This is a genomic window from Hydrobacter penzbergensis (assembly GCF_900106985.1).
In the GTDB taxonomy this organism is placed as follows: domain Bacteria; phylum Bacteroidota; class Bacteroidia; order Chitinophagales; family Chitinophagaceae; genus Sediminibacterium; species Sediminibacterium magnilacihabitans.
This window is the reverse complement of the sequence record NZ_FNNO01000009.1, coordinates 1-115,343: the sequence shown is the minus strand read 5'-3', so window position 1 is coordinate 115,343 and position 115,343 is coordinate 1. Positions and strand designations below refer to the sequence as shown.

102 protein-coding genes (1 of these 102 running past the window's edge) are annotated in these 115,343 nt (G+C 45.7%); 53 read left to right on the top strand and 49 right to left on the bottom strand.

Features of this window, described 5'->3' with window-relative positions; all coding sequences use genetic code 11:
- The 9 genes from BLU98_RS11125 to BLU98_RS11085 all read right to left on the bottom strand — a co-directional run.
- Positions 1-232, bottom strand: partial view of an aldose epimerase family protein gene (locus BLU98_RS11125; protein WP_092724097.1) — the beginning only. The gene continues 896 nt to the left of window position 1, outside the view; only the first 232 of its 1,128 coding nucleotides appear in the window; its start codon is at positions 230-232; its stop codon lies off the left edge, out of view.
- A gap of 39 nt (positions 233-271) precedes the next feature.
- On the bottom strand, positions 272-1,813 hold the full coding sequence (locus tag BLU98_RS11120) for an alpha-N-arabinofuranosidase (protein ID WP_092724096.1): 1,542 nt from the start codon (positions 1,811-1,813) through the stop codon (positions 272-274).
- Positions 1,814-1,831: 18 nt separating this feature from the next.
- Positions 1,832-2,521 (bottom strand): NUDIX hydrolase, encoded by a 690-nt coding sequence (locus tag BLU98_RS11115; RefSeq protein WP_092724095.1) that lies wholly within the window; start codon positions 2,519-2,521, stop codon positions 1,832-1,834.
- Between the two features lie 64 nt (positions 2,522-2,585).
- Positions 2,586-4,277 carry a sodium:solute symporter family transporter gene (locus tag BLU98_RS11110; protein ID WP_092724164.1) on the bottom strand — a complete coding sequence of 564 codons (1,692 nt, stop codon included), beginning with the start codon at positions 4,275-4,277 and terminating at the stop codon, positions 2,586-2,588.
- Positions 4,278-4,299: 22 nt separating this feature from the next.
- Entirely contained in the window at positions 4,300-5,802 is a 1,503-nt protein-coding gene (gene araA, locus BLU98_RS11105; RefSeq protein ID WP_092724094.1) for an L-arabinose isomerase, read from the bottom strand.
- 22 nt (positions 5,803-5,824) lie between these two features.
- Positions 5,825-7,825, bottom strand: coding sequence for a glycoside hydrolase family 127 protein (locus BLU98_RS11100; protein ID WP_092724093.1), 2,001 nt, complete (start codon positions 7,823-7,825; stop codon positions 5,825-5,827).
- Between the two features lie 30 nt (positions 7,826-7,855).
- Complete coding sequence (locus BLU98_RS11095; protein WP_092724092.1) at positions 7,856-8,551, bottom strand: L-ribulose-5-phosphate 4-epimerase; 696 nt, start codon at positions 8,549-8,551, stop codon at positions 7,856-7,858.
- Between the two features lie 11 nt (positions 8,552-8,562).
- Positions 8,563-10,239, bottom strand: coding sequence for a ribulokinase (locus tag BLU98_RS11090; RefSeq protein ID WP_092724162.1), 1,677 nt, complete (start codon positions 10,237-10,239; stop codon positions 8,563-8,565).
- Between the two features lie 100 nt (positions 10,240-10,339).
- Positions 10,340-10,999, bottom strand: a complete 660-nt coding sequence (locus tag BLU98_RS11085; protein ID WP_092724091.1) for an HAD family hydrolase — start codon at positions 10,997-10,999, stop codon at positions 10,340-10,342.
- 93 nt (positions 11,000-11,092) lie between these two features.
- On the opposite strand from BLU98_RS11085, the gene trmD reads away from it, so the two are divergent.
- The 5 genes from trmD to BLU98_RS11060 all read left to right on the top strand — a co-directional run bounded on the left by trmD (position 11,093) and on the right by BLU98_RS11060 (position 17,672).
- The gene (gene trmD / locus BLU98_RS11080; protein WP_092724090.1) at positions 11,093-11,770 is read left to right on the top strand and encodes a tRNA (guanosine(37)-N1)-methyltransferase TrmD; all 678 of its coding nucleotides are present in this window, start codon (positions 11,093-11,095) and stop codon (positions 11,768-11,770) included.
- Positions 11,771-11,899: 129 nt separating this feature from the next.
- Positions 11,900-14,122 (top strand): carbohydrate binding family 9 domain-containing protein, encoded by a 2,223-nt coding sequence (locus BLU98_RS11075; protein ID WP_092724089.1) that lies wholly within the window; start codon positions 11,900-11,902, stop codon positions 14,120-14,122.
- Between the two features lie 39 nt (positions 14,123-14,161).
- Positions 14,162-15,826: an adenine deaminase gene (gene ade / locus BLU98_RS11070; RefSeq protein WP_092724088.1), complete on the top strand. Its 1,665-nt coding sequence runs from the start codon at positions 14,162-14,164 to the stop codon at positions 15,824-15,826.
- 9 nt (positions 15,827-15,835) lie between these two features.
- The gene (upp, locus tag BLU98_RS11065) at positions 15,836-16,489 is read left to right on the top strand and encodes a uracil phosphoribosyltransferase (RefSeq protein ID WP_092724087.1); all 654 of its coding nucleotides are present in this window, start codon (positions 15,836-15,838) and stop codon (positions 16,487-16,489) included.
- 166 nt (positions 16,490-16,655) lie between these two features.
- A complete protein-coding gene (locus BLU98_RS11060) occupies positions 16,656-17,672 on the top strand; it encodes a PorP/SprF family type IX secretion system membrane protein (RefSeq protein ID WP_257574914.1) in 1,017 nt (338 codons plus the stop codon).
- Positions 17,673-17,676: 4 nt separating this feature from the next.
- Here BLU98_RS11060 and BLU98_RS11055 read toward each other — a convergent pair whose 3' ends face one another.
- Positions 17,677-18,318 (bottom strand): DNA-3-methyladenine glycosylase, encoded by a 642-nt coding sequence (locus BLU98_RS11055; protein WP_257574913.1) that lies wholly within the window; start codon positions 18,316-18,318, stop codon positions 17,677-17,679.
- A gap of 52 nt (positions 18,319-18,370) precedes the next feature.
- On the opposite strand from BLU98_RS11055, the gene BLU98_RS11050 reads away from it, so the two are divergent.
- Positions 18,371-19,144 (top strand): EI24 domain-containing protein, encoded by a 774-nt coding sequence (locus BLU98_RS11050; protein ID WP_092724085.1) that lies wholly within the window; start codon positions 18,371-18,373, stop codon positions 19,142-19,144.
- The gene (locus BLU98_RS11045) at positions 19,131-19,835 is read left to right on the top strand and encodes an SAM-dependent methyltransferase (RefSeq protein ID WP_092724084.1); all 705 of its coding nucleotides are present in this window, start codon (positions 19,131-19,133) and stop codon (positions 19,833-19,835) included. The genes BLU98_RS11050 and BLU98_RS11045 overlap by 14 nt, the downstream gene beginning before the upstream one ends.
- A gap of 14 nt (positions 19,836-19,849) precedes the next feature.
- Here the strand turns inward: BLU98_RS11045 and BLU98_RS11040 are convergent, their stop codons facing one another.
- Together BLU98_RS11040 and BLU98_RS11035 are read right to left on the bottom strand one after the other, a co-directional pair.
- Positions 19,850-20,242 (bottom strand): DUF8785 domain-containing protein, encoded by a 393-nt coding sequence (locus BLU98_RS11040; protein ID WP_092724083.1) that lies wholly within the window; start codon positions 20,240-20,242, stop codon positions 19,850-19,852.
- Between the two features lies 1 nt (position 20,243).
- Positions 20,244-21,611, bottom strand: a complete 1,368-nt coding sequence (locus BLU98_RS11035) for a M20/M25/M40 family metallo-hydrolase (protein ID WP_092724082.1) — start codon at positions 21,609-21,611, stop codon at positions 20,244-20,246.
- Positions 21,612-21,727: 116 nt separating this feature from the next.
- On the opposite strand from BLU98_RS11035, the gene bshA reads away from it, so the two are divergent.
- The gene (bshA, locus tag BLU98_RS11030; RefSeq protein WP_092724081.1) at positions 21,728-22,864 is read left to right on the top strand and encodes an N-acetyl-alpha-D-glucosaminyl L-malate synthase BshA; all 1,137 of its coding nucleotides are present in this window, start codon (positions 21,728-21,730) and stop codon (positions 22,862-22,864) included.
- Here bshA and BLU98_RS11025 read toward each other — a convergent pair whose 3' ends face one another.
- A complete protein-coding gene (locus BLU98_RS11025) occupies positions 22,865-24,061 on the bottom strand; it encodes an aspartate aminotransferase family protein (RefSeq protein WP_092724158.1) in 1,197 nt (398 codons plus the stop codon).
- A gap of 59 nt (positions 24,062-24,120) precedes the next feature.
- On the opposite strand from BLU98_RS11025, the gene BLU98_RS11020 reads away from it, so the two are divergent.
- Positions 24,121-24,651, top strand: a complete 531-nt coding sequence (locus BLU98_RS11020; RefSeq protein ID WP_092724080.1) for a gamma carbonic anhydrase family protein — start codon at positions 24,121-24,123, stop codon at positions 24,649-24,651.
- On the opposite strand, the gene rsgA is transcribed toward BLU98_RS11020, so the two are convergent.
- A complete protein-coding gene (rsgA, locus tag BLU98_RS11015) occupies positions 24,645-25,571 on the bottom strand; it encodes a ribosome small subunit-dependent GTPase A (RefSeq protein ID WP_092724156.1) in 927 nt (308 codons plus the stop codon). The genes BLU98_RS11020 and rsgA overlap by 7 nt on opposite strands.
- Before the next feature lie 53 nt (positions 25,572-25,624).
- Here rsgA and ubiE point away from each other — a divergent pair, with 53 nt between their 5' ends.
- From ubiE to BLU98_RS10995, 4 genes are all read left to right on the top strand, one after another.
- Positions 25,625-26,365: a bifunctional demethylmenaquinone methyltransferase/2-methoxy-6-polyprenyl-1,4-benzoquinol methylase UbiE gene (ubiE, locus tag BLU98_RS11010; protein ID WP_092724079.1), complete on the top strand. Its 741-nt coding sequence runs from the start codon at positions 25,625-25,627 to the stop codon at positions 26,363-26,365.
- Positions 26,338-27,057, top strand: coding sequence for a type IX secretion/gliding motility protein PorT/SprT (gene porT / locus BLU98_RS11005; RefSeq protein WP_092724078.1), 720 nt, complete (start codon positions 26,338-26,340; stop codon positions 27,055-27,057). Before ubiE ends, porT begins: the two co-directional genes overlap by 28 nt.
- Before the next feature lie 114 nt (positions 27,058-27,171).
- Positions 27,172-28,515: a dihydroorotase gene (locus BLU98_RS11000; RefSeq protein ID WP_092724077.1), complete on the top strand. Its 1,344-nt coding sequence runs from the start codon at positions 27,172-27,174 to the stop codon at positions 28,513-28,515.
- Positions 28,516-28,543: 28 nt separating this feature from the next.
- Positions 28,544-29,857, top strand: a complete 1,314-nt coding sequence (locus BLU98_RS10995) for a MutS-related protein (protein ID WP_092724076.1) — start codon at positions 28,544-28,546, stop codon at positions 29,855-29,857.
- A gap of 2 nt (positions 29,858-29,859) precedes the next feature.
- On the opposite strand, the gene BLU98_RS10990 is transcribed toward BLU98_RS10995, so the two are convergent.
- Positions 29,860-30,588: a hypothetical protein gene (locus BLU98_RS10990; RefSeq protein WP_139173900.1), complete on the bottom strand. Its 729-nt coding sequence runs from the start codon at positions 30,586-30,588 to the stop codon at positions 29,860-29,862.
- 645 nt (positions 30,589-31,233) lie between these two features.
- Here BLU98_RS10990 and BLU98_RS10985 point away from each other — a divergent pair.
- From BLU98_RS10985 to BLU98_RS10960, 4 genes are all read left to right on the top strand, one after another.
- Positions 31,234-31,815: an outer membrane beta-barrel protein gene (locus BLU98_RS10985; protein ID WP_092724074.1), complete on the top strand. Its 582-nt coding sequence runs from the start codon at positions 31,234-31,236 to the stop codon at positions 31,813-31,815.
- Between the two features lie 11 nt (positions 31,816-31,826).
- Positions 31,827-33,383, top strand: coding sequence for a T9SS type A sorting domain-containing protein (locus tag BLU98_RS10980; RefSeq protein ID WP_092724073.1), 1,557 nt, complete (start codon positions 31,827-31,829; stop codon positions 33,381-33,383).
- Between the two features lie 900 nt (positions 33,384-34,283).
- Positions 34,284-35,825 (top strand): YifB family Mg chelatase-like AAA ATPase, encoded by a 1,542-nt coding sequence (locus BLU98_RS10970; RefSeq protein WP_092724071.1) that lies wholly within the window; start codon positions 34,284-34,286, stop codon positions 35,823-35,825.
- A 525-nt stretch (positions 35,826-36,350) separates the two neighbouring features.
- Entirely contained in the window at positions 36,351-37,004 is a 654-nt protein-coding gene (locus BLU98_RS10960; RefSeq protein WP_092724069.1) for an ATP-binding cassette domain-containing protein, read from the top strand.
- A gap of 249 nt (positions 37,005-37,253) precedes the next feature.
- On the opposite strand, the gene BLU98_RS18095 is transcribed toward BLU98_RS10960, so the two are convergent.
- On the bottom strand, positions 37,254-37,640 hold the full coding sequence (locus tag BLU98_RS18095) for a DUF1573 domain-containing protein (RefSeq protein WP_092724068.1): 387 nt from the start codon (positions 37,638-37,640) through the stop codon (positions 37,254-37,256).
- Positions 37,641-37,665: 25 nt separating this feature from the next.
- On the bottom strand, positions 37,666-38,067 hold the full coding sequence (locus tag BLU98_RS18090) for a bacteriocin fulvocin C-related protein (RefSeq protein WP_371937879.1): 402 nt from the start codon (positions 38,065-38,067) through the stop codon (positions 37,666-37,668).
- A gap of 15 nt (positions 38,068-38,082) precedes the next feature.
- Here BLU98_RS18090 and BLU98_RS10950 point away from each other — a divergent pair, with 15 nt between their 5' ends.
- The gene (locus BLU98_RS10950; RefSeq protein ID WP_092724067.1) at positions 38,083-38,439 is read left to right on the top strand and encodes a helix-turn-helix domain-containing protein; all 357 of its coding nucleotides are present in this window, start codon (positions 38,083-38,085) and stop codon (positions 38,437-38,439) included.
- A gap of 217 nt (positions 38,440-38,656) precedes the next feature.
- Positions 38,657-40,345: a phospholipase D-like domain-containing protein gene (locus BLU98_RS10945; protein ID WP_092724066.1), complete on the top strand. Its 1,689-nt coding sequence runs from the start codon at positions 38,657-38,659 to the stop codon at positions 40,343-40,345.
- A 5-nt stretch (positions 40,346-40,350) separates the two neighbouring features.
- Here the strand turns inward: BLU98_RS10945 and BLU98_RS10940 are convergent, their stop codons facing one another.
- Positions 40,351-40,716: a CoA-binding protein gene (locus BLU98_RS10940; protein WP_092724065.1), complete on the bottom strand. Its 366-nt coding sequence runs from the start codon at positions 40,714-40,716 to the stop codon at positions 40,351-40,353.
- A gap of 12 nt (positions 40,717-40,728) precedes the next feature.
- Positions 40,729-41,679 carry a TIGR01777 family oxidoreductase gene (locus BLU98_RS10935; RefSeq protein ID WP_092724064.1) on the bottom strand — a complete coding sequence of 317 codons (951 nt, stop codon included), beginning with the start codon at positions 41,677-41,679 and terminating at the stop codon, positions 40,729-40,731.
- 42 nt (positions 41,680-41,721) lie between these two features.
- On the opposite strand from BLU98_RS10935, the gene BLU98_RS17840 reads away from it, so the two are divergent.
- From BLU98_RS17840 to BLU98_RS10920, 4 genes are all read left to right on the top strand, one after another.
- Positions 41,722-42,084: a metallophosphoesterase family protein gene (locus BLU98_RS17840; RefSeq protein ID WP_257574912.1), complete on the top strand. Its 363-nt coding sequence runs from the start codon at positions 41,722-41,724 to the stop codon at positions 42,082-42,084.
- Positions 42,081-42,929: an outer membrane protein assembly factor BamB family protein gene (locus tag BLU98_RS10930; RefSeq protein WP_257574911.1), complete on the top strand. Its 849-nt coding sequence runs from the start codon at positions 42,081-42,083 to the stop codon at positions 42,927-42,929. The genes BLU98_RS17840 and BLU98_RS10930 overlap by 4 nt, the downstream gene beginning before the upstream one ends.
- A gap of 92 nt (positions 42,930-43,021) precedes the next feature.
- Entirely contained in the window at positions 43,022-43,435 is a 414-nt protein-coding gene (locus tag BLU98_RS10925) for a hypothetical protein (RefSeq protein WP_092724063.1), read from the top strand.
- Between the two features lie 87 nt (positions 43,436-43,522).
- The gene (locus tag BLU98_RS10920; protein ID WP_092724062.1) at positions 43,523-45,934 is read left to right on the top strand and encodes a zinc-dependent metalloprotease; all 2,412 of its coding nucleotides are present in this window, start codon (positions 43,523-43,525) and stop codon (positions 45,932-45,934) included.
- A 10-nt stretch (positions 45,935-45,944) separates the two neighbouring features.
- Here BLU98_RS10920 and BLU98_RS10915 read toward each other — a convergent pair whose 3' ends face one another.
- From BLU98_RS10915 to BLU98_RS10905, 3 genes are all read right to left on the bottom strand, one after another.
- On the bottom strand, positions 45,945-47,606 hold the full coding sequence (locus tag BLU98_RS10915) for a pyruvate dehydrogenase complex dihydrolipoamide acetyltransferase (protein ID WP_092724061.1): 1,662 nt from the start codon (positions 47,604-47,606) through the stop codon (positions 45,945-45,947).
- 70 nt (positions 47,607-47,676) lie between these two features.
- Positions 47,677-49,131, bottom strand: coding sequence for an NADP-dependent isocitrate dehydrogenase (locus BLU98_RS10910; RefSeq protein WP_092724060.1), 1,455 nt, complete (start codon positions 49,129-49,131; stop codon positions 47,677-47,679).
- A 66-nt stretch (positions 49,132-49,197) separates the two neighbouring features.
- A complete protein-coding gene (locus BLU98_RS10905) occupies positions 49,198-51,600 on the bottom strand; it encodes an SLBB domain-containing protein (RefSeq protein ID WP_092724059.1) in 2,403 nt (800 codons plus the stop codon).
- A gap of 325 nt (positions 51,601-51,925) precedes the next feature.
- Between BLU98_RS10905 and apaG the strand changes: the two genes are divergently transcribed.
- Complete coding sequence (gene apaG, locus BLU98_RS10900) at positions 51,926-52,312, top strand: Co2+/Mg2+ efflux facilitator ApaG/CorD (RefSeq protein WP_026768134.1); 387 nt, start codon at positions 51,926-51,928, stop codon at positions 52,310-52,312.
- 8 nt (positions 52,313-52,320) lie between these two features.
- Here the strand turns inward: apaG and gldB are convergent, their stop codons facing one another.
- The gene (gldB, locus tag BLU98_RS10895) at positions 52,321-53,325 is read right to left on the bottom strand and encodes a gliding motility lipoprotein GldB (RefSeq protein ID WP_257574910.1); all 1,005 of its coding nucleotides are present in this window, start codon (positions 53,323-53,325) and stop codon (positions 52,321-52,323) included.
- A gap of 70 nt (positions 53,326-53,395) precedes the next feature.
- Between gldB and BLU98_RS10890 the strand changes: the two genes are divergently transcribed.
- A complete protein-coding gene (locus tag BLU98_RS10890) occupies positions 53,396-55,078 on the top strand; it encodes an NAD+ synthase (protein WP_092724058.1) in 1,683 nt (560 codons plus the stop codon).
- Here BLU98_RS10890 and BLU98_RS10885 read toward each other — a convergent pair whose 3' ends face one another.
- On the bottom strand, positions 55,079-55,906 hold the full coding sequence (locus BLU98_RS10885) for a universal stress protein (RefSeq protein WP_092724057.1): 828 nt from the start codon (positions 55,904-55,906) through the stop codon (positions 55,079-55,081).
- A gap of 1 nt (position 55,907) precedes the next feature.
- Positions 55,908-57,083: an acetyl-CoA C-acyltransferase gene (locus tag BLU98_RS10880; protein WP_092724056.1), complete on the bottom strand. Its 1,176-nt coding sequence runs from the start codon at positions 57,081-57,083 to the stop codon at positions 55,908-55,910.
- An 89-nt stretch (positions 57,084-57,172) separates the two neighbouring features.
- On the opposite strand from BLU98_RS10880, the gene BLU98_RS10875 reads away from it, so the two are divergent.
- The 3 genes from BLU98_RS10875 to BLU98_RS10865 are packed head-to-tail and all read left to right on the top strand — an operon-like array spanning position 57,173 to position 59,287.
- On the top strand, positions 57,173-58,222 hold the full coding sequence (locus BLU98_RS10875; protein ID WP_092724055.1) for a quinone-dependent dihydroorotate dehydrogenase: 1,050 nt from the start codon (positions 57,173-57,175) through the stop codon (positions 58,220-58,222).
- Between the two features lie 55 nt (positions 58,223-58,277).
- On the top strand, positions 58,278-58,640 hold the full coding sequence (locus tag BLU98_RS10870; RefSeq protein WP_257574907.1) for a diacylglycerol kinase family protein: 363 nt from the start codon (positions 58,278-58,280) through the stop codon (positions 58,638-58,640).
- Positions 58,637-59,287 carry a DUF1361 domain-containing protein gene (locus BLU98_RS10865; protein WP_092724053.1) on the top strand — a complete coding sequence of 217 codons (651 nt, stop codon included), beginning with the start codon at positions 58,637-58,639 and terminating at the stop codon, positions 59,285-59,287. Before BLU98_RS10870 ends, BLU98_RS10865 begins: the two co-directional genes overlap by 4 nt.
- A 22-nt stretch (positions 59,288-59,309) precedes the next feature.
- Here BLU98_RS10865 and BLU98_RS10860 read toward each other — a convergent pair whose 3' ends face one another.
- Positions 59,310-62,720 (bottom strand): hypothetical protein, encoded by a 3,411-nt coding sequence (locus tag BLU98_RS10860; RefSeq protein ID WP_257574906.1) that lies wholly within the window; start codon positions 62,718-62,720, stop codon positions 59,310-59,312.
- A gap of 62 nt (positions 62,721-62,782) precedes the next feature.
- Between BLU98_RS10860 and BLU98_RS10855 the strand changes: the two genes are divergently transcribed.
- Positions 62,783-63,427 (top strand): MBL fold metallo-hydrolase, encoded by a 645-nt coding sequence (locus tag BLU98_RS10855; protein ID WP_092724052.1) that lies wholly within the window; start codon positions 62,783-62,785, stop codon positions 63,425-63,427.
- A gap of 24 nt (positions 63,428-63,451) precedes the next feature.
- On the opposite strand, the gene BLU98_RS10850 is transcribed toward BLU98_RS10855, so the two are convergent.
- Positions 63,452-65,647: a hypothetical protein gene (locus BLU98_RS10850; RefSeq protein ID WP_092724051.1), complete on the bottom strand. Its 2,196-nt coding sequence runs from the start codon at positions 65,645-65,647 to the stop codon at positions 63,452-63,454.
- Positions 65,648-65,788: 141 nt separating this feature from the next.
- On the opposite strand from BLU98_RS10850, the gene BLU98_RS10845 reads away from it, so the two are divergent.
- The 5 genes from BLU98_RS10845 (at position 65,789) to galE (ending at position 70,469) form a co-directional block, all read left to right on the top strand.
- On the top strand, positions 65,789-66,469 hold the full coding sequence (locus tag BLU98_RS10845) for a response regulator (RefSeq protein ID WP_092724050.1): 681 nt from the start codon (positions 65,789-65,791) through the stop codon (positions 66,467-66,469).
- 43 nt (positions 66,470-66,512) lie between these two features.
- Entirely contained in the window at positions 66,513-67,562 is a 1,050-nt protein-coding gene (locus BLU98_RS10840; RefSeq protein ID WP_092724049.1) for a sensor histidine kinase, read from the top strand.
- 104 nt (positions 67,563-67,666) lie between these two features.
- Positions 67,667-68,314 (top strand): DUF47 domain-containing protein, encoded by a 648-nt coding sequence (locus tag BLU98_RS10835; protein ID WP_026772825.1) that lies wholly within the window; start codon positions 67,667-67,669, stop codon positions 68,312-68,314.
- Positions 68,315-68,356: 42 nt separating this feature from the next.
- Positions 68,357-69,385, top strand: coding sequence for an inorganic phosphate transporter (locus BLU98_RS10830; RefSeq protein ID WP_257574905.1), 1,029 nt, complete (start codon positions 68,357-68,359; stop codon positions 69,383-69,385).
- 43 nt (positions 69,386-69,428) lie between these two features.
- Positions 69,429-70,469, top strand: a complete 1,041-nt coding sequence (galE, locus tag BLU98_RS10825) for a UDP-glucose 4-epimerase GalE (protein WP_092724048.1) — start codon at positions 69,429-69,431, stop codon at positions 70,467-70,469.
- A gap of 117 nt (positions 70,470-70,586) precedes the next feature.
- Here the strand turns inward: galE and prfA are convergent, their stop codons facing one another.
- The gene (gene prfA / locus BLU98_RS10820; protein ID WP_092724047.1) at positions 70,587-71,651 is read right to left on the bottom strand and encodes a peptide chain release factor 1; all 1,065 of its coding nucleotides are present in this window, start codon (positions 71,649-71,651) and stop codon (positions 70,587-70,589) included.
- Between the two features lie 307 nt (positions 71,652-71,958).
- Here prfA and BLU98_RS10815 point away from each other — a divergent pair, with 307 nt between their 5' ends.
- From BLU98_RS10815 to BLU98_RS10800, 4 genes are all read left to right on the top strand, one after another.
- Positions 71,959-72,816, top strand: coding sequence for a sensor histidine kinase (locus BLU98_RS10815; protein ID WP_092724046.1), 858 nt, complete (start codon positions 71,959-71,961; stop codon positions 72,814-72,816).
- Between the two features lie 37 nt (positions 72,817-72,853).
- Positions 72,854-73,492 carry a response regulator gene (locus BLU98_RS10810; RefSeq protein ID WP_092724045.1) on the top strand — a complete coding sequence of 213 codons (639 nt, stop codon included), beginning with the start codon at positions 72,854-72,856 and terminating at the stop codon, positions 73,490-73,492.
- Between the two features lie 69 nt (positions 73,493-73,561).
- Positions 73,562-75,085, top strand: a complete 1,524-nt coding sequence (locus BLU98_RS10805; protein ID WP_257574904.1) for an N-acyl-D-amino-acid deacylase family protein — start codon at positions 73,562-73,564, stop codon at positions 75,083-75,085.
- Position 75,086: 1 nt separating this feature from the next.
- Complete coding sequence (locus BLU98_RS10800) at positions 75,087-76,265, top strand: dipeptidase (protein ID WP_092724043.1); 1,179 nt, start codon at positions 75,087-75,089, stop codon at positions 76,263-76,265.
- A gap of 8 nt (positions 76,266-76,273) precedes the next feature.
- Here BLU98_RS10800 and BLU98_RS10795 read toward each other — a convergent pair whose 3' ends face one another.
- The 3 genes from BLU98_RS10795 to BLU98_RS10785 all read right to left on the bottom strand — a co-directional run bounded on the left by BLU98_RS10795 (position 76,274) and on the right by BLU98_RS10785 (position 80,709).
- Positions 76,274-77,827 carry a serine hydrolase domain-containing protein gene (locus BLU98_RS10795; protein WP_092724042.1) on the bottom strand — a complete coding sequence of 518 codons (1,554 nt, stop codon included), beginning with the start codon at positions 77,825-77,827 and terminating at the stop codon, positions 76,274-76,276.
- Between the two features lie 17 nt (positions 77,828-77,844).
- Positions 77,845-79,854, bottom strand: a complete 2,010-nt coding sequence (locus tag BLU98_RS10790) for an alpha-ketoacid dehydrogenase subunit alpha/beta (protein ID WP_092724150.1) — start codon at positions 79,852-79,854, stop codon at positions 77,845-77,847.
- An 87-nt stretch (positions 79,855-79,941) separates the two neighbouring features.
- Positions 79,942-80,709 (bottom strand): Bax inhibitor-1/YccA family protein, encoded by a 768-nt coding sequence (locus BLU98_RS10785; RefSeq protein WP_257574903.1) that lies wholly within the window; start codon positions 80,707-80,709, stop codon positions 79,942-79,944.
- Positions 80,710-81,056: 347 nt separating this feature from the next.
- On the opposite strand from BLU98_RS10785, the gene BLU98_RS10780 reads away from it, so the two are divergent.
- The 4 genes from BLU98_RS10780 (at position 81,057) to BLU98_RS10765 (ending at position 89,179) form a co-directional block, all read left to right on the top strand.
- The gene (locus tag BLU98_RS10780) at positions 81,057-84,197 is read left to right on the top strand and encodes a SusC/RagA family TonB-linked outer membrane protein (protein WP_092724041.1); all 3,141 of its coding nucleotides are present in this window, start codon (positions 81,057-81,059) and stop codon (positions 84,195-84,197) included.
- A 19-nt stretch (positions 84,198-84,216) separates the two neighbouring features.
- The gene (locus BLU98_RS10775; protein ID WP_092724040.1) at positions 84,217-86,022 is read left to right on the top strand and encodes a RagB/SusD family nutrient uptake outer membrane protein; all 1,806 of its coding nucleotides are present in this window, start codon (positions 84,217-84,219) and stop codon (positions 86,020-86,022) included.
- A 73-nt stretch (positions 86,023-86,095) separates the two neighbouring features.
- Positions 86,096-88,291 carry a hypothetical protein gene (locus BLU98_RS10770; protein WP_257574902.1) on the top strand — a complete coding sequence of 732 codons (2,196 nt, stop codon included), beginning with the start codon at positions 86,096-86,098 and terminating at the stop codon, positions 88,289-88,291.
- A 24-nt stretch (positions 88,292-88,315) separates the two neighbouring features.
- Positions 88,316-89,179 (top strand): ROK family protein, encoded by an 864-nt coding sequence (locus tag BLU98_RS10765; protein ID WP_092724039.1) that lies wholly within the window; start codon positions 88,316-88,318, stop codon positions 89,177-89,179.
- A gap of 22 nt (positions 89,180-89,201) precedes the next feature.
- On the opposite strand, the gene BLU98_RS10760 is transcribed toward BLU98_RS10765, so the two are convergent.
- A complete protein-coding gene (locus tag BLU98_RS10760; protein WP_257574901.1) occupies positions 89,202-90,077 on the bottom strand; it encodes a polysaccharide deacetylase family protein in 876 nt (291 codons plus the stop codon).
- Between the two features lie 97 nt (positions 90,078-90,174).
- Here BLU98_RS10760 and BLU98_RS10755 point away from each other — a divergent pair, with 97 nt between their 5' ends.
- Positions 90,175-92,022 carry a 2-oxoacid:acceptor oxidoreductase subunit alpha gene (locus tag BLU98_RS10755; RefSeq protein ID WP_092724037.1) on the top strand — a complete coding sequence of 616 codons (1,848 nt, stop codon included), beginning with the start codon at positions 90,175-90,177 and terminating at the stop codon, positions 92,020-92,022.
- A gap of 3 nt (positions 92,023-92,025) precedes the next feature.
- Here BLU98_RS10755 and BLU98_RS10750 read toward each other — a convergent pair whose 3' ends face one another.
- Positions 92,026-94,257, bottom strand: a complete 2,232-nt coding sequence (locus tag BLU98_RS10750) for an FUSC family protein (protein WP_092724036.1) — start codon at positions 94,255-94,257, stop codon at positions 92,026-92,028.
- 51 nt (positions 94,258-94,308) lie between these two features.
- Here BLU98_RS10750 and BLU98_RS10745 point away from each other — a divergent pair, with 51 nt between their 5' ends.
- Positions 94,309-95,892, top strand: coding sequence for an FMN-binding glutamate synthase family protein (locus tag BLU98_RS10745; protein WP_092724035.1), 1,584 nt, complete (start codon positions 94,309-94,311; stop codon positions 95,890-95,892).
- 201 nt (positions 95,893-96,093) lie between these two features.
- On the opposite strand, the gene BLU98_RS10740 is transcribed toward BLU98_RS10745, so the two are convergent.
- The 3 genes from BLU98_RS10740 to BLU98_RS10730 all read right to left on the bottom strand — a co-directional run bounded on the left by BLU98_RS10740 (position 96,094) and on the right by BLU98_RS10730 (position 98,069).
- Positions 96,094-97,161, bottom strand: coding sequence for a Fic family protein (locus BLU98_RS10740; RefSeq protein ID WP_092724034.1), 1,068 nt, complete (start codon positions 97,159-97,161; stop codon positions 96,094-96,096).
- Positions 97,162-97,487: 326 nt separating this feature from the next.
- Entirely contained in the window at positions 97,488-97,730 is a 243-nt protein-coding gene (locus tag BLU98_RS10735; RefSeq protein WP_092724033.1) for a ribonuclease HepT family protein, read from the bottom strand.
- A 24-nt stretch (positions 97,731-97,754) separates the two neighbouring features.
- Positions 97,755-98,069, bottom strand: coding sequence for a nucleotidyltransferase family protein (locus BLU98_RS10730; RefSeq protein WP_092724032.1), 315 nt, complete (start codon positions 98,067-98,069; stop codon positions 97,755-97,757).
- 84 nt (positions 98,070-98,153) lie between these two features.
- Between BLU98_RS10730 and BLU98_RS17835 the strand changes: the two genes are divergently transcribed.
- Together BLU98_RS17835 and BLU98_RS10725 are read left to right on the top strand one after the other, a co-directional pair.
- A complete protein-coding gene (locus BLU98_RS17835) occupies positions 98,154-98,288 on the top strand; it encodes a hypothetical protein (RefSeq protein WP_257574900.1) in 135 nt (44 codons plus the stop codon).
- A 139-nt stretch (positions 98,289-98,427) separates the two neighbouring features.
- Positions 98,428-98,760 (top strand): MmcQ/YjbR family DNA-binding protein, encoded by a 333-nt coding sequence (locus tag BLU98_RS10725; RefSeq protein ID WP_092724031.1) that lies wholly within the window; start codon positions 98,428-98,430, stop codon positions 98,758-98,760.
- 129 nt (positions 98,761-98,889) lie between these two features.
- Here the strand turns inward: BLU98_RS10725 and nth are convergent, their stop codons facing one another.
- The 7 genes from nth to BLU98_RS10690 form a co-directional block, all read right to left on the bottom strand.
- Positions 98,890-99,534, bottom strand: coding sequence for an endonuclease III (gene nth, locus BLU98_RS10720; RefSeq protein WP_092724030.1), 645 nt, complete (start codon positions 99,532-99,534; stop codon positions 98,890-98,892).
- A gap of 42 nt (positions 99,535-99,576) precedes the next feature.
- A complete protein-coding gene (locus tag BLU98_RS10715; RefSeq protein ID WP_092724029.1) occupies positions 99,577-99,801 on the bottom strand; it encodes a hypothetical protein in 225 nt (74 codons plus the stop codon).
- Positions 99,802-99,900: 99 nt separating this feature from the next.
- Positions 99,901-100,203: an FtsB family cell division protein gene (locus BLU98_RS10710; protein ID WP_092724028.1), complete on the bottom strand. Its 303-nt coding sequence runs from the start codon at positions 100,201-100,203 to the stop codon at positions 99,901-99,903.
- 167 nt (positions 100,204-100,370) lie between these two features.
- The gene (eno, locus tag BLU98_RS10705) at positions 100,371-101,663 is read right to left on the bottom strand and encodes a phosphopyruvate hydratase (RefSeq protein WP_026768166.1); all 1,293 of its coding nucleotides are present in this window, start codon (positions 101,661-101,663) and stop codon (positions 100,371-100,373) included.
- Between the two features lie 76 nt (positions 101,664-101,739).
- Positions 101,740-102,438 (bottom strand): ATP-binding cassette domain-containing protein, encoded by a 699-nt coding sequence (locus tag BLU98_RS10700; RefSeq protein WP_092724027.1) that lies wholly within the window; start codon positions 102,436-102,438, stop codon positions 101,740-101,742.
- A gap of 9 nt (positions 102,439-102,447) precedes the next feature.
- A complete protein-coding gene (locus tag BLU98_RS10695) occupies positions 102,448-102,669 on the bottom strand; it encodes a DUF6814 family protein (RefSeq protein ID WP_092724026.1) in 222 nt (73 codons plus the stop codon).
- Between the two features lie 9 nt (positions 102,670-102,678).
- A complete protein-coding gene (locus BLU98_RS10690) occupies positions 102,679-104,205 on the bottom strand; it encodes an MFS transporter (RefSeq protein ID WP_092724025.1) in 1,527 nt (508 codons plus the stop codon).
- 198 nt (positions 104,206-104,403) lie between these two features.
- On the opposite strand from BLU98_RS10690, the gene BLU98_RS10685 reads away from it, so the two are divergent.
- The 3 genes from BLU98_RS10685 to acs all read left to right on the top strand — a co-directional run bounded on the left by BLU98_RS10685 (position 104,404) and on the right by acs (position 107,183).
- Positions 104,404-104,790: a hypothetical protein gene (locus BLU98_RS10685; protein WP_092724024.1), complete on the top strand. Its 387-nt coding sequence runs from the start codon at positions 104,404-104,406 to the stop codon at positions 104,788-104,790.
- 8 nt (positions 104,791-104,798) lie between these two features.
- Positions 104,799-105,116, top strand: a complete 318-nt coding sequence (locus BLU98_RS10680; protein ID WP_092724023.1) for a helix-turn-helix domain-containing protein — start codon at positions 104,799-104,801, stop codon at positions 105,114-105,116.
- Between the two features lie 141 nt (positions 105,117-105,257).
- Positions 105,258-107,183 (top strand): acetate--CoA ligase, encoded by a 1,926-nt coding sequence (acs, locus tag BLU98_RS10675; RefSeq protein WP_092724022.1) that lies wholly within the window; start codon positions 105,258-105,260, stop codon positions 107,181-107,183.
- A gap of 4 nt (positions 107,184-107,187) precedes the next feature.
- Here the strand turns inward: acs and BLU98_RS10670 are convergent, their stop codons facing one another.
- Together BLU98_RS10670 and BLU98_RS10665 are read right to left on the bottom strand one after the other, a co-directional pair.
- Positions 107,188-107,571 carry a type II toxin-antitoxin system HicB family antitoxin gene (locus BLU98_RS10670; protein WP_092724021.1) on the bottom strand — a complete coding sequence of 128 codons (384 nt, stop codon included), beginning with the start codon at positions 107,569-107,571 and terminating at the stop codon, positions 107,188-107,190.
- On the bottom strand, positions 107,564-107,827 hold the full coding sequence (locus BLU98_RS10665; protein ID WP_092724020.1) for a type II toxin-antitoxin system HicA family toxin: 264 nt from the start codon (positions 107,825-107,827) through the stop codon (positions 107,564-107,566). Before BLU98_RS10665 ends, BLU98_RS10670 begins: the two co-directional genes overlap by 8 nt.
- A 364-nt stretch (positions 107,828-108,191) precedes the next feature.
- Here BLU98_RS10665 and BLU98_RS10660 point away from each other — a divergent pair, with 364 nt between their 5' ends.
- Complete coding sequence (locus BLU98_RS10660) at positions 108,192-109,313, top strand: ATP-binding protein (RefSeq protein ID WP_092724019.1); 1,122 nt, start codon at positions 108,192-108,194, stop codon at positions 109,311-109,313.
- Between the two features lie 480 nt (positions 109,314-109,793).
- Here the strand turns inward: BLU98_RS10660 and BLU98_RS10655 are convergent, their stop codons facing one another.
- Positions 109,794-110,216 (bottom strand): hypothetical protein, encoded by a 423-nt coding sequence (locus tag BLU98_RS10655; RefSeq protein WP_092724018.1) that lies wholly within the window; start codon positions 110,214-110,216, stop codon positions 109,794-109,796.
- Positions 110,217-110,700: 484 nt separating this feature from the next.
- Between BLU98_RS10655 and BLU98_RS10650 the strand changes: the two genes are divergently transcribed.
- Positions 110,701-111,954, top strand: coding sequence for an STAS-like domain-containing protein (locus tag BLU98_RS10650; protein WP_092724017.1), 1,254 nt, complete (start codon positions 110,701-110,703; stop codon positions 111,952-111,954).
- Positions 111,955-112,178: 224 nt separating this feature from the next.
- On the opposite strand, the gene BLU98_RS10645 is transcribed toward BLU98_RS10650, so the two are convergent.
- Positions 112,179-112,382 (bottom strand): helix-turn-helix transcriptional regulator, encoded by a 204-nt coding sequence (locus BLU98_RS10645; protein ID WP_092724016.1) that lies wholly within the window; start codon positions 112,380-112,382, stop codon positions 112,179-112,181.
- Positions 112,383-112,533: 151 nt separating this feature from the next.
- Between BLU98_RS10645 and BLU98_RS10640 the strand changes: the two genes are divergently transcribed.
- The gene (locus BLU98_RS10640) at positions 112,534-112,953 is read left to right on the top strand and encodes a JAB domain-containing protein (RefSeq protein WP_092724015.1); all 420 of its coding nucleotides are present in this window, start codon (positions 112,534-112,536) and stop codon (positions 112,951-112,953) included.
- A 98-nt stretch (positions 112,954-113,051) separates the two neighbouring features.
- Positions 113,052-113,831, top strand: coding sequence for a hypothetical protein (locus tag BLU98_RS10635; RefSeq protein WP_092724014.1), 780 nt, complete (start codon positions 113,052-113,054; stop codon positions 113,829-113,831).
- A gap of 10 nt (positions 113,832-113,841) precedes the next feature.
- Here BLU98_RS10635 and BLU98_RS10630 read toward each other — a convergent pair whose 3' ends face one another.
- Together BLU98_RS10630 and BLU98_RS10625 are read right to left on the bottom strand one after the other, a co-directional pair.
- Positions 113,842-114,057 carry a hypothetical protein gene (locus tag BLU98_RS10630; protein WP_092724013.1) on the bottom strand — a complete coding sequence of 72 codons (216 nt, stop codon included), beginning with the start codon at positions 114,055-114,057 and terminating at the stop codon, positions 113,842-113,844.
- 196 nt (positions 114,058-114,253) lie between these two features.
- The gene (locus tag BLU98_RS10625) at positions 114,254-115,246 is read right to left on the bottom strand and encodes a hypothetical protein (RefSeq protein WP_092724012.1); all 993 of its coding nucleotides are present in this window, start codon (positions 115,244-115,246) and stop codon (positions 114,254-114,256) included.
- Positions 115,247-115,343 lie beyond the last annotated feature (97 nt).

Here is a 115,343-nt window from a genome sequence, read left to right as displayed (position 1 = left end):
GCTTATCGGCACTGGTCCAGGATGTAACGGTGCCGCCATAATTGGTAATCTTTACCTGGTTTCCTTTGCTGTTGGTAAGTGTAAACAGGAATACTTTTTTCCCATCTACTTCTCCAAAATCTACTTTTGTAATGCCCATACCGGCTGAGGTTTTTTGCTCTTGATTTTTGCAGGCCGGAACAGTTGCAGCCAGCAACCCAATGAATAGATAAAATGACAATCGTAGTTTCATTCGTATAAGTTTTAAATGGCTATTGAAAATAAAGATCGGTTATTTCAATGTCAGTACCACCACCGATAAGGGCGGCAGGTTGGCCACCAATTGATCTCCTTCTTTTCGCGCATGACTGAATGGTACCGGCCGGATATTACCCGGTTGATCGAAAGTATTGATATCTGTGAACTTCGCAGCAGTCAATACCTGTCCTTCAACCGTATGCCAGTTCGATCCGCTGATGGTTGTTGTAACAGGAATAGTATGTGCAGCATCAAGGTTCACCAAAGATATATGGATGGCGCCGGTTGAATCAACGGATGCAGATGCATTGACTGCCGGCATTTTCTGGTCTCCATACTGGTAGTCGGGTACATTCAATTGCAACGGCAACAATTTGGCATCCTGGTGCACTTTGTAAAGATCGAATACATGATAAGTAGGCGTGAGCAACATTTTATTGCCCTGCGTCAATACCAGCGATTGTAATACGTTCACCGTTTGTGCCAGGTTCGCCATCCTTACCCTATCGGCATGGTTGTTGAAAATATTGAGCGTGGTACCCGCCACCAATGCATCGCGCAGGCTGTTTTGCTGGTAAAGGAATGCAGGATTACTGTCTGGCTCTACATTCGTCCAGATACCCCATTCATCTACTACCATGGCTACCCGTTTATCGGGATCGTATTTATCCATGATGGTACCGTGACGTGTTACCAGCTCATCCATGAAAAGGCATTTTTTCATGGTAGTGAAATATTCTTTTTCATCGAAGGAAGTGGCAGACCCTTTATCGCTCCATGATTTGGGAACGGTGTAATAATGCAACGACAGTCCCCACATACGCGTACCAACATTTTTCATCAGCACATCGGTCCAGTTATAATCTCCATCACTCGCTCCGCATGCAATTTTTTTCAACCGCGCGTTGGGATAATTCTTGGCGAAGGTTGCATAGCGTTTGTATTCATTCACATAATATTCAGGCGTCATGTTGCCACCGCAGCCCCAGCTCTCATTGCCCACGCCCCAGAAAGAAACATTCCAGGGCTTGTTTCGGCCGTTTTCTTTTCTCAGTGTTGTAAGCGGACTCTGGCCATCGAAATTCAGGTATTCCACCCAGTTGTTCATTTCGCTTACCGTACCGCTTCCTACATTGCCTGTAATATAAGGTTCACAGCCCAGCATGTCGCAAAGCTCCAGGAATTCGTGTGTGCCAAAGCTGTTGTCTTCCGTTACATTGCCCCAGTTGGTATTGATCATGGTGGGGCGTTGTTTGCGCGGACCGATCCCGTCGCGCCAATGGTATTCATCGGCGAAACAGCCGCCGGGCCAGCGCAGGTTGGGTATCTTTATTTTTTTCAGCGCTTCTACAATATCCAAGCGGATACGTCCTTTGTTGGGGATGCTGCTATTCTCTCCTACCCAGAATCCGTCGTAAATACAACGACCCAGGTGTTCGGAAAAATGGCCGTAGATATGCCGGCTGATGGTTACCCTGGGGTCACTGGCATTGATATAGAGTTTTGCCGTTGACTGGGAAAATGAAAAAGAAACCGATAACAGCAGCAGTAATAGTGCTGAAAAAAATGATCTCATACAGTGCGGAGGTTTTATTTATAAAAATTTCAATCCTTCTTTGTCCATCCTTTCGTATTTCTTCTTGTCAAACACATAATAGAATGCCCCTTTCTTCGACGATTCTTTCTCTTTTTCATTCAGCTTATTGAGGATGTTGAACGCAAGTATTTTACGGGTAAAATTCCTTTTGTCCATTTGCCGCTCATAAATCGCTTCATACAGTCCCTGCAATTGTTGCAGCGTGAACTTATCCGGCAACAGCGCAAACCCGATGGGATGCTGTGCTACTTTTTGCTGTAGTCTTTCCTGCGCAAGCCTCATCATTTGTTTGTGATCAAATACCATGGCAGGGATTTTTTTCAGCGGGAACCATTTTGCATTGTGTTCCTGCATCAGCGCTTCATTGTAATCATCGATCTTTATCAATGCGAAATAAGCCACAGAGACCACCCTTCCTCCGGGATCGCGTTTCACATCACCGAAGCAATGCAATTGTTCCATATAGATTGAACTGAGACCGGTTAGCTGGTTCAGTACCCTGCTGGCTGCATCATCTACGCTTTCCATTTGGTTTACAAAGCCGCCCATGAGTGACCATTTGCCCATTTCCGGATCAAATCCTCTCTTGATCATCAACGCTTTCAGCTCTGTTCCATCAAAACCGAAAATGATACAGTCTACCGCTACGAGCAACCTGTCGTAGCTTTTGTATTGAATAATACTCATTTGTTTTCTGTTTAAATCCACAATGGTTTTAGCAAGTGAACATACAGGTTATTATTCAAATTCGCTACCAGAATCGAACATATAATGCCGACAGCAGCAGCAACGTAATCACGATCATTACAACGGTTGCCGGTTTTACCCGGAACATTCCTTTCTCGAACACAAAGGCTTTCGGGTTTACAGCAGGTCCGGCCAGGCTTACCAATACCATGGAAATTACAGTGAACAGGAAAGAGAGTCCCATACAAACGAGGAAAGGAATCTCATATCCACCTTTTCCGTTGGGGAAAGCTGTATAAAACCATGTTTCGGTGCCGAACATCGAAATGGCCATGTGGTTGTTGAAGAACACTGATGCCAAAAAACCTACCAGGATACCAACGATGGCCGCAGCGCCGCTGGTTCTTTTCCAGAACATACCCAGGATAAACATGGCGAAGATACCCGGACTGATGAAGCCAGTATATTTCTGAATAAAAGTAAAGCCTCCTTCACCGCCAATCCCTAACAGATCGCTCCAGGTAAAGAGAATACCCACTACCATTGCGATGATGATGGTAGCCCGTCCTACCCATACCAGTTTGGCTTCACCGGCTTCCTTGTTGAGGTATTTTTTATAAACGTCGAGCGTGAAAATGGTGGAAATGCTATTGGCTTTGCCCGCCAGCGATGCTACGATGGCCGCAGTGAGTGCAGCGATCGAAAGTCCCTTCAATCCATTCGGCAGAAAACCCAGTACGGCTGAATAAGCGCCGTCTTTACTGCCGTTGGCCAATTGCGGAAGGTGTCCGTTCTTATACAGCACATACGCCGCGATACCGGGCAGCATCACGATCACAGGCATCATCAGTTTCAGTAACCCGGCAAACAGGATCCCGGTCCTGGCCGTCTGTAAATTCGCTCCCAGCGCCCTTTGGGTGATGTACTGGTTGCAACCCCAATAGTTCAGGTTAACGATCCATTGTCCGGCAAAATACATGGTAACACCCGGCAGTATGAGGTATTTGCTCACATCCAATTGCGGCGCACCGGGTGCAGGTTTTTTAAAGATCATGTGGAAATGATCCGGTGCATCTTTCATCAGCATCTTGAATCCGGCAAGGGCATCTTTGCCCAGTCCGAATTTCTCACTTACCAATGTCAGCGCCATATAGGTTGTTGCCAATCCTCCAATGATCAAAACGGCTACCTGTATCACATCGGTATAACCGATCACTTTCATACCACCCAGTGTAATGATTACGGCAAACAAAGCCAGTGCAATCATCACCACGTGTAAATATTCTCCGCCCAGCAAACCGTTGATGGCCAAAGCGCCGAGGTAGAGTATGGAAGTGAGGTTTACGAACACATACAAAAAGAGCCAGAATACCGCCATGATCAGCGCCACCGTTCCATTATAGCGGGTAGTAAGGAACTGGGGCATGGTGTATATTTTATTCTTGAGGTATATGGGCATGAACCATACGGCAATAATGATCAGCGCCAGCGCGGCGATCCATTCGTAAGCCGCTACGGCGATGCCGGCAAAAAAACCATCGCCACTCATGCCAATGAACTGTTCGGCAGAAATATTGGAAGCGATGAGTGAAGCGCCAATAGCCCACCAGGTTAATGATCCTTCAGCCAGGAAGAAATCTTTGGTATCGGTAGTAGCTTTCTTTTTGCGGCGATACACCCAATAGCCATAAGAGGCTACGACAATAAAATAGATCACGAAGATCAGTCCGTCTCTAAATTCCAGTTGATGATTCATAAGGAGGCAATCGTTGGTGGTGTTATTGATGATTGAATTGATAATACAGGTCGTTCCATCGCAGTTCATTCTTGAACTGGTGCAATTGGGTTTGCTTGCCGATCAGCGAAAATTCAATGCCCGCCATGTCGGCAAAGTCTTCCAGGTGCTCTGCTGTGAGGTTCTGGCTATAGCAGGTATGGTGAGCGCCTCCCGCGAGTATCCAGGCGGCGCAACCGGTGTACATATCAGGATAAGGTTTCCACAACACCCTTGCTACAGGCAGTTTGGGAAGGGCATGTACCGGCGCTTGCGCTTCCACTTCATTCACCAGCAAGCGGAACCGGTTACCCATATCAATGATCGATGCGTTGAGGGCATTGCCGCCTGCTACATTGAACACAAGCCTTACCGGATCTGCTTTACCGCCAATGCCCAACGGATGGATTTCACAGGAAGGTTTACCATGCGCAATAGAAGAACAGATCTCCAGCATATGCGACCCCAGCACCATGGGATTTTGTTTATCGAGATGATAAGTATAATCTTCCATGAAAGAGTTACCACCAGGTAAGCCGGTTGCCATTACTTTCATGGCGCGTACCAATGCTGCCGTTTTCCAATCGCCTTCGCCACCAAAGCCATAGCCTGCGGCCATCATTCGCTGTGATGCAATGCCCGGCAATTGCACCATGCCGTGCAGGTCTTCAAAAGTATCTGTGAAGCCTTTATAGTTGCCTGCTGTTAAGAAACGACGCAGGCCCAGTTCAATTTTTGCTGCTTCACGGAGAGACGCGTATGCTGCCGCTCCTTTTTGCAAAGCAGGCGCCAGGGTATATGTATCAGCATATTCTTCCAACAGCACATCAATCTCTTTTTCGCCTACTGCGTTGATAACGGCCACCAGGTCGCCGATCCCATGCGTGTTAACGGAATAGCCGAATTTTAATTCCGCTTCTACCTTGTCTCCATCGGTAACAGCAACGAAACGCATATTGTCTCCAAAACGTACAAACCGTGCTCCCTGCCAATCGTGCCAGCCTGCTGCGGCCCTGGCCCATACGTTGATCCTTTCTATCACCTGCTCATCTTTCCAATGACCTACCACTACTTTCCTGCGCAGCCGCATGCGGCTCATGATGAATCCGAATTCGCGGTCGCCGTGTGCCGACTGGTTCAGGTTCATAAAATCCATATCGATCTCATTCCAGGGAATGTCTCTGTTGAATTGGGTATGCAGGTGCAGCACCGGCTTGCGCAATATCTTCAAGCCATTGATCCACATTTTAGCAGGTGAGAAAGTATGCATCCATGCAATGATGCCAATGCATTTTTCAGACTGATTGGCTTCTGCGCAAAGCGCATAAATTTCTTCTGTTGATTTTACCACAGGTTTGAAAACAACAGATACCGGTATGAATGCAGATGCATGTAATGATTGAGCAATCTCTTTTGAATGATCCGCTACTTGCTGCAAAGTAACTTCCCCATATAAATGTTGGCTTCCTGTTACAAACCAAACTTCCAGTCCTTTCAGATTTGTCATTGGTATTCTTTCTTTTGTTGAATTAGTTGATCGTTAAATAGTTTAGTTTTTCAGGGAACCAGAGTGTCATCTCGCCTTTTCCTCTGTTGGCCCATGCATAATAAGGAATGGCTACAAATGGGTTACTTATTGTTGCGGCTTTTTGAGCATTTTCAATCACTACTTTGGATACGGTTCCTTTCAACACCATAACGCCGTTCAGCAAATCCGGCATAAAAACAGGCGAGAATGCAGTACCGGGTGCGAGCAGGATATTATCTGTTTTCCCGGCATTATCCGCCCATTCGGCGCAATACATCAGCGGGCCGCGTTGCAAAGCCACTTTGTCTATATCGTCTTTGATCCGCTGGTCTGCTGTTACCCTTCTTACTTCCATCGGGAGGTCTACCGTGATCACATCTCCTTTCTTCCATTTGCGGTCGATGGAAGCATATCCATTTTCCAATGTGTAGGTGATGGGTATTCCATTTACTTTGATGGTAACCTGGTTAGTGTCGGCACTTTGGAAATGATACAATTCAGAAGGCATGGCCTGGTTCCTGGCCCATCCCGGTATGCGTATCAGGATATCGCCATCCACTGTTTTTTGTGGTTGTATGGTGAATGATAACGCACCCTCCCAGGGATAATTATTTTGCTGTATGATTTGAACAGGTGTATGTCCGATGTTCACCCGGGCGGCGCCGCTGATGAACAGGTTGATGAATAATTTATTGTCTCGTTGCGCATAGATATAGCCGGGAATAGAGGGGATCAGTCTCGCCAGGTTGGTAGGACAACAAGAGCATTCAAACCAGCCGGATCGTTCTTCTTCAAGTCCCATGGGATTGTCATGCCCTTTTACCTGCATGGCATTGGTATAAAAGAAAGATTTTCCATCGAGACCAATGCCTGATATGAGTCCGTTGTACAATGTCTTTTCAAGTATATCTATATACTTCGAATCGCCATGCAGCAGGAACATGCGCTGGTTCCAATATACATTGGCAATAGCGGCGCAGGTTTCATTGTACGCAGTGGCATTGGGCAGTTCATAATTATTGCCAAAACGTTCTCCATCGCCGCGCGCACCGATGCTTCCCTGCACATACATTTTTTTACTTACGGTATTCTCCCATATCCTGTCAATCGCATGCAATAAGGCAGTATCATTGGTGAGTGCGGCCACATCTGCCACTGCTGAATAAAGGTATCCTGCCCTCACAGCATGGCCTTCCGCTTCCTGCTGTTGTACAAGCGGCTTATCATCCTGCCAGTAAGCGCCGTTCTTCCAGGGGTCTGTGCTTTTTGTATCGTAGCCTGTATAATGGCCTCTTTCTTCTATGAAAAATTTGGCAGTATTCAAATAGGCCTGCTTGCCTGTGAGGCGGTATAATTTTACCAATCCCATTTCCACGATTTCATGACCGGGTGCAACATGTTTTTTATCCGGACCGAAAACAGAACAAACCAGGTCGGCATTCTTCAAAGCGATGTCCAACAGGTTTCTTTTTTTAGTAGCCGTATAATGCGCCGCTGCCGCTTCGTATAAATGGCCGGCATTGTACAATTCATGACTCAACTCTCTTTCTTTTTCCCACCGTTCCTTGCCGGCCCAACTGTGTGCTGCCGCCGGATTGATGGTGCGGGCTGTATACAAATACCCGTCGGGCTCCTGCGCGTCTTTGATGATGTGGATGAGCGAATCAACATAAGCATCCAGCTTAGGATCAGGATGCACAGCCAGCGAAAACGAGGCGCCTTCTATCGTTTTATAAATATCCGTATCGTCGAACGGATAAGTCGTGCAGAATTTGCCATTTTTCTGTGCTGCCATCACAAAATTCTTCACACGCCCGGTGCTCTCACAACGCGCAAAAGAAGCCGGGATGGTAACTGTTCTGTTGGTTTCGATACGGGGTAACCAAAACCTGTCGGTCAGTTTTACCTGTGTAAAATCAACCGCCTGGATGGGGTAATCTTTTTGCTGCGCCATAACGGCAACAGATGAAAGCATGCAACATGATACAATGAACTGTTTCATAGTTGGTGTTTTTTATTTGAACAACCGGTTTTATTGTCCGTAATAACTATCCGGTCCGTGTTTCCGTTCAAAATGTTTTTTGATCAATGCGTCTTTCAGCCTGGGTGCATCCTGCCTGATCTGTTCTGTCAGGTATGCCATTTGCGCAACGCTTTCCAGCACCGCACTATTATAAACGGCTTTCTCTGCCGTCTTGCCCCAGGTAAAAGGTGCATGGTTGCCTACCAATATCATTTCCATTTCCTGGTAACTCAGTTTTTTTTTTCGCAGGCAATCCATGATCTGGAAGCCGGTCTGGTATTCATAATCGCCCTTGATCATCTCATCGCTCATAGGCGGTGCGCAAGGAATATCTGCAACGTTGTGATCGGCGTGCGTGGTACCATAAATAGGTATATCGCGCAAGCTCTGTGCCCATGCAGTAGCATAAGTAGAATGCGTATGCACAATGCCGCCAATGGCATCCCAGTGTTTATAAAGCACCGCATGCGTTTTGGTATCTGATGAAGGCCTGAGTGTACCTGCCACTACATTTGCATCAAAGTCTACGATGACCATTTTTTCGGGCGACAATTCTTCGTAGGGCACACCGCTTGGTTTGATGGCGAAAACACCCAGGTTCCTGTCTACAGCACTCACGTTGCCGAATGTAAACAGCACCAGTCCTAACTTAGGCAGTTGCATGTTAGCTTCATAGGCCGCTTGCTGTATGTATTCGTATTTCATGGTTGTATTATTCAGTTATTGCGCGCTTCTAAAAAAGTACCCAATTGTTTGTATTGAAGATAGCGTTTGGCATATACACTGCTCCTCGATGGGTCGGGGTGATAGGTAGTATCAAATCCTTGCCCCATTGCATACATCGCTTCTTCTACTGTTGGATACAATCCTGCCGCAGTAGCCGCAAACATCGCAGCGCCAATCGCACAGGTCTGTTCTGTTTTATGAATACGGATGGGCATGTTCATCACATCCGCCATTACCTGCATAATATACGGCGATTTTTTAGCAACACCTCCCAGGCCAATCAGTCCTTTTACCGGGATACCTTCTTCCACAAACCGGTCAGTAATGGCTTTGGCGCCGAAACAGGTTCCTTCTACCAGTGCTTTGAATAAGTGAGGCGCTCCTGTACCCAGGTTCATACCACTGACAGCCGCAGTCAACAGTTGGTTGGCATCAGGTGTTCTTCTTCCATTGAGCCAATCCACCGCCAGCTCATCCGATGCATCAAGCGGTAGCCTGGCGGCTTCGTTCGATAAATTGGTGATCATCCGATCGCTTATCTCATTTCTCAAAGCTGCGGCCGTTGCCGCATCGATCAGTGAAGAAGTATGCAGTTGCTGCAATGGCCAGGAGAGTAATGTTTTGTACCAGGCATAAGCATCACCGAATGCCGACTGGCCCGCTTCCATGCCCATCATACCCGGAATAATGGAACCAGGTACCTGGCCACAAATACCACGCACTAATTTACCTTTCATTTCATCTACGGGCGCTACCAGCATATCGCAGGTGGAGGTTCCCATCACTTTGCTCAGGTAATAGGGTTCGATCTGTCCGCCTACTGCTCCCATGTGACAATCGAATGCACCGATGCCCACTACTACGTCGCTAGAGAGGCCCCATTTTTCTGCCCAGCGCTTACCCAGGTAACCGGCCGGCTCCGCAGAAGTGTACGTACGATCGAACAAGCGGGCAGTAAATCCGTCGAGTCTTGTATCCAAAGAAGAAAAGAAATCATTGGGGGGCAATCCGCCAAATTCAGTTGCCCATAAAGATTTATGTCCTGCTGCACACACACCACGTTTGAGTGCATGTACATCGTTGCCACCGGTCAATACAAAAGGTATCCAGTCGCAATGCTCTACCCAGGAGTAACAAGCTTTCGCCACCGCTTCATCTGCACGCAATACATGCAGCAGTTTGGCCCAGAACCATTCGCTGCTGTAAATGCCGCCTACAAACTGTAAATAGTTGGTAGCCTGTGTTGCCGCATGCGCATTGATCTGTGATGCTTCGAGTGTAGCGGTATGATCTTTCCACAACACAAACATGGCATTCGGGTTTTCTTCAAAGCCTGGCAAAAGCGCCAGGGGAACACCCTGCCGGTCTACCGCTACGGGCGTAGATCCGGTAGTATCTACAGCAATGCCTTTAATGCCTTTCGCCACGGCGGGTCCGGCCTGTTTCAGGCAGTCGCCGATGGTGTATTCCAATCCTTCCAAATAATCCAATGGATGCTGACGGAACCTGTTCTCTTCCGGGTTGCAATAAAGTCCGTCTTTCCAGCGCGGGTAATAAAACAAAGCAGCAGCCACTTCCCTTCCGTCTCCTGCATCGATGATCACGGAACGTACAGAGTCTGTTCCGAAATCAACGCCTATCACATACGATTGATCTGTTCTTTTCAATGTCAAGCAATTAAATGAGCCACAATGTACACTCTTTTTTAAATAAGTGTATTTTATACCTTTATTTATTTGACATTAAAAAAATGCATCAGCGATGCGCTCAATTCCGGTGCTGGAAAAGGCCTTCCAGTTGCCCGTCGTTATAGTCCTGCACGAAAAACAGTATCTCCGGCAGGTGACTGAAGGCCTCCGGTTCATGGAAGCTGGTGATCACCACCGATTGCATGCCGGCCCTTTCAGCGGCCTCCACACCTTTGGTAGCGTCTTCGAACACCAGGCAGTCGCCATGGGCCACCCCCAACTGATCGGCGCATTTGGTAAAAGTTTCCGGGTCAGGCTTGCTGATCTGCACATCATCGGCGCTCACGATGGCATCGAAATAATGACGAATGCCCAGTCCGTCGAGCACAAAATCAATATTGAAAGTAATCGCTGCAGAACCGATACCCATCTTGATCCCTTCCTGCTTCGCCTTTTCCATAAAGGCTGCCAGTCCGGGCAACAATTTCAAATGAGGCTTATATGCCTGCTGGTAAGCTATTTCTTTGTCGCGGCTCATCTTTTGTTTTTCTTCATCGGAAAACCTCCCCGGAAATATCCTTTCGAGCAGTTCTTCATTCTTCCCATAACATTGCTCCTTTACTTCTTCCAGGCTTAGGTTGGCGCCCATTTCATTTACAATTTTATGCCAGGCGATCACGTGGTACTGCATATCGTCGACCATGGTCCCGTTCATATCAAACAAAAAAGCCTTTTTCATTAAATGCATATTATTTTACAAGTGATAAAATCAACACAGGCGGGCAATCGGGTAGCAAAGGTACTATTACCGGGTAATTAATATGTTTGCAGTATGAAAATCGACGTCCTTACCGTTTTGCCCGAATTGCTGGAAAGTCCATTCGCCCACAGCATCATGAAGCGCGCGCAGGAAAAAGGCTTATTGGAAGTACAGGTTCATCCGCTGCGCAAATGGGCGGTGAACAAATACGGTATGGTAGATGATTACCAGTATGGCGGGGGCGCGGGCATGGTAATGATGTGTGAGCCGTTGGCCAATGCCATCGATGAATTACAGTCAGCCCGCCCATACGACGAGATCATTTATATGACACCCGATGGCGAACGCTTCAACCAGAAAACAGCCAACCAGTTATCGCTGAAAGAAAACCTGCTCATCATCTGCGGTCATTACAAGGGCATCGATGAACGCATTCGCGAACATTATGTAACCAAAGAAATATCCATTGGCGATTATGTACTTAGCGGCGGCGAGCTGGCTGCTGCTGTAGTAGTGGACGCTGTAGGGCGTTTGTTGCCGGGGGTATTGAATGATGAGACTTCGGCGCTCACCGATTCCTTCCAGGACAACCTGCTGGCGCCACCCGTATATACCCGGCCCGCCGATTTCCGCGGATGGAAAGTGCCGGACATCCTGTTACAGGGCGATCCTAAGAAAGTGGAAGAATGGAGGTATGAACAATCAATGCAGCGCACAAAAGAAAAAAGACCCGACTTACTGGACGAATAATATCCTTCCAAATCATGTTGCTGCCGTTCATCACCGCTTAAGATCGATCAGATGGCTTTAGCAGCACTTATACAGATATTGTATTACCATTACGGCTAATTATTATCTAAATTCTGCATAATCGCTCGCATGAGACTATCAACTGTCTGTTGGCTTTTGCCTATCCTGTTATCCCTGAACACATACGGACAACAAAGAGACGGCGAAACTTTTCAAAAAGAATACCAGGTGCATATTGCCCGCACGCAGGAACCCATTCAGATAGACGGAGAACTCAATGAACAGGTATGGGCCAATACCCAACCACTCAGCTCCTTCTGGAGAAAATTTCCCACCGATATAGGTAAAGCCACCCGGAAAACCGAAGCGCGTGTTACTTACGATGATAAATTCCTCTATGTAGCATTCACTGTATACGATAGCGGCAAAGTATTTATCAAAAGCCTGAAAAGAGATGTAGGTCATGATGGCAATGATTGTGTAGGCTTGATACTGGATCCTGTGAACAAACGCGCCAACGGGTTCTTCTTTGTTGTGAATGCGTACAACGCACAATCGGAAGACCAGATCAATGGCAATGGAGACATGATCAGTTTCAGTTGGGACAATAAATGGTATTCTGCTACCAAGCGCTATGCCGACAGGTGGACGGCAGAAATGGCCATCCCTTTCAAAACCCTGCGATATACCGCCGATAAATTAACCTGGGGTATTAATTTCCTGCGAGTAGATACCAAGACAAACGAGTATAGTTTATGGACGCATGTACCGGTGAATTTCCGCTCTTACGACCTCGGATATACAGGTGCGTTGGTATGGCCCGAGCCGCCGCCCAAACCCGGCAGCAATGCAGTATTGATTCCTTATGCGACAGGCGGCGTGCAGGAAGATAAAGACAATGGTCTACCATGGAAAGCTACTGGCAATGCAGGCTTCGACGGTAAAATGGCATTGTCATCGTCACTGAATCTCGACATGACCGTTAACCCCGATTTCTCTCAGATTGAAGTGGACAAGCAGGTTACCAACCTCACCCGTTTCAATATTTTCCTTCCAGAGAAGCGCACGTTTTTTCTTGAGAATTCGAGTCTTTTCTCATCTTATGGTATTCCTTCCGTTCGACCGTTCTATTCGCGCAGGATCGGTCTTGATAAAAACGGCAATAAGATACCCATATTGCTGGGTGTACGTCTCACCGGGAATGCATCAAAATCTACGCGGATCGGATTGCTCAACATGCAAACGGGAAGTCAGGGAGATTATTCAGCTGAGAACTATACGGCCGCTACTATCAACCAGGCTGTGCTGAAGCGTTCTACCCTGAACCTGTATTTTATGAACCGGCAGGGTTTTCTTTCCGATTCGGCTAAAAAGGCCGACCCACTTTCGGCTTATGGAAGGAACCTGGGCGGGGAATTCAATTACACCAACCTGAAAGGCACCTGGAATGGCTGGGCGGGTTATCATCAATCTTTCAAACCGGGCATTACCAAAGATGATCGGTTCATGGACCTGGGCGGAAGCTATAATGGCCGTTATTTCAGCGCCATGCTCGATATGAATACGGTGGGAACGAATTTTTATACCGATATGGGATATACACAAAGGATTGAAAACTTCGATGCGGCAAGAGATACCATCGTACGACTGGGATATAAACAGGTATACAATGAATTCGATTATCGCATCCTGCCCAAAAAAACCAAAGTAAGCAGTTACCAATTCCAACTCACCAATTCCTTCGTGTTCAATCCGGATAATACATTGAATGAACGCAACCAATCGCTGGGGTTGAATATCATGTATTGGAACACGGCGCAATTGCTTGTTACGCTCAACAATTATGAAGTAAATTTATTGTTCCCCACTGCTTTTACCGACAAAACGCCTTTACCGAAAGATAATTACCAATACAGCCAGGCCACATTGGGCTACCAGTCTGATTTCAGGAAACCTTTGAGCTATTATGCTACCGTTGGTGGAGGTGGGTTTTACAATGGCTCTTATCAAAGCTTTATTGGTGGCGTCACCTGGCGTAGTCAGCCACACCTGAACATAGATCTCCATGCGGAATACGACAAGCTTGCTTTTCCTGATATTTATGGCGCAACTGAATTGTTCCTGATCGCTCCCAAAGTGGAGATCAATTTTTCCACCGCTGTTTTCTGGACCACTTTTATCCAATACAATACGCAGCGTAATAATTTCAACATCAACAGCCGTTTCCAATACCGCTTCAAGCCGATGAGTGATTTTTTTCTTGTGTATACCGACAACTACTATACAGCTCCTTTGCTGAAGAACAGGAACCGGGCCCTCGTGTTCAAACTCAATTATTGGTTCAGTCTCTGATAATAGTTTTACTTTACATTTCACTAATACGCTGTTCGCATGTCAGGCATTGCTTCTTTCCGGTTAACCGGTAACCTGGTAGATGTTTGGAAGAAAAGCATTTATCCCGCAGAAATTTTTGTTGAGAACGGAATCATCAGCGCTATCAGGCCTGCAGAACAAGTGAGTAACCATTACATCCTTCCCGGTTTTATAGACAGTCATGTGCATATCGAAAGCAGTATGTTAATCCCTTCTGAATTTGCGCGGCTGGCTGTGGTGCACGGAACAGTGGCTACTGTCAGCGATCCGCATGAAATTGCCAACGTGTGCGGAATGAAAGGGGTGGAATACATGATTGAGAATGGAAGAGAGGTTCCTTTCAAATTCAATTTCGGCGCTCCCAGTTGTGTGCCTGCTACCGTTTTTGAAACAGCCGGAGCATCCATCAACAGCGAAGAGATAGAACAACTGATGCAGCGCGAGGAGATACTGTACCTGAGCGAGATGATGAACTTCCCCGGCGTGCTGCACAAAGATCCGGAAGTGATGAAAAAGATCGCTGCGGCGCATGCATCGGGAAAACCGGTTGACGGCCATGCGCCCGGATTGCGTGGTGAAGAAGCACGGCAATACATAGAGGCGGGCATTTCTACCGACCACGAATGTTTTACATTGGATGAAGCAGTGGATAAACTGGTACATGGTATGAAGATCATCATCCGGGAAGGCAGCGCTGCCAAAAATTTTGAAGCGCTGATCGATTTACTGGAAGATCATCCTGCGATGGTGATGTTTTGCAGTGATGACAAACATCCCGACAGTCTTGTAGAAGGACATATCAACCAGCTCTGTGCCAGGGCTGTTGCCAAAGGCATCGATGTATTCAAAGTGTTGCGCGCTGCCTGCGTGAATCCTGTATTGCATTATCACCTGCCGGTAGGATTATTGCGTGAAGGAGATGCAGCCGATTTTATCCTGGTGAATGATCTGGAACATTTTACTGTTCATCAAACTTATATCAATGGTCAGCTGGTAGCGGAAAACGGCCAGTCATTTATTCCATCTGTTCCTTCGGATACGCTCAATCATTTTAACTGCGAACGCATAACCCTGGAAGATATTAAGATCCGGAAGCATGAATACCCCGACGAAAACGGGCTCATTCCTGTGATAGAAGCGCTGGACGGACAACTCATCACCAATAAACTTCGGCTGAAAGGAAAACTGGAAAACGATGAATGGGTAAGTGATACGGCCGGGGACCTGTTGAAAATGGTGGTGGTGAACCGTTATCACCGTGCACCTGTTGCCAAATGTTTCATCAAAAATTTCAACTTCAAAACGGGCGCTATTGCGTCTACTGTGGCACATGATAGCCACAATATAGTAGCCGTGGGCGCCAACGACGAAAGCCTGGTTAAAGCCATCAACCTGGTTATATCGGAAAAAGGAGGCGTTAGTTGTGTGAATGGTAGTGAGGCAAAAGTGCTGGGGCTGCCCGTAGCTGGGCTGATGAGCGCGGCCGACGGCTATCTCGTTGCCCGCGAGTACACTGCTATCGACCGCATGGCCAAAGACCTGGGTTCCACACTGGGGGCGCCTTTCATGACGCTCAGTTTTATGGCTTTGCTGGTAATACCTCATTTAAAACTGAGTGATAAAGGGCTTTTCGACGGCGATGCATTCCAACTTAAATTTCCATTTACAGCCGATAGATTTTAGTTTTGACCCATGATTATCAACCTGAGTCAGCATCACAGCCTGCTTAGCAACTGGGTTGCCGAGCTGAGAGACATCAACATACAGGGCGACCGTATGCGTTTCCGGCGTAACCTCGAACGCATTGGCGAGATAGCTGCTTATGAGATCAGCAAAGAGCTGCCATGGAAAACGGTAGAAGTGCCTACTCCCCTCGGCTCTCACGAAAGCAAGGTGCTGGAACAGCAGCCTGTATTGGCTACCATCCTGCGCGCCGGGTTGCCTTTACACAACGGCATGTTGAATTATTTCGATAAGGCCGACAATGCTTTTATCTCTGCCTATCGCAAACACCACCGCGATGGTTCATTCGATATCAGTTTGGAATACATGAGCAGTCCTTCACTCGATGGCCGTATCCTGATCATCAGCGATCCTATGCTCGCTACCGGTGCATCGCTCGTGAAAACAGTGGAATACCTGAAAAACGAAGGATCACCCAAAGTCATTCACATTGTAGTGGCTATTGCCTGTACCGTGGGCATTGAATACGTGCACCGCGAATGCGGCGAAGACGTTAAAATCTGGTGTGGAGATATTGACGATGAACTGACTGCCAAAGGATACATCGTTCCCGGTTTGGGTGATGCAGGAGATCTCGCGTTTGGGAACAAAACACAAGCATAAGCGCTTACGTCATCCCGAGCGTAGCCGAGGGACCTCATGAAGCTTTCGTCAGCCCCTTCGACTCACTTCGTTCGCTCAGGGTGACGATCAGTGTTGATTGTTAAGCCCATCACAATTCTGCTGGTGCACAAGCAACCCATATTCCTTTATTGGCGTAAATTCGTATGTGATCAAATCTTTATCCAAAATAATCTGCTTCTTTTCTACGTTGCTGCTGTTGCAAAGGGCATCGGCGCAGGATCCGCATTTTTCGCAATTCTTTTCTTCACCGCTCACACTCAATCCCGCTTTTACAGGAAAATTCGCAGGCAGTTTACGGGTAGCCGGCAATTACCGCAACCAGTGGCCCACCATCAACAATGCTTATACAACCGCCGCTTTATCGGTAGACTTTCCCATCTTGCAAAACAGCATTGCCAATAATGATACCTGGGGTTTGGGGTTTTCCGGATACAACGACAACAGCGCCAACGGTGCGGTGAAATTCAACTATGCTTCTTTTTCTACGGCCTATCATAAAGGATTGGATGAAGATGGATTTCATCAACTGGGGGCAGGGTTCCAGGTAACTTATGCAAACATGCTCATCAACACCAACAGCCTCAAGTTCGAAGACCAGTTAACGAATGCTGGGTTTACCGGTGTTACTTCCGAAGTATTCAATAATGGTACATTGAAGTCGAGCTATCTCGATGTTAATGCAGGTATATTGTACAATGGCAGTACCAACGAAAGGAATAATTTTTATTTCGGCATCAGCATGTACCACCTTAACAGGCCCAGGCAGGATTTTACCGGCGCCAATTATGTGCTCTACCCCCGCACTACCATTCATGCGGGAGGTTTCTTTCCCGTAGGCGCTACCACTACCCTGCACCTGAGCGCGCTGCAGATGTTCCAGGCCGGCGCTTCGGAAACCATGTTCGGCGGTGCACTCCAGTTCAATGCCAATCCGGATGATCCCAGTCCTACCAGCCTTTACGTAGGCAGCTGGATGCGGTTCAACGATGCTATCATTCCATACCTTGGTTTGGAATTCAATCAGTTCAGGTTGGGACTCACATACGATTACAACGTTTCTTCTCTCAAAACAGCCTCTCAAAACAGGGGAGGTATCGAATTATCGCTTATCTATATTCTCAAGCCTTCAACCGATAAACCCATTAATTGTCCGAAGTTTTAAGCGATCATTTCTTTTTCGGCATCTTACTTACATAAGGATTATCCTTCAGTATGAAGCGGTAAGGCAATAATGCATCTTCTCCTGCATAATCAACCCCGATCCTGGGCGTGGCAATGATTTCAGAAAGTTTGATCGTGGTATTGTCCGATGCCAGGTGCAGTTCTTTGCTCAATAAACTGGTTCCGGTATGAAGGGTATTCAGTCCGAATGCTTTGGCCACATTGCCGGGGCCACTTGTCAATGAATGATCTGCTTTTTGTTTACCTGTACGCAGCAGCATGGTCTCAATTCCCGCAATGGGTTCCACTGCACGGATAAGCACTGCATGCGGCACTTCCTCCAGGTTCGTTACAATATTGAAAAGATGGTGTATACCGTAGCAGAGGTATACATAGGCCAGCCCCCCGGCCGCATACATCACTTCTGTTCTGTTGGTCCTGCGGCCATTCCATGCATGAGAAGCCCTGTCGGTCTCCCCCCTGTATGCTTCCGTTTCCACGATCCTGCCTGTTGTCAACTTCCCATCGATGCGGGTGATCAATATTTTGCCGATCAGCGCTTTGGCAATGACCAGTACATTGGGTTGCCTGTAAAAATCAACGGGCAATTTTGTAACGGTGCCCATCGTTATAGCCTTAGTTTTCATCGAGCATAAACTTACGAATACCTTATCTTTAGACCTGCTAAAATACCCCCCGTTGCTTAAAGAAATGATCATTGCCATACAGGCTTATGCACAGGCGCACGAGTTCATCAAAAAACACAAGCTGTGGAAGTGGATACTGATCCCAGGTATTCTTTATACTTTATTGTTCCTCCTGGGTATGTATTTTTTCAGTCATACTTCCGGCAATTTCATTGAATGGATGGCTTTGAAAACCGGTTTGAAGAACTGGCTTGACAGGCTCAACAACGGATTCCTGGGCTTTCTTTTTGCGATGGGCACGTTCCTGCTCTGGCTTTTGCTGCTGCTGCTTTATTTTTCCCTTTTCAAATATTTTTTTCTCATCGTGGGCTCACCCCTTTTCGCTTATCTCAGCGAAAAGACCGAAGCCATCATAGAGGGAAAAGATTTTCCTTTCAGCCTAATGCAGATGGCAAAAGACATTGCACGGGGTATACGCATTGCCGCACGGAACAGTCTCTGGCAAACGGTATACATGCTGTCGATCCTTTTCCTCAGCCTGCTTCCTTTGATCGGATGGCTTACACCCATACTGGCGGTGCTCATTGAATGTTACTATTACGGTTTTTCCATGCTCGACTACAGCATGGAGCGGCACAAAAAAACAGCTACCGAAAGCATTTATTATATCAGCCGCCACAGGGGCCTCGCTATTGGTAACGGCATTGTATTCTATATGATGCACTTGCTGCCCTTTGTTGGATGGGTGCTGGCGCCCGCTTATGCTGTGGTGGCAGCTACCCTCAGCATTTACCCCTTAAAGGAACAGGCGAATGCATACAGGTAAAGTCTTTCTTATTCCCACCGTACTATACGAAGATGCTGTTGAGACCCTTCCCGCCTACCTGTTAGATGCGGTAAAACAGTGCCAGGTATTTTTTGTGGAGAATGAAAAAACAGCGCGCCGCTTCCTGAAAAAAATATGGCGCGAGATGGTGATCGACGATTATCAGTGGTTTGCTATTCACAAAGCGGAAGAAGAAGTGAAACGTCAGTTCCTGCAACTGTTGCAGGCAGGAAAAAACATCGGTATCATCAGCGAAGCCGGCTGCCCTGGTATTGCCGATCCTGGGCAGTTACTGGTAGAAGCCGCTCAGCAAGCCAATAGTACGGTGAAACCGCTGGTAGGTCCCAGCTCTATTCTTTTGGCATTAATGGCCAGCGGCATGAACGGACAATGCTTCCAGTTCCATGGCTACCTGCCCATCGACACGGCCGAAAGAAAGAAAAAGATCCGCGAACTCGAAGCAGATTCCCATCGCAGAAATTGTACCCAACTGTTCATTGAAACGCCTTATCGCAACAATGCCATGATCAAGGACCTGTTACAGAGTTGCCACGATGAAACCAGGATCTGCATTGCAGTAGATATCACCGCACCATCGGAGAGTATCCGTACCCAGACCGTTAAAAAATGGAAACAGGAACAGCCAGACATCCACAAACGTCTTGCCCTGTTCCTGTTGCATGCTTCCTGAAAAAACGGAAGTATTTATTTGGGTTTGATGATGGTTTCGCCGGTTACTCCCCGCACTTCGTACACACTGTCTACAATATATGTTTGCATACCGCGCCAGGGCAGGCTGCCGAAATACCGTTTGTAATGCAGTTCCACATCCCTGCCTGAGCTCCGCAACAATATATCTGCTACGTGTTGATTGGTAACACTGAAATCAAATTCATTGCTCTGTATATTGGCCCTGAAACCGCTTTGGATGATGTTTCCTTCATAGGTTTTGAACAGGATCCCTTTGTACTGGAAAGTGTTCAACTGCCCCGCTTTGGTTCCTGTGGCAAATACATAATAATACCGGAAATAACCAAAGCATATCAACACCAATATAAGGATGATGATGAAGTTTCGCAGTATTTTTCTCTTGTTCATATCAGAGTCCGTATTTGTCTACAAGATAGATCAATGAAGCCATATTTACTGCGCCGAGCAACAGTTCTCTTTTATTCACATTTTCAAATACATCGCTGCGTGCATGGTGGTAATCGAAATAACGTTGCGAGTCGGGCAACAGTTCGCCATAAGGAGTGCCGAAGAACTTATTAAGCGGTCCAATATCGGCGCCACCTCCTTCGTCCACAATAAAACTCGTTCCATAAGGCGCCAGCAAAGGAATCCAGTTGCGCAATTTGGCTAATTGTTCTTTACTGCCCGCAATGCTGAATCCGCGCGGGGTAAAACCGCCTGCATCACTTTCCAGTGCAAATACATGCTTTTCTCCTTTGGCTTTCGCTTCCTCGGCATATTTGGTGCCGCCTCTCAAACCATTCTCTTCATTGGCAAACAACACAAAACGAATGCTGTGTTTGGGATGGTAACCAATTGCTTTGAGCGCGCGCATGACCTCAATGGTATGCACTACACCGGCACCATCGTCGGTTGCTCCTTCATTCACATCCCAGCTATCGAGGTGCCCGCCGATGGTAATATACTGGTCGGGATATTCCGAACCCGTCCATTCTGCAATCACATTATGACCAATGGTATCCGGCAGGAAATGTCCGCTCGTAGTCATGCTCACTTTCAATGCCGATTGCTTTCCCAGCTCCCACAGGTAATCCGCATCCCGTGGTCCAATTGCAATAGCAGGTATTTTGGGAAAAGAATCGTTGTACTTCATTGCACCTGTATGCGGGTCATTGGCAGTTGAAGAAGTCAGGGAGCGTATCATTACACCTGCTGCACCATATTTGGCGGCACGGCTCGCACCTGCGTAACGGTAAATACCAGCATCACCATAGGAAACAAAAGTCTGCACATTGGTAGGGTTAAACGCATAATTATAATAGACGATCTTTCCTTTCACTTCATCCTTTCTTCGTTCCAGTTCGGCAAAATCAGCTACCAGTACCAGGTTAGCTGTAAGCGGTTTGCCATTGCCCAATGAATTGCCCAGTGCAGTAGCATCGAGCTTGCGGTTGGTGGCTTTTTGATTAACTGATACAATGGATGCCAGGTCTTTGCCTCCCCTCACCCAGTGCGGCACCATGCATTCCTGCAGGTACACTTTATCGCCGCCATTTTGTTCCATGGTGGTTTTGCCCCATTGAACCGCTTTGGCAAACTGCGGTGAGCCGGCCAGCCGGCCGCCAATCTGTTTGGTTAACTGGTGAAGCAAATCATACGCTTTACCATTGGTTAATATTTCATCGGAGATGCGTTTGATCATCACTGCATCTTCATTGCTCTGCGCCATAGTCAATAAGGGGCAAAGGCAGAGGAGAGATAGTATTTTCTTCATGCTATAAAGATAGATGTTAGCTGATAGAAAAAAAGATTTCTTACCCCCATCTACCAGCCATCAACTAGCACCTGACAACTCAAAAAATAATCGTTACTTGCATACAAAATATCTCTATGCGCATAGGCATCGTTTGCTATCCTACTTTTGGCGGAAGTGGTGTGTTGGCCACTGAGTTGGGAAAAGCCCTGGCCGATGAAGGTCACCAGGTGCATTTCATCACTTACCAGCAACCCGTTCGCCTGAATGTATTCAATGCCAATATTTTTTATCATGAAGTAAGGGTACCCACTTATCCGTTGTTCGATTATCCGCCTTATGAAGTGGCTCTTGCCAGTACCATGGTGGATGTGATCCTGAATTACGATCTGGATCTGCTGCATGTGCATTATGCCATTCCGCATGCTTCGGCAGCTTATATGGCCAAGCAGATCGTTCGACAAAAAGGACGCCGCAACGTACCGGTGATTACCACTTTGCATGGCACCGATATTACGTTGGTGGGTAAGGACAAGACCTATGAGCCGGTAGTCACTTTCTCTATCAATGAAAGCGATGCTATCACAGCCGTATCGCAGAACCTGAGAGACGAAACATACAACTACTTCAACATCCAAAAAGAAATAGAAGTGATCCACAATTTTGTGGATGTCAAACGTTTCAATAAAAAGCCCATCGACGCTTTCCGGAAAGTGATAGCGCCCAATGGAGAAAAAATATTGGTGCATGCTTCCAACTTCAGAAAAGTAAAGCGTGTAGATGATGTGGTGAAAATATTTGCTGCGGTGCGCAAAGAAATGCCTGCCAAATTATTGATGGTGGGCGATGGGCCTGAGCGGCCGATGGCTGAAAAACTCACACGTGAACTGGGCATTGAAGAAGATGCTCGCTTTTTAGGTAAGCAGGAACAGATGGAAGATATATTGGCGGTAAGTGATGTGTTCATCCTCCCTTCGGAATACGAGAGTTTCGGTCTTGCTGCATTGGAAGCCATGGCAGCCCATGCGGTAGTTATCAGCACCAATGCCGGTGGTCTTACCGAGATCAACATACAGGGCGAAACAGGTTTTATGGCGAATGTGGGCGACGTAGAAAGTATGAGTCGCTTTGCTATTGAACTTTTGCGCGACGATGTAAAACTGAATGCCATGAAAGATGCGGCTTACAAGCAAGCCCGCCGTTTCGATATCAAGAACATCATTCCGCGTTACGAAAAACTCTACAGCAGGTTCTGCCGGATGGGCAATTGCTGATCATTTCACTACTGACTGGATGCTGTATACGATCCTGTCGCATACTTCTTTCAGTTCTTCTGCTGTAATGATGAGCGGTGGTGCGATGCGCAGCCTGTCGGGCGCGAAGACGAACCAGTCGGTGATCAGTCCGTTCTTTACGCAGGCGTGTACGATGGCCTGGTTCAGTTCCGCTGTTTTAAATTGAAGTGACATCCACAAACCTGCAGTGCGTGCATCGATGATGGCGGGATGTTGCAATACACGTTTGAGTATTGCCTCTTTCTGTTTAACCTGCTCAATATACTTTCCCGCCAACAATACTTCCATGGCTGCCTTTCCGGCTGCACAGGAAACAGGATGACCTCCGAATGTGGTGATATGGCCCAGCACCGGGTCGTGCGTCAGTTGTTGCATCAGAGATTGATCGGCAATGAAAGCTCCCAGCGGCATCCCGCCTCCCAACGCTTTTCCTAATAGTAAGATATCGGGTAACAGATCCAACTGTTCAAAAGCCCATAAGCTGCCTGTTCTGCCGAAGCCCGCCTGTATTTCATCCAATACCAGGAGCGCTCCCTGTTCGGTGCATTTCTTCCTGACGGCTTGTATCCAGGCTGTATCCGGTTTTACAATACCACTCTCTGCCTGTATTGTTTCCAGGAATACACATGCCGTATTGCGATCGATCGCATCGATCAGCGCCTGGCTGTTATAATCTAAATGATCAATATCCGGGAGCAAAGGCCTGAACGCATTGCGCCAATATTCATCTCCCATCATACTCAAAGCGCCTTGTGTGCTGCCATGATAAGCTTTATTAGCAGCAATGACCCGCGTGCGGCCCGTAACCCGCTTGGCCAGTTTCATAGCACCTTCTGTGGCTTCAGCGCCGCTATTGGTAAAGTATACGCAGTTGAGAGAAGCCGGCAAATGATCTGTAAGCATTTTGGCATATCCCACCTGCGGCGCTTCTATGAATTCGCCATACACGATGAGGTGCATGTATTCAGCAGCCTGTTCCTGCACGGCTTTCACCACAGCAGGGTGACTGTGCCCGATATTACACACACTGAACCCGGAAATGAGATCAACGTACTCCTTTCCTTCTATATCCCACAAATGAATACCCGCTGCTTTTTTCATCTCAATGCCAATCGGTGCGGGAGAAGTTTGTGCAATGTGCCGGAGAAATAACTGCCTGTTCGGTGTAACACTCATCATTTATTAGTTTTCCTGGGTTTAAAATTAGAAATTTGAACATTGAAATCTCAAACTTTATGGCAACCATACTACCTGTTCTCGGCAAACATCCCCAATTCGGCGAAAATTGTTTTGTAGCACCCAATGCCACCATCGTGGGCGATGTGGTGATGGGCGATGAGTGCAGTATATGGTTTAATGCTGTTATCAGGGGTGATGTGCATTATATCAAAATGGGTAATAAAGTCAATGTGCAGGATGGCGCGATCATCCATTGTACTTACCAGAAAAACCCTACTGTTATCGGCAACAATGTTTCCATCGGCCATAATGCACTGGTACATGGTTGTACGGTGCACGATAATGTACTCATTGGCATGGGCGCCATTGTAATGGATCGCTGTGAAGTACATAGTAATGCCATCATTGCAGCGGGTGCGGTAGTGTTGGAAGGAACAGTGGTAGAAGCAGGCGCTATTTATGCCGGTGTGCCCGCTAAAAAAGTAAAAGATGTTTCACAGGATCTCATTCATGGCGAGATAGACCGCATATCGAATAACTATGTGAAGTATGCTTCCTGGTTCAGTGAATACAACGACCGTCAGTAGTTCTTATCATCCATGGTGTCCAATATGTTGAGGTAGCTGATATAGCGGTTTTCCGATACAGCTCCGCTCAAAACTTCTTGCTTTACCGCGCATCCCGGCTCTTCAATATGCATGCAGTTATTGAACTGGCATTCGTTTAGCAATGCCCGCATCTCGGGGAAATAATGTGAGAGTTCCTGTTTGGTAATATCTACCAATCCGAATTCACGCACACCCGGTGTATCAATGATATGTCCCCCGTTATCCAGGTCGAACATCTCGGCAAAAGTGGTGGTATGCATGCCTTTGCCGCTCCAACTGCTCACTTCCTGTGTGCGCAGGTTGAACCGGGGAAATACGGCATTGATGAAGGTGGATTTGCCTACACCGCTGTGTCCGCTCAGTAAGGTAGTTTTATCTTTCAGTAGCGCTTTCGCTTCTTCAATACCTTCTTTCTTCAACACACTGGCCAGCACTACCTGGTAACCGATCGCCTCGTACATCTGCTTGTATTCCTGGAACCGTTCCAACTCTTTTTTGCGGTAGATATCTGACTTGTTGAATACAATGATGGCCGGAATATGATAGGCTTCACAGGAAACCAGGAAACGGTCCATGAAACCCTGTGAGGTGCGTGGCTCTTTCAATGTAGCGAACAAAATGCTTTGGTCGAGATTGGAAGCAACGATATGATGCTGCCGTTTGTTGTGAGGCGATACCCTGGCTACATAATTACGCCTGTCGGCAATAGCAGTGATCACAGCCGACTCCTCCTGCACCGCTTCAATGTCTATGTCTACCTCATCGCCTACCGCAATGGGGTTGGTGGAGCTGATGGCGTCTATCTTAAAAATGCCCTTGATACGGGCATTATAGAAGTTTCCGTCCTCCCCTTTTACGGTATACCAGCTGCCCGTAGACTTGTAAACACGTGCTTTCATGCCCAACGAAGATAGTAAGCCCGTGGTGATGAAATTCAATATCTTTGCAGCCTATGGCAAAATTTGCGCACGATGAAATAGTGCCTTACCAGGAAAGTGGGATGGAGAAGAAAGAGCAGGTGGCGGAGATGTTTAACAAGATCGCTTTCCGGTATGATTTTCTCAACCGTTTTCTCAGCGCAGGCATCGATGTACGATGGAGGAAGAAAGCCATCCGGCAGCTGGAGTCACTGCATCCGCAGCAGATACTGGATGTAGCTACCGGCACCGGTGATGTAGCCATCATGACTTACCAACTGTTGCATCCGAAAAAGATCACCGGTATCGATATTTCGGAAGGAATGCTGGAACTGGGTCGCAAGAAGCTGCAAAAACTGCATTTAACAGATCATATTGAATTATGCAGCGGCGATAGCGAGGTTATTCCGTTTGAAGACAATAGCTTTGACGCCATCACCGTGGCTTTTGGCGTGCGTAATTTCCAGCACCTGGAAAAAGGATTGCGTGAAATGTATCGTGTATTGCGGCCGGGTGGTAAATTAGTGGTGCTGGAATTTTCGAAACCGGCGGGACTGTTCAGGGGGTTGTTCAACCTTTATATGAATGTGATCACTCCGGCGTTTGGTAAATTATTCGCAAAAAACAAAGACGCTTATACTTACCTGAACCATAGTGTACAGGCATTCCCCGAGGGGCAAACCTTTTTAAACATAATGCATGAAGCAAGATTTACTCAAACTTATTTGAAAAAGCTTACTTTAGGCGTATGCACCATCTATTGCGGAAGCAAATAGTTCTGCTGATCCTTTTATCCGTTGGCGTCCTGCATGTGCAGGCGCAAAGAGAAATCTATCGTATCAACCACGATAACCTTCCCTATTATTTCGGCCTTACACTGGGCTACAACAGTTCATATCTGCAGGTGAGCAAATCACCCAAATTCCTGCAAAGCGATAGTATACGCAGTGTAATTCCCGGATCCAGCGGAGGCATTGCCATGGGCCTGCTGGCCACCCTCAGGCTGACCGATCATTTCGAAGCGAGGGCCAATCCGCAGTTGGTCATCGGCGGTTCCAAATTCCTGTCGTATACACTGGGCATTACCAAACCGGGAGAAGCTTCCTTTCAGAAACAGATACTTCCCTCCACCCTGGTGAGTTTCCCTTTTCATATCAAGTTCAACTCCGACAGGATCGGGAATTTCAAGACCTATCTGCTGGGCGGGTTTAAATTCGATATGGACCTCTCGAGCAATTCGGCCGTACGGAATGCCGATGACATTATCAAATTGAAAAAATACGATTTCGGATTGGAAGCGGGTATGGGCTTCAATTTCTACCTGCCCTTTGTAACCGTTTCGCCCGAGATCAAGATCAGCTATGGCTTGTCAAATATCCACCAGCTCGATCCTGCCCTCAAATATTCCAATGTGCTCGACAAAATACAGTCGCGTATGATCGTTTTCTCCATCCACCTGGAAGACTAATCGTGCAATGAGACAATTCGGCAATTCGACAATTGCTGAATTGTCTCATTGTCCATTGCCGAATTGCCGAATTGTCTAATTGTCTCATTAAATTGCATTCGCAATTAAAAGGATATGGCAAACAAAGACTACCTCATCAAGGATTGTTGCATGGTGAATGAAGGTCAGCGGACCTTTGGCGATCTGTGGATCAAAAACGGGCGGATTGAAAAGATGGGCGGCGTGATTACACTGCCCGGTAGCGCTACCGAAATCGATGGCAGTGGCCAGTTCCTCCTGCCCGGCGCCATTGACGACCAGGTGCATTTCCGTGAGCCGGGTCTTACACACAAAGCTAATATCTATTCCGAAGCCAGGGCAGCCGTGGCGGGGGGAGTAACCAGTTTCATGGAAATGCCCAATACCAAACCGCCTGCCCTCACCCACGAACTGCTAGAGCAGAAGTACGCTATTGCCGCACAGACTTCCCTGGCAAATTATTCTTTCTATATAGGCACTTCTAACGATAACCTGGATGAAGTGCTTAAAGCCAACGACAAAAAACAGGATATCTGCGGTGTGAAAATATTCATGGGTTCCTCTACCGGCAACCTGCTGGTAGATAATCCGCTGCAACTGGATAAAGTCTTCGCCGGCAGTGAGCTGTTGATTACCACCCACTGCGAAGAAGAAAGCATGATCAGGGCCAATCTGCAGGCGTTAAAGCGGCAAAAAGACAAGCTGGAGCCATCCGACCATCCCATCATTCGCAATGAAGAGGAATGTTTTGAATCTTCTTTCAAAGCCATTCAATATGCTAAGAAACATGGCAGTCGTTTGCACATATTGCACATCAGTACAGAAAAAGAACTGCAGCTATTCACCAATATGATCCCTCTCGAAGAGAAGCGGATCACAGCTGAAGTATGTGTACACCACCTGCACTTTACCAGCGACGATTATGCGAGATTGGGCAACCAGATCAAATGCAATCCCGCCATCAAAGCGCCTCATAATAAAACTGCATTATGGCAAGCGCTGCTCGACGACCGGCTCGACGTGATCGCCACCGATCATGCGCCGCATACCTGGGCCGAAAAGCAGGAAGACTATGAACACGCGCATGCAGGCCTGCCATTGGTACAACATTCCCTGGCATTGATGTTGCATTATGTGAACGAAGGAACCATCAGCCTGGAGAAAGTGGTGGAGAAAATGAGCCATGCCGTTGCCCGGTGCTTCCAGGTAAAAGAGAGAGGTTTTATACGCGAAGGATACCATGCCGATCTGGTGCTGGTCAATCTCAACGCATCTGCAACCATATCCAAAGAAAACATCCTGTACAAATGCGGATGGAGTCCGCTGGAAGGCTTCAGCACCCCGGTGATCACAAATAGTTTCGTAAATGGCCACCTCGTTTATGGAAATGGGGCATTCGATGAATCTCAAATGGGAATGCGGTTAAGATTCAACAGATAATCCTTAGCTTGTTATTCCATTTAAGACTATGCAAGTAGACAAGACTACCCTTTCCGACCTCAACATATTCCACCGTGAAGAGGAACTATCCTTATTCCACCACCTCAACTACACACAGACCAACGACGGGCGCGAATACCTGCGCTTACTGCTGGGTAAGCCGCTCGACAATATCGAAGATATGCTGGACACCCAGCAAACGATCCGGCAGCTCATGGCGGTTGCCGGTCACTGGCCTACTACTATCACCAACGGCACCATGATGGTGGTAGAGAAGTTTTACGACTCTCAGATCAACAGTTACCCGCACAGGCCCGATCATGTGGGCAGTTTTCTTTACAAACTCTTCAACAAAGCCGACTATTCCCTTACCAGGTATACCGTTGGACATTGCATTGATTTTGTAAAAGGGTTGAATAACGTAGTGACCCTACTCAGGCAAGGCCCCATGAGTGATCTTTTGCAACTGTATGTAACGCGCATAGAAATATTGCTGAGCAAGGGAGCTGTTCCTTACATGATGGAAAGTGATGCGAAAAAACTGAATAGCAGAACAGTACTGGTTTTCGGCGCCTTCCTGAAATACCATTTCAAAACTTCCGCATTTGAACTCTTTGATATTTACAGCCGTCTTGATGCTTATTTGAGCCTGGCTGTTGCCTGTAAGAAATATGATTACTGTTTCCCTGTTCTAGAAGCATCTGTCGAACCTTTCATAGAAGCGAAGGATCTGTATCATCCTTTGTTGCAAACACCCGTGAGTTACGATACAGGATTGGATATAGACAGGAATTTTCTTTTTCTCACCGGCGCCAATATGGGTGGGAAAAGTACTTTCATCAAAGCGGTAGGTGTAAGTGTATACCTCGCGCACCTGGGTATGGGCGTACCAGCCAAAACCATGCGGCTGAGCCAGTTCTACGGACTCTTGAGCAATATACAGGTGGAAGACAATATCATCAAGGGTGAAAGTTTTTTCTTCAATGAAGTGCAGCGCGTACGCAATACCATTGAAAAGATCAGTGATGGCAAGAAATGGCTCATACTCATCGATGAGTTGTTCAAGGGCACCAATGTACAGGATGCCATGAAATGCAGTACCACCGTGATCCAGGGTTTATTGAAATTGAAAACCGCCTTATTCATCTTATCGACTCACTTGTATGAGATCGGTGATGAACTAAGGCGGTATCCGAATATTCAATTCCGTTATTTTGAAACCAATGTCGAAAACGATCAGTTGGTATTCAGTTATCATCTCAAGGAAGGCATCAGCAACGACCGCATGGGTTATTTCATCCTTCGCAAGGAAGGCGTGGTTCAGATGCTCGACCGTTTGTGATATTAATGGAACTCTACTCCACTCATAAACCTCAGGTTGGCTACAATGAGCTGGTATATATCGGCATTGGAGGTGCCGCTGATCACAATGCTGCCACTGGTTTGAGTTGCATTATCCAGCAACGTAGTGGTCACATTCTTCAACAGTAAGTCCAGGTGCATCGTAACCAGACTGGTATAAGTGATGGTTTGCGCCTGCCATTTGGTTATTTCAGAGTTGATATCGAAGGTTTCGTTTATCTGTATGATAACGGGCGTTACAACACCTGCTACATTTTTGTAAGTTCCTTTCAGGTAAAAGTTAGGATCACCTGAAGCAGATTTGATACCCTCTACTTCTACCTGCACATGATCATAGGTAGCTGCCGGTATATTCAGAGAAGCCAATGTAGCAGGAGGTGCGAACAGGTCGAACTTGAAGGGGCCTTTGGCTTCGTATTGTACGTGCATAGTATCGGTCTGGTTGTTGTTGTTTTCTTTCTCTGCCTCGAATTGAAATTCACTAGCCACTACATATCCTGATGTCCAGTTAACGGTAGCAATACCAGTGGTACTGGAGGAAGATGATACGGGGGTAATGCTACTGCCGTTCATAGTATAAGTGCTGTTATTGGCTTGTGCCTGGAACTGAATAGTAGCATTTCCATTATCGGCTTTCTTTGTGCAGGAAGCGAACAAGAGAGCTCCTAATGAAAGGGAGAGCAGAGAAATTTTAGTAAATCTGTGTTTCATGACTTTTTTTTAGATAATAAATCGGTTCTTGTACGCAATAATGCATGAACTGTGCCAAACTCGGTAGACAAATCAATCCTGTTAATGATTGATTGATTATAAATAAATTACGAATTATTTTTTATCGAAAATGTTACCGATTTTAACAATTACCGGATTGCGTATTTGTTTTAAGTAGAAATACCCGTTTCTATTTTTAATACATCAACTTGCTTAATTTCCCCGTTTATCTTTTCAAGCAGCGATATATGTTAGTCAAGACTTTCGGCAGTGCCGTCCAGGGAGTAGAAGCCATTCAATACAGGAGCCTGGATCGTGAAGGATGGGCTGGTTGAATTGAAGAATAAGCAGGTTGGCTTAAATAATTTTGTAAAAAACACCATAAAATACAGTGAAAACAACGGATAAATTCAGTGTTTTTCACAATACATATACAAAAAATATTGCCTTACTTTATTTTTGGAAATTACCAGGGAGTTGACGGTAATACCTGCTTTCTCCGTGAGACGCTATTTGTTACTTGTCTCCTCTTCATCTCGTTAAGAATACCCCCCAATTCTTAGGGCATCAATATGTACAATCAACATAACATTATGTTGCAGGTACCATTATGTTGAAAACGACACTAAAAATAAACCTCCTATTATGAGACCCGTTTTAACTATTGTAATCTTTGTATTAATCTCAATGTCTGCTAAAAGCCAAGTAACAAAAGGTAACTGGCTGCTGGGCGGTACAGTTAATTTCTCCTCTTCCAAAACTGCCACTTCTTATCCTACACCTACTCAGGAAACAGATGTTGACATAACTAATGTTACTGCTTCACCGACCATCGGGTATTTTTTAATGGACAAGTTTGCTGCGGGATTGAAACAGAGTTTCTCATGGAACAAAGCTCAAGTAACTACGAGTGGAGGCCTATCTTCAAATATACGTCGCTATACGATCGGGCCATTCTTCCGCTATTATTTTCTAGATGCTGAAAAACCATTTAATCTTTTTACCGAAGCAAGTTACCAATTGGGCGTTATAAGCAATACGCCACAAACGGGCTCGATCAAGCTACTTTCAGTGGCTGCCGGCCCTGTCATCTATTTCAACTCCAGTGTCGGGCTGGAATTTACCATTGGGTATTCTCAGAGAAGCGAAGAAATCAAAGGTAATTATAAGGAAGACAAAAAATCATTTCAAATAGGTATTGGTTTTCAAATCCATTTAAATAAATAAAACAAAACCCTATGAAAACAAAAATTCTACTCACTACCCTGCTTTGGTTAACGGTGATGCAAATACGCTCGCAAAGCATCGTTCCCAATCAGACATCAGAAGTTTGCCCTGGTGTAGACATTGTATTTACAGTGACCATTCCAGGTACTTTACCGTCAGTTTCTTCCAAGGCATTAAATGTTAATCCTGTTCTTATTCAGGGGCCGTCTAATGTAACTACATCTGGAGGCTCAACAACTTTTAATTTTACAGGAAGGTTCGCAGACTTCAATAACAAACAGACATTCACCGTTAATTATACAGACGGTAGCGGACTATCGGCTTCTTGGGATGCTACTTTTCCAAAAATAAAATCATTATTTTTTGCCAGCCAGGCCTCCGTATTTTATCCCGCGCCATCCAGTATTACCGCACCCCGTTGCCAGTCACAAAACTTCAATATCAGTTTCCCCAATATTCAATATGGCAACCCGTATGAGGCTCCGCAAATAAGCTATGGTACCGTAACGAATTACCAATACTTACTACCAACGGGATGGAGTATGAATGGTACTGTCTCCAATGGCAGCAACTGGATTAATGGCTCAAATAATGTTACGGTGACATCCAATTTATCTAATGGAGACGGCAGTGGTATCCGAATCAGACCAGTCAATACTGCTTGTGCACCCGGTTTGGCAACGGGACAAGAGGCGTCTGTTGCGATTTCACGACCTGCTCCACGCCTATCAGTAACCAGCTCTCCAAGTTACATCTGCACGCCGGGAGGCACTGCCAGCGTATCCATTAGTGGGTTACCAGCAGGTGCAAATGTGTCCTGGTCTTCATCCAACGCTGGCCTGCCAATAGTAGGCAGCAATACCGGTTCTACTATTACTGTACAAAGAATAGGCTCAAGCAATGGCGAAGCAACCATCACTGCCACTGTCACCCACTGTACATTTACCTATACAGTTTCTCAGGCAATGAGCTTTGGCGCAGGGGCACCACCATCCATCACACTGATCAATGCAGATAAATCGTGCGGGACTTTTCTTGAAGCATATTGTACCAACCCCGTTAACTCTACCGGATTTATCTGGAACTTTAATTTTGGGCAGGTAATACAAAATAATCCCGGCTATTATGGCGATTACTTTTTACTCAAACCGTTAAACCAGACAACAACCGGACAGACTTACTATGATTACTTAAGCGTTGTGGCTACAACACCATGCGGTAATTCAGACCCCAGTCCAACTTCTTCCATTACTATTGGGCCCATAACAGGAAGTTGCTCCGGTAGAATAGTAAGAACACCTCCCCAATCACTAACTGCAACAGCATCCGAAGAAAATGTATCGGAAGACAGGCTATTCCCTAATCCCGTGAACAGCGTTTTAAAGTTGCAGGTAAAAACAAAAAATGTTGGCAAATATGCCATGATACTCGATGCATCAGGAAGAATCTTACAAAGAATCAAACTGGTTAATACAATAACACAGGTTGATGTATCAAAGCTGCAAGGCGGAACTTATTTTATTAAAATTCCGGGTGAGGCCAATAAACCATTGAAATTTATTAAATAAGAAACCTCATTATATCGACAAACTCCTTATCAAAGCTTGTTAAGAAGCCTTTCTACTCAGATAAACTACCGATTTTTGAGCAGAAAGGCTTCTTCAATAACATCGCATACCTGGTATAAAATCACGTTCAGATGCGATGTTGTTGCAAAAGGTATCTGTTTTGTGATTGAATCATTCTGGAACTGTTTCCAACAAGACATTTATTGCAAACAAAATTAGTTACAACTATTTAATTGTCTCCTAGGGAAGTTCCTATGGATACATGTATGATTCCTTGAATTCCTCTACAAGTAAAAAAACTAATATTGATACATTTCTTTTTCAAAAAGGTTTTGGGGGATGCAACTTTTATAATGGCTTTTTGACTAAAGCAACCGACAGCCTCCTTCAACGAACATTTTTGAACAAATCGAATTTGTTGGAAAAATATGTAACAGTAAATAAATCCGGCGATTCTTATAATGATACTACCTATCTATACTTTATGAAAGACTTTAATGATGTGGATTTCTCTTTTTGCAAAGAACTCGACAAAGCAAAAAACATGAGGCTATATAAGAGTCGGTTTATTTTCAATAAAACCTTTAGCAATAAATATCCATTCCCTCTACCCGCAAGAGAGTTATGGTATTCTATTCGGAGAGTTATGATCAAGGATAAAATGCAACTCATTGCATTGATCAACTCAAAAAAACAATTATAAAAAACGCCTCCCATACAATTCAATTACAGGAAGACTATAAGGAGAGTGCATTTTTAGACGATCACATAGGTTACTTAGCCCTCCGTAGCGAGGGTGTAGTCAAGATGCTGGAAAGCCTGTAAAATCAGGTATAAATACTGCTTTTCAGCGCGCTAATTTTCTTAATTTCCACTTTTACCCTTTACGAAATCATCATTATGCTGGTAAAAGCCTTTGGCAGCGCTGTGCAGGGAGTGGAAGCGATTACGATTACAATAGAAGTGAATGTTAGCATGGGACAGAGCTACAGCATTGTAGGTCTGCCCGATAATGCGGTACGTGAAAGTTTGAAACGAACTGAAAGCGCCATCAAGAGCAACGATTATCACATGCCGCGCACCAAAGTAATTGTGAACCTGGCGCCGGCTGATATTAAGAAAACAGGCTCTGCTTTTGATCTGCCCATTGCTGTGGGAATACTGGGAGCCAGTGAGCAATTGCACCACATAGAGCGACTGCAAGAATTTGTGATCATGGGAGAATTAGGGCTCGATGGTAGTATACAACCCATCAAAGGTGCATTACCCATTGCTATACAAGCACGCAAAGAAGGCTTTAAAGGATTGATCATTCCCAAAGCCAATGCGCGTGAGGCGGGGATGGTCAACAACCTGCTGGTGTATGGCGTTGCTCATTTGAATGAAGTCATCGCATTTTTTAAAGATGAACAATCGCTGCAACCCGTTGTGGTCAATACAAGAGATGAATTTTTCGACGACCAGTATGCGTTCGGTATGGACTTCAGTGATGTAAAAGGGCAGGAACACATCAAACGCGTGCTGGAGATTGCTGCCGCAGGGGCGCACAATGCATTGCTGATTGGTCCGCCCGGCGCCGGAAAGACCATGCTGGCCAAGCGGTTGCCTACCATCATGCCGCCATTGAGTTTGCACGAAGCATTGGAAACTACCAAGATCCATAGTGTGGCGGGCAAATTACCCGAGAACAGTTCGCTCATCAGCAGGCGGCCCTTCCGTTCACCGCATCATACTACCAGTGATGTGGCATTGGTAGGTGGTGGAAGTGTTCCGCAGCCCGGAGAAATTTCATTGGCACATAACGGCGTTTTATTCCTGGATGAGTTGCCCGAATTCAAAAGAACAGTATTGGAAGTAATGCGACAACCCATGGAAGAAAGGAAAGTGAGTATTTCACGAACCAAAATGATACTTGATTTTCCGGCCAGTTTCATGCTCCTGGCTTCCATGAATCCCTGCCCTTGCGGTTATTATAATCATCCGGAAAAAGCCTGTAGTTGTCCGCCCGGCGCCGTACAGAAATACCTCAATAAAGTATCCGGTCCACTGTTAGATCGCATAGACTTGCATGTAGAAGTAACACCCGTGGCATTCACAGCGTTGAATGATGACAGGCAAGCAGAAAGTTCCGCCTCCATACGCGAACGCGTAGTGGCAGCACGTGATCTGCAAGCTGAACGCTATAAAGAACATCCCGGCATTTACGCCAATGCACAGATCAATACTCAGTTAATGCAGGAACACTGTCAACTGAATAACATTTGTAACAACCTGTTACGAAAAGCCATGGAACGCCTCAACCTGAGTGCCCGTGCATACGACCGCATCCTCAAAGTGAGCCGCACTATTGCCGATCTGGACGCCAGCCAGGAAATCCGCCCTGAACACTTAGCCGAAGCCATTCAATACAGGAGCCTGGATAGAGAAGGATGGGCGGGATAAAGTAACCAGATTGGAGGACGCAGATTGCGACCTTCAAAGCAGTATCTGTTTTATTTACAAATAATAAATGTCTGCACTAATGGTGAAAAACGAAATATTCGAGGCATTATTGTCCACCGATTTCTTTGCAACACAGGCATAGTGCCAAACATCAAAACTTTACGTATACTTGCAGAAGCCGATTATAGCAGATCAACTGCCATTGATTTTGGCAACTATTATGCGACTATTTAGAATCATACGACTTATATGGACTTTTTATAAAAACTTTTTGCCGCTATCTATTATTATTACAGCTTTTTGCCTTAGAGCATTCTGGATATATGGTTTCTCGGCTTTCTTCGGTATCTTTTGGGGTAAAATTGTTACATTAGGATTGACATATTATCTTATAAACAGTAATAAAAAAAATGAATATTATTACTATCAAAATTTAGGTCTTGCAAAGACGCTACTGTGGGCGGCTACATTAGTCTTTGACTTTGTTTTCTTTCTCTTACTTATCTTTCTGGCATACCAATTCAAATGAATCACGTATTAGAAATAGATAGTACTCAGCTCCAATTCGGCGGAAGAAAAATATTATCTAGCATTTACCTTAGATGCGAAACCGGCAAGATAATTGGATTGCTAGGGAAAAACGGGCAAGGAAAATCTTGCCTGATGAAAGCTATTTATGGTAGTTTACCATGCGAGAAGTCCGTTCGGTTTGATCACATTTCTATTGTTGAAAGTTTCAAACACCCTGACTTAATTGTATATTTACCACAGTGTAATTTTATTCCAAAATCACTTTCACTTCGTCGAATATTTCAAGATTTCACCCTGGAGTACAGTGAATTTCAAAATAGATTTTCGGAGTTTGCAAAAAGAGAAAAAGATACTGTTGGCAGTCTTTCGGGAGGAGAGCGTAGATTATTAGAGTTGTATATAATCGCAAAGTCTAAATCACAGTTCGCTTTGCTGGATGAACCTTTCACACACCTAAATCCACTACAAATTGAAAAGGCCAAACAGTTGCTTAAAGAAGAAAAGGAGCATAAAGGCCTACTTATCACTGACCATATGTACAGACATATCATTGACATTTGCGATTCCCTGTATGTATTAACCAATGGACAAACGTATTTGACAAAAAGCGTTGCCGACATTGACACCTTAGGTTACGCAAGGCTTTAACAGCTACCCCATAAACATTTACTCAAATCGGTCAGTGGGTAATTCGACAACAAAATCCTAACGGATCGCGTCATTTTTTAAATTAGTCGACTATAACTCTCATACTGTCAATAAACAATGATTTGCTTGGCTATATGCCATAAAAAACGGAGGTATTACCTCCGTTTTAAAAGAATGACTTTTAAGCCGCATTCGACTATTGATATTGAGTAAAATATTTTTGCCATCAATTTAGTCAGACTACACGAATCAATGTACTGTTCCTCTCAATTCAACCGATTGGATAGGAGGTCTTCCATTGGTTCGTACAGATATAAATCTGAACATTTCACCGGTGTCGGAGGGATTGGGTTTGAAAGTAACTCTCAATGGAACACTATCGTTTGACGACACAATGGAATCCTTTAGAGTTCCGACCATGCAGCCGCACGCACTCGCAATCTCCGAAATAATCAATTTATCTGAGCCGAGGTTTTTAACATATACAGTTGTTTCGTAGCTCGTTCCTCGAGGGATTGAGAAATGAACAACTGAAGGTATTATAGCATACGTTTTTTTATCCGCCGTTTTGCAATTGAATGAGAAAGTTACAATAGCTAAAGCAATAAGACGAGAAATATTTTTGTGAGCAACCATAAGAAAAGATATTTATTTCCGAAAATTAGAGTAAAGAGCAGACTCCATTGCACGAAAATAAAAACAGTGTGCCACATCCCGCACTACTTGATTTACAGCCGTTGTCCCTGCACGACCCTGCGTTACAATAAGAGTCTGATCGGGAACAGTGGCAATCGTTATCAGGGGGAGGAGGAGTTACGTCATTCGTTCTTACTCCATTAGTTTTCGCCTGAACTGTTGTGGCTGAATATCCGTAATATCCTTGATCTGACGGAAGATCAATAAGGAAAGAAAATGCATCTGGAACACCTAATAGAGATTGCGCTTTATACTTAATCTGTGGTAGGGCAAGAGTAAAATTTTTCAATGCAATACTGTTTTCTTCAAAAATGTTTCTTACAAGCCAACTTTTTTTGAAATCAATTTGCAGTCGCCTTAGTCTCAAAGAAAAGATAACCCTATGACATTCAAAATCATACGTTCAAAAAGGGATTATACCACAGCGCTGGAACGTTTTGAACAAATCTTCCAGGCTAAAGCGGGTACACCCGAAAGCGATGAAGCGGATGTGCTTGCCCTACTAATAAAAAGCTATGAAGATACCCATTACCCGATCGAAATACCCGATCCGCTGGCTGCTATCCAATACCGCATGGAGCAACAGGGTTTAAGCAAACAGGAGTTGGCGAGTATCCTTGGATACAAAAGCAGGGTAACGGATCTGTTCAACGGTCACCGCAAATTGAATCTGAGTATGATTCGCAAGCTGCATGCCCACTTGAATATCTCCTACGATACCCTTGTGAAAGAGTATTGATCTGAGTATGCTTGCCCAAGCTTTATTGTTTTTCAGGATATATCACTGCTTCATAAACCTTGTATTAATTTTCACGCACTGGTTTAATTTCATTTGTAGAAAGAAAAATTGCCGGACACCTCTGAAAATTGGGTGTTTTAACCATTGCAATAGTGAAACCAACCTGTTACTTTCACATCTCGTTTCACTGCTCCAAATCCTTTAAAAACAAACACCCATGGCCAGTCCAATTCCTTCCGGCATCAAAGCTTTCGCCAATTGCGACCACGCGATCATCGCATGGAAATACGACCAACCCATACCCAACTGTATTGGTTTCGCACTATATAAAAAAATGAAAGGGCAGCCGCCATCCAGCGCACAACCCCTTAACAACCGCATTGGCTTTGCCGGCCAGCAGGCCCAGCCCGGCGAGCAAAGGCCCAGTACTGCATGGCCCATCCAACGTTTGTTGTGGACCGATTTCAATGCTAAGCCGGGAGACAGCATGAGTTATCTCGTAGCGCCGCTCTACATCAAAAACAATACCCTGGTAAAAGACATGACCAATGCCACCGAATGGAGTAATGAGGTTACCGTTGGTACCGGCACCGATATCGAAGCTTATTTCAACCGGGGTATCATTTCTTCCCAATTCATGTCGCGCCAGCTATCCGGCGCCGATGTGAAAACAAAGGGAACGACCCTCAAATCCACGCTGGCTAATGAAGACGCTCCCGTTACGCAATTCCTGGGTGGCGTACTGGCACAAAAACTATTCGCAGAGCTCGACGCTGTGATTGCCGACAGCACCCTGAGTATTTATGCTTCGCTTTATGAACTGAATGATGAAAGCGTGATTAACCGTTTTAAAAAGATCGGCAGCAGGCTGAACCTGGTGCTGGCCAATGGCGCTTTTAAAAGCAATGCAGCCGGCGAGAACGACGAAAATGCCGACCTGCGCAAAGAATTGAAAACTACTACCAGCATTCACCTGTTCGATCGCATCGTTCCCATGGGCCACTTTGCACACAATAAGTTCATGGTGTTTTGTAAAAACGGACAACCTTATAAAGTCTGGACAGGCAGCACCAATCTCACGCAGAACGGACTTTATACGCAAGTGAACAATGCCATCCTCATCAACGATCCGCAGGTGGCTAACTGGTATCTCAACGAATGGAACCAGATAAAAGGCGCCGGCAATGCATACCCCGCACCTTTTATCCAGTACAATACAAAGGGCAACACGAAGCCGAACCTGTCTACCTGGTTTGCGCCCGTTTCCAACCAGGTAGACCTCGCCGCGGCCAAAGCCCTGATCGATAATGCACAACAAGGCATCCTCTTCCTATTCTTCAACCCCGGCACACACGACACACTTTATAATGAAGTGGTGGCACAGATCGACAAACCCGGCAAAGAAGATATCTTCGTACACGGCATCATGAACCAGGACCCTGGTGGAAAACAAACCCCGTTGGTATTCATCCACAAGAACAATGTACCGAAGGGATCAACCGATTTCGATACCATCATACCCAAAGCCATCGGAGGAGAGTTTTCATATTGGCAGAATGAGATCACACCTAAAATGGTTACCATCCACAGTAAAGTGGTCATCATTGATCCCTTTGGCAGTCACCCTGTGGTGATGACCGGTTCACACAATTTAGGCCCCAAAGCCAGCCAGAAAAACGACGATAACCTGAACATCATTGAGAACAACCCGGCACTGGCTATGCAATATGCGGTGAACATCCTTTCCGTGTACGATCATTATCACTGGCGCTATGCATTGGCCAATCAAAATGCCGGCTCCATCGCTTATACGGGCTTATCAACCGATCCCAACTGGATGACAAGTTACCTGGTTGACCGGAATGTAAGAGAGATCGATTTCCTTTTCGGCACCATTGGTAAATAGAATGATCAATATTGGCCGGTACTCAGCAGTACCAGCGTACAGGCTTCTACGGCTTTTATGCCGTTGGCCTGTACCAGTTTTTCCAGTTCTTCATTTTCGGTACCAGGATTGAAAATAACGCGCTTGGGATGCAATTGCAGGATATAATCGTAGTATGCTTTCTGCCGTTCCGGGTTGAGATAAAGGGTTACCGTATCTACGCCGGCCTCCTCCGGATGTTCAGTGATGATGGGGATATCGCCTATCTTTCCTTCCCTGTTACCAATGGCTACTACGGGATGCTGGTGTGCATGCAACCTGTCCACCGCCAGGTAGCTATAGCGTTGCGGGTGATCAGATGCTCCCAGCACCACTGTCTTTTTCGGATTCATAAGGCAAGTTACTCAGAATAACCGATACCTGTTCCGAGGCAACCCCTGTATCACATCGGTCAACGCTTCTGTTATTTCCGGGAAACGGAATACAAATCCGTTTTCGATCAACCTGGCAGGCAGTGCATGGTTGCTCTCTAATATCATCGATGGTTCTTTGCCCATCATCCACGCACCGGCCCTTACCATCCACTCGTATGCAGGCAATCCTATTGGAGCGCCACAGGCTTTCCGCATGGCCTGCATGAATTGGGCATTTGTCACCGGGTTTGGGGCACAAGCATTGAAAGCCTCACTTAATTGTTTGTGTTGATACAAAAACGCAATGATGCGGCATACATCGGCTACATGCACCCAACTGATCATTTGTTTCCCCGTTCCCTGTCGTCCACCCAAACCGAATTTCACCAGGTTGAGATAAGGTTCCAGGATACCTCCATCACCTAATACCACGGCCAGTCGTAATGCAATTTTCCTGGTATGTCCGCTGTTGCCTGCTTCAAAAAATACCGCTTCCCACTGCTTCACCACCGATGCCATAAAACTGCCGGCGAATGCCCGGGTATACTCATCGCCCGGTACTCCATCTGCATACAGGGAAATGCCGGAAGCATTGATCCAGCAGGAAGGAGGAATGGCGAGTTCCCTGATGGCGTTGCCAATGGCTTTGGTAGCATCGATGCGGCTGTCGAGGATTTTTTTACGATTGGCCGGAGTATGCCTGCACTGTATACTTTCACCTGTGAGGTTGATGACAAGATCGGCGCCATCCAGTTCCTGCATCCAGTCCGACAATGTTTGTGCATCCCATTGCACCATCCTGTATTGCTTAGCTATTTTTTTGTTGCTGTTACGGGTCAGCAGTACGACTTCATTGTCTTTTTCAAAATAACTGGCAATAGCGCTGCCAATGAAACCGGTTCCACCTGCAATAACGATCTTTATGTTTTTAATAGCTTCCATAAACGGCGGTTTCACGCAAAGCTATTCCGTTATCTTCCCCATATGAAATCATATTTGTCGGTACTGGTATTCATCCTTGCTTGTTGCATTTCCGCAAAAGCTCAAATAAAACCTTTCCGTTTTGCGTTCATCTCCGACACCCACATTGGTTCGCCCAATGGCAGCGCCGAAGAAGACCTGCGCAGAACCGTTGCCGATATCAACAATATGAATGATATCGCTTTTGTAGTGATTACCGGGGATATTACCGAATTGGGCACTGATGAAGAACTCAAACATGCCAAACAAATCCTGGATCAGTTGAAAGTACCCTGGTACATTATTCCAGGCAATCACGACACCGGTTGGAGTGAAAGCGGTGGTCGTACCAGACCCAAGGTCCTATTTACTCTTCTCCCGCGGTGAAGGACAATAAAGTTGTGCTGGGATCCTGCGATGGCCATGTCTATTGCCTCTCTTTATCAAGCGGTCGTTTGCAGTGGTCATTGAAAACAGCCGCTGCTGTATTGGGTAATCCCCAGATCAGCGGCGATACGGTATATATCGGCGGAAGTGATCATCAATTCAGGGCCATTGATTTGAAAACCGGCAGCGTGCTCTGGCAATATACCGGCATGGAAGGTCCCGTAGTAAGCACCCCGGTATTGTACAAAGGCATGGTTATTTTCGGGGCCTGGGACCGCCACCTGCGTGCGCTGGATGCCTCCACCGGAAAGCTGATCTGGCAGTGGAATAACGGCTCTGCTGTTCGAAATTATTCACCTGCATCCTGCATCCCTGTTATCTGGGATGATGTGGTGTATATCGTAGCGCCCGACCGTTTTATCACTGCAATAGACGTTCGCTCAGGGACCACTTTATGGCGTAATAACGATGCCACCGTGCGCGAATCGATCGGCATTTCAGCAGATGGCCAATATGTCTACGGCAAGACCATGACCGATACCACCGTCGCTTACCACACTTCCCCCTCCAAACAGCCGGCTGCCTGGAAACTCAACTGTGGCTTCGGTTATGAGCATGTACCTTCTATGCTCATAGAACGCGACGGGCTCGTTTTTTTCGGCACCAAAAACGGAACTGTCTATGCCATTGACCCGCAAAAGCGGGAAAGACGATGGGCGCACAAGATCGACAACTCAATGGTAAATACGGTAAGAGCCCTCAGAGCCGGGCAAATCATTGCTTCTACGATGGATGGGAAAATAACATTGCTTGACATGCAACCAGCCATTATGCACACCAACTAATATCTTTTAGCGGTGGAAAAATGTATTATTTAAAATAATTTTCTAACTTTCCTTTCTCATCTAATAAACAAAATCAACTAACTCACATCACTATGGCAAAAGCAAAAAAGAAAGCTGCAAAAAAAGCAGTAAAAAAAGCCGCTCCTAAAAAGGCCACTAAAAAAACTGTAAAGAAAGCTGCGAAAAAAGCTGCTCCTAAGAAAGCCGCTAAAAAAGCAGTAAAAAAAGCCGCGAAGAAAGCCGCTCCTAAAAAAGTAGCCAAGAAGAAATCAGCGCCCAAGAAAAAAGCAGCTGCTAAAAAAACTGTAAAGAAAGCAGCTGCTAAAAAACCCGCCGCCAAAAAAGCAGCGCCCAAGAAAAAAGCAGCGGCAAAGAAACCCGCAGCTAAAAAACCTGCTGTTAAGAAAGCTGCGAAACCCGCAACAGTAGCGGCTCCCGCGCCAGCGCCCGCTCCTACTTCGCTGTTTGAAATGCCTGCATCCAACGAGACACCTGCAGGATCTTAATAAAGAGATTAACCAACAGTTCAACTCCTGTTATTGTTTGAAAAAAATAATACCAGGAGTTTTTTATTACTACTCAAACCCAAAACGATGCGCACTTTATTTGCATGGCTGCTTTGTTTTTGTTTCGTTGGTGCTGTTGCACAACCGGCATCAAAGATTACCGATAAAACAAAAAACATGAAACGGTACGATGGCTATTTCACTTTCTGGTGGGATGCCGCGAACGGGAAAATCTGGATGCTGGTTGATAAATTTGACCAGGAATTCCTGTATGTCAATTCACTTCCGGCCGGACTCGGTTCGAACGATATCGGGCTCGACAGGGGGCAGATCGGCGCCAGTCGCATCGTTTATTTTTCCCGTATAGGCAAAAAATTACTCCTGGTTGAGCCAAACTACAATTATCGTGCCTCCTCATCCGACCCCCGTGAACAGCGCGCTGTTCGCGAATCCTTTGCCCAGTCGGCCATCGGCGGCTTCACCATCGATGAAGACGAAGGCGATAAAGTGCTGGTAGACGCCACTTCTTTTTTTGTACGTGACTCCCATGGCATCGCCGATCGCATCCGCAGCATGCGGCAGGGCTCCTATGTTTTCAACGAATCCCGTTCGGCCATTTACCTGCCCAATACCCGCAACTTTCCCCTGAACAGCGAATTCGAAGCCACCATCACTTTTACAGGTGGCAGCGATGCCGGCCGCTTTGTCAGTACCGTTACCCCTTCAAACGAAGCCATCACCCTGCGTGTACACCACTCTTTTGTACAACTGCCCGACAATCATTATAAGCCTCGTCGCTATGATATACGCAGCGGTTATTTCGGCATTTCTTATTTTGATTACAGCACTCCTTTCTCTGAACCCATTGAGCAACTGTTCATCGCCCGTCACCGGCTCGAGAAAAAAGATCCTGCTGCCACTGTAAGTGATCCGGTAAAACCCATTGTGTATTACCTCGACAATGGAACGCCCGAACCTATACGCTCTGCACTGCTCGATGGCGCCCGATGGTGGAACCAGGCTTTTGAAGCAGCAGGATACCGGAACGCATTCATCGTTAAAATACTGCCCGATACCGCCGACGCCATGGACGCACGCTATAACATGATTAACTGGGTACACCGTTCTACCAGGGGATGGAGTTACGGCGCGTCGATCACCGATCCACGCACTGGTGAGATCATCAAAGGGCAGGTGACGTTGGGGTCTTTACGTGTGCGGCAGGATTATCTCATTTTCACCGGGTTGCTTTCTCCTTATGAAACCGGCAAACCGGCTCCTGAAACCATGCAGCAGGCTGCCTTACAGCGCTTACGGCAACTGGCGGCTCATGAAGTGGGACATACACTCGGGCTCCAGCACAACTATGCATCGAGTTACAATGACCGGGCCTCTGTAATGGACTATCCGCATCCCAATATATCGCTTGATAGCAAAGGAAATATTGATTTCTCGCAGGTATATACCAATGTCATTGGTGAATGGGATAAAAGGGCCATCCTCTATGGCTACCAGGATTTCAAAGCAGGCGTGAATGAAAATGAAGCATTGAATGCGATACTGGATGAGAACACAAAAAACGGACTCTTATTCATTGCCGATGCCGATGCGCGTGCCGCCAGCGGTATGCATCCTTATGCGCATCTATGGGATAATGGAAAAGACGTCACCGAGGAACTTAAGAACGTATTACAGGTACGTTCCAAAGCGCTGGATCAATTCTCTGAACAAGCCATCCGTGAAAGAACGCCGTTGTCAAGACTGGAAGATGTACTGGTTCCTGTATACAACTATCACCGCTACCAGCTGGAAGCAGTATGTAAGCTGATCGGTGGTATGAATTACAGTTACAGCGTGCGAGGCGGACAGCAACAGGTTCCCCAGGTTTTACCCAATGCCGTTCAGCAGAAAGCATTACAAACAGCGCTGGACTGTTTATCGCCTGAAACACTCACGCTTCCCGAAAGGATCATAGCGATGATCCCTCCCCGCCCGCCGCTTTATTATAATGTAGGCGAACTCTTTGCCAAACGCACCGGCATGAGTTTCGATCCTGTAGCAGCTGCCGAAGCCCTGGCCAATTTTGAGTTGGAATTTTTGTTCAATGCAGAAAGAGCCAACCGGTTGGAGCAGTTCAAAGCGCAAGCCGGCACACTGGGTTGGGACAATGTGTTGGATGCCATCATTGAAAAAACATGGAAAGCCCCTTTACAAAAAGGACTGAAAGGCGAAATTCAATTACAAACCCAGCAAATGGTACTCAGCTGGATGCTGGGTCTTAGCCAGAACGACAATGCCAACTATATTGTAAAATCGATCTGTTTCGACAGGCTGCAGTCACTGAAGCAATATGCAATAACACAGGCGCAAACGCATCCTGCTTTAAAAGCGCATTATTCCTACGCAGTAGAACGGATCAACAAACCAAAAGATATTGCGGTACCCCAACATAAAGAGATAGCTCCGGGAGCACCCATCGGTTGCGATTTAGATTTCTGATACAATAAATTTATACCAACATCCTCAAAGGCTCTTCCAGTAAGGATTTCAGCGTTTGCAGGAAAGCCGATCCTGTTGCACCGTCTACTACACGGTGGTCGCAACTGAGGGTAACTTTCATAACGTTACCGGGTACGATCTGTCCGTTTTTAACAACGGGCACTTGTGAAATTCCACCTACTGCCAGAATACAGGCATCGGGCGGGTTGATGATGGCAGTGAATTGTTCTATACCAAACATACCCAGGTTGGAGATAGTGAAAGTACTTCCTTCCCAATCGGCGGGTTGTAATTTTTTATTTTTTGCTTTCTGTGCGTAGTCTTTTACTTCAACCGCAATCTGGCTCAGTGATTTGCCATCGGCAAAACGAACTACAGGAACCAGCAAACCTTCATCCACCGCTACAGCCACACCAATATTGATGTGATGATTGTGACGGATGGTATCGCCCAACCAGCTGCTGTTCACTTGTGGGTGCTGTTTCAATGCCAGGGCAGTTGCTTTCAGTACCATATCGTTGAAGCTGATCTTCACAGGCGCCGCTTCATTGATCTTGCCACGGGCTGCAACAGCAGCATCCATATCAATGGCCATGGTAAGATAAAAATGCGGTGCGGTAAAGAGACTGTCGCTCAGGCGGCGGGCAATGGTTTTGCGCATTTGTGAAACCGGAACATCTTCAAAACTAACCTGCCCCGCTGGAGCTATGGCAATGGCAGAAGCAGGCTTGGCCTGTTGAGCAGCAGGTGCAGCAGCAGCAGCGGGTTTGAAATTATCGATATCGCTTTTCACAATACGGCCGTTATCGCCAGTACCTTTTACATATTTAAGATCAATGCCTTTATCAGATGCAATCTTTTTAGCCAATGGTGATGCCAGTATCCTGCCTTCGTTTACAACAGCTTCCGCGGGGGTAGCAACAGGTGCAGTGGCAGCAGGCGCAGCAACAGCAGGGGTAGGTGCTGCTTGCGATGATTGAGCAGCAATAGGCTGCGATCCACCAGCTTTTACAGCGACTACGATCGCATTCAAATCGAGTCCGGGTTTACCGATGATGCAAAGCAGGTCATTCACCTGTATTTTTTCACCGGCCTGGGCACCTTGGTACAACAAGGTACCATCTTTATAGCTTTCCAGTTCCATAGTGGCTTTATCGGTTTCGATATCGGCCAGCACTTCACCTTTTTTAACAGCATCGCCCACTTTTTTATGCCATCCGGCAATCACGCCCTCTGTCATCGTATCACTCAAGCGAGGCATCAATACTACTTCCTCCATGGAAGCAACATCTACTGCAGGAGCAGCAGCGGGAGCTGAGGCAGGTGCTGCCTGTGGAGCAGGTGCAGGCGCCGGGGCCACAGCAGGCTCGGGGGCTTTCGCAACTGAAGATGCACCACCTGTATATTTTGCTACCAGCGCTGAAACATCTTCGCCGGCTTTACCAAAAATGGCCAGCAGGTCGTTCACTTGTAATTTGCCACCGTTAGGAGTTCCTATATACAACAAAACACCATCCTGGTAACTTTCCAGTTCCATGGTGGCTTTATCGGTTTCTATTTCAGCTAACAGGTCGCCTTTTTTAACGGTATCGCCCACTTTTTTATGCCAGGCGGCAATGACGCCCTCTGTCATGGTATCGCTCAGCCGGGGCATTAATATCTCTTCAGCCATATTGATTCGATTGCTCTTTTAAATTGAGCCGTGAAATTAAGGAAAAAAGCGATTGGCATTGAAGCTTCTCTTACTGACCTTGTGCCAGACTATAAGCTTTTTTGTCTCCCCAGGCATTCAACAACTCGGTAGAGCAGATCTTGAAATCCCGTGTCAGGCGTTTGTACAGTTCCAGGATATCGGTCTGGGTAACAGGTTCATTGGCCACGCTTTCAAAGCGACAGGTATATTGGTTCACCAGGTTGGTAAAGGAAGAGCCTTTGGGCCATACCTGTGTGCCCCGGTTGCTGATGGTAACCAGTTTGAACAGGTCTGACGTGTGTTGCAGGCATTTTTCCGCTACGATACCGGGCTGTTCATTGCTTTCAATGAACATATCTACGCCTACAATATGTGCATGCTCCGTTTCCTTGCTCTCGAGCATGGGGTTGCGGCTGAGTTTGAAAATGGTAGGGGTTACCTCCTGGTTGGCAATGATCGGCTTGGGGTTATGAACGGGTTGTTTGCCAAAATTACTGATGATCACCCGGGCAAAATCGGTGGTATTGAGTGATGGCGTCGATTTATCGCCAAAATCGCCGGTATGCTGACCCGATTCCAGCGTGTACAACAGCGCATTTTCCATCATGGCCGCCTCCTCCCGCAGTCCAAGATGCCGGAGCAGCGCGAAGCCACTCAACAACAAAGCTGTGGGGTTGGCAATGTTTTTACCGGCAATATCAGGCGCCGTGCCGTGTACCGCTTCGAAAATGGAAATATGGTCGCCAATATTGGCCGAGGGGGCAAAGCCCAGTCCGCCTACCAGTCCCGCGCAGAGATCACTTACAATATCGCCCTGGAGGTTGGTAAGCACCACCACATCGAATAAATCGGGGCGGCTCACCAGTTTCATGCAAAGATCATCCACGATCACATCATCGGCTTTCAAATCCGGATAGTCTTTGGCTACCTCATAAAACACTTCCAGGAAGAGGCCATCTGTAATTTTCATGATATTGGCCTTATGTCCGCAAGTGATGCGCCTGGCGCCTTTTTTCCTGGCCATTTCAAAAGCATAGCGGATCACCTGCATACTACCCGGACGGGTAATGAAACGCCGGCTCAACGCCACATCCTGTGTAAGCATGTGCTCCACGCCGCCATAAGTATCTTCTATGTTCTCACGAACAATGGTAATATCAATAGGTATGCCTGCCTTACTGAATACGGTATCTACCCCATGCAGGGTTTGAAAAGTACGGTTATTGGCATAAGTGTTCCAGGTCTTCCGGGCGGTCACGTTCACACTTTTTACTCCCTTTCCTTTGGGTGTTTCCATAGGGCCTTTAAAAAGAATGCCCAACGACTCAATGGTTTGTTGGGCTTCCGGGGTCATTCCGTTGCTGTAACCTTTATCGAATACCCATTTTCCCATATCCACAAACTCATAACCCAGCGGCACTTTGGCCGCATTGAAAATGGTCAATACGGCGTCCATGATCTCGGGACCAATTCCATCCCCTTTTGCTACAGCGATCTTTGTCATATCCACACTTTTTAAAGTGGTGCAAAATTACGCGATCAGACCCAATAACCGGCAAACAAGAGGTCTTTACTTGTGGAGAGAATTGATGAGCGTTACGGCCACACCCGCCATGGATACGATAACACTGGTGAGACCAACCACCTCACCGGTACTCAACCGTTTGTGTTCTGTTTTGATCACCCGTGGTACGAATACTTCAGTGCCGGTTTTGATTTTGGGATAAAAACGAACCAGTCCGAATAAAGCTGTTTTGGTTTTAGCTACCTGCCCGTTCGGATATATCACATAAATTTTAGAAGTCCGGGCAAAATCATTGTACCCGCCTGACCGGTTGATATAATACCGGAGCGGCTCACCCTGTTCGTATTTTATTTCGGTGGGAGAATACACTTCACCGGTGATTTTCACCAACTCATTCAGCTTGGGAACCACAATTTCATCGCCTTCATCCAGGAGCAGGTCATCGGGTGACTGGGAATTAGCCTGTATAGCACGTATATTGACAGCTATCTTGGAAACAGGATTGATAATTTTTTCTACCAATGCACTATCGCTGCCCTTGGTATTAACGGCCGATGTTTTTTCAATTTTTTCCTTCTGCTCCGATGCATTGTTCTGGTGATGCCGGATGAGATATATACCATCGAGATAAGCTGCTTTGGTGAACCCTCCTGAGCGTGCCAACAACTCCCCTACTTTTTCTGTTTTGGACCGAAGCGTGTATTCTCCGGGATAAAGAACTTCTCCGCTGATGATTACTTTTTGCTGCTCAGTATATCCAGGCGCTCTTCTTACCGTAACGATATCGAATGGTTGTAAAAACTGTCTGAACTGTTCTACAGCAAGGTCTTTATCGGCGCTTACATTCAATATCTCCGCAATGGAATCGGATACTGTTTGATCTGTATTGTTCCTGATACGTCTCGCGACCTCAATATTATAATTGGCGGCTGCATTGGTAAAACCGCCTGCTTCAAAAAGCAAGTCTTTCAATCCCAGGTTTTCCCGATAGGTAAACTGCCCAGGCTTTCTCACTTCCCCATTGATCGTTACAACAGCCTCATCTTTCAGATCAAAAATGGATGCGATCTGGATGACGTCCTCTTTTTTTAGTAAAATATCATCATTGCCCTCGACTACGTTTTTAACATTGAAAGGAATATTTTCAGTAGTCATATCGTCTTTGGTTCTGATTAGCAGGCCCCTTTGCGGGAAAGCATCCGGCTTCAACCCATCTGATTTTTTGATCAGGCCTTTTATGGTGAGGCCTGGCGTTAGCTCATACTGGCCTTCCCGGTATACAGCTCCCTTGATCTGCACCCTGTTTTCATATTTATCGAGTATGCCACTCACCAAAAATTCATCCCCTTTTTGCGGTATATAACTGGTGTATTCCGCATTCATCAAATCTTTCACCTTCCGCTGCGTAGACGTCAGCGAGGTTACTTTGATACTGGCGGTGTATGCCTGTTCAGTAAACCCGCCTGCACAGTGTATCAGTTGTTCTGTATTTTCATTATCCAGCATTTCATAGGTTCCGGGACGCTTTACCTGCCCGGTGATGGTCACCCGTTTTTTGTACACGGGGATATTGATCACATCACCTTCTTTTAGCAATACATTGTCCTTCACATAACCCATCATGAGAAACTCGTACAGGTCGATCTTCCGGTTCACCTTTCCATTGCGTACCAGGGTGATCTCCCGATATGATCCGATGCTGTTTTCCGGTCCTCCCGCCAGGTACAATGCATTGAAAAGAGTAGTGAGGGAAGATACCGTATACAGACCTGGTTTACTGGCGCCCAGGATGGTTACACGGATGCTCTTTATTTTGCCCAAAGTAACGCTGAGATGCGTGGCACCTGTTTTGATGGAATGATAGACTGTAGCCTCCAGTTTATTCTTGATCTGCGTTATGGCATCTTCGAGGGATAATCCGGAAACATGTATCTGTCCTACCTGCGGTATCGTAACCGCGCCCTCGGGCTGCACCTGCAAATGGAAGCTAGCTTCTTGAACGCCATAAATATTCAGCAATAATTCATCATCGGGTCCCAGCACATAGTCCATCGGTGTGGCAATTCGCAGGTTGGGTTCAAAAGAAAGGGAAGCCGTCGTAAAAAGCTGTGAGCCGAACACAGAAACTTTTCCTGGTGTTGTTTTTTCAACAGTTTTATATTCATTCAACACCGGCTCTTTGGCGTCACTGACACTGGCAGCAGGTGCTGCGCGATTGGCAGTTTCAGTGTGACTCAGTCTTTCACGCAATTTAATGATCTCTGTTTGGGGCATTCCCTTCGCAGCCGCCATTTGTTCTGCCTGTGAAACAGTGAGTCCGGAAGATTTCAATTGTTGTTGCAGTTTGGTAATATCGGCATCTGAAAGCTGGTCTACTTTAACAGCGCTCAGGTCTCCCGATTTCAACAGGTCCTGTCCATTAACGGAAAAGAACAACGAACAGACCATTATATCAGGAAATACCCAACCTTCTCAAAAAACACATAAATAAGATTTTGCAGCGTCTTAGGGCCTAGTCAAAAAATGAAAAACTCAGCATTGGTTTTCAGAGGGCAAGGAAATTCGGCAGTAAATTCTGACAAATTCTTTCAATGAGAAAATTATAAGCATTAAGAAGTGATTAAGTCTGCCCTTATCCAATATATATGTATATAAAATCGTCTAAATGCAAATAACAGATCAATAGATAAGCTGCTGCCATCCCCGTTCTTACAAATTGACAATATTCTTAACCGCTAATTCGTTATTTTTATGAAAAGCAATCGTCCCAAACATGGTGTCAAAAATTTCAGAAGGGGTGGAAATCAGTGTAGAGACCTTTTACCAGGCCGATTACAGCAATCCTTTGAACAGCGAATACATGTTTGCTTACCGGATCACCATTGAGAACCACAATAACTTCACCGTCAAACTTTTGCGCCGTCACTGGTTCATATTCGACAGCAACGGCGAGCACCGCGAGGTGGAAGGAGAAGGTGTGGTAGGTGTTCAGCCTGTACTGAAGCCCGGAGAGAATTACCAATATGTAAGCGGTTGCAACCTCAGAACTGAAATGGGTAAGATGCATGGCACTTACCAAATGCAAAATGAACACAGCAAGGAACTGTTCTCCGTAAATATCCCCTCTTTTGATATGATCGTTCCGGCGAAAATGAATTGAGTTGATTTTTATCTCGGCTTGTACTTCGCTTCTTCAAACAATTTTCCCGCCGGCATTTTCATCAGCGTGTCCAGTGAAGTTTTTTCATGCGCATCCACCCATTTGTCTACGATCTGCCTGCCTACAAACTGGCCGATATTTCCTGGTGACGACTCACCCAGCGCTGCCGTATTGGGTGCATCTGTGAGGTAATCGCGCGCCGTATTCGGATCATTGCTGAACAGCAAATCGTTTTGCACAAAAAAGCCCCATACCTGCTGTTCGTTGTGCTCACAAAAAGCAAGCTGCTGTGCCGTATAACCGGTCCTGATACTATCGGGAAGGTCAGGCAATAATTTTTCAAGCAGGTACAGTCTTTTACCGGATTCTATCATTTGCTCCACCAAAGGTTTTCCGCTGCTTTTATCAGGATACATATCCTCTATGATATTCCTGATACAGTTCACTGCAATATATTCCGGCTCAAAACGCCGCGAAACAAAAGCGGGATACAGTGCCTGCCCCTGCTCATCCTGGTACAAAGGATAATCTTTACCCATATACAACTGCAGCCCTACGGCCAACGCATCTTTGGTAATGATATTGCCATAACTGTTGATAGGCCCGATGAAAGTAATCAGCTGGGCGGGCAGTTTATACGAAGGGAAATAATAATGCAGGAATTGCAACCCTCTTCTCAGGGAATTTTCGACCGGACTGAAATCGGCATATTTTTTTGCCGATGCCTGCGACAGGCTCTGGTAAGTACGGATGAAACGGGGCACGTCTTTGGAAGCGTTGTCGGGCGTTGTTCCCAGTATATTGAACAGGAAGTCCTGCGTAAAGCCGGGGTATTTTTCAGCCAGTTGTTGCAGCGACCGGTTGAGATGGTTGGTATCCAGCGCGAAGAAAGGTATCTCAAATCGTTGCACCTGCAGGTCGATCCTGATTCCCGAAACATCGGGTGTTGACCGGTGGCTCTTGCAGGCCACGGCCACCAATAATATCCATCCGACCCATACTGATTTCCGCATGCCGAAAACTTTGAGCAAAGATGCATGAACGGGAGAAAAAAATATGCTAAAAGTTCAGGAACTTTGCACCATGAAAATTTGCCTGGCACAACAGAATTACCATATTGGGAATTTCGAGTACAACACCGCTAAGATCATAGAAGCCATTGAGGCCGCCAAGAAACAGGGAGCCGATCTCATTCTCTTCACCGAAATGTGTGTTTGCGGTTATCCGGCCAGGGACTTTGTAGAATTCAACGATTTCATCAACAAATCGTATGCAGCCATCGACGTCATCAAACAACATGCCGATACCATTGGCGTATTGGTGGGGGGGCCGGCCAGGAATACCACACACAAAGGCAAGAGTCTGTTCAATGCTGCTTTTTTCCTGTATGAACAGGAAGTAAAAGCCGAGATACACAAAACATTGTTGCCTACTTATGATGTGTTCGATGAGTACCGTTATTTTGAACCCTCGTATGAGTGGAAGGTGATTCTCTTCAAAGGAAAAAAACTGGCCGTAACCATTTGTGAAGATATCTGGAATCTCGGCGATAACCCCTTGTACCGCATCTGTCCGATGGACGAGTTGATCAAACAGGGACCTGATCTCATGCTCAACCTCAGCGCTTCGCCCTTTGATTATACACATGATGAAGACCGTAAGGCGGTGATCAAATCGAATGTGCTCAAATACAAGCTGCCTATGTTTTACTGCAATGCAGTGGGCAGTCAGACTGAAGTAGTATTCGATGGCGCTTCTCTTATTTTTGATAAACAGGGTAACCTGTGCAAAGCGTTGCCCATGTTCGGGGAAGCCATTGAAACCGTTGTACTAAATGATGATGGCAGCCTCGATGCACCCATTCTGGAACCTGCCAGCCGCGTTCCCGACAAGGAACTCAACCCCGCTACGCTGGAACCCGAACTGAATATTGCGCAGGTATATGATGCGCTCATATTAGGCATACGCGATTATTTTGGCAAGATGGGTTTCTCCAAAGCCATCCTGGGATCTTCCGGTGGTATTGACTCTGCCGTTACACTTGCGCTGGCCTGTGATGCCCTCGGGGCAGAAAATGTGCGTGCCATTCTCATGCCATCACCCTATTCTACTGAACATTCGGTAGATGATGCTGTGCAATTGAGTAAAAACCTGGGCAATCCTTACGATATCATACGCATTGATGAAGTGTTCCAGGCATTTACCCATACCCTGAACCCCATTTTCAAGAATCTGCCGTTTTCATTGGCCGAAGAAAACATACAAAGCCGCAGCCGCGGCAACCTGCTCATGGCCATTGCCAACAAGTTCGGTTATATCTTACTGAACACATCCAACAAAAGTGAACTGGCAACAGGTTATGGTACATTGTATGGCGATATGGCCGGCGGGCTGGGCGTACTGGGCGACTGTTACAAACTACAGGTGTATGCCCTGGCTCATTACATCAACAGGAACAAGGAAACCATTCCGCAAAACATCATCACAAAAGCGCCCAGTGCCGAACTGAGACCCAACCAGAAAGACAGCGATAGCCTGCCCGATTATGCTGTGCTCGACCAGGTGTTGTATCAATACATAGAAAGAAGAATGGGGCCTTCCGAGATCAAAGACATGGGATTCGATCAGGCATTGGTTGACCGCACATTGAAGATGGTCAATTCGAATGAGTATAAGCGCAACCAGTTCTGTCCCATCATTCGTATATCACCCAAAGCCTTTGGTGTGGGCAGAAGAGTGCCTATCGTAGGTAAATACCTGAACTGATCATTCGTGTATTACCATCAATGGTATGATGCTGTGGAATGCCAGCATGCGTGTATGGCTTTTATGGAACAGCCCTTCAAACCAGCCGTGTTTTTTAGGAATGGTAATCACAATCTGTGAATGCGTTTCTTTCACGAATGCATTGATGGCATCGGTAAAATCGGGATTGTCTACGAAGAAATAATGCGGGCGGCATCCTTCCAGCAAGGTGTCCAGCATAAGGCTCTCATAAGTAAATGTGTCGTCGTACGCTTTGTTGTGGTATACATTGAGTACAGACAACCGGGCGCCGGTAGCGCTCAGCAGGCTTTTGATAGATCCTACCGGCGTGGTCTCCGCCACTTTTTTATAATCACAGGCAAAAAGCACTTCTTGAATGGGAACAAATGAAGCCTGCGCAGGAACAATGATTACGGGATAGGTACTGTGCCTGGCAACACTTACCGCATTGCTGCCAATCAGGGTCTCTTCCATTCCTCCTGCTCCGCTGATACCCATTACAATGAGATCGGCACCGGCTTCCTGGCAAACACTATCGAGCCCTTCCGAAAGCACATTGAAAGCACTGAAGATTTCGAGATGAATGGTACCCGCCGCTTCTTTTAACTGTAACCTGAAACGATCCAACGCTTCTTCACTATTCTTTTTCAGTTCGTCGATATCGAACAACTGAACCGTAGGCATCATGGGATCAATCGTAACGGGCGATTGGTATGCATTGTACAATACCACGCTTTTAACGCCTACTTGTTTGGCTAAACCCAATGCATACAGCGCGGCATTGGTTGCCGTTGCTGAAAAATCGGTGGGGATGAGAATCTTATTCATACTACAGGTTTTCAATAATACCCGCAATACCCTGGCCTCCTCCTACACAAGCTGTTACCATACCGTATTTCTTTTTGAGGCGCTTCATATCATTCAAAAGTTGCACGGTGAGTTTGCAACCGGTACAGCCTAAAGGATGTCCCAATGCAATGGCTCCCCCGTTGATGTTTACGATATCCGGGTTCAGTCCCAGTTCCCGGATCACCGCCAACGATTGTGAAGCAAATGCTTCATTCAACTCTATCAACTCAATATCGTTCAGGCTCATGCCTGCCTGTTTCAACACTTTGGGTACTGCCGCTACAGGACCAATGCCCATGATGCGCGGATGCACACCGGCCGATGCACAATTCACCAGGCGGCCCAATGGTTTCAATCCCAGTTCCATCATCATCTTCTCACCCATTACAATAGCAAAAGCCGCACCATCGCTGGTTTGGGAAGAATTACCGGCCGTTACACTGCCTCCCAATGCAAAAGCAGGCTTGAGTTTGGCCAGCACTTCCATATTGGTATCTGCACGAACCCCTTCATCGGTATCCACTGTATAAGAACGAACTGCTTTTTTACCTTTTTCATTCAGGTAAGTTTCTTCCACCGTAATGGGTAATATCCCTGTTTTAAAATAGCCTTCCTGTATGGCATGCATGGCTTTCTGGTGAGACCTGAAAGCAAAAGCATCCTGGTCTTCCCGGCTAACCTTGAATTCTTTTGCTACAGCTTCTGCCGTCAATCCCATACTAAGATAATAATCGGGTTCCTCTTTCGCAATGGAATAGGCCGGTACTGTTTTCCAGCCGGCCGTTGGAACCAGGCTCATACTTTCCGTACCGCCCGCCACAATGCAATCAGCCATACCCGTCCTGATCTTGGCAGTAGCAATGGCAATACTTTCCAGTCCACTGGCACAATACCGGTTGATGGTAAAGCCGGCCGTATCTATACCCAATGCCCGGGCCGCAATGATCCTGCCAACCTGCAATCCCTGCTCGGCTTCCGGCACCGCATTACCCACAATCACATCATCTACCCTTTTGGCTTCCAACTGCGGTACGGATGCCATCAATCCTTTGATCACATCCACCGCCAGGTCATCCGGCCGGTAGAAACGAAATCCTCCTTTCTTACTCTTGGTAACCGCTGTACGGTATCCGGCAACAATATATGCTTCCTGCATGATCGATTTTTTTCTCTATCAAATATACGCTTTTTCGCATAAAGTTGTTTATGCAACTAAATCCCTGTTTTCTGTCTTATCTTCGCGGCATGAGCCTTTACCCCCTTGTCCGTGAACTGTTGTTCCGCTTTCCACCTGAAAATGTGCACTATTTTTCCATGAACCTGTTGCAGGGAGCCTGCCGGGTAAACGTGCTTAAAGGGATGATAGAGAAGCATTTCAGGGTATCTGATGCCCGGTTAAAACGGGAATTGTTCGGATTGGCATTTCCCAACCCGGTGGGACTGGGCGCTGGTTTTGATAAAAATGCCTTGTACCTGGATGAACTGGAAGCATTGGGATTCGGGTTCGCTGAAATTGGTACGGTAACGCCCTTGGGACAGCCGGGTAATGACAAGCCCAGGCTATTCCGGCTGCCGGCCGATCAGGCATTGATCAACCGAATGGGATTCAACAATGATGGAGTAGCCGCTATGGCAGCAAGATTAAAAAAAAGAAAAGAACGTTCGGCTGCATCTGCATTGATCGTTGGCGGCAATATTGGCAAGAACAAGATCACCGGCAATGAAGATGCCTGGAAAGATTACCACACTTGTTTCGATGCACTGTTCGACTGCGTGGATTATTTTGTGGTGAACGTGAGCTCTCCCAATACACCCGGACTGCGCGAATTGCAGGAAAAAGATTCCTTGAAAAAAATATTAGGCAACCTGCAAAACAATAACCAGGGCCGTCAACATCCCAAGCCTTTGTTGCTGAAGATCGCTCCCGATCTCACGCAGGAACAATTGGATGATATTGTTTCTCTCGCATTTGAAGTGCAGCTGAGCGGACTGGTAGCTACCAACACTACCATCAGCAGGGAAGGTCTTCGCACCAGCGGTACGCGCATCACAGCAATCGGTGCAGGTGGATTAAGCGGTCGTCCCGTAAGAGAAAGAGCAACCGAAATAGTACAATACCTTTCAAAACAAACCAACGGCAATATTCCTGTCATTGCCAGCGGCGGGATTTTTACCGGCGCCGATGCAGCAGAAAAATTATCGGCAGGCGCTTCACTGGTACAGGTATGGACCGGTTTTATTTATGAAGGGCCTTCTATTGTGAAACATATCTGTGCCCACCTGTTAGACTCCTGATGTATATACAGTAACAGTCTTATTGGCTTTATCTTTGTACTGAACAGAGATGCTTATGCCGCAACAAACACTTTATAAAGCATTTGTCCATGCCTTTCAGGGGTTGGGCAGCTTTTTGCGCAACGACAGGAATGGGAGGATACATCTCCTGGCTGCAATAGCAGTTATTATTGCCGGCATCATTTTTGGCTTATCGGCAGTTGAATGGTGCCTGGTGATGTTGTGTATTGCAGGAGTAACTGGGTTTGAGATGCTGAACCATGCACTCGAAAAATTTTGTGATGCCGTTCATCCGCAAACGCACCCACTCATTAAAATAGTAAAAGATGTGGCAGCCGCTGCCGTACTTTGGTGGGCCATCATCAGTGTGATCATCGCGCTGTTTATTTTCTTACCTAAAATAATCGCCATCTTATGAGTCTCAGGCTTTCCAGTCTCAGCAGAATGCTGTTGCTGTCGGTTTCATTTACGATGGCTTTATTGGCATTCCGTATGTTCCGTACACACACGCTGGAATATGGCTTCTATGTATGGAATACCTTTTTGGCCGCCATCCCTTATTTCTGCAGCAATCAACTGGTTCATTGCAAAAAAATAAATGGAGTAGCCATTTTACTTCTGGCAGGATGGCTATTGTTTTTTCCCAATGCGCCCTATATTATTACCGACCTGTTTCACTACGAAGAAAAACCAAATTTTCCGGTGTGGTACGATCTTATACTGGTAACATCCGCCACCTGGAACGGCCTCATACTGGGTATCGTATCCCTGATGCGTGTAGAAGCATTTTTAAGTAATCACATGAAACAGGTATGGGTAAAACTCTGCGTATTTGCAAGCCTGTTCCTTTGCGGTTATGGCATTTTTATGGGCAGATATCTTCGTTTCAACAGTTGGGATATTGTAAACAAACCAAAGGAATTGGCTTATTCATCTGCCGATCATATTCTGGCGCCACAGCATCACCTCAAATTATGGGTGTTCACTTTCCTATTTGCTGTTTTATTGAGCCTGGTGTATTTCACACTAAAAAAACTGCCCCGCATGTTACAGCAGGGCAGTTAAATATCGATCCATATTATATCGATTAGAAATCAAATCCCAGTGAGAAATACCACATGGGTTTTCCTCTGAATACACCTTTCATAGGCCAGCCTGCATCGAGCTTCATGAAATATCCCAGCAGGGTACTGCGTACACCAAAACCATAGCCGCCTGCAAAGGGGCCCAGTCCGCCTGCATCGATGTGTACAACAGGCGAAGGAATCGGAAGGCCATTGGCATCATAATTATAATACACTTCCGAAGGGCGCTTGATGCCATTATAATTTCCATTCCAGGCAGTTCCCAGGTCAATAAACTGCGTCACCTGGAAATTACGCAGGAAAGCATTGTTGATAGGCCTGTTGATCAGCGTAGCAAATACCGGGAAACGCAGTTCACTGTTGATCACTACCGCATTGTTACCATTGGCCACGTTTTGCTGGTAGCCTCGCATATTCACGGCAAGTGATTGGTAAGCATAGGAAACATCGGGCGCCGGTTTGTTCTGGTCATTGAACTTGGGTCCTATCCATCCGTCTACACCACCCAGGTAATAAATGATCTTCTGTCCGCCCCATGAGAAATCTCCTGCTGCACGGGCTGCCCAGATAAAGTTCCGGTAGATCTTCAGGTAATGCCTTCCATCGAATCCGAAATTATAAGTGGGCTTACCATTGTTATTTGCTACCGATTTTACAAACGGCACGTTGATGTCGAGGTATACTTTATACCGCAACCCGTTCCAGATATTCTGTGTTGGATTGATGGTGTTGTCGTGTACATATTCCAACCGGGCCACTGCAAATTTTGTCAGCGAATCGGGCAAAGGCAGGAAGAGCGGATTGGTGGCTTTGAGTATGAACCTGTCCGTACGCAACCCAATGGTTGCCCGCAGGCTTTTCACTTCATTGAACGGATAAGTGAAATTAGCCTGATAAAGATTGGTCACCAGTTTTTGCGCAACAGTGGTATAGAATTGTCCGCCCCCTGGTGTAGTAAGAATGGCATCGGCAGAGTTGGAAATATTACTCCTGTAATAGGTAAGTCCCCAATCGAGCCGCTTGCGCAGGTTCTGGAAACTGAAGAAGATATCCTTGTCCTTCAGATCGGTGCCCATCCGCACACCACCCAGGAATTTGATGTCTTCCATCACATCACTCACCCCTAATTGCAGGTTAAAGTTCAGGTCGTTGCCATTGTTCAGCTGTATCGGCCCCGATCCGCCGCCATAGGGTTGGTAACGGTTGATGAGTATTTTATTGGTGAATCCGGTAATCACATAATCGCTCGAGAACTTGAGGCGGTAGTCGAATAGTTTGGACCTGCCAAGTACCGATGACTGGGCGGCAGTGAGGTCACGTTGATTGGCGTGTACTGTAGTAGTATCGGGCTTTTCATTGGCAAACTCATTCTGGAAAAAGTCTTTCGCTTTCGGCCTGCTGGTATCGGCAGCTGCTTTTTTATCGTAGATGATGGCTTTGCCTTCGGCCGCTTTTTGCGACTCGATCAGTTTTTTCATGTATTCGGTGGGCCTTGCATTCACATTTCGTTTGTTCAGCGCCTGCTCGTCTACTTTCAGTTTATACAGGAATTTATAATCGCCTTCCCTGCGCACTTCACTTACCTGTCCGTTGTTACCGGCGATCCTTGTTTCCAGCAGTGAGCTCTGGTAATTGGTAATGGGGAAAGTATATGTAGAATCTTTGTACACCTGGAAATAGCTCACACTATCGGGCTCCTGTTTCTGCCATGCCAGCAGGGTGGAATCGAAATCTTTGGGTGTAGGATTGCGCAGCAATTCATCACCTATATAATATAAAGTATCCAGCCCGGTTCTTTTTGTAGCGAAGAAGCCAGCCCAGCGGTTATCGATACCATTCTCATCAGACACATAGGTGAAGTGATTGTTATTATACTGCATGGGGAATTTGGCATTACCCTGCTTGAGGTTGGTCAGCTGTGTGATCTGCTTCTCTTTGCTGTTGTTGAGAATATCGATCATGAAAATATTATAGCGGTAATTGCTGGGCAATACGGTATCTCCACTGGGTGCATGCGGAGAAGGTCTGTTCGATGCGAAAATGATACCCGACTTATTGGGAAAAGTAACATAAGTAGGGTTCAGGTCGTCGTACACATCATTGGTGATCTGCTCTGTTTTCTGCTGCTCTATTTTATACGTGAAGATATCGGTATGTCCATTCTTCACAGCGCTCAATATAAGTGTATTGGCATCGAGCATGAACGAAGCATCCAGTATCTGCTCGAACCCGGTGATCTCCTGTTTAAACCGCTTGAAACGCGCTACCACATCATACACAAACATTTTAATTTTACCTGCTTCCCAGTACACAACCAATAGCCTCGATCCTTTACCATCCCAGGCCAGTATCGGATAACGCGGATTTACATCGGCCTGGTTGGTTCGTACACCACTCTTCAGTAGCACCTGGGCATTGTAATAGTTCTCCATGAGCTTCACACTGTAAATGCCTTTCTTGAATTCAACCACGGCATATGTGGCGCTCTTGGGGTTGGGATTGGCCTGGAAACGGAAATAATCGTTCTTGGAAACGTCTTCAGAAATATTCAATTGCCCTTTGGGTGCATTTCTTCTTTGCCGGATGTCTTTGATATAACGGTCCTGCTCGAAATTCATGAAATCGCTGAGCACTTCTTTGAATTTCTTTTTACAAACCCGCAGGCAGGCATTGTTGAGGTTCTTGTAGATGCGGGCCAGGTATAAGAGATATGAAATATTTTCTTTCCGGTATTTCTCGCCTATATAATTCCAGAAAGCTTGTCCGGCCAGCAAAGGCTTTTCAAAAGCAAACTGGTAAAACGAATTATACCTGCCGCTGAGTATGGCGCTTTTGAGTTCATCGTCTTTTTCGGTGCTCCAGGGTTCTGCTGCATAAGCTACATAACCGTCTACCATCCATTTGGGCAGGTCCAGCAAAGCCTGGTTACTGGCGAATTCGCCAATATCATCTCCAAACAATAAATTATCGGTAAGGGTTCTGGCAATGCCTTCACGTATCTGGCGCTTCAGGTGCTGGTGGTCGCCATCGAAATACACCACTATCTTATTGTTCACCAGCTTGGTTAGTCCGCCTGCACTCTGCCAGTCGCTGCCCAACCCTATATTGCTGCTTTTATAATCGTTGTAGTTGTTATACACTACAATATTGGCCCGGCGTTGTAAAGAATATTCAATAAAATTTTCAACGGATTTCAATTCTTCTTCTGCCACCTGGGCTACGAACTTTCCCAGTTCTACCCCACCTTGCGACACATAGGCGTTGAAGTTGGGCGACTGGTAGAACTTCCACACGAATTTCTTATGCTGTACACGGTTCTTGCCGAATTCTACGGTATTCACCTGCGCAGTCAGTAATAAAGGAGACAAAAAAAATGCAAAACCCATCCATTTAGCAATACAATTCCGTTGCATATCCGAACTTTAGTGTTTTAAAATTAGTCATTTACCATTAAACCCTACACAAAAATACAGGCATGCTCCAGGTAAAGTCTTTCACCTTCAGCCCCATTCAGGAAAACACCTATCTCCTCTATAACGACCAGGGCAAAGCTATCATAATTGATCCCGGCTGCTACTTCACCGCTGAACAGGAAACGTTAAAAAATTTCATAAAAGATACGAAACTCGAGCCGGTGCAGTTGCTCAATACCCATTGCCATCTCGATCATGTATTCGGCAACAAGTGGGTGCATGAAACATACGGACTTGAATTGTACCTCCACGCACAAGAAGAAGCCGTGTTACAGCGGGCTCCGGCATCGGGGGAAAGATGGGGTATGCCTTTCAGTAATTATAAGGGGCCGTTGCATTTCCTCGCGCATGGCGACAAGGTACACCTGGGCACAGACGAATTACAGGTGATCCTCGCTCCGGGTCATTCACCCGGCAGCATTTGTTTTTATCATGCGGCGCAAGAATTTCTGGTGGGTGGCGATGTATTGTTTCATGAAAGTATCGGTAGAACCGACCTGCCAGGCGGTGATCATGCAACCCTGCTCAACAGCATCCGGGAACAATTATATGTTCTTCCCGAATCGGTGACTGTTTACCCTGGTCATGGCCCTTCCACCACTATCGGTCATGAAAAAAGGCACAACCCTTTTGTAAGAGTTGCTTAATTCTTAAAAATTTTGATTGTACCGTTATCTCGCTTCCTGCATCATGGCTTTCGTATACGCCATGATGAACATAGCGCCCAGGTTTTTCTGCGGCGGGATATAATCGTCGAACTTTTCTTTGTATCCACCGGTGAACCGGCCCTGGAGCGTTTTCCAAAGATCGTCCCAGACCAGGTCTTTACCCTGCCTTAACCGTTCACTGATCGCATCGATCAGCCCCTGGTTCAGTACGCCGGCTGCTACCTGTTTGGAAGCGATGATCTGTGCAGACGGACATATTTTCAATATATCGTTCAGTTTCTGGTATCCGCCGCAACTACCCAACAACACGATCCTGGCGCTGGGCGGCAGCCGGTTGATCGTTTCCTGCAGGTAATAACTGTGTCCGCGGTGGATCACGATCGTTGGTTCAAGGTTTTGCACGTCGAGATAGCTGATGAGACTATCCTGCGCTTTGGTATCGAGTTCTTTGGTTTCATCGAGCGGCAGGTTGGCATAGATGGTAATAGGTGTGCCTTTGGCAGAGTTGATCTCTACCCAGTAAGGTTTACGGATGATCTTCCAGTTATTATTACTGAATCTGCTGAGAAAGGCGCTGAAATAAACCGCCGCATCTTTATCGCCATAAGAAAACTGTTGCATGATGATGCGGCCGGCGCCATTTTCCAATCCTTTCAGCGGCATATAATATACCGGGTCGATACCCAGCAATGCAGTAATATCTACTTTATGCACAGAATCCATCGACTCGAAGATGGTATTGAGTAACCGGTAGATCACTTTGCCTTTGGGAGTGCCATGCTTTTCGGCTGTTTTCAGGTTTTGCTTCACTTCATCCAGGATCAGGTTCCTCAGCTCATCGTTGTAAATGCTGGCATAAGAATCGGCAACATCCACCGCATCCTCCAGTGTAGGTGTCTTTTCCAGTCCGTCTACGAAGTGCCGCATCAGCTTCACGGAACTTGGTTTGCTCATGCGCTTCAGGAAATCGTCCAGCGTATTGTACGAGGCCGACATTTTGATGAACTTCTTATAAAAATCATGGTGCACCAGGTCCAACAATGAATCTGACGATGGGTGTTTCATCCGCTGGAATATGCGCGGATATACACCTACCACAAAACTCGAAGTATAAATATCTTCTTCTGCCAGCACCGCCAGGTAATACAACTCTTGTGCATTCAGCGGTTCCAGTACTTTAAAACGCACTTTCTCATTCGACACATCGTGCAAAGCATTGATCTCATTGATGTATCGCTCTATTACTTTGAAACGCAACCGCTCTGTTAATACGTTTTCCGCCATGGGTATATCGCCACGTTCTATACGTGCTGCATAACCAATACGGGTCCCCACCAATAGCTTATAATACCCATCGGTAGAATCATTTTCAACATAAGGACGGATAGATTCCAGGGTCAATTTGCCATGATAGAGATCATCGAGGAAAGGAAAATACATCCTTCCGGTATTCATGGTAGACAGCTTACTGATCAGTTTTACCAATGGATCTTTATTGCTGCGTATCCGCCTGGCAAGCGCGTCGGAAGCTTTTGCGTAATCGTACAATTTATCCTGGTTATGAAACGCAGCCCGCGTGATGAGGCTGTCGGCATAAGAATTATCGGGATACCTGCGCAGGATCGGGAGAATATTTTCGGGATCGCGCTGGCAGGCTTTGAGCACCAGCACATTCTTCGCTTTATCGAAATCGGGGTTGTCTTTAAAAGCAAAGTTGTCGAGCAGGATATTGCCTACTTCTATTTCGTTATCGGTGATCACGGGAAGAATAGAAGCGCCTTGCTGTTCCAGCTTCATCGCATCTTTAAATGCTTTCACCAAGGCCGGCAGCATCACACTGGGTATGGCTTTGAGCTGGTATTGCGAAATGAAACCGGTGAGCATTTCATTGATGCCTCGCAGCCATCCGAATTTAGCGTTGTTATCGAGTGATTTATCCAGTTCAATCTCCGCCCGCATATTATTAACGGTGATCCGCACAGAACGGTTGATGGCTACGTTAAGCCTGGGGTCGCCGGTAATAGGAAAAATGGTATCTTTTTTATTGTGCAGCTTACTGATGACCTGTAATGAGTTGAGGATCTTGTCGTGATGTAACTGACGGATCGCCGGAACGGGTGGAACCGGCAACTCTTTCTGAGCCCATAAGCTGGCCGCTGTCATCAAAAATATCACCGCGGCTAAGTAAAATTGCTTCATTTTCATAGGGTGTTACAAAAATACTGCCAAAAAAGGAGAAAAGACGCGTGCGAGGGTGGCCATGGTGTTAACAATTACATAATGACTAGTAGCTGCGGGGTCAAGGGTTTAAAATTAATTTTGCGTAAACATTACGTTAACATGGAAGTGAAGCCCAAGCAAATTCTGATTGCAGACGATGAAGAGGACATATTGGAGATCATCAGCTACAATCTCATCAAGGAAGGATATGAAGTATATACGGCCAAAGACGGAAACGAAGCGATTGAAAGGGCTCGCCAGCTACACCCCGATCTCATTATCCTGGATATCATGATGCCCAAGAAGACAGGCGTGGAAGTATGCACTATTCTCCGTAGCCAGCCACTCTTTCAGGATACCCTCATCATTTTCCTCACTGCATTGAGCGATGAAACCTCCCATATCAAGGGCCTTGAAACGGGCGCCGATGACTACGTGACCAAACCCATCAGTCCGAAAGTACTGGTAAGCCGGGTGAACGCCCTGTTCAGACGCCTCAACAACAAAGACTCGGGCAAGGCCATCAGCCTGGGTAATGTGATCATCGACCCTGTCAAGTTTCTGGTAACCGTGGACCATAAAGAAGTGGTGCTGGCCAAAAAAGAATTTGAATTGCTGCACCTCCTGGCTTCCCGCCCCGGCCGCGTTTTTCTCCGCAATGAAATACTTTCCCAGATATGGGGTAATGATGTGATCGTGGGCGATCGCACCATCGATGTGCACGTAAGGAAAGTGCGCCAGAAACTCGGCATCGACTGTATTACTACCGTTAAGGGTGTGGGATATAAGTTTGATGTGTAGGGGTAGTTGATAGTTGTTAGTTGTTAGCTAACTTTAGGTTCCCATGTTCAAGACCAAGAATCTTTCTCCACAACAGTTATCCGCATTTACGGCGCTGATCCTTTCCGTTCCCATTGCATTGGGCATCTGGATCATACGGCCCGACTGGGAGATCGCAGTGTCTTCACTGGTCATCACTTTCTTTGGCAGCTACCTGTTGATCCGTTTTGTGCTGGAATCATTTATTTATCGCAAGATAAAACTCATTTATAAGTTCATCTACCAGACCAAAGCCACCAAGAGAGAAGAAACTTATTATAAATACATCCTGCCGCAAAAAGGTATCGATGAAGTGAGGGAAGATGTGGAAAAATGGGCTGAGCAACGCAGCGCCGAGATCGAGCAGTTGAAAACCAACGAAGCTTTCCGCAAAGAATTCCTGCAAAACCTTTCACACGAATTCAAAACACCCATTTTTGCCATTCAGGGCTATGTAGATACCCTGCTGGGTGGCGCCATGGAGAACCCCGCGCTCAGCAAACGTTTCCTGGAGAATGCCGCCCGCAATGTGGAACGTATGGTGAACCTGGTGCAGGACCTTGATGAGATCGCCCGCCTAGAAAGCGGTGAGCAACCACTGTATAAAGAGACCTTCATCATCCAGGACCTGATCAGGGAAGTGTACGAGACCCTTTCCATCAAGACTGCTGCGCGTAATATCAGGTGTTCTATTAAAAAAGGATGCGAATCGCCCATTTCTGTTTTTGCCGATAAGGAAAAGATCAGGCAGGTGATCAATAACCTGCTGGAAAATGCCACCAAATACGGGAAACAGGATGGCAGTATCGTGGCCAGCGTATACAAAACCGACGGGCGGCATGTGCTGATTGAGTTCAGTGATGATGGTATTGGTATAGCGGAAGAGCATCTTTCCCGCATTTTTGAGCGTTTTTACAGAACCGATCGCGGCCGGAGCCGCGACGGGGGTGGTACCGGGCTGGGATTGGCCATTTGCAAGCACATTATTGAAGCCCATGGGCAAACCATGCATGTGCGCAGCAAGCTGGATGTGGGAACCACGATTGGATTTACACTGGACGCCAAACGGGATTAACAGCAGATATTGTATCTTGACGCTATATTATCTTATTATTAAGTTTGTATCTCCACCTGAGCATCAATGGCATAACGCTATTTTTGCGCTAAATTTCAATTTGTATGGGTATTAATACCTTCGGCCGTTTGTTCATGCCTAAAAACAAAGTGTTCTATGAGTTGTTCGAAGATGTAGCTGAAAAAGGCTACGAGATGGGCATCAAGCTCAAGGAAATGGTAAGTGAGCCTGAAAAAAACAAAAGAGCTGCCATCCTCTCCCAAATTGAAGACCTCGAACACAAGAACGACGATAATACCCATCGCATTTTCACTGAACTGGGCAGGAACTTCATCACACCCTTCGACCGTGAAGACATCCACTACCTGGCTACTGCACTCGACGATATCGCCGACTATATATTCGCTTCCGCTAAAAAGATCAATTTCTACAGTGTAAACCCCAATGATACCGGCATCCAGAAGATGGCCGAACTGATCCTGCAGGGAACCATCGAGATCAGGAAAGCGGTACTGGGTCTGCGCGACATGAAGCATCTCCGTGAAATGACCGAAGCGCTGGTGAAAGTGAACAGCATCGAGAACCAGGCCGACGATGTATTTGACATGAGTATTGAAATGTTGTTCCAGCAGGAGAACGATTTCAAGGAAGTGATCAAGAAACGTGAGATCTACCAGGTAATGGAAATTGCCACCGACAAATGTGAGGATGCAGCCAATGTGATCGAATCCATTATCATTAAATATGCATAATAGTGCGCAGCCCGTTTTCGCTATCGGCGAAACATACCGCGCATGAAAAAGAAACTTATGGCAACCTTACTGATCGTTATCATTGTACTGGCTTTTATTTTCGATTATATTAATGGATTCCACGACGCAGCTAATTCTATAGCCACCATTGTTTCTACCAAAGTATTGACTCCTTTCCAGGCTGTGCTTTGGGCTGCCCTTTTCAACTTCGGCGCTTTTTTCATTTCCAAATACCTGATCGGCGGATTTGGTATCGCTGATACCATCGCCAAAAGTGTTACCATACAAAAAGGCGATCACCTGGCGCTTTATGTAACATTGGCCGCTTTGCTTTCGTCCATCGCCTGGAACCTGATCACCTGGTGGTTTGGTATTCCGTCCAGCTCTTCCCATGCCCTGATCGGCGGACTGATCGGCGCAGCCGTAGCCCACTATCAAAGCTTTGGTGTGATTGTAATGAGTAAGGTAATACCCATCGTTGCTTTTATCGTACTTGCACCGTTCATAGGTATGCTCATTGCCTTTGTCATTACCATCATCATTGTACACCTGTGTAAACGGGCCAATCCATACCGCGCAGAAAAATGGTTCAAAAGATTACAGCTGTTATCTTCTGCAGCCTTCAGCCTGGGTCATGGTGGTAATGATTCGCAGAAAGTGATGGGATTGATCGGTGCCGCCATGGTTGCATCGAATTTTATTCCCGACCTGAAGTCTATACCAGACTGGGTGCCGCTTTCCTGCTTCCTGGCTATGGGATTGGGTACCATGAGCGGCGGCTGGAAAATTGTGAAAACCATGGGTACACGTATTACCAAAGTAACGCCACTCGAAGGCGTTGCGGCGGAAACTGCCGGTGCCATTACCTTATTCCTTACTGAACATTTCAAAATACCTGTTAGTACCACGCATACCATTACCGGCTCCATCATTGGTGTAGGCGCTACCAAACGACTCAGTGCGGTTCGCTGGGGCGTTACCGTTAACCTGCTTTGGGCGTGGATATTGACCATTCCGGTTTCGGCGGTAATGGCTGCTGCTTTCTTCTATATCATGAAATTATTTCTCTAGGATTCGCCGCCTTGCATTTACTTTGCGCCACTAACTTTGTAGTATGGCTAAAATACTGGTAACCGGCGGATGCGGGTATATAGGTTCTCACACCATCGTTGATCTGATCGAAAACGGGTTCGATGTTATTTCCATCGACGACAATTCAAGGTCTACTTCTTATGCCGTCAAAGGCATTGAACAGATCACCGGTAAAAAGATCAAGAACTACCTGGTGGACCTGAAAAATTTCGACGATACACTCGCCGTTTTCCAGGAAAACCCCGACATCACCGGCGTGATCCATTTTGCCGCTTACAAAGCAGTGGGTGAATCGGTAGAACAACCGCTGATGTATTATGAGAACAATATGTTCTCACTCATCAACCTGCTCAAATGTGTAAAAGAGTTCAGGGTTGCGCATTTTGTATTTTCTTCTTCCTGCACGGTGTATGGAAGTCCGGATGAAACACCCGTTACAGAAGATTCTCCCATCAAAAAAGCAGAATCGCCTTACGGCGCCACCAAGCAAATGGGTGAAGAGATCCTGCGTGATTTCGCAAGGAACGGTCATACCAAAGCCATCCTGCTGCGTTATTTCAATCCTACCGGCGCACATCCCACTACCATACTGGGTGAATTACCCATTGGCAAACCGCAGAACCTGGTTCCCGCCATCACCCAGACTGCGATTGGCAAATTACCCAAGATGATGGTATTTGGCGCCGATTATCCCACACGCGATGGCAGCTGTATCCGCGACTTCATCCACGTATGTGATATTGCTCATGCACATACACTGGCTGTTGAATACCTCGCTACCGGAAAAAACAAAACCTCCTGCGATATATTCAACCTGGGTACCGGCAACGGCGTTACCGTGCTGGAAGCCATCCATACTTTCGAAGAAGTGAGCGGTGTTAAACTGAATTATGAAATAGGTCCCCGCCGTCCCGGCGATATCATGGCCATTTATGCCAATAACAACCATGCAGTATCCGAGCTGGGCTGGCAAATCAAATATGGCATCAAAGACATGATGAAGACTGCCTGGAAATGGGAACTGAAGGTCAAAGAGGCGGAGAATAAAGTCAAGAATAACTAAGGCCGTCATCCCGAGCGAGCGAAGCGAGTCGAGGGATCTGTTGAAGGCTTTATGAGGTCCCTCGGCTACCCCTTCGACTCGCTTCGCTCGCTCAGGGTGACGTTGCTCGGGATGACGTTATTTTTCCAGCATCTTCTCCGCATTCTCCGCTACCTGTAAAGCTTCGATGAACTCATCGATCTCTCCGCCACCTACTACCGCATCGAGGTTATAAGAAGTAAGACCAATGCGATGGTCTGTTACGCGGCCCTGTGGCCAGTTATAGGTTCTGATCTTGGCGCTTCTGTCTCCGGTGCTCACCAGCGTTTTACGGCGACGGGCAATTTCTTCTTCCTGCTTGCGCACCTGGTCTTCATACAATTTGGTACGCAACATGGCCATCGCTTTTTCGCGGTTACCCAACTGTGAACGTTCTGTTTGACAAACCACTACTACACCGGTGGGTATATGTGTTAAGAATACTTTGGTCTCTACTTTGTTCACGTTTTGTCCGCCTGCACCACCACTTCGCGCTGTTTCCATTTTCACATCACTCTCTTTCAATTCAAAATCCACCTCTTCCGCTTCGGGCATCACTGCTACCGTTGCAGCAGAAGTATGCACGCGCCCCTGTGTTTCGGTATCGGGCACCCGCTGTACACGGTGTACACCGCTTTCAAATTTGAGGGTTCCATATACATCTTCACCGGTTATTTCTACCACCACTTCTTTATAACCACCAACTGTTCCTTCACTTTCACTTACAACAGCAGTTTTCCATCCTTTGCGTGAACAGTAACGCAGGTACATACCCAACAGATCTCCTGCAAACAAACTGGCTTCGTCGCCCCCTGTTCCTGCACGAATCTCCAGGATGGCATTCTTGTCATCCTGCGGATCTTTGGGAATAAGTAAACGGGTTAACTCTTTTTCCAGTGTGGCCTTTTTTTCTTCAAGGGCAGGTAACTCCATCTTGGCCAGTTCCCGCATATCTTCATCGTTTCCGGAAAGACTTTCTTTCGCAAAATCATAATCACTTACCACCCTTCTGTAATCGTCATAAGGCTTGACAATCTTCTCTAAAGTGCGGTACTCTTTACTGTATGCTCCAAACTCTTTCTGGTTATTGATGATCTCCGGGTTCGTCAGCGCAATACCTACCTGTTCAAAACGCGCCTTGATGGCTTCCAGCTTATCCAACATGTCCTTGATTTTAAGAGTGCAAAATTACGAGAATAGTTGGTAGTATGGCGTTTGCTCATAAAGCTGTAATTTCATCCCGTATGAAGAAGTTTCTGTCAGAGCAGGCAATATCCTTGAATTCCCTGATCAAGCTCTCGGACTGTCTACCTTATCCTTTCATCATTGCAGAAAAGCTGATGGGGAAACCAAACATATATATTTTAACAATGTATTTGTAGCTGAAATCGGCTACACCTGTGAAGAGGTTCCCAATGAAGCCGCATGGTTTGAAAAAGCATACCGCAATCCCGCCTACCGGAAAGAAGTGATGGACAACTGGCAGCAACTGGAAAAAGAAGCTGCACGGAAAGGAAACAGTTTTATCATGTCCAGGTCAAGGGTTACCTGCAAGTCGAATGAGCAGCGATGGTACCTGATCAAGGCCTCTGTGATAGACAACGTGCACATCGTTGCGTTTGTAGACCTTAACAACGAGCTCAGTTTGCAGGAATCATTGATTCAGACGGGCCACAACAAGGACCGGCTGTTATCCATTCTCAGTCATGACCTGAGAGGGCCTATCACCAACCTATTCACCATCTCCTCATTGGCCACTACCGGCGACCTTACCAGCGATGAATTTACCTGCATGGCCCAACTCATTCAAAAGCAATCTTTCCAGGTACTGGAATTGCTCGACACAACACTCAACTGGGCCAGGTCGAACTACAGTGGTTTCAAAATGGAAAAAACGACCATTGATCTGGAGCAGTTGGTCAACAGGATATTCGCTATATACCGCAATGTGTGTGAAAGCAAGCAACTTAAAACTTCCATCAAGTTCGGGGCGCTCCGGAACATTGAAGCAGATGCTGAAATAATGACGGTGGTATTGCGTAACCTTATTTCCAATGCCATCAAATTCACGCCCCCCAAAGGATCGGTAGAGATCGGCACTGCGAAAAATGAAATCATCATCCGCGACAGTGGCATAGGAATGAGCAAGAATATGATCAGCGATATCTTCAATAAAACATCTGCATCCAGGAAAGGAACCAACGACGAGTTGGGGTTGGGCATGGGGCTCAACCTCGTACTGGACCTGGTAAAACTGGTACCTTGCGATCTGGAGATAGAAAGCAAGCCTTCCGAAGGAACTGTGATGAAACTGAAATTTAATGGATAATCATTACCTTTAAACTGATACCAATCCGTCTTACTGAATGACAATTGCACTGATCGATGATCATGAATTAATAGCGAAAGCTATTACTTACATGTTGCAGAAAGACCCCGGTATTACCGAGGTAAAAACATTTACCACCGTTCCGCTTTTTCTGGAATCGCTCGATGGCTCCTGGAAGCCCGATATCATCATCACCGATCTTTTATTACCTGTTATGGGAGGTATGGAATTGATAGCAAAAATCAGGAAGATGCCCGAGTTCAACAGTACCAGGATCATTGTACTTTCTTCCATCACAGATGTACATACCATCAGGCATACATTCAAGATTGGCGCCAATGGATATTTATCGAAAGATTCCTCCCTCGAAGAATTGACCGATGCAATCCAGGCAGTGACAGAAGGCAAGCAATACATTGCAAAAAAATGGGGGTCCAGCCTCACAGACCTCGTCCTCTCCGACAAGCCCATCCGCATCCACCTCACGCCTCGCGAAAAAGATGTATTGGACCTGATCTGTTCCGGGTTCACATCAAAAGAAATTGCGGCGCAACTCGGACTCAGCGTTTATACCGTACAGGGATACCATAAAAACATCATGAAAAGATTCAGGGTAAACAGAACCGCCGACCTCATTGTATTTGCCATACAGAAGGGTTTGTATGTTTCACCTTAGCGAATTCTCTTCCAATAACTTTTAACCAGTCCTATGCGAATACTAGTACTTCTCTTTCTATGCTGTCCAATGCTGGTTCACGCGCAACAAGCTGATATCCTCATTAAAAATGGCAGGATCATCGATGGTACCGGTAATTCCTGGGTCTATGGAGACATTGCTATCCGAAATGGCAAGATTGTTCAGACTGGTCGCCTCTCTCATTGGCAAGCGAACAGGATCATTGATGCATCCGGACTGGTAGTAGCGCCCGGATTCATTGATGTGCATACGCACCTCGAGGGCGAGGAGAAAAAAGTACCCGAAGCGGCCAACTTCATTTATGATGGTGTTACCACTGCTGTTACGGGTAATTGCGGGTCATCGAATACCAACCTGGGACATTATTTTGCGATGCTCGACAGCCTGAAACTTTCCATCAACGTGGCATCGCTCATTGGCCATAACGATGTACGCAAAGCTGTGCTGGGCAATGCCAACAGGGACCCCAATGAAGCCGAAATGCAACAGATGGAAGGGATCGTGGAACAAGCTATGAAAGATGGAGCAGTAGGTTTTTCAACAGGATTGATTTATATACCCGGTACTTATTCCAAAACCGAAGAAGTGGTGCGGCTCGCCAAAGTAGCGGCAAAATACAATGGCGTCTATGCCAGTCATATACGCGATGAAGGCGACAGCGTAGTACAGGCCATTGAAGAAGCGCTGCACATAGGACGTGAAGCAAAGATGCCCGTAGAAATATCGCATTTCAAACTGAGCGGCCAGCAGAACTGGGGCAGAAGCCGCGAAACCATTCCACTGATCATCCGCGCGCGTAAGGAAGGATTGGACGTTACCATTGACCAGTATCCTTATACGGCCAGCAGTACTTCGCTAAGCACTTTGTTACCAGACTGGGTTTTGGCAGATGGTCATGATTCGATTCGTGCGCGCCTTGCAAGACCTGCAGTAAGAAAAGAAGTGATCGATTATATGCTCGGGCGTTTGAAAAAAAGAAAGTTGAGTCATTTCAGTTACCCCGTAGTAGCTACATTCAAGCCCGATAGCAGCTACAATGGTAAAAGCATTGAAGCCGTGAACCTGATGAAAGGCAAAAAACACAAAGCTTCAGAAGAAGCGGCCACTGTTGTGGAAATGATGGAACAAGGCGATGCATCGATGGTATTTCATGGCATGAGTGAAGGGGATGTGAAAGCGATCATGCAATATCCTTACGACATGTTCGCCTCCGATGCCAGCATCCGCGTTTTCAACCAGGGTAATCCACATCCGCGCGGATACGGCACCAATGCCAGGGTGTTGAGCAAATATGTGCGGGAAGAAAAAATACTCTCACTGGAAGAAGCCATTCGCAGAATGACTTCCCTTCCTGCTCAAAAATTTCAGTTGAAAGACCGCGGTTTATTGAGAGAAGGATTTGCCGCCGATATCGTGATATTCGATGAAAAAGAAGTGCAGGATCATGCTACGTATGACAAGCCGCATCAGTATTCCACCGGGTTCAGGTACGTAATCGTAAACGGACATTTAACTGTTGATGATGGCAAGCATAACGGTACAAGAGCCGGCATCGTCTTAAAAAAACAATAGTATGAAGTATTTCTCTCCCTGGTTGTTCGCATTGTTGCTACCGGCAGGTATGCAGGCGCAGGCTTACCAGAAACTGCATGCCAAAGCCACTGTGGTGGATACGCACAACGATGTGCTTACCCAATCGCTCGAAAAAAATGTGGTCTTCGATGAAGACATGAAAACCTTCGCCCACTCAGACCTGCGCCGCATGCAACAGGGAGGCATTGATGTGCAGGTATTCTCGGTATGGTGTGATGGCTCTTATGGAAAAGGAAGGGCTTTTGCAAGGGCCAACAGGGAAATCGATACACTGTACGAATGGGTGAAACGGAATCCTGCCAGCATGATGATCGTTAAAACACCTCACGACCTACAGCAAGCTGTGAAAACAAAAAAGCTGGCTTGCATGATGGGTGTGGAAGGAGGCCACATGATAGAGAACAACCTGCAATACCTCGATAGCCTTTATAAAAGAGGCGTACGGTATATGACACTTACCTGGAACAACTCTACGCCCTGGGCTACTTCGGCGATGGATGAAAGTTCAGGCAAAGTTACCAACGCCAAAAAAGGACTGAATGATTTTGGTATACAGGTGGTGAAACGCATGAATCAACTGGGTATGATGGTAGACCTTTCGCATGTAGGGGAACAGACTTTCTGGGATGCCATTCACACCACCACCAAACCCGTTATTGTATCGCATAGTTGTGCCTACACGCTTTGCCCGGTATTCCGCAACCTGAAAGACGACCAGATAGATGCTGTTGGAAAAAATGGCGGTGTGATACACCTGAATTTCTTTTCCGGTTTTCTCGACAGTAGTTTCCAGCGCAAGCTCGATCTCTTCAATGCGCGGCATAAAGAAGAAAGAGATACGATACTTAAAATGAATCCCGAGCCTTTTTTTGCCGACAGTTACCTGGCAGAGAAATACGCCGATGAAGTAAAAGAACTGCGGCCACCCCTTTCACTCCTGATTGACCACATCGATTATATTGTAAAAAGGATTGGGATAGACCATGTGGGATTGGGATCTGATTTTGATGGCATTACTTCCGCGCCCATCGGGCTCGATGATGTAAGTTGTTATCCACTGGTTACCAAAGCGCTGAAAGAACGCGGCTATAGTAACGGCGCTATTAGAAAAATACTGGGCGAGAATTTCCTCCGGGTATTCGCGGCCAACAGCAGATAAGCCTTTGCTTACCGGGCAATATTCCGGATATGGTATTCCTGTATCAATGCAGGGTGTTCCGGCGTGAGTGTAAAACTTACAAGGATGTTTGTGTTTGTACCATATAACGTAAATGAGCCTCGCAGTTGATTTTCCGGCATCACTTTGCCTACCCTGGTAATGGTTCCGGCTTTTTCAAACATTTCTTTGGCTTCTTTTTTTAACGCATCGATCAAGTAGTCAGCAAAAAAATTCTCCGCAAAAATGCCGCTGGATGCAGCGCCATCCCAGCTGGGTAATAATTTCAATAATGCTGCTTGTCTTTCTTTCAGAATATCAGACGGAGGCAAAGACGCAGGTTTCAATTTTGCAGCCCTGATCAGCGTATCCAACACTTGCAGGTTGATGGCGCTGGTACTGGCATAAGTCACGTTCGCAAACAATATCACGCCTAAACCGTATTCGGGCAGTATCTTCCAGTTACTGCCAAAGCCCGGCAATCCGCCGCTGTGTTCAATGATGATTCTTCCTTCGCAGTCTTTGGACCATCTTAAACCATATCCATAAGCACTAACCACCGGACACTTTCTTCCATCAGGATAAGTGAACTGTGCATTGAGGCCGCTGAAACGCCAGGGTTGGTGCATTTCACGTATAGAACTTCTTTTCAACGGGCCTTGTTCTGCATCATTGCGCGGTGGCCATGCCTGCTGGTGCAATGCCACATATTTACTGAACGATTCTATCGAAGTGATCATGCCGCCCATGGCGCCATAAATGCCGTCATGCAAAAGGGCTTCTGTTTTCCAATTACCATCAATCCAACGATAACCATGCGCCAGTTGCGCCGCAGGAACACGGCTGTATTCATACATGGCCTGGTTCATGTTCAATGGCTTCCAGATATGTTCGGCAATATATTCGCTATAAGGTTTGCCTGTTACTTTTTCTATGATGTACCCCAGGCTGGCAAAGCCCAGGTTGCTGTATTCATAGGCAACACCCGGCACGTTCGAAAATGAAATTCCTTTTTTGATCAATTGCAGTAATGCTTCTCGGGTGTCTGCCAACTGCCGGTCGCCCCAGGGATTGTCTTCCGGAAAACCGGCAGCATGCGTAAGCAGGTGGCGAATGGTAATGACCGGTGCATCGCTGGTGAGTTGCTGATTGCGTATCTCAGGTATGTATTTCGATACGGGATCATCCAGTTGCAGTTTACCCTGGTCGCGCAATTGCAGGATGGCCATGGCGGTAAAGCTTTTAGACATGGATGCAATACGGAACATAGCCGTAGTAGTAGCCGGTATTTTATTTTCCAGGTCAATATAGCCGCCGCTGCCCTTGTACACCAGCTTGCCATCGAGCATGATACCAAAAGCGTATCCGGGAAAATGATTCTTCTCCGCATAGGAAGCATATAGTTGCGCTACAACAGGGAACAAAGCTTCCATGCGTTGCAGCCGGTCTTTGTCTTCAAATACAGGTGCATGATACTGTTCTTTTTGTTGTGCCACTGATAACATCGGGCACAAAGAACAAAGCAAAACCATTCCTTTAAAAAGAAGAAACAATCGTTTATGCATAGCTATAGATTGAAGCATTAATAAGCTTCCAGTTTCTTTATGCACTCATCCAAACGGCTTTCCGCCATGAAATTCTTTTCCAGTTCTGTGTTGAACGGAACAGGCGTATCCAGCGAAGCGCAGCGCATCACAGGAGCATCCAGCAATTCATAACAATGCTCTCCTACCCAGGCCGCCACTTCTGCACCGATGCCACCTGTCAGTGTATCTTCATGCAGGATCAATACTTTGCCTGTTTGCTTTACCGCTTTGCGTATCGCTTCGTAATCGAGTGGTAGTAAGGTTCTGAGGTCGAGCAGGTGCAGGGAAATCTCCGGGTGTTGTTGCTGGTAATGCAATGTCCAGTGCACACCCATTCCATAACTGATCACGGTAATATCTTCTCCCTGCTGCACTACCCGCGCCTTGCCGATCTCCACTTCATAAGGCTGACCTGGAAAATGGCCGCTGATACTTCTGTACAACGCTTTGTGTTCGAAATATAAAACCGGGTTCGGATCATTGATGGCTGCAATGAGTAATCCTTTTGCATCGTGCGGCGAAGAAGGATACACCACTTTCAAACCGGGCACATGCGTGAACCAGGCTTCATTGCTTTGCGAATGGAAAGGACCGGCTCCTACTCCGCCTCCTGTTGGCATGCGGATGACCACATCTGCCGGTTGTCCCCAACGGTAATATATTTTTGCCAGGTTGTTGACGATCTGGTTGAAGCCCATCGTAACAAAATCGGCAAACTGCATTTCTACTACCGATTTGAATGCTTCCAGGCTCAATCCTAATGCTGTTCCGATCACTGCACTTTCACAAAGCGGTGTGTTGCGCACCCGCTCCTTGCCAAACTGTTCTACAAATCCTTCCGTGATCTTGAATGCGCCGCCATATTCGGCAATGTCTTGCCCCATGAGCACCAGGTGTGTGTGCTTTTCCATGCTCTGCTTCAACGCTTCCGTAATTGCATCGATAAAACGTTTGGCGGGCTCATCCGTTACAGGTTCGGGTTCATCGACCCTGTTGGCCAACGACCATTGGCTGTGGATCACCGATTGTTTCGCATATACATCCCGCAATTCTTCGGCAGTATCGGGTATCATGGGTTGTGCATCGAAAGCATGCTGCAGTTCTTCTTCAATATAATCCTTAAACCCATTGCGGATATTGGTTATTTCCGTTTGAGTGAGCACTTTTTCTGCGAGCAGGTATTGTTCAAAACTTCTCACCGGATCCTGCTGTACCCATTTTTTGAACAGCTCCTGCGGCACATATTTGGTGCCGCTGGCTTCTTCATGTCCGCGCATGCGGAAAGTCATGCACTCTACCAGGTAAGGTTTCCTGTTCCTGATGCAATATTCACGCACGCCTTTGATGGTATCATATACTTCCAGCACATTATTTCCATTGATCCGAACGCCTTCCATACCATATCCTCTGGCTTTGTCAACCAGGTTTTGGCAGCGGTATTGTTCGCTTACGGGCGTACTCAATCCGTAGCCGTTGTTTTCAATAAGAAATATCACCGGCAGATCCCATACAGCCGCTATGTTCAGGGCTTCGTGAAAATCTCCTTCGCTCGTGCCGCCATCGCCCGAATAGGCTAACGATACTTTTTGTTCTTTGCGAAGCTGGTGCGCCAGGGCTACTCCATCGGCCAATGCCAGTTGCGGTCCCAGGTGAGAGATCATACCACATATATGATGCGCTTTGCTGCCAAAATGAAAACTGCGTTCCCTGCCCTTGCTGTACCCGTCTTTATTTCCCTGCCACTGCATGAACAATTTTTGCAGCGACATCTGCCGGGAAGTGAACACACCCAGGTTGCGATGCAATGGCATGATCCATTCATTTTTCTGAAGGGCCAGCGTACTGCCTACGGCAATGGCTTCCTGTCCGATGCCACTGAACCATTTACTGATCCTGCCCTGTCGTAACAGCACCAGCATTTTCTCCTCGATCATCCTGGGCAGTAAAAGATTCCGGTAGATATAGATCAATTCATCGTTGCTCAATTCCTTTCTGAAGAAATTCATGTGTATCAGATTTCTTGCTCCAAGATAGAAAGAAATGCAATTAAAAAAGCCGCCCGGAGGCGGCTTCAACATTATCTGATAATGATTTTAGTTTCTGTTCGAAAGTTTGCTCAACAATTTGAGTATTTCAATGTACAGCCAGATGATGGTAACCATTAGTCCGAATGCACCATACCATTCCATGAACTTGGGAGCGCCTCTTTCTGCACCCTGCTCGATCATATCGAAATCAAGGATCAGGTTCAACGCTGCAATAGCTACTATAAACAGGCTGATGCCAATGCTCAGCGGGCTGCTGTCGTACATGAAGCTGATGTTCACACCAAACCAGCGCAGCACCATAGTAATGAGATAAAAGATCGCAATACCCAATGTTGCCGAGAATATGATGGATTTGAATTTTTCCGTAGCCTTGATGACACGGAAATTATAGAGCAGGAACATGGCAATGGCCACACCAAAAGTGAGTCCTACCGCCTGCATGATCAACCCGGGATAGCTTTTGGCAAAAGCTGCATTCAATATTGCAGAAATACCGCCGATAAAAAGACCTTCCAGTATGCCATAAGCGGGTGCCAGGTAAGGCGCCCAGTTGGGTTTGAAAGAAATAGCGAATGCGCTGATCAGCCCGCCGATCGCTCCCACGATCATAAGGACCATCATGGTATCCTGCTTGAACTGATCGTACAGGTGCCAGCTGTAACCGGCGCCTGCAATCACCATCAACATCAAAAAGCCGAACTTGTTAATCGCCCCACGCACACTCATGGTACCTTGTGCCGCTGATTCCAGCTGCAAACTCCTGTCAAACATCTTTTCCGAAAGAGTAGGGTTACCCGATTTAAAAATTGCCATAGTTTTTACGTTTTATCTGTCTCAAAAGTACAAATTCCCTGCCTGATTCATAACCGGAAAAAATGACAGGTCGCTAATTTTAACGTTCCAGGAGCAATTGATATACAATGGGTTCATGCCTGTCTAATGCCCACAGTAATATTTTCAAATCTGCTGAAGGCAACAAGGATATATACCTGATTGTGCGTAGAGGTGATGAAAAATAAATTCATGAACGGGTCCTGCCTCCGTTTATTTTTTTCTTTGTTATTAATTTTTTTTATTAATATTGATATGTTAATTATTTCAATATTTGCTAAATCGATTTAGTTTATTACTTAATCGATTTAGCGTAACCTTGTTTGCTTATGAATCAATCTAACTTTGCGGCCGGCAGACGCATGCTCACCTGCCTATGTATGTACACGTTGACCAGCCTCCTTTTTTATCAGCCCCTTTTCGCTGGTAGCGTAAAAAACAGTATCCCTGCACCAGACTACCAGAACAAACGCCCACCAGCCGATGTAAGGGTCTCGGGTACTACAAAAGACCGGCTGGGCACGCCGATGTCCGGCGTAACGGTACAGGTAGTGGGGCGCCCAGACATAGTGACCACCACAAATGCCAAAGGTCGCTTCTCCATTACCGTTCCTGAAAAAAGCTCCTTACAGTTTTCGTATGTAGGGTACAAAAATCAGGTCATTGCGGTTAATATGCTGGAGATGGATATTACAATGGAAGCAGCCCAGGGCAGCTTGCAGGAGGTGGTAGTCGTGGGTTTCGGACGCCAACGCAAAATAAGCGTTATCGGCGCCCAGTCTACAATCAATCCCGAAGAACTTAAACTGCCTGTTGCCAATATCAACACCCTGCTAGCCGGTCGGATTGCAGGTGTTATCGGCGTACAGCGCAGCGGCCAGCCGGGACAAAACAGCTCTGATATCTGGATAAGGGGTATCACTTCTTTCGGCGGTGGCTCCTCTGCCCCCCTCATCCTGGTAGACGGTGTGGAACGCCCCATCAGCAATATCGATCCGGAAGACATTGCTTCATTTACCATTCTCAAAGATGCCGCGGGTACAGCGGTTTATGGTGTACGCGGCGCCAATGGCGTTATCCTCATCACAACAAAAATCGGTAAACAGGGCAAACCCCAGGTAAGATTCGATTACAGCGAGGGCCTGGTCACTTTTGTTAAATTACCACAGATGGCCGACGCCAAAACCTATATGGAAGCGGCAAATGAATCTTTTACCACTAGGGGACAAACAGCGAAGTATTCGCCCGATTATATCCAGAAAACACTTTCAGGAGCAGATCCTGAACTGTACCCGAATGTTGACTGGTTCAATGCGCTTTATCGGAAGTTCGGTATGTTAAGGCGGGCAAATGTAAATGTAAGTGGTGGCTCCGATTTCCTCCGCTATTACGGCTCTGTATCCTATTATGATGAAACCGGTCTGCTCAAAACCGGCAGCCTGCAGAAATACAATTCTGATCTGCGGTTTAAACGGTTCAATGTTACCTCCAACGTAAATATGAACATTACCAAAACCACCAAACTGGACCTGGGTATCCGCGGATGGTTTACCAACAGTAACCGCCCGGCCCTCTCCACAGAGGATATCTTTGGGTCGGCAATGAGCACACCACCGACTGAATACCCGTTGGAATACAAAGGTGGGTTCGTTCCTGGTAAAAACCCGAACGGCGGTTACCGCAACCCCTGGGCCGACTTAACCCGGCGGGGTTATGCCACGGATTTTCAAAATTCCATTGCTTCCAACCTGCGGCTCACCCAGGATCTGGTGTCGTTGCTGAAAGGCCTGTCTGTCACCACCATGTTCGCATTCGATGCGTTCAACACCATGACCATTTCGCGCAGCAAAAGGGAAGACACTTTTTTCCCCGACCCCAACCAGCCGCGTAACGCTGATGGTTCACTCAACCTTAAAAGGACTTATGTAGGCAGTGGCAATTACCTGAACTACAACAGAAGCAACGGTGGTAACAGGCGGTTTTACAGCGAGTCATCGCTCAATTACAACAATACATTCGGGAAGCACCGCGTAGGCGGACTGGTGCTCTTCTACACAGATGATTACCAGAACCAGTTTGCCGGAGACTTCACATCGTCGATTCCTGAACGTTATCTCGGCCTGGCTTCCAGGATTACTTATTCTTACGACGATCGCTATTTTATTGAGGGCAACCTTGGTTATAACGGTTCTGAAACCTTTGCCCCCGATAAAAGATATGGTACTTTCCCTGCATTTGGCCTGGGATGGATTCCATCGAACGAAAAATTCTTTGCACCCGTTAAAAAAGTCATCACCTACCTCAAATTCCGCTATTCTGATGGTCTTACCGGTATCGGAAGAATCGGCGGCAGAAGGTTTGCCTATCTCACCCTCATGTCTGATAACGTAAGCGGCTACCGCTTCGACCGCAACTACGGTGAAATGAGAGGGATCAATATCACAGACTACGGTTCCGTTGTTACCTGGGCCCAATCGAGGAAACAGGATCTGGGCATTGAAGTAAAAACCCTGCAGGACCATTTGTCCGTTATAGTCGACCTGTTCAAAGAGAAAAGAACCGGAATCTTTCTGCAGCGTCAGTCACTCCCGGTATTTATGGGACTTAGCAATACGCCCTGGGGCAACCTGGGTGTGGTGGAGAACAAGGGTATTGATGCCACTCTGGAATACAATGGCCGAATCGGTAATGTAAACCTTAGCCTCCGTGGTAATATCACCCACAACAACGATGTCATTCTGGAAAATGATCAGCCAAATCCAAAGTATCCCTGGATGAACCAGAGAGGTCATAACATTCTGGCAAGATGGGGTTATATGGCCGACGGACTGTTCGGCAGCCAGGATGAAATCAATAAAAGTGCGGTACCAGGCGATAAGTCGCAGGTACTGCCGGGAGATATCAAATATAAAGACCTCAACGGCGACGGGCTGATCAACAGCTACGACAAGGTGGTGATTGGCCGTGGCGATGTACCCAATTGGGTTTTTGGTTTCGGGTTTAACGTGGAATACAAAAGATTCAACCTGGGTGCTCTGTTTGCCGGTCAGGCCGGGGCCGATATCATGCTGAGTGGTGACGGTATCTACCCCTTTGCCAATGGCGCAGGCATTACCAATGTTTATGCCAACATCACCAATCGCTGGCAGGATGGTCAAAACAATTCCAATGTATTTTATCCGAGGCTCGCGAATGGTGAAGACCGTAACAGGAACAATACCCAGCCAAGCAGTTGGTGGGTAAGGAATACGGATTTTGTGCGATTAAAAACACTTGAACTGAGTTATAATCTTCCCAAATCCTGGTACAATGGTATTTTCCGTAATGCCTCGGTATACCTGCAGGCCATTAACCCCATCACGTTTTCCAAATTCAAACTCTGGGATGTGGAAAGTACTGTTAATGCAGGCAATGGTGGCCGTTATCCGAACGTCAAATCCTATTCTCTTGGTGTAACCGTTGATTTCTAAATCATTTAAAAGCATTACTATGAAATTTAAACATACAGTACTTGTTTTATTACTATTGGTCCTGGTTTCCACAGGCTGCAAAAAATTCCTCAGCCAGGTACCTGACGACCGGCTGACCATCGAAGAAACCTTCCGGAACCGATCTACCGCGGAGAAATTCCTGGCAAGTGTTTACTCCTATATTCCCCGTGAATGGAGCCAGCGCTTTGTGGGCAACTCCAACTCAGGACCCTGGACAGGCGCTTCGGATGAAGCAGAATACCTTTGGGGATTTGTAGCATCAAACGACATCAATATCGGCTCCTGGGATGCAGGAAGTTGGTTTACCCAGGTATTCTGGAGAGATTTCTACCGCGGCATCCGTTCGGCAAGCATTTTTATCGACAATATCGATAAGGTAACCGTAGACATCAATGATGAACAAAAAAGAAGGTACAAGGCAGAAGCAAGGGCATTGAGGGCCATGTACTATTTCTATCTCACCAGGATTTACGGTCCGGTAGTGCTGATGGGTAACAACGTGATTCCCGTTGATGTACCAGCCTCCTCCATCAACCTCCCGCGCAATTCAATGGATGAATGTGTAGAATTCATTGTTTCTGAACTCGACCTCGCAGCAAAAGATCTGCCAACAAAACCCATCAACGATGGTAATTTCGCCCGCCTTACGAGGGGTATAGCGCTTTCATTCAAAGCAAGAGCCTTGTTACAGGCTGCCAGTCCCCTCTATAACGGGAACACGGACTATGCAGCGCTGAAGAATAAGGATGGAAAACAACTGATCAGCCAGACCTATGATGAAAAAAAATGGCAGCGCGCCGCTGCTGCTTATAAAGCTTTTATTGACGAATTTGTACCCGGTGTTTATACACTGTATCGTAAAAACGATGCCAGCGGCAACTATAGCCCATTCATTTCCCTGCGCGATGTGATGCTGGACCCCTGGAACCAGGAAGTGATCTTCGGCAGACCTGATGATGAAAACGCCCGCAATTACGAAGTAACACCCTATCATAACGGTTATGCATCAGAAGTCAGGGGCAGCGGAGGTCTCGGCGCTACCCAGCGCCAGGTGGATGCTTTCTTCATGGCAAACGGAAGATCGATCACCGATCCGGCCTCTGGCTATGTGGCATCGGGCACCTCTCCCTTCCAAGCACCCGACGATAACCAGAACAGGGATATATTCAACCAATGGGTAAACAGAGAGCCGCGTTTTTATGTAAACATTACTTACGATAACAGGAAATGGCTGAACACGAATTCAGGTGAAGTGATCACCAGGTTATATTTCAAGGGTAATTCGGGCAAGGGAACCAGCAATGATTATTGCCCCACCGGTTACGTCGTACGGAAAGGCGCCAAACTCACCGACTGGAGAAATGGTCAGGGTGTGCAGGTGCAATACCGGCTGGCTAACCTCTACCTCGATTATATAGAGGCGTTGAATGAATATGATCCGGCAAACTCCGACATTCTCAAATACCTCAATATGATCAGGGACAGGGCCGGTATACCGGGATATGGACCTGGAGGACTGGACATCCCCGCCGGCAAAGATGCCATGCGGGCGGCCATCTGGCGTGAAAGGCAGGTAGAGCTGTGCTTTGAAAATGTGCGGTACTTTGATACACGCAGATGGAAAATAGCAGAGCAAACAGATAACGGCCCCGCCATGGGTTTAAACATTGATGGCACCCTGCCGGACTTCTATAACCAGAAACCTTTTGAAACCAGGGTATTCAACAAAAGGCATTATTTCTTCCCCATACCGGAACAGGATATAAATAATAATCCTCAATTGGTACAAAACACCGGCTGGTAATCTGTATTATTCAAGATTGTATTGCCGGTAATATGACACCGGCAATACAATCTTTCTAAAAAACAAAACAACTATGCGATTGTGTAGAGGGTTCATCAAAATCTATTTTTCTGCAGTAAGCCTGCTGCTGCAATCAATCTCTTTTGCCCAGGTTACACCCATTGCCCCAAAAGAAAAAACCGCATTTCAAACAAGCAGTCCCTGGATACCGGAAATCGACGTACGTTCCGATATCGCTATTGTTTATGGCGCGGGCGACAGGCCGGGCCTGAGCTTTGAGCAACGCGTCAAGTCATGGAGGGATAGAGGTTACCAGACCAATTTCATGACAGGCATCGCCTGGGGCGGATACGAAAATTATTTCCTGGGCACATGGGACGGAAAAAATCATTTCAGTGATGGTCAGGTTACCCGCAACGGCGACACCATCTGGCATGGTCACAACGTTCCTTATATTGTACCATCGGCTTCTTTTATTGAATATATGAAGACCGCTGTGATCAAAAAAGTCATCGACGCAGGTATCACATCCATCTTTCTGGAAGAGCCCGAATTCTGGGCAAGGGCCGGGTACAGCGCGGGGTTCAAAGCCGAATGGCAAAAATATTATGGTTCTCCCTGGAAGCCCCAGCATGAATCAGCCGAGAACACCTATCTGTCCAACAAGCTCAAATATCACTTGTATTATAACGCCATAAAAGAAGTTTCTGCCTACGCCAAACAATACGGTAAGCGTAAGGGGCTCAACGTAAAAGTATTCATCCCCACGCACTCCCTTGTAAACTACTCCTCCTGGCAGATCGTGAGTCCCGAAGCAAGCCTCGCATCCCTGCCCGGTATCGATGGGTATATCGCCCAGGTGTGGACAGGCACTTCACGCGAACCGATTTTCTATAACGGGAAAGTCAAAGAAAGGGTGTTTGAAAATGCTTTCCTCGAATATGGCTCCATGGTTTCCATGACAGCACCAACCAAACGAAAATTATTTTTCCTGACCGATCCCATTGAGGACAGGCAAAAAGACTGGCAGGATTACAAGCAAAATTACCAGGCCACTTTTACTGCAAAGCTGTTGTACCCTATGGTAGCGGATTATGAAGTAATGCCCTGGCCAGAACGCATCTATACCCATCCCTATAAAATTGCCGGCACCAACCAAAGTACCTTGATCCCCCGCCCTTACTCCACCCAAATGCAGATCATGGTGAATGCGCTGAACAATATGCCACTGACAAAAAACAAGATCAGCGGTTCCGGCGGCATTGGCGTACTGATGTGCAATTCCCTGATGTTTCAGCGGTTCCCCACACATAATGGTTTTGAAGACCCGCGATTCTCTAATTTTTACGGACAAACATTTCCATTGCTGAAGGCAGGCGTGCCGGTGGAAACCGTGCACCTGGAGAACCTTGCCTACCCCGAAACACTGAAGGGTATCAAAGTATTGATATTGAGTTATTCAAATATGAAGCCCATGAATGCCGATATGCATCGTTACCTTGCAGAATGGGTGAAAAAAGGCGGTGTATTGGTCTATTGCGGCAGGGACAATGACCCTTATCAAAATGTAACGGAATGGTGGAATACCAATGGCAACCATTTTAAAACACCTGCCGAACAGCTGTTTCAATTGTTGAATATTCAGCCTGTTTCAGATGACCAGAAATTCAGTACAGGGAAAGGCACCGTTTACCTGTTACGCAAAAACCCGAAAGAATTTGTAATGGAAGAAGGCGGAAGCTATCGCTTTACAAGTATCATCAGGGAAGCTTTTGAGAAAGATGCAAAAGCGGGCAAGCTGGTATACAAAAACAATTTTTACCTGCAAAGAGGGGCCTACGATATTGTTTCGGTTATGGAAGAAAGCATCAGCAATGAGCCCTTTGTGGTAAAGGGACCAGTTATCGATTTGTTTGATCCGCAATTGCCTCTACTCGATAAAAAAACAGTACAGCCGGGTCAACAGGCTTTCCTGTATAATTTGACGCGGGTGGCCGATAAAAAACACCCCAGCGTGCTGGCTTCTGCTTCGAGGATCTATGACGAACTGGTAAAAAATAATAGCTATTCCTTTATATCCAAAAGCCCCGCAAAGACTACCAATAGCATGCGGGTGTTATTACCTGCAGCACCCAAAGCAATTATGCTATCAGATCATACCGGGGCCGCATTGAAAGAAGTGACAAAAACATGGGATGCTGGTTCGCAAACTTTGTATTTAAGTTTTGAAAACAATCCGGAAGGCACTACGATAAAGCTAAGCTGGTAAAGAAAAGGTGTTAAAATAGAAGACATGTCTGTTGTGTTAGGCGTTGATATCGGGGGATCGCATATAACTGTCGCCCTAGTGGATCTCCATAAACGGTCAGTAGTAACCGGATCGGGAAAAAGAAAATTAGTGAATGCGCGGGGCTCCGCCAGCCAGATACTTGATACCTGGTGTGAAGTGATCAATACTGTTTTTACTGGCATGCCTGCTGAAAGCAGGAGGATCGGTATAGCGATGCCCGGGCCATTCAATTATAAAGAAGGCATTTCGCTGATTGAAGACCAGGATAAATTCAGGTCTCTTTATAAAATGAATATAAAACTGTTGTTGGCAGAGCGCCTCGGCATGGCTGCTGAAAGCATCCGATTTGTAAATGATGCCGCCAGTTTTCTACAAGGCGAGGTCTTTTGCGGGGCCGCCCGTCACTACCACCGGGTATTGGGCTTTACCCTGGGAACAGGACTTGGTTCGGCAATATATAAAGAAGGCGTAGCCACGGATGCAGACTTATGGAAAACAACATTCCGGAATGTTATTGCCGAAGACTACCTGTCCACCCGGTGGTTCACGGGCCGTTACGAGGAGTTAAACGGAGAATCCATTTCAGGAGTAAAAGAAATCCTGGAAGAAAATGACCAGGCAATCATAAAACAGTTATTTCTTGAATTCAGTGAAAACCTTGGCGCTTTTCTTTTGCCGCAACTCAGTCATTTTAACACAGAGGCAGTTGTGTTCGGTGGCAATATTTCCAATGCCCATGCACATTTTCTCCCTACGCTGGAGCAGTTTTTCAAAAAAAGGCAACTGAACATCGTTTTAAAAAAGGCACAATTAAACGAGGATGCATCCCTCCTTGGTGCAGCCAGTTGCTGGGACATAGATAAATGAGGGTCCATCTATGTTAGCTTTATCAGAATGGCTGGTATACAGGAGGTTTGATGCCCGGGTAGTGATCCACTGTTTCCAAAACATAGGCCGGATTCTGTTTGAGCAACTGGATAAAAGCAGACAGGGCCGCCGCGTCTTCCGGCCGCTGGAACATCCGGTCATGCGAAAGGATCACCAGGTGGTTTTTCACATGGGTTTTGTTCCTGGCGAAAGCGCTGTCGACCTCCGCAAGCAGTTTCTGCGGACTTTGAACGGGTCTTGCATTCTTGTGGTTGAAACTCCACTCCACATCCCATCCGAATACATTGTACCCTGCACTGTCGAGCAAAGCGGTAACCGGCCGCACCAACGGCGAAGCCTTCATTTCCCCCTGCCTTACCCAGGCGCTGTTGCCTGGCAGCCTGGCCATTTTATAAGGCACATGCAATTGCTCCTGGGCGTTGGTAAAATCTTCGCCCGTCTGGCTCACCTGTTTGTAAAACCGGTGATAGCCGATAGCTGCATGCGTGGTGCTGTGGTTGGCCAGCAGGAAGGAAGGATAGCTATCTCGGATCATCTTAACGATCTGCATACCATCCGATTTGGCTTTGGCATGCATGGCCACCATGAAAAAGCTGGCTTTCACGCCCAGTTTCCGGCAGGTATCAACACAGGTTACCGTACCGTGTTGGGGACCATCATCGAAAGTGAGGTAAATATATTTTTTGGTGCTGTCGTATGCCAATGGCTGCCAATGGGCAAGCGGATCAACGGCCGCAGGTTTGGCGGGCGCGGCAGCGGACTTCACAATGGAGGCGGTGTCCGAAACTTCCTTTCCGGTTGAAACATTATTACAACTCGCAATACTATTGACCGTTAGCATCAGGATGAATCCCAGCATATTATTTCTGATCGGCATTAACCGTTTTTTTGCCGTCAAATATAGTCGATCTGTTTCCATTACTGTGCATGAACAGTTTATAGTAACTTCGCGTACTATTATAACAGTTTTTGGCATGACAAGAAAAGAAGAGCTCCTCCAGGATGTAGTGATCAAATTTGCAGGCGATAGTGGTGATGGAATGCAACTGACGGGGCAACAGTTTACCAACAATACCGCTTTATTGGGTATAGACCTCGCAACATTTCCCGACTTCCCCGCAGAAATTCGCGCCCCGATCGGCACACTGCCCGGCGTGAGCGGATTCCAGTTGCGTTTTTCCAGCGACATGGTATATACGCCCGGCGACCATTGCGATGTGCTGGTGGCCATGAACGCTGCTGCGTTGAAAGTGAACCTCAAGAGTATCAAACCCGGTGGCAAGATCATTGCCAATGTAGATGGGTTCGACAATAAAAACCTGCGCCTGGCCAATTATCCCGACGGAGTGAATCCTTTGGAAGATGGCAGCCTGGATGCTTATGACCTCACTACCGTTGATGTAACCAAGCTTACGCGTGAAGCGCTGAAAGACTTTACCGAGCTGGGTACCAAGGAAAGAGACCGTGCAAAGAACATGTTTGTGCTGGGTCTTATTTACTGGATGTATAACCGTACACTGGACAGTACCATCGACTTCCTTACAGAAAAATTCGGCAAGAAACCCGGTATCCTGCAAAGCAATATCAAAGTACTGCAGGCAGGTTATAATTATGGCGATACTACAGAAGCTTTTACTACCCGCTACAAGGTAGAGAAAGCCAGGATGAAATCGGGCCTCTATCGCAGCATCATGGGTAACCAGGCTTTGTCGATGGGGTTGATCGCCGCCAGTCAAAAAAGCGGACTGCCCATTTTCCTGGGTACTTATCCCATCACACCGGCATCGGATATTTTACATGAACTGAGCAAGCACAAAGCTTTTGGTGTGCGCACTTTCCAGGCAGAAGACGAGATCGCCGGTATTACATCGGCCATCGGCGCCAGTTATGGCGGTTCATTGGGTGTAACCACTACATCCGGACCCGGTATGGCACTCAAATCCGAAGCCATGGGATTGGCCGTGATGCTGGAAATTCCATTGCTCATTGTAAACATACAGCGCGGCGGACCTTCTACCGGTTTGCCCACCAAAACAGAACAGAGCGATCTGATGCAGGCTTATTACGGACGGAATGGCGAATGCCCCATGCCCATCATAGCCGCCGCCACACCGAGCGATTGTTTCGATGTTGCTTATGAAGCGGTACGCATTGCCGTGCAGCACATGACGCCCGTGATACTGCTCAGTGATGGTTATATTGCCAATGGCGCCGAGCCCTGGAAATTCCCGGTATCGGCAGAATTGCAACCCATTGAAGTGAAATTCAAAAAGCAACTGGATGAAGGGGAAGAAAAATTCCTTCCTTATAAACGCGATGAGAAACTGGTAAGGCCCTGGGCTGTTCCCGGAACGGCTGGGTTGGAGCATCGCATCGGCGGACTGGAAAAACAAGATGTGACAGGTAATGTGAGTTACGACCAGGACAACCACCAGCACATGGTGAAAACACGCCAGGCCAAAGTAGACAAGATTGCCGATTATATTCCTTTGCAAACACTCGACAGCGGACCTCAAAAAGGAAAAGTATTGGTGTTGGGATGGGGCTCTACTTATGGGGCCATTAAAAGCGCGGTAGCTGAATTGCAGGCAGAAGGCAAAGCCGTTAGCCATGCACACCTGCGCTATGTGAAGCCTTTCCCGAGGAACCTGGGTGAGATCATCCGCAATTTTGATAAAGTATTGATTCCTGAGATCAACAACGGGCAATTGGTACGCATCATCCGCGATGAATTCCTGGTAGATGCCAAAGGTTATAACAAGATCATGGGTGTTCCCATTACCAAAAGTGAACTGCTAGATGCCATTGAAGCGATGCTCTAAGCATCACTCATTTTCCGGTTTCAGGTGCAGGCTTATTTTTTGTATATCAGTGGCTATTTTATAAATGAAATAGAACTGATCGGTAATGGATTTGAAATCCGACAACTTTTTGCGCAGTGAAGATTCAATGATGCCTTTCTTCAGTTCTTCCTGTCTTTGCCGCATCAGTTCATTGATGTGCTGGTCCATCAATCGCACACCGGTGGTATCGTACTGCAGGTCATCATCTCCTTTACCAGTTTCTACCAACTGCAAAGACTGTTCAAGATAACGCGTGCTGGCATTGATCAGTGGTTGATAATCTTCCATAACATATTCACTTGAAAGTGAATCGGCATAATAAGTAAGTGTGGCAATATGAGAGACCAGCATGTGGTTGGCCACTACAAACTGGTGGATATGTGGTATATTGATCTGTTTACTCTTCGGCTCCGATAACATGCGTGTAAACGCGTCTGACAGGTTTGCCAACGCCACCCAACTGTTTTTCCTGGCTACATTGGCAACCGCTTTGTCAAAAGGTTTACCTGTAAACGGTGCAGCCGTGAGCCGGTAATACAATATACCATCTTTGAGCACTGTAGCCATGGTTTCATTGATCTGTTCATGCTCCCATACCGGTTGCAACAGGTAACCAAAAATAAAAGCGATCGCTGAGCCGATCAATGTATCAATGATACGGTCGGTGAAAATGACTGCGAAATCTTTCGGGTCGAGCAGGTGAAACATCAGCAACAGATAGAAAGTCATCATCGTTACACTCACCATATACTTCCTCCGCATAAAACTGTAAGTGCCGATCATGGCGAAAGCCAGCACAATCACAATGGCGGTCTTATCCTTCACCAAATACAGAAAGGCCAATCCTATAAGTGCGCCGAGAATAGTGCCTGTAAGCCTTTCTACGTTGCGTTTTTTGGAGAGACTGTATGCAGGTTTCAGTATCACGATCACTGTCAGTAATATCCAGTAACTATGTCCCACCGGCAGGAACTGCGCTACCAGGTAAGCAAAGACCGCTGAAGTAGTGATGCGCAGTGAGTGCCGGAAAATATTCGACTGGAAGCTCAGGTTATCGCGCAACATTTTAGGGTCGATATCCTGGTGCGAAATAAAATCATCGGGGTTGGGTGTGTTAATCTTTTTCCTGCGTAATTTTTTATCGTAGGAGGTATAATGATGCAGGGTCCTGATCCGCGCAGCGATATCATCGATGCTGTCCAGTATATGACGCAGGCTGATGAATCCTTCAATGTTCGAAGGGTTGAGCATGGTGGTGCGTAACTTCTGCAAGTGATCTCTTTCTTCCAGCAACTCTTCATCGATTCGTTGGTCGTATCCCGATGTGGTGCCACTCTTGAGTGCAATGCCTATTTCATCGAGTTCATTGGAAAGAGACACGATGAGTAAACGGTACTCATCCAGTATACCCGTTTCATCAAAATACTTATGCAGCTTTTCATAGTTCTGGTGAGAAGTCATGGCCCGTTCGAACAGGTCGGCCACATCCATGAATATCATCATTAAAACCCGGCTGGTATGCGTGGATTCTTTAACGATGCTCCTGGTTTTGAAGATCAGTTCCGCCACGAGGTTCTGCTTTTCCTGCACAGCGATCTGCCGGGCCAGTAATACCTGGTAATTCTTATCGTAATCCAATTCCTTATCGTAGAAAGTGGCTTTCGCCCGCAGGTAATCGGCAGCCATCATCACATATTCACCCAATGCCTGTTGTATCAATTTATACGGTCGCATGCCGTACAATACCAGGCTGAGTAAAATATACCAGCCGCTTCCTGCTACCAGTATGAGGCTATCGAATAAGATATCCCATCCTTTTGCCGGATGTTCTGTTTGCAACACCATCACCAACAGAGCAGCAACACCAATAGAGCCGGCCCTTGCACCGTATACGCCGATCATGGAAAAAATGAAACAGAAGCCGGTGAGCACAAAAAAGAACAGTGTATGTATGGGCGCCGTTAAAGAAGTGACGATGGATACAAAGAAGATCACGATCGTGCAAACGATGAGTCCGTTCTTGCGATGATGGATAGGACCCGGGTTATCGGGAATGCTTGCCGATAAAGCGCCCAGGGCCATCGTCATGCCCACAGGCAGGTTGCCCAGGTAGCTCCAGATCAGTACAGGCAGGAGTATCGCCGCGGTGATCCTTACCCCTTCGCTCAGGTAATGGCTGCTGATGAAACTGCGGTATTCTTTCAGGTAATCCATCTCCTGTTAAAGATATTTACTTTTGTAGTAGTTTCATCTTAACTATACAACATGCGAAAGATCTTTATCCTTGGTTCAATCCTGGCATTGTTGCTGATCACTGCATTGGCATATTTTCTCGGAACAGGCTGGCTCTGGCTGCTGCTCCTGGTATTGCCCCTGGTGTTGATGGGCATTTATGATATGATCCAGGTCAAGCATTCCATCATGCGCACCTATCCCGTAGTAGGCAGGATGCGTTTCTGGATGGAAGATCTCCGTCCGAAGTTGTACCAGTATTTTGTAGAGTCTGATATCGACGGACGCCCCATCAACCGCATTGATCGTTCTACCATTTACCAGCGTGCCAAACAGCAAACAGATACCATGCCCTTCGGTACGCAACTGGATGTTTATGCAGAAGGATACGAATGGATGAGTCATTCCATCGCGCCGAAAGATTTTCACAAACTCGATCATCAACCGCGCATGCTCGTGGGCAATAAAGGATGTAAACACCCTTATTCCTGCAGCATCCTCAATGTGTCGGCCATGAGTTTTGGCTCGTTGAGTCCGAATGCCATTGAAGCGCTCAATGCCGGCGCACAGATCGGCGGCTTTGCACACAATACAGGTGAAGGGGGCATCAGTCCTTATCACCTGAAACATGGTGGTGATATCATTTGGCAAATAGGTACCGGTTATTTCGGTTGCCGCGATAAAGATGGTTTGTTCTCCAATGAAGGTTTCCGTGAGAATGCCTTGTTGCCGCAAGTAAAGATGATTGAGCTGAAGATTTCACAGGGCGCCAAGCCCGGTCATGGCGGCATCCTTCCAGGCAAGAAGAATACACCCGAGATTGCTGCCATCCGTCATGTAGAACCGTATACTACTATATACTCTCCTACTTATCACAGCGCTTTCAGTACACCACGTGAGTTGGTATTGTTCATCCAACACCTCCGTGATTTATCAGGCGGCAAGCCGGTAGGTTTCAAATTATGCATTGGTCGCAAAAGCGAATTCATTGGCATTTGCAAGGCCATGATCGAGCTGGATATCTATCCCGATTTTATTACAGTAGATGGCGCAGAAGGAGGTACCGGTGCTGCGCCGCAGGAATTTTCCAATTATGTAGGCGCTCCTATGCTCGATGGGCTTGCATTCGTGCACAATATGCTCACCGGTTTCGGTATCCGGGAACATATCAAGATCATTGCATCTGGTAAAATATTATCTGGTTTCCATTTGGTTCGGGCGTTTGCTTTAGGCGCCGATGCCTGCAACAGTGCACGTGCGATGATGATGGCGCTGGGATGTATACAGGCTTTGCAATGCAATACCAATAAATGTCCTACGGGCGTTGCCACACAAGATCCGTCTTTATCGGTTGGGCTGGTTGTAGCCGATAAAAAACAGCGTGTGGCCAATTACCATGCGGCAACAGTAAGCAGCTTTGTTGAATTGCTGGGTGCCGCCGGTATCGATGATTATAAAAAACTTACCCGCTCGCATATATACCGTAGGGTGTTTATGAATGAAGTAAGGACCTTTGAAGATATTTTCCCTTCATTGCAAGCGGGCTGCATGCGAAATGGTCACATCCCTGACCGGTATCGACACGATTATGAGATGGCGGAAATAGACCGTTGGTAATTAATCATATCTGGTGACAACGACGGACTGGATAAAATTGAGTTGGCAAAAACATACCAATTATTGGGAGGTGGTGTTGCTGCTGATTTAGCGCCGATGCCAAAATCGCATTTGGCCATTGTTCCTTCACAAGGGCATGTTACCCTAATGATGCAAACGAAAACTATATTAGGCTATCTGAATAATTTTTTAAAGTAAACATCACGTATTTAGTCGTTTTATATAAACCGTGCCTTTCTTCTCACCAGCTTTGCTAATCATCTGTTGCTGAACTAACAATTGCAGGTCTTTTTTAATGGTGTGAACGGAAAGATCGGGGAGCCCTTTTACAATATCATTCAACTTAACGGGTTGTTTTTCTTCAATGTATTGTATGATCTGTTGCTGTCTTTCATTTATGTAGTTACCCCGTTCTTTGTAAGAAGCATACTTAGCTTCCAGTTTCTCTATCAATATTTCAAGGCTACTTAAAAAAAACAGCATCCATTCACTGATAATTTCTTTATCAGTTCCCCTGAGTTGCTGATCGTGCATTAATACACGGTAGTATTCTTTTTTTCTTTCTTCAATGATATGTTCGAATGAGATGTATTGTGCAAATTCATATCCTGTTCTCAGTAATAATAATGTTGTCAGTAACCGCGACGTCCTTCCATTGCCATCCTGAAAAGGATGGATAGATAAGAATTCATACACGCATAGCCCAATAACCAATAGTGGATGAACAGACGATTGCTGTATAGCTGTATTCACCCAATCAATCATTTCCTGCATTTCCTTTTGTGTCAGGTGGGGTGCAGTTGTATTGAATATGGTTCTTTGATTACCATCAGGGTAATTAGCAACAACGGAGTTGGGTAAATTCTTGTATGCTCCTTTATGTCTTTGGTCTTTGCTGCTATACTTTAATAGAATGGCGTGCATTTGCAGTATGTATGACTCTGATAATTCAATGCTGGATGCATTATCTAAAATAATGTCCAGGGCTTCATAATAACCGAATACTTCTTCTTCATCCCTGCTTTTAAATTCCGTGATCCTGATATTATTTACCAATTGTTGCACTTCTTCGTCTGTCAAAACAGCTCCTTCGATTCTCGTTGAGGAACCGATACTTTCAATGGTGGCAATTTTCCTTAGTTCCCGTAAATAACGATCGCTCTTGTTTTCAATGCTCCCCCATCGTCCTTTAAAAGCATCTATCTTGCCAATTAACTGGATGACTTTTTGCATATCCATGTTATTGAAATCCAGTTTTGAAATATGCATATATCCCTAATTTATCTTTATTTTATCTATAAAGATAGCTATTTCTGTCAAAATATCCTTATTTTACCCTTATTTTATCTATATATAAGTTTGCAGTGTATTATATGCTGCTTATTGGCTAAACCTTTTGTAGCTAATTTCACCAGTGTTTGCAATCTATAGATTGAAACACTTTCCATTTCGCAAGATTACCAGCGACAAAAAAGTCTTTGAGTTTTTAAAAAGAAGGCTTATGCTCCCCAGTACCACAGCTTCCGGTAAACCGACCATAGCACCCACTGCGGCGCCTTGCCATGCCGTATAGCTCGGTGCCCCTATCCCTCTAATTACAAAGAAAATGCTGCTATAAATATAGTAACCGCCCGTACCCACCCTTTGGCAATTTTCTTTCCCCTCAGGTCGTATACTTTTGATGTTTTCTCTCCAATGATTCCAAGTGTCATGCAAACGGCCCTTTCTAGTGTTAGGTCTTCTTCCAAGTCATTTTGGGTTTTATCCCTCATGATAGTATTGAGGTTTTCAATCTCTTTCAAGATGGACTGTATTATCTGCTTGTCAGATTCAGGCATGATGAGAATAATTGAAAGAATAGATTAAATAGACACTTCCTCAGAACTTGCAAGAATGTGCTTACCAGTATCTGATTTTAGGGATTCTCGCGTAAGTAGTTCAACTTTTCTCCCAAGGAGCTGTTCAAGAAAATCTCCCAGGTCAACAATATTGTCAAAGCTTTTTTGCCCCGCTTTAAATTCCAAAACAAAATCAACATCGCTATTGGTTTTAATTTTGGAATCCCCGACAAAAGACCCGAAAACATACATGCGTTCTATTCCAAAAGAACGGATAGTCTTTCCATTTTGAGAAAGACAATACAGTAATTCGGCCTTATTTAAAACCTTTGGTGCCATTGGATAAAGGTACAAATAGGCTTGGGGAATCTTTCCGACAACCCATAAAAGTTGAAGCGCGATTTAGCTTAATTTTACATTGATATGCCCGAACAACAAAACACAGAATACAAACAAAGCTGGCACGATGATTACCTGAAATGGATTTGTGGTTTTGCAAACGCAAATGCCATGGGCATTACTGTTGAGGTTAAGGCGCTGGGGCATTTTACCGATTAAAATGAATTGCACATTAATTGCACATTAATTGCACAAAAGGCGTATGTTGTCTAATTGTTTTGCAATTCAATAAAACTAAGAAGGTCGCTCCAGGGGGGATGCAAACAATATAGCCAGCATAACCTTATTAATAAAAAATATGAATATTGAACAACTCAGAACCTATGCCTTGAGCAAGCCGGATGTGGAAGAAACCCTTCCATTCGGGCCAGACACATTGGTTTTTAAAGTGAAGGGAAAAATGTTCTTATTATGCGGTATGGATGAACAGCCCTTGCAGTTCAATGTCAAATGCGATCCGGATACTGCTATAGAATTGCGGGAACAATATCCCGATACCGTATTGCCCGGCTACCACATGAATAAAAAGCACTGGAATACAGTGATCGTAAATGGGGTATTATCATCCAAACAACTGAAGCAGTTCATAGATGATTCTTATGAACTGGTGGCGGGCACGAAGAAAAAATAATATTGGGCACGTCATCCCGAGCAACGTCACCCTGAACGAGCGAAGCGAGTCGAAGGGGCAGCCGAGGGATCTTCCTGAATGTTCAAGCAGGTCCTTCGGCTCGCTTCGCTCGCTCAGGATGACGGACAATTAAGTGTTTTCTTCTTTATAGTATTTGCACATTTCCTTCAATCCACACTCCGCACATTTGGGATTACGTGCGAGGCATGTATAGCGGCCATGTAGAATGAGCCAGTGGTGCGCTTTGTGTATAAGTTCCTTCGGTATGTATTTGATGAGTTCTTTTTCTACCGCCAATGGAGTAGATGCTTTTTCACTCACCAGCGCCAGGCGTTTGCTTACACGGAATACATGTGTATCAACGGCCATATTGGGCTGGGCATCGATAACACTGGTGATCACATTCGCCGTCTTCCTCCCCACACCAGGAAGCTTTATCAATTCTTCTACTGTCATGGGCACTTCGCCGTTGAATTGCTCCATCAGCATCTGGGCCATTCCTATCAGGTGTTTGGTCTTGTTATTGGGATAGGAAATACTTTTGATCAGCGGGAACAGGTCGTCGAATGTTGCTTTGGACATTTTTTGCGCTGTGGGATATCGTTTGAAAATATCCGGGGTAGTCATGTTCACGCGCTTATCGGTGCATTGGGCAGAGAGAATGACCGCTACCAGTAATTCAAAGGGATTGTCGTAGGTGAGCTCGGTTTCTGCAACCGGCATGTGCTTTTCAAAATAATCAATCACAAACTGGTATCGCTCTTTTTTGGTCATGCATAGTAAAGGTAAGCGTTAGCAATTGATTTGAAACAGCTCCTAATGCTTACTCTTTGCATACTTCAATATGGCCTTTACCGATAACCGGGAGGGAGGTTTGAGCTTTAGCTTATTCAACTGACGGATGCTGCGTTGCAGCAGAGCCAGTTTTTCTTCCAGCTCTATATTGTGCGTTTCCAAAGCCTGATCAATAGCTGCCTTCAGCGACGGAGAGCATTCTTTATAGAGGTACAATATCAGGTCCTCTTCCTTGATTTTTTTCATATTTAATAACAGCGATTGATACCGGTAGATACCACCCTTATTAAAACGGTTCGAGGAAAACAATATTGTAAGGAAAAGCGCAACGAAATAATGACCGGATTATTTTCCGGTGGTCAGGGAATCTTCAATAATATAAATATCCTCCCCGTCTTTTTTCATCAGGTAACGTTCCCGGGCCAGTTTTTCCAGGGCTGCCGGGTTATGCTGGATATCGGTGAGTTCTTTACGGGCCTTTTCTATTTCCTGCTGGTAATATTTTTTCTGGGTCTCCAGTTTTTTCAACTCACCCAGTTTTTCGCGCTGTTGGAAAAAATCGCGCTGGTCGAAAAAAAGCACCCACACCACAAAGAAGGCAGATACCAGGAGGTATTTGTTGGTGAGGAAAGAAGCGGCTTTTTTCATACCCTAAAATTAACAAGAAATATCTTAATTAAAATCGTCATCCTGAGCGACATTGATCGTCATCCCGAGCGCAGCCGAGGGATCTGCCCGAATGCCCGGCAGGTCCTTCGACTCGCTTCGCTCGCTCAGGATGACGTTCTTTGCTCGCCCAGGATGACGATCAAAAATTATTTCTTTCCGAACTTGATCTTGCCCTTGGGGTAGATCGCAGTCTCGCCCAGCATTTCCTCGATCCTGATCAGTTGGTTGTACTTGGCCATACGATCGGTACGGGAAGCAGAGCCGGTCTTGATTTGTCCGCAGTTCAGGGCCACTGCCAGGTCGGCAATAGTAGTATCTTCTGTTTCACCGCTCCTGTGGCTCATGATGGTATTGTAACCATTGTGCTGTGCCAGGGTTACGGCGTTGATGGTTTCGGTTACGGTACCGATCTGGTTTACTTTTACCAGCAGGCCATTGCCGATTTTTTTATCGATACCGGTCTGCAAACGCTCTACATTGGTTACGAACAGGTCATCACCTACCAGCTGGCATTTGCTGCCAACGGTGTCGGTAAGGGCTTTCCAGCCATTCCAATCGTCTTCGGCCATACCATCTTCAATAGATACGATGGGGTATTGCTTCACCCATTTCTCCCAGAATTTCACCAGTTCATCGCTGCTGAGGGCTTTGCCGCTGCTCTTATGGAAAACGTATTTTTTCTTTTTAGCATCCCAGAGTTCGCTGTTGGCGGCATCCATAGCAATCACGATCTGTGAACCGGTTTTGTATCCGGCAGCAGTAATAGATTCCAGTACGGTTTCAATGGCTTCTTCATTGCTCTGGATATTGGGGGCGAAACCACCTTCATCGCCCACATTGGTGCTGTATCCTTTTTTCTTCAATACGCCTTTGAGGGTATGGAATATCTCTACACCCCAACGCAAACCTTCACTGAAAGAAGGAGCGCCTACGGGCATGATCATGAATTCCTGGAAATCAATTTTGTTATCGGCATGCGCACCACCGTTGAGGATGTTCATCATGGGGATGGGCAATGTTTTGGCATTGGTGCCACCGATATAACGATACAAAGGCAGGGCTGCTTCTTCGGCTGCCGCTTTGGCTACCGCCATGCTCACAGCGAGCAGTGCGTTCGCACCCAGCTTGCCTTTATTGGGAGTACCATCGAGCGCGATCATCGCAGCATCAATAGCAGCTTGTTCGGTAACATCAAAACCAACAATGGCTTCTGCAATAACATCGTTCACGTTGTTCACGGCTTTCAGCACACCTTTGCCGCCATATTTCTTTTTATCGTTATCGCGCAGTTCCACAGCTTCGTGAATACCGGTGCTGGCGCCACTCGGAACGGCTGCACGGCCCAGGGCTCCGTCATCGGTCACCACATCCACTTCCACCGTAGGATTACCGCGGCTGTCTAATATTTGTCTTGCATGTACTTCAATAATGTAACTCATGTTCGATTGCTTGTTAGGTTTATGATATTTGAGGTTTTACGTTACTTGAGGCCGCAATTTACGGATTTGCCTTGTTTTAACGGGTCAAACTGCGGAATACGTCTTCCAGTTTTCCACCTTCCAGCAGGCTTTCCAGCCGGTCGTCGGCCACAATCCGGCCTTTGTTGATGATGATCACCCGGTCGCAGATGGCTTCCACCTCCTGCAGGATATGAGAAGAAAACAACACCGTTTTATCGCGCCCCTGCTCCTTGATCACTTGCCTGATCTCAACGATCTGGTTGGGGTCCAGTCCGCTGGTAGGTTCATCCAGTATCAGCACTTCGGGGTTGTGTACCAGGGCCGCGGCCAGTCCCACCCGCTGTTTGTATCCTTTGGACAACTGCCCGATCTTCTTATGGCTTTCTGCTTGCAGACCGGTAAGCCCGATCACCCTTTCTGTTTCTCCCTTCACATTACTCACCCTGTGCACACCGGCAATAAATGCCAGGTACTCCTTTACATACATATCGTAATAGAGGGGATTGGCTTCCGGCAGGTAGCCGGTTTTGCGCTTTACTTCCAACGGATTTGTGCGTACATCAAACCCTTCAACGGCAGCAGTGCCGCCATCGGGCTGCAGGTAGCCGGTGATCATTTTCATGGTAGTACTCTTGCCTGCGCCATTGGGACCCAGGAAGCCTACGATCTCTCCTTTTTTTGCGCTGAAAGAAATACCGTCTACCGCTTTCTGTTCGCCATACTGTTTACTCAGTTCTTTTACTTCAATCGACATGTGCCAAAATTAATCGTTTGCATCGTATTCGCCCCTGAAAGCATAATAACCAAATATGACCAATCCTACCGCAATGGGAACAAAGACCACTACAAACACGCTCCATTGAATAATAGTACTGGTATCGGGCTTTTGCGCAATTTCTGCAGCGGCTGTTTTGATGAGAAAGTAAATGGCGGCAGGTCCTAATAAGATCCAGATGATGCCGGCTATTCGTCTAAGCTGATTCATACATAAAAATTAAAGGTCAACATTCTTCTTTTTGCTGGTAAGATACAATGCACCCACTACCAGGCTGATAGCAGCTACGATAATGGGATACATCAACCCCGCCAGTTTATCTGATGTATAAACGGTGGCCAGTAATGTGGCGATGAAAGGCGTGAGTCCGCCGAACACGCCATTACCAATATGATAAGGCAGCGACATGGAAGTATAGCGGATGCGCGTGGGGAACAGTTCCACCAGGAAAGCCGCAATCGGACCATATACCATCGTTACATACAATATCATAATGAATACCACGAATACCATTTTCCAGTAACTGCTGCTGTCCATCAGTTTGGCTGTTTTGATTTCAGGCTTCCGTGTTGTTTTGGCGGGGTCGCTGTACAAGGTATCTTTTGTGGTAGTGCTCAATACCGAACCGTCGTCGTAATGTGCTTTGTTCACCACTGTGCGCAGGTAGTTGCCCGTATTGCCAATAGGGAGCAGGGTGGATTTTTTTTCACCCATGGCGGCTACTTCTTTTCTGCTGCTCAGATCGGTGATGGTGAGCAGTTGCCTGAACAATGGTTTATAGGTACACACAGCCAGCAGCATACCCATCAGCATGATCCATTTACGCCCGATCTTATCGCTCCAGCTTCCGAAGACCACAAAAAAAGGTGTGGCAAACAAAATTGACCAGATGAGCAGGGTGCGCGACTGATCGAACTCTACCTTGCATACATTCTCGATGAATGACTGTGCATAAAATTGTCCTGTGTACCATACTACGCCTTGTCCCATTGTAGCGCCGAACAAAGCCAGCAACACCAATTTGAGGTTAGTCTTATGACCAAAACTTTCTTTCAATGGGTTCGCGGCTGTTTTTCCTTCCTGCTTGAGTTGCGTGAACAACGGCGACTCTTTCATCTTCAACCGCATATAAACGGATACAACGACCAGCAGGATGGAAACCAGGAAAGGAATGCGCCATCCCCAGCTATTGAACTTTGCAATGGATTGTGCCTGGTCGCTATCGAGCATGTGACGCGTGAGCAGGATCACGCCAAGCGAAACGAACAACCCCAAGGTTGCAGTGGTTTGTATCCAGGAAGTAAAATATCCCCGCCTGTGTGCAGGTGCGTGCTCTGCCACATAAGTAGCGGCGCCGCCGTATTCACCACCCAATGCAAGGCCCTGCAATAATCGCAGCAATAAAACAATAACCGGTGCTGCAAAGCCAATAGTTTCGTAACCCGGCACCAGTCCGATAGCGAATGTGGAGCCCCCCATTAAAACCAGGGTTAGTAAAAATGTATATTTCCTTCCGATCAGATCGCCGAGACGGCCAAACACCAATGCTCCGAAAGGACGCACAATGAAACCGGCGGCAAATGTGGCCAATGTAGACAACAATGCAGCGGTGGGATTGGTTTTGGGAAAGAACTGATCGGCAATCACGGTGGCAAGGCTGCCGAAAATATAGAAGTCGTACCATTCTATCAGGGTGCCGACAGATGACGCAGTGATCACGCGCCAGATACCTTTGGTTTTGTTCATAAGTTTTGCAATCTGCATTCAACTTACTGCAAAGCATCCATTTATCAAAACCCCTGTAAAAGATATTTATCCGCAGGAAGTTTAAGCCGCTGTTCATGGTGCTGTTTTCGAGGAAATTTTATACTCCGCTCTATCCGGAGTGAGTCTTTTTAGTTTTGTTAGGAGAAAATTAAAAAGTTTAGTTATAAATAAACATTTATGCCTACATTTGTATTGCACAGGATTGGAGAACTGGAAGGAATCCATCCTGTTTTCAAACTTGAGAAGGATGGATATATTTATTTCGATGTATTCGAGAAAAAGATAAAAAAAGACAGGTCAGTATCAGGGCAACTCAATTCCATTCAGGCAATATTATATCGTATCATTAATGATTTTCCTGTTCCTGAAACAAAGTTCAAACGCCTGAAGGGAAGTGTGGGCTTATCAGATGAATATGAGATCAAGACAAAAGATTTGCGGGTTTATATTTTTAGGGAAAAACAAACCGGCAACATCATCGTTTGGGGTGGAAGAAAATCTACGCAAGTGGATGATATTCGTCAATTCAGAAGGATTAAACAATTATATCTTAACGCCAAATAATTATCGTTATGCTTCCAATGCAAAAATTGGTATGTACCCAGGAATTTTGGATGGAGACCATTCAAAACGATCTTGCCTACGCCGTTAAAAAATATATGGACGATCACCAGATCAATCAAACGGCATTGGCCAATGAATTAGGGGTATCCAAAGGGTATATCAGCCAGGTACTTAACGGGCATTTTAATTTTACCTTGCAGAAATTGATCGAGATATCCTTGCATATTGGTGCGGCACCTTGTCTTTCTTTTGTGCCAATGTCAGATTACATGAACGGCAAGGTTAAATCTAAAACGAAACGAAAACGGCATACAGTCATGGGCTAGATGATGGTATTGCTTCTCAATACAGTAATAGGTTGAATTTTGTTCAATTACGCAAACGATTGTTAGTTATTTCTTCATGGTTATATTTTTTAGAAGCGCTGCACACAGCGTATATTTATGGCCCTAAAAGCGTTGATTGTCATGTCATATCCCTACCAGATCAAGTCCTTCCATGAATACAAAACTGAGTATGAAAAAAGCATAGAAGACCCCGCCGGTTTCTGGGGCTCCATTGCCGAACATTTTACCTGGCGCCGGAAATGGGATGAAGTAGTCAACTGGAATTTCAAAGAACCCAAAGTGGAGTGGTTCAAAGGGGCGAAACTGAATATCACGGAAAATTGCCTCGACCGTTATCTTGAAAGCCGCGGCAACCAGCCCGCCATCATCTGGGAACCCAATGATCCAGAAGAACATCATCGCACACTTACTTATAGAAAACTGCACGAAAAGGTTTGCCAGTTTGCACATGTATTGAAGAACAACGGCGTTAAGAAAGGCGACCGTGTTTGTATTTACATGGGTATGATTCCTGAACTGGCAATCGCTGTGCTGGCCACTGCCCGCATCGGCGCGATTCACTCGGTGATATTCGGTGGCTTTTCTGCGCAAAGTATTGCCGACAGGCTCGAAGATGCACAAGCCGAATACATTGTCACCTGCGATGGTGCTTACCGCGGCGCAAAAGATATTCCATTAAAGAGTGTGATCGACGATGCGCTGATTGGCAACAAGACCGTTAAAAAAGTGATCGTATGCACCCGTACCCGCACACCTGTTTCCATGCTCAAGGGACGCGATCTCTGGTGGGAAGAAGAAATGAAGCAGGTAGAAGAAAAAGGACTCAATTATATTGAAGCGGAAGAGATGGATGCAGAAGATCCACTCTTCATATTATATACTTCCGGTTCTACCGGTAAGCCCAAAGGCGTAGTGCACAGTTGCGCAGGTTATATGCTCTTCACCAATTACACGTTTGTGAACGTGTTCCAGTACCAGACCGGACAGATTCACTTCTGCACAGCTGATATCGGTTGGATCACCGGACACAGTTATATTGTATACGGTCCTTTGAGTGCCGGCGCCACCTCTCTCATGTTTGAAGGCGTGCCCACCTGGCCCGACGCCGGCAGGTTTTGGGATATTGTAGACAAATACAAAGTGAACATTCTCTATACTGCGCCCACCGCCATCCGCAGCCTCATGGGTTTTGGTTTAGGTCCTTTGCAGAATAAAGACCTTTCCTCTTTAAAAGTATTGGGCACCGTAGGCGAACCCATCAACGAAGAAGCCTGGCATTGGTACGATGAACATGTGGGCAAAAAGAAATGTCCTATTGTAGATACCTGGTGGCAGACAGAAACTGGCGGTATATTGATCTCCAATTTAGCAGGTATCACACCCGCGAAACCCAGTTGGGCCACGCTTCCATTGCCTGGTGTGCAACCCATACTGGTAGATGAAAAAGGAAATGAAATAACCGAAGCCGTGGATGGCATCACCAGTGGCAATCTTTGTATTAAGGCCCCCTGGCCATCCATCATACGCACTACTTACGGCGATCATGAACGCTGCCGCGTGAATTATTTCGCTACTTATGAGAACCTGTACTTTACGGGTGATGGTGCATTGAAAGACACTGAAGGTTTTTACCGCATCACCGGTCGCGTAGACGATGTATTGAATGTGAGCGGTCACCGCATTGGTACAGCTGAAGTGGAGAATGCCATTAATATGCATGCGGGTGTGGTGGAAAGTGCGGTAGTAGGTTATCCGCACGATATCAAGGGACAGGGCATTTATGCTTATGTGATTTACAACGGCACGCATATGGACGACCAATCACTCACGCGCAAGGATATTTTGCAAACCGTTACACGCGTGATCGGCCCCATTGCCAAGCCCGATAAAATACAGTTTGTAGGCGGCTTACCCAAAACCCGCAGTGGTAAGATCATGCGCCGCATTCTGCGTAAAATTGCCGAAGGAGAAGTGCAAAGTTTGGGCGATACCTCTACATTACTTGACCCGGGAGTGGTAGATGAGATCAGGGATGGAAGATTATAGTGGCTCACTTGAGGTAAGCTGAATGCGCAGAAAGACCATTGTTACTATCAGGAGATTTATGCATCATATAATCCAGCGCATAGCGTACAAAATCATTCAATGACATATTACGTTGAGCGGCGTTAAGAGCAGCTTCCCGGTGCAATTCAGATGAAATACGAACATTAAAGCTCCCCTTGTACGTTTTCTCAGGATCTTTACCTAATGCAGCACAAGCTGCCAGGTAATCATCCACAGCTTCCCGAAAAGCTTTTTTAAGGCTTACAACCGTTGCTCCTTCAAAGCTAACCACATCATTGATACCAATAAGCTTCCCAAAAAAAACTTCATCTTCAGCACTGAAGTGAACGGTTGCATAATACGACTTATATTCTAAGATATCATTCATCTTTCAATTTCCTTGTTTCTTTAAGCGAAGCGATGATCTCTTTTACCTGATATTGTTTCAAAACATTTCCCGGATGTGGTTTGTGAAGACTAATAATATGTTTACTATCATCTACAAACTTTCTCCTGGATCCACCAGTTTTACTATGTTTCAATTCTTTGTAACCAAAATGAGTCAGTAACTTAACCAACTCGTTCCAGCTAAAATCATTGGGTTTTGATAACAATCTCTCAATCAGCTTGTCATTTTTTGCCATACTAAAACCTTAAAATGTTTCATATTCGATTGATGGCCCTTTCACGACAGCTAGATTGCAACTAAATATTAGTTGCAATCTAGCTCATACAATTGAATTCACCAAATTTGATCACTACTCTTCAGACATTTCATCCTGAAATTGCCAGCGGTAGTGAAATCACAGCGTACAAATTAAGGCCTCATGTTTAATGATACATTAAGTATAACTACTCTATTTTGTATTGACCCCCTGATACCAGGGCAAATGGTACGGATTTACTGCAAAAATGTGAACCACCACCTATCAGAGCGGAAAAATATTATAATAATTATGTGTTTGAACGGAAAAATATTATTATATTTGGGTGTTCAAACGGAAAATTATGATACTCCGCATTCTGGAAGAAAAAATCAAATCGCGCCTGTTCAAAGGAAAGGCTGTACTGGTATTGGGTCCCCGTCAGAGCGGAAAATCCACACTCGTTTCTACGATACTGCAGGGGCAGGAATATCTTTCTCTAAATGGAGACGAGGCCGCTGTAAGGGAAGCACTCTCAAATACCAGTGTCGCTGAGCTGGAACGGATCATCGGCAGGCATAAACTGGTTCTGATCGATGAAGCGCAGCGGATACCGGATATCGGGCTCACTTTAAAGCTGATTACAGATCAACTAAAGAATGTTCAGGTGATAGCAACAGGGTCCTCTGCATTTGAACTTTCTGCTCGCGTCAACGAACCACTCACCGGGCGTAAATATGAATATAAACTGTATCCACTCAGTTATGGTGAAATGGTAGGTTATCATGGCTACCTGAAGGAAAAACAACTCCTGGAAACAAGATTGATCTATGGCTATTACCCGGAAATTGTTACCCACCCTGGCGAGGAAAAGGAATTGCTGAAGCTGCTGGCAGAAAGTTATCTCTATAAAGATCTGCTTTCACTTGAACAGATTCAAAAACCAGCGCTGCTTGAAAAACTGCTGCGTGCACTTGCTTTGCAAATAGGAAGTGAGGTAAGTTATCATGAACTCGCTCAACTTACCGGTGCCAATAAACAGACCGTTGAAAAATACATAGATCTGCTTGAAAAAGCTTTTGTCATTATCGTGCTTCCCGCTTACAGCGGCAATATCCGCAATGAGATCAAAAAAGGTAAGAAGATTTATTTCCTGGATTGCGGGATACGCAATGCAGTGATCCGCAATTTTCAACCGCTTTCCGCAAGAACTGATACCGGCGCTCTCTGGGAAAATTTTGTGATCGTGGAAAGAATCAAATTCCTGTATCAATCAGGCATAGATGCCAAACAATATTTCTGGCGAACGACACAGCAGCAGGAGATTGATCTGATTGAAGAGCATGAAGCCGGTGTATTACACGCTTTTGAATGTAAGTGGAGCGCTGCATCGAAAGCAAGATTCCCGTCAACCTTCACAGATCAGTATCACCCGATTTCTAAACAGGTTATCACCCCGGAAAATGTAAAGGATTTTTTGATGTGAAAAGGCCAGTGTCTGGAATTTTGATTTTATTATTTTTTCTTTTTTGGCTTGTTGGTAATCTTTTTCACTTTGTGGATTCCGCACACTACTGATATAAATTCCGTCTACTACTGATATTGGCGGTTTCCGCATAAGTGTGGATTCCGTCCACTACTCGTATAAATCTTTCCAAGTAGTACTAAATTGAATTTACAGTAGTGCAGATTCCGTCCACTATACTACTCTGTCCGCTATTTCCCAAATCCGTTACGAATCATGAGTAGTAACGGAGTAGTAACGACAATCCGGCTACTAAAGGCAAAAAAGGGCAAGTAAAGGCAAATGAAATCTGCTGATAATCAATATAAACCTTGCAGAACGTGCGCCAATTGTATACTGGCTATTTGCCGATGCAGAAAATGACTTGGGCCGGTTTTTACTGGGTTCTAGAAGAATTAGTAATGAAATAGTGACTGTGTTTCTCCACAAAAAGCGCCTTACTTAACTATAAACTCCCGTTTTGACAGGTTTGAAGAGTGTATCAAAGGATTTATGAGCATAGGTATCTCTACGTTTGTCCGATTTTATGGAAATCTCTTTTATAAGTTTATATTCACGATAACCTTCAAATAGCCCGCCCATTGTTTTTTCGATGACAAGACTATGATTAATTGGGACTAAAAAAGTGCTTGTCAGTTTGGCTGTATCAAAATGGATTAATGGGACATCTTTAGTATTATAACTCCATAAAAAATCATAATAATTATTCGCATTATGGTGATAGAAGCTGTCAATAATTCCAGAGTAATATGTCACATCAACATAAATGCCTCTATCAGATTGATTTGTAACCTTAGAGTAATACCAATTATCACATGATATAAAAAAAAGCGTCACAAAAAAATATAAGGATTTCGTTTTCATGTTTATCTAGTATAATATGTGTCTTTAGCAATAGCTGAATTACTACCGAAAAATTCAATTGCGTAATTATTAGCTTGTACCTCAGTCCAAAAATTATGATGACCTACAGGGTCAATCCAAGCACTATAAACACTTGTAGGAACAATGATAGTATTATATGTAAAACTTCCAATTGCTTGAGATTGCAGATAATGAGACAAGCGGCCAACTATTGCGGCATCTATATTAATAGATTTACTGAAATCAACTATTTCAATTTCATCTTATCTACTTATTCGAAGCATACAGATTGAAAAGTAAAATGCCCGCTGGTGAGCAGGCATTTTAGACGATATTTGGTCACTGATTGTCTACTCGACAAATCAGGCGGGATAAAATCCTCTTTGATAGGTGTAAAATTAAAGAAAATGATTGGAAAACCTGGATCGAAATTGGCTAAACAGTTGCATATCTAACTAAAAGCACGTAATAAATTGATTTTGAATTGATTGTAAGATACGATAGTTACAAAAACAGAATAATTTTTCCTGAGCGGATAGCGACTGGGATATTGCCGTCGTTTGCCGGAGCTCTCTACCAGTGGAAATCAAGAAACCTCACTAATAGAATAACCCTTGATTTTTCAGGAGTAACGAAAGCATTCGCCAACGGGATGCTGGGAATTATTGCAACGGTCGCTGATTTACGCCTGCAAGGGTATGAGATCACAATACAACCACCCGGGCTCCCGGTGACAAAGGCATTTTTCCTTTCAACGAATTGGGGATACCTGCTCGATCCTTTTCTCCTACCCAAATCCAGCCGCCGAAACCAAAAGCATTTTGTTCAACAGTTTACCTCCTTTCAGGAACTCCCCAATCTGGTAAATAATTTCATGGATATCATAATGAGGCACATTGAAATGCCTAAAGATATCCTGTCAGCATTAGAATGGTCTGTAAATGAAATTTGTGACAACGTAATCAACCATTCGATTTCCAAACCGGGAGGCTTTTTACAGGTAATTGCCTACCCACAAAACAATATCATTGCTTTTACTGTGGCCGATGCAGGTAGAGGTATTCTAAGTTCACTCAAAGAAGGCTTCCCCGATCTGAATAATGACATGCAGGCGATAGAAGAAGCCATTAAAGTGGGGGTCACTCGTAATAAAGAATATGGGCAAGGTAATGGCTTGGCGGGAACACTAAGAATAACTACCATGACCGGAGGATCATTGGATATTATAAGTGGTGGAGGCAGATTGTTATTAACTTCTGATAGCATTACACCCTCTTCAAGTGCGGAAGAAAACAGAGTTGGCGGTACCTACGTGAGCGGGCAAATTCACATCAGCCCGAACTTCTCAATTGCAAATGCCTTGACATTTGGTGCCATACCGTACACATCCTATAATATTGTCGATGCCAAATACGAACTAGAAAATGAGGATGCCTTATTGGTTTTACTGGTTGAGGAAGCACCTGGAACGGGCACTCGTGCGGCAGGAAAAGAAATGCGTATCAAGGTATCAAACCTTATTTCCGCAAAGCCAGGATATCATATAATCCTTGACTGGCAAAACGTATCTGTAATTTCCAGCAGTTTTGCCGATGAATTCTTGGGTAAATTATTTCTGAAGCTTGGGAAAAGTACTTTTGAGCAGGTAATCAAAAATGCGAATATGGAACCATTGGTAAGCCAACTAATTGAAAAAGCTATAACAGAACGTGCAATCACTCCTGATTCTTCTACATAAATATTAAGGGCAGAAAAACTGATTTCCATACAGTAAGTGGAGCGCTGCATCGAAAGCACGATTCCCGTCAACCTTCACAGATCAGTATCACCCGGTTTCTAAACAGGTTATCACCCCAGAAAATGTAAAGGATTTTTTGATGTGAAAAGGTCAAATTGAATTTACAGTAGTGCAGATTCCGTCCTCTATACTACTCGACCATTCCCAGAGTGCTCCGGAAACGGTCATTTGTGCATAGGAACCAGTAGTTCCCGTGCATCTACTTTCAGGTATTTTGCAATGGCGAACAATGTTTCAATAGAGGGTTGCTGGTTGTTTGTACACCATCTTGAAACTGTTTGTGCAGATACGCCCAGCGCATCGGCGAGCGTGTTGTTGCTCACTTTTTTGTCGGCGAGTACAGCTTTGATCCGATTGTAGTCTTTCATTATCGGTTTGTAAGAAAACAAATATAAATGAGCCGTAAGATAGGGTATTTGTACCTGTTTTTACCATTTAAAGTATAATATTAGTCATAAATAGTAATTTAATAGTCGTATTTTGTTAATTTTAGGATCTATTACTTCAAATTAACTGACTATGACGATAAAGCTTTCCCTTCAGCAGCAACAAACCATTGAGTGCAGCGCCGATATCTACCGCATCATGCGTCCCGTGTTCATGCGCCGCAATCGCTTACAGCGCTGCCAGGAATGCCTGTGGGTGATTGGCGTAACCAGTTCGGGCCATGTTAAGTTTGTAGAACTGGTTGCATTAGGTACACTTAACCGGGTTGCAGCGAATGCAGGAGATGTTTTCAGAACAGCATTGCTCAAAGGGATATCAAGGCTCATTTTGGTGCACAATCACCCTTGTGGCAATTCCAGCCCTTCATTTGCTGATCGACAGTTTACTGACAATATGAAAAAGGCAGGCATATTACTCGGCATACAGCTTCTTGATCATATTGTTCTGACCGAAAGTGATTATCTGAGTTTCGCTGACGAGGGATTGTTATAGTACCTTTTAAAAAAAGGGTATTTCTTAATGGGCTGCTTGCTTCTTGAACTGCCTGGATTTTAGGGATACTTACATTATATTTGATACACTGAACAGGTATGAAGTGTTTAACTCTTTCGCTACTTCTTATTTTGCCTTCATTCGCATTCTCGCAAAAGGCTGACTCGTTGAGCCAATATAGTTACCTAGTTATTAGTATCAAAAACAAAAAGCCAGCAAAGATTCAGACGGGATTTCTTTTAAAGGTGAAGAGCAAACTATTTTTAGTTAGTTCATACCATACTTTTTCAAGTTGGGATGCATATACAAATCAGCGAATTTACCCGATATGCGATACGTTGGAGATACGATTTAAAAATAAAGCAACAGGCAAAAATGAATTTATTTTATTTGATATAGCAAAAATTGAAAAAAGTAGCAAATATCGACCCTATTATGAAAAAGGCGATTTTTATATGTTCGAACTAAAAAACTTGTACCAGTTTAGCAAGTTTGAAATGAATATAATAAACTATGATCCTACAATCACTAATTATAAAAAACTCAACCCTTCAAAAATTATTGCTTTTGGATTCCCAAACGAAAGATTAAATATAAAGAATGAAAGCGATCTATTTAAGATCGACCCAATAGGTATAAACGGAGAAATAATAGGACAGATTTGGCAGAAATGGAGCTTTAATGATTCAAAAGAAATAGATTCAATAAATTATAGGTCTTCAATACGTGGTTATGGTGGCTATTCAGGCTCCCCTGTATTTTGGAAAGTGATTGTAAAAGGCAAAGAATCTTTCAAATTTGGTGGGGTCGTGTCGGGCTCATCCCCGGATTACAAACAACTGATTATTTGTAAACCAAATAATTTAACGTACAAATAGTATTATATGGCTATTCAAAATCTAAATCGATTTCATCAATCGAAACATTAAACACCTCAGAGAGATATTTTTTCAGTTCATCATCATCATGGAAATGAATGCCTAAATCCACTTTGTCAGATAAATCATTTTCATCGCCATCTTCTATGCCGCTAATCTGAAACATTCCGCCAGCCCCGGCGCGGTCTGAAGTGTCAAAATCTTTGTAAATCTTTAAGTATAGCATATTCTATTTAATTTTTATAAATATACGAATTGTTCAAATAAATATAGTGTCGAACAACATCTATGATGATGTAAGGGAGAGGGATGCTGTGATCTGTTTCTGCAAGCAGTAGGAGAAGATGGTGGAGGCATCCCAGCTCTTGTAAATTTATATTCGGCACCCAATCTATTAATATTTGTATAGAACGGGAAGCCGCCTATATGAGCTCTTCTATAATTTCGAATATGACCTTAAAATTTTCAAAATCTTCTACTATTCCATTTGCACAAACCCAATCGCAAAAATTTCTTTTCTCATCCTTATTAATTTCATTCTGTATTTCTTCATATACTATTCCTCGTTTAGTCCCCATTATTTTCTTAAAATCAATAAAAGCCTGTTTTTCGGATAGCGCTTTATCAATTGTCGTATTAGGAAATAAATTCTCTATTCCTCTTTTTACAATGTTGTTTGCATTTAACGGGATTATTCTTTTATAATGATTACCAAATTCATCATTTGTTTTATTTGTATCGCAATCGTATAAAAATATTCTTATTTGTGGAATAGTTTCCCAACTTCCCTCTTTCAGAATGTTCCATAATTTGTCAAGATTTCCGTACCCGCCCCTTTGTCGTAATTCGATCTTTGCTAATAAATCTTCCTTACCAAGGAGAATCGCCGCTTTATTTATAAACTTGATATCATGTTCCCCTTCAACAAAAATTATCGGTTTAAGGATAGATTGCTCTTCTACTTTTGACTTAATTGTTCCTTCTGACCAAGGAATGCCATATTTCAATGCCGTTTCAAATAGTTCGTTTCTTAATGATTTTAATATAGCTATATAGTCATCGATTATTTCTTCATTTATCAAATCAGGTGTTTCTTCAATACAATAAAAGTTATAGTTTATTCTCTTAACTTTTTCTTGTGCACTCTTCCCCCTCAAACCAAACATTGAAAAGCTAAAATTCCAATCTTCATATTCTTCAAGATGTTTTCGTTTACGATTTTCATTTTTGAAATAGTCTTCAACCTCACTTTCAATTATCTCAGTATAGCGCTTTAGAGTTTCTTCATTCCAAACAGTAATCTTTTCTATGAAACATTTAGGTGTCAGAAGTCTATCTATGTATTGCAATTCAGCAAGAAGTTCATTAAAATATGTATCAATTGTTTTTTGATCAGTCGTATTAATTATTTGCAATATATAATGTACCCTATATGTAGGACAGATAATGTGTTCAACTAAGATATAAAAGACCTACTAATACTACTATTACCTTTCTTTTCTTTTTTTGCTT

Coding starts and splice junctions, on each gene's coding strand:
- BLU98_RS11120 (WP_092724096.1), bottom strand. CDS start 1,813: ATGAGATCATTTTTTTCAGCACTATTACTGCTGCTGTTATCGGTTTCT.
- BLU98_RS11115 (WP_092724095.1), bottom strand. CDS start 2,521: ATGAGTATTATTCAATACAAAAGCTACGACAGGTTGCTCGTAGCGGTA.
- BLU98_RS11110 (WP_092724164.1), bottom strand. CDS start 4,277: ATGAATCATCAACTGGAATTTAGAGACGGACTGATCTTCGTGATCTAT.
- araA (WP_092724094.1), bottom strand. CDS start 5,802: ATGACAAATCTGAAAGGACTGGAAGTTTGGTTTGTAACAGGAAGCCAA.
- BLU98_RS11100 (WP_092724093.1), bottom strand. CDS start 7,825: ATGAAACAGTTCATTGTATCATGTTGCATGCTTTCATCTGTTGCCGTT.
- BLU98_RS11095 (WP_092724092.1), bottom strand. CDS start 8,551: ATGAAATACGAATACATACAGCAAGCGGCCTATGAAGCTAACATGCAA.
- BLU98_RS11085 (WP_092724091.1), bottom strand. CDS start 10,999: ATGAAAAAGGCTTTTTTGTTTGATATGAACGGGACCATGGTCGACGAT.
- trmD (WP_092724090.1), top strand. CDS start 11,093: ATGAAAATCGACGTCCTTACCGTTTTGCCCGAATTGCTGGAAAGTCCA.
- BLU98_RS11075 (WP_092724089.1), top strand. CDS start 11,900: ATGAGACTATCAACTGTCTGTTGGCTTTTGCCTATCCTGTTATCCCTG.
- ade (WP_092724088.1), top strand. CDS start 14,162: ATGTCAGGCATTGCTTCTTTCCGGTTAACCGGTAACCTGGTAGATGTT.
- upp (WP_092724087.1), top strand. CDS start 15,836: ATGATTATCAACCTGAGTCAGCATCACAGCCTGCTTAGCAACTGGGTT.
- BLU98_RS11055 (WP_257574913.1), bottom strand. CDS start 18,318: ATGAAAACTAAGGCTATAACGATGGGCACCGTTACAAAATTGCCCGTT.
- BLU98_RS11045 (WP_092724084.1), top strand. CDS start 19,131: ATGCATACAGGTAAAGTCTTTCTTATTCCCACCGTACTATACGAAGAT.
- BLU98_RS11040 (WP_092724083.1), bottom strand. CDS start 20,242: ATGAACAAGAGAAAAATACTGCGAAACTTCATCATCATCCTTATATTG.
- BLU98_RS11035 (WP_092724082.1), bottom strand. CDS start 21,611: ATGAAGAAAATACTATCTCTCCTCTGCCTTTGCCCCTTATTGACTATG.
- bshA (WP_092724081.1), top strand. CDS start 21,728: ATGCGCATAGGCATCGTTTGCTATCCTACTTTTGGCGGAAGTGGTGTG.
- BLU98_RS11025 (WP_092724158.1), bottom strand. CDS start 24,061: ATGAGTGTTACACCGAACAGGCAGTTATTTCTCCGGCACATTGCACAA.
- BLU98_RS11020 (WP_092724080.1), top strand. CDS start 24,121: ATGGCAACCATACTACCTGTTCTCGGCAAACATCCCCAATTCGGCGAA.
- rsgA (WP_092724156.1), bottom strand. CDS start 25,571: ATGAAAGCACGTGTTTACAAGTCTACGGGCAGCTGGTATACCGTAAAA.
- ubiE (WP_092724079.1), top strand. CDS start 25,625: ATGGCAAAATTTGCGCACGATGAAATAGTGCCTTACCAGGAAAGTGGG.
- porT (WP_092724078.1), top strand. CDS start 26,338: ATGCACCATCTATTGCGGAAGCAAATAGTTCTGCTGATCCTTTTATCC.
- BLU98_RS11000 (WP_092724077.1), top strand. CDS start 27,172: ATGGCAAACAAAGACTACCTCATCAAGGATTGTTGCATGGTGAATGAA.
- BLU98_RS10995 (WP_092724076.1), top strand. CDS start 28,544: ATGCAAGTAGACAAGACTACCCTTTCCGACCTCAACATATTCCACCGT.
- BLU98_RS10990 (WP_139173900.1), bottom strand. CDS start 30,588: ATGAAACACAGATTTACTAAAATTTCTCTGCTCTCCCTTTCATTAGGA.
- BLU98_RS10985 (WP_092724074.1), top strand. CDS start 31,234: ATGAGACCCGTTTTAACTATTGTAATCTTTGTATTAATCTCAATGTCT.
- BLU98_RS10980 (WP_092724073.1), top strand. CDS start 31,827: ATGAAAACAAAAATTCTACTCACTACCCTGCTTTGGTTAACGGTGATG.
- BLU98_RS10970 (WP_092724071.1), top strand. CDS start 34,284: ATGCTGGTAAAAGCCTTTGGCAGCGCTGTGCAGGGAGTGGAAGCGATT.
- BLU98_RS10960 (WP_092724069.1), top strand. CDS start 36,351: ATGAATCACGTATTAGAAATAGATAGTACTCAGCTCCAATTCGGCGGA.
- BLU98_RS18095 (WP_092724068.1), bottom strand. CDS start 37,640: ATGGTTGCTCACAAAAATATTTCTCGTCTTATTGCTTTAGCTATTGTA.
- BLU98_RS10950 (WP_092724067.1), top strand. CDS start 38,083: ATGACATTCAAAATCATACGTTCAAAAAGGGATTATACCACAGCGCTG.
- BLU98_RS10945 (WP_092724066.1), top strand. CDS start 38,657: ATGGCCAGTCCAATTCCTTCCGGCATCAAAGCTTTCGCCAATTGCGAC.
- BLU98_RS10940 (WP_092724065.1), bottom strand. CDS start 40,716: ATGAATCCGAAAAAGACAGTGGTGCTGGGAGCATCTGATCACCCGCAA.
- BLU98_RS10935 (WP_092724064.1), bottom strand. CDS start 41,679: ATGGAAGCTATTAAAAACATAAAGATCGTTATTGCAGGTGGAACCGGT.
- BLU98_RS17840 (WP_257574912.1), top strand. CDS start 41,722: ATGAAATCATATTTGTCGGTACTGGTATTCATCCTTGCTTGTTGCATT.
- BLU98_RS10925 (WP_092724063.1), top strand. CDS start 43,022: ATGGCAAAAGCAAAAAAGAAAGCTGCAAAAAAAGCAGTAAAAAAAGCC.
- BLU98_RS10920 (WP_092724062.1), top strand. CDS start 43,523: ATGCGCACTTTATTTGCATGGCTGCTTTGTTTTTGTTTCGTTGGTGCT.
- BLU98_RS10915 (WP_092724061.1), bottom strand. CDS start 47,606: ATGGCTGAAGAGATATTAATGCCCCGGCTGAGCGATACCATGACAGAG.
- BLU98_RS10910 (WP_092724060.1), bottom strand. CDS start 49,131: ATGACAAAGATCGCTGTAGCAAAAGGGGATGGAATTGGTCCCGAGATC.
- BLU98_RS10905 (WP_092724059.1), bottom strand. CDS start 51,600: ATGGTCTGTTCGTTGTTCTTTTCCGTTAATGGACAGGACCTGTTGAAA.
- apaG (WP_026768134.1), top strand. CDS start 51,926: ATGGTGTCAAAAATTTCAGAAGGGGTGGAAATCAGTGTAGAGACCTTT.
- gldB (WP_257574910.1), bottom strand. CDS start 53,325: ATGCGGAAATCAGTATGGGTCGGATGGATATTATTGGTGGCCGTGGCC.
- BLU98_RS10890 (WP_092724058.1), top strand. CDS start 53,396: ATGAAAATTTGCCTGGCACAACAGAATTACCATATTGGGAATTTCGAG.
- BLU98_RS10885 (WP_092724057.1), bottom strand. CDS start 55,906: ATGAATAAGATTCTCATCCCCACCGATTTTTCAGCAACGGCAACCAAT.
- BLU98_RS10880 (WP_092724056.1), bottom strand. CDS start 57,083: ATGCAGGAAGCATATATTGTTGCCGGATACCGTACAGCGGTTACCAAG.
- BLU98_RS10875 (WP_092724055.1), top strand. CDS start 57,173: ATGAGCCTTTACCCCCTTGTCCGTGAACTGTTGTTCCGCTTTCCACCT.
- BLU98_RS10870 (WP_257574907.1), top strand. CDS start 58,278: ATGCCGCAACAAACACTTTATAAAGCATTTGTCCATGCCTTTCAGGGG.
- BLU98_RS10865 (WP_092724053.1), top strand. CDS start 58,637: ATGAGTCTCAGGCTTTCCAGTCTCAGCAGAATGCTGTTGCTGTCGGTT.
- BLU98_RS10860 (WP_257574906.1), bottom strand. CDS start 62,720: ATGCAACGGAATTGTATTGCTAAATGGATGGGTTTTGCATTTTTTTTG.
- BLU98_RS10855 (WP_092724052.1), top strand. CDS start 62,783: ATGCTCCAGGTAAAGTCTTTCACCTTCAGCCCCATTCAGGAAAACACC.
- BLU98_RS10850 (WP_092724051.1), bottom strand. CDS start 65,647: ATGAAGCAATTTTACTTAGCCGCGGTGATATTTTTGATGACAGCGGCC.
- BLU98_RS10845 (WP_092724050.1), top strand. CDS start 65,789: ATGGAAGTGAAGCCCAAGCAAATTCTGATTGCAGACGATGAAGAGGAC.
- BLU98_RS10840 (WP_092724049.1), top strand. CDS start 66,513: ATGTTCAAGACCAAGAATCTTTCTCCACAACAGTTATCCGCATTTACG.
- BLU98_RS10835 (WP_026772825.1), top strand. CDS start 67,667: ATGGGTATTAATACCTTCGGCCGTTTGTTCATGCCTAAAAACAAAGTG.
- BLU98_RS10830 (WP_257574905.1), top strand. CDS start 68,357: ATGAAAAAGAAACTTATGGCAACCTTACTGATCGTTATCATTGTACTG.
- galE (WP_092724048.1), top strand. CDS start 69,429: ATGGCTAAAATACTGGTAACCGGCGGATGCGGGTATATAGGTTCTCAC.
- prfA (WP_092724047.1), bottom strand. CDS start 71,651: ATGTTGGATAAGCTGGAAGCCATCAAGGCGCGTTTTGAACAGGTAGGT.
- BLU98_RS10815 (WP_092724046.1), top strand. CDS start 71,959: ATGGACAACTGGCAGCAACTGGAAAAAGAAGCTGCACGGAAAGGAAAC.
- BLU98_RS10810 (WP_092724045.1), top strand. CDS start 72,854: ATGACAATTGCACTGATCGATGATCATGAATTAATAGCGAAAGCTATT.
- BLU98_RS10805 (WP_257574904.1), top strand. CDS start 73,562: ATGCTGGTTCACGCGCAACAAGCTGATATCCTCATTAAAAATGGCAGG.
- BLU98_RS10800 (WP_092724043.1), top strand. CDS start 75,087: ATGAAGTATTTCTCTCCCTGGTTGTTCGCATTGTTGCTACCGGCAGGT.
- BLU98_RS10795 (WP_092724042.1), bottom strand. CDS start 77,827: ATGCATAAACGATTGTTTCTTCTTTTTAAAGGAATGGTTTTGCTTTGT.
- BLU98_RS10790 (WP_092724150.1), bottom strand. CDS start 79,854: ATGAATTTCTTCAGAAAGGAATTGAGCAACGATGAATTGATCTATATC.
- BLU98_RS10785 (WP_257574903.1), bottom strand. CDS start 80,709: ATGGCAATTTTTAAATCGGGTAACCCTACTCTTTCGGAAAAGATGTTT.
- BLU98_RS10780 (WP_092724041.1), top strand. CDS start 81,057: ATGAATCAATCTAACTTTGCGGCCGGCAGACGCATGCTCACCTGCCTA.
- BLU98_RS10775 (WP_092724040.1), top strand. CDS start 84,217: ATGAAATTTAAACATACAGTACTTGTTTTATTACTATTGGTCCTGGTT.
- BLU98_RS10770 (WP_257574902.1), top strand. CDS start 86,096: ATGCGATTGTGTAGAGGGTTCATCAAAATCTATTTTTCTGCAGTAAGC.
- BLU98_RS10765 (WP_092724039.1), top strand. CDS start 88,316: ATGTCTGTTGTGTTAGGCGTTGATATCGGGGGATCGCATATAACTGTC.
- BLU98_RS10760 (WP_257574901.1), bottom strand. CDS start 90,077: ATGCCGATCAGAAATAATATGCTGGGATTCATCCTGATGCTAACGGTC.
- BLU98_RS10755 (WP_092724037.1), top strand. CDS start 90,175: ATGACAAGAAAAGAAGAGCTCCTCCAGGATGTAGTGATCAAATTTGCA.
- BLU98_RS10750 (WP_092724036.1), bottom strand. CDS start 94,257: ATGGATTACCTGAAAGAATACCGCAGTTTCATCAGCAGCCATTACCTG.
- BLU98_RS10745 (WP_092724035.1), top strand. CDS start 94,309: ATGCGAAAGATCTTTATCCTTGGTTCAATCCTGGCATTGTTGCTGATC.
- BLU98_RS10740 (WP_092724034.1), bottom strand. CDS start 97,161: ATGCATATTTCAAAACTGGATTTCAATAACATGGATATGCAAAAAGTC.
- BLU98_RS10735 (WP_092724033.1), bottom strand. CDS start 97,730: ATGCCTGAATCTGACAAGCAGATAATACAGTCCATCTTGAAAGAGATT.
- BLU98_RS10730 (WP_092724032.1), bottom strand. CDS start 98,069: ATGGCACCAAAGGTTTTAAATAAGGCCGAATTACTGTATTGTCTTTCT.
- BLU98_RS17835 (WP_257574900.1), top strand. CDS start 98,154: ATGCCCGAACAACAAAACACAGAATACAAACAAAGCTGGCACGATGAT.
- BLU98_RS10725 (WP_092724031.1), top strand. CDS start 98,428: ATGAATATTGAACAACTCAGAACCTATGCCTTGAGCAAGCCGGATGTG.
- nth (WP_092724030.1), bottom strand. CDS start 99,534: ATGACCAAAAAAGAGCGATACCAGTTTGTGATTGATTATTTTGAAAAG.
- BLU98_RS10715 (WP_092724029.1), bottom strand. CDS start 99,801: ATGAAAAAAATCAAGGAAGAGGACCTGATATTGTACCTCTATAAAGAA.
- BLU98_RS10710 (WP_092724028.1), bottom strand. CDS start 100,203: ATGAAAAAAGCCGCTTCTTTCCTCACCAACAAATACCTCCTGGTATCT.
- eno (WP_026768166.1), bottom strand. CDS start 101,663: ATGAGTTACATTATTGAAGTACATGCAAGACAAATATTAGACAGCCGC.
- BLU98_RS10700 (WP_092724027.1), bottom strand. CDS start 102,438: ATGTCGATTGAAGTAAAAGAACTGAGTAAACAGTATGGCGAACAGAAA.
- BLU98_RS10695 (WP_092724026.1), bottom strand. CDS start 102,669: ATGAATCAGCTTAGACGAATAGCCGGCATCATCTGGATCTTATTAGGA.
- BLU98_RS10690 (WP_092724025.1), bottom strand. CDS start 104,205: ATGAACAAAACCAAAGGTATCTGGCGCGTGATCACTGCGTCATCTGTC.
- BLU98_RS10685 (WP_092724024.1), top strand. CDS start 104,404: ATGCCTACATTTGTATTGCACAGGATTGGAGAACTGGAAGGAATCCAT.
- BLU98_RS10680 (WP_092724023.1), top strand. CDS start 104,799: ATGCTTCCAATGCAAAAATTGGTATGTACCCAGGAATTTTGGATGGAG.
- acs (WP_092724022.1), top strand. CDS start 105,258: ATGTCATATCCCTACCAGATCAAGTCCTTCCATGAATACAAAACTGAG.
- BLU98_RS10670 (WP_092724021.1), bottom strand. CDS start 107,571: ATGAATGATATCTTAGAATATAAGTCGTATTATGCAACCGTTCACTTC.
- BLU98_RS10665 (WP_092724020.1), bottom strand. CDS start 107,827: ATGGCAAAAAATGACAAGCTGATTGAGAGATTGTTATCAAAACCCAAT.
- BLU98_RS10660 (WP_092724019.1), top strand. CDS start 108,192: ATGATACTCCGCATTCTGGAAGAAAAAATCAAATCGCGCCTGTTCAAA.
- BLU98_RS10655 (WP_092724018.1), bottom strand. CDS start 110,216: ATGAAAACGAAATCCTTATATTTTTTTGTGACGCTTTTTTTTATATCA.
- BLU98_RS10645 (WP_092724016.1), bottom strand. CDS start 112,382: ATGAAAGACTACAATCGGATCAAAGCTGTACTCGCCGACAAAAAAGTG.
- BLU98_RS10640 (WP_092724015.1), top strand. CDS start 112,534: ATGACGATAAAGCTTTCCCTTCAGCAGCAACAAACCATTGAGTGCAGC.
- BLU98_RS10635 (WP_092724014.1), top strand. CDS start 113,052: ATGAAGTGTTTAACTCTTTCGCTACTTCTTATTTTGCCTTCATTCGCA.
- BLU98_RS10630 (WP_092724013.1), bottom strand. CDS start 114,057: ATGCTATACTTAAAGATTTACAAAGATTTTGACACTTCAGACCGCGCC.